The sequence below is a fragment of the Paucidesulfovibrio longus DSM 6739 genome (assembly GCF_000420485.1).
Taxonomy (GTDB): Bacteria; Desulfobacterota; Desulfovibrionia; order Desulfovibrionales; family Desulfovibrionaceae; genus Paucidesulfovibrio; species Paucidesulfovibrio longus.
Map to the genome: position 1 here is coordinate 171,422 of NZ_ATVA01000015.1, position 114,347 is coordinate 285,768.

100 protein-coding genes, 2 tRNA genes and 1 pseudogene (2 of these 103 running past the window's edge) are annotated in these 114,347 nt (G+C 62.7%); 39 read left to right on the forward strand and 64 right to left on the reverse strand.

Annotated elements, in window-relative coordinates:
* Positions 1–1,479, forward strand: the 3' portion of a protein-coding gene (locus G452_RS19310) for an MltF family protein (protein ID WP_022662475.1). The gene continues 33 nt to the left of window position 1, outside the view; 1,479 of the gene's 1,512 nt are visible here — the last part of the coding sequence; its start codon lies beyond the left edge, outside the window; the stop codon is at positions 1,477–1,479.
* Here the strand turns inward: G452_RS19310 and G452_RS21145 are convergent.
* Positions 1,366–1,779 carry a hypothetical protein gene (locus G452_RS21145; protein ID WP_081650591.1) on the reverse strand — a complete coding sequence of 138 codons (414 nt, stop codon included), beginning with the start codon at positions 1,777–1,779 and terminating at the stop codon, positions 1,366–1,368. The two genes, G452_RS19310 and G452_RS21145, sit on opposite strands and share 114 nt — an antisense overlap.
* 134 nt (positions 1,780–1,913) lie before the next feature.
* Between G452_RS21145 and G452_RS0111845 the strand changes: the two genes are divergently transcribed.
* From G452_RS0111845 to G452_RS0111860, 4 genes are all read left to right on the forward strand, one after another.
* The gene (locus G452_RS0111845; RefSeq protein ID WP_022662476.1) at positions 1,914–3,188 is read left to right on the forward strand and encodes an AICARFT/IMPCHase bienzyme formylation region; all 1,275 of its coding nucleotides are present in this window, start codon (positions 1,914–1,916) and stop codon (positions 3,186–3,188) included.
* A gap of 69 nt (positions 3,189–3,257) precedes the next feature.
* The gene (locus G452_RS0111850; protein ID WP_022662477.1) at positions 3,258–5,309 is read left to right on the forward strand and encodes a ribonuclease catalytic domain-containing protein; all 2,052 of its coding nucleotides are present in this window, start codon (positions 3,258–3,260) and stop codon (positions 5,307–5,309) included.
* A gap of 60 nt (positions 5,310–5,369) precedes the next feature.
* Positions 5,370–5,960, forward strand: coding sequence for a glycerol-3-phosphate 1-O-acyltransferase PlsY (gene plsY / locus G452_RS0111855; RefSeq protein ID WP_022662478.1), 591 nt, complete (start codon positions 5,370–5,372; stop codon positions 5,958–5,960).
* 139 nt (positions 5,961–6,099) lie between these two features.
* Positions 6,100–7,056, forward strand: coding sequence for a cation diffusion facilitator family transporter (locus G452_RS0111860; RefSeq protein WP_022662479.1), 957 nt, complete (start codon positions 6,100–6,102; stop codon positions 7,054–7,056).
* Positions 7,057–7,156: 100 nt separating this feature from the next.
* Here the strand turns inward: G452_RS0111860 and hflX are convergent, their stop codons facing one another.
* The 3 genes from hflX to G452_RS0111875 all read right to left on the reverse strand — a co-directional run bounded on the left by hflX (position 7,157) and on the right by G452_RS0111875 (position 10,150).
* Entirely contained in the window at positions 7,157–8,755 is a 1,599-nt protein-coding gene (hflX, locus tag G452_RS0111865; RefSeq protein ID WP_040368672.1) for a GTPase HflX, read from the reverse strand.
* A 68-nt stretch (positions 8,756–8,823) separates the two neighbouring features.
* Positions 8,824–9,423, reverse strand: coding sequence for an IMP cyclohydrolase (locus G452_RS0111870; RefSeq protein ID WP_027189222.1), 600 nt, complete (start codon positions 9,421–9,423; stop codon positions 8,824–8,826).
* 163 nt (positions 9,424–9,586) lie between these two features.
* Positions 9,587–10,150: a tetratricopeptide repeat protein gene (locus G452_RS0111875; RefSeq protein ID WP_022662482.1), complete on the reverse strand. Its 564-nt coding sequence runs from the start codon at positions 10,148–10,150 to the stop codon at positions 9,587–9,589.
* Positions 10,151–10,609: 459 nt separating this feature from the next.
* Here G452_RS0111875 and flgB point away from each other — a divergent pair, with 459 nt between their 5' ends.
* The 8 genes from flgB to G452_RS0111915 all read left to right on the forward strand — a co-directional run bounded on the left by flgB (position 10,610) and on the right by G452_RS0111915 (position 17,374).
* On the forward strand, positions 10,610–11,020 hold the full coding sequence (gene flgB, locus G452_RS0111880; protein WP_022662483.1) for a flagellar basal body rod protein FlgB: 411 nt from the start codon (positions 10,610–10,612) through the stop codon (positions 11,018–11,020).
* Positions 11,021–11,458 carry a flagellar basal body rod protein FlgC gene (gene flgC / locus G452_RS0111885; protein ID WP_022662484.1) on the forward strand — a complete coding sequence of 146 codons (438 nt, stop codon included), beginning with the start codon at positions 11,021–11,023 and terminating at the stop codon, positions 11,456–11,458.
* 23 nt (positions 11,459–11,481) lie between these two features.
* Complete coding sequence (gene fliE / locus G452_RS0111890; RefSeq protein ID WP_022662485.1) at positions 11,482–11,802, forward strand: flagellar hook-basal body complex protein FliE; 321 nt, start codon at positions 11,482–11,484, stop codon at positions 11,800–11,802.
* A 44-nt stretch (positions 11,803–11,846) separates the two neighbouring features.
* Positions 11,847–13,448: a flagellar basal-body MS-ring/collar protein FliF gene (gene fliF / locus G452_RS0111895; RefSeq protein ID WP_022662486.1), complete on the forward strand. Its 1,602-nt coding sequence runs from the start codon at positions 11,847–11,849 to the stop codon at positions 13,446–13,448.
* A complete protein-coding gene (gene fliG, locus G452_RS0111900; protein WP_022662487.1) occupies positions 13,449–14,447 on the forward strand; it encodes a flagellar motor switch protein FliG in 999 nt (332 codons plus the stop codon).
* The gene (locus tag G452_RS19315; protein WP_022662488.1) at positions 14,434–15,186 is read left to right on the forward strand and encodes a FliH/SctL family protein; all 753 of its coding nucleotides are present in this window, start codon (positions 14,434–14,436) and stop codon (positions 15,184–15,186) included. The genes fliG and G452_RS19315 overlap by 14 nt, the downstream gene beginning before the upstream one ends.
* Positions 15,187–15,190: 4 nt before the next feature.
* Entirely contained in the window at positions 15,191–16,537 is a 1,347-nt protein-coding gene (locus G452_RS19320; protein ID WP_040368647.1) for a FliI/YscN family ATPase, read from the forward strand.
* Between the two features lie 72 nt (positions 16,538–16,609).
* Positions 16,610–17,374, forward strand: coding sequence for a glycosyltransferase family 2 protein (locus tag G452_RS0111915; RefSeq protein WP_022662490.1), 765 nt, complete (start codon positions 16,610–16,612; stop codon positions 17,372–17,374).
* Between the two features lie 24 nt (positions 17,375–17,398).
* Here the strand turns inward: G452_RS0111915 and G452_RS0111920 are convergent, their stop codons facing one another.
* Positions 17,399–18,847 carry a KAP family P-loop NTPase fold protein gene (locus G452_RS0111920; protein ID WP_022662491.1) on the reverse strand — a complete coding sequence of 483 codons (1,449 nt, stop codon included), beginning with the start codon at positions 18,845–18,847 and terminating at the stop codon, positions 17,399–17,401.
* Between the two features lie 238 nt (positions 18,848–19,085).
* On the opposite strand from G452_RS0111920, the pseudogene G452_RS21520 reads away from it, so the two are divergent.
* A pseudogene (locus G452_RS21520) lies at positions 19,086–19,283 on the forward strand (glycosyltransferase family 2 protein); the annotation flags it as partial.
* Positions 19,284–19,318: 35 nt separating this feature from the next.
* Here the strand turns inward: G452_RS21520 and G452_RS19325 are convergent.
* The 21 genes from G452_RS19325 to G452_RS0112030 all read right to left on the reverse strand — a co-directional run bounded on the left by G452_RS19325 (position 19,319) and on the right by G452_RS0112030 (position 39,749).
* Positions 19,319–21,163 (reverse strand): methyl-accepting chemotaxis protein, encoded by a 1,845-nt coding sequence (locus tag G452_RS19325; protein ID WP_022662493.1) that lies wholly within the window; start codon positions 21,161–21,163, stop codon positions 19,319–19,321.
* A 229-nt stretch (positions 21,164–21,392) separates the two neighbouring features.
* On the reverse strand, positions 21,393–22,124 hold the full coding sequence (gene hisA, locus G452_RS0111935) for a 1-(5-phosphoribosyl)-5-[(5-phosphoribosylamino)methylideneamino]imidazole-4-carboxamide isomerase (protein ID WP_022662494.1): 732 nt from the start codon (positions 22,122–22,124) through the stop codon (positions 21,393–21,395).
* A complete protein-coding gene (locus tag G452_RS0111940) occupies positions 22,121–22,765 on the reverse strand; it encodes a hypothetical protein (protein ID WP_022662495.1) in 645 nt (214 codons plus the stop codon). The genes hisA and G452_RS0111940 overlap by 4 nt, the downstream gene beginning before the upstream one ends.
* The gene (gene hisB / locus G452_RS0111945; RefSeq protein ID WP_027189223.1) at positions 22,765–23,352 is read right to left on the reverse strand and encodes an imidazoleglycerol-phosphate dehydratase HisB; all 588 of its coding nucleotides are present in this window, start codon (positions 23,350–23,352) and stop codon (positions 22,765–22,767) included. The genes G452_RS0111940 and hisB overlap by 1 nt, the downstream gene beginning before the upstream one ends.
* A 49-nt stretch (positions 23,353–23,401) precedes the next feature.
* Positions 23,402–24,622 (reverse strand): twin-arginine translocase subunit TatC, encoded by a 1,221-nt coding sequence (gene tatC / locus G452_RS20690; RefSeq protein ID WP_022662497.1) that lies wholly within the window; start codon positions 24,620–24,622, stop codon positions 23,402–23,404.
* On the reverse strand, positions 24,619–24,990 hold the full coding sequence (tatB, locus tag G452_RS0111955) for a Sec-independent protein translocase protein TatB (protein ID WP_022662498.1): 372 nt from the start codon (positions 24,988–24,990) through the stop codon (positions 24,619–24,621). Before tatB ends, tatC begins: the two co-directional genes overlap by 4 nt.
* Before the next feature lie 49 nt (positions 24,991–25,039).
* Complete coding sequence (guaA, locus tag G452_RS0111960; protein ID WP_022662499.1) at positions 25,040–26,578, reverse strand: glutamine-hydrolyzing GMP synthase; 1,539 nt, start codon at positions 26,576–26,578, stop codon at positions 25,040–25,042.
* 9 nt (positions 26,579–26,587) lie between these two features.
* Complete coding sequence (gene guaB, locus G452_RS0111965) at positions 26,588–28,045, reverse strand: IMP dehydrogenase (protein WP_022662500.1); 1,458 nt, start codon at positions 28,043–28,045, stop codon at positions 26,588–26,590.
* A 40-nt stretch (positions 28,046–28,085) separates the two neighbouring features.
* Positions 28,086–28,793 carry an ABC transporter ATP-binding protein gene (locus tag G452_RS0111970; RefSeq protein WP_022662501.1) on the reverse strand — a complete coding sequence of 236 codons (708 nt, stop codon included), beginning with the start codon at positions 28,791–28,793 and terminating at the stop codon, positions 28,086–28,088.
* Positions 28,794–28,797: 4 nt separating this feature from the next.
* Positions 28,798–29,589, reverse strand: coding sequence for an ABC transporter ATP-binding protein (locus G452_RS0111975; protein WP_022662502.1), 792 nt, complete (start codon positions 29,587–29,589; stop codon positions 28,798–28,800).
* Complete coding sequence (locus G452_RS19335) at positions 29,582–30,751, reverse strand: ABC transporter permease subunit (protein WP_081650609.1); 1,170 nt, start codon at positions 30,749–30,751, stop codon at positions 29,582–29,584. Before G452_RS19335 ends, G452_RS0111975 begins: the two co-directional genes overlap by 8 nt.
* A gap of 324 nt (positions 30,752–31,075) precedes the next feature.
* Complete coding sequence (locus tag G452_RS0111985) at positions 31,076–31,978, reverse strand: branched-chain amino acid ABC transporter permease (RefSeq protein ID WP_022662504.1); 903 nt, start codon at positions 31,976–31,978, stop codon at positions 31,076–31,078.
* Positions 31,979–32,072: 94 nt separating this feature from the next.
* Positions 32,073–33,254, reverse strand: a complete 1,182-nt coding sequence (locus G452_RS0111990) for a branched-chain amino acid ABC transporter substrate-binding protein (protein ID WP_022662505.1) — start codon at positions 33,252–33,254, stop codon at positions 32,073–32,075.
* Between the two features lie 177 nt (positions 33,255–33,431).
* Complete coding sequence (locus G452_RS19340) at positions 33,432–34,067, reverse strand: tetratricopeptide repeat protein (protein WP_022662506.1); 636 nt, start codon at positions 34,065–34,067, stop codon at positions 33,432–33,434.
* Complete coding sequence (locus G452_RS21525; RefSeq protein ID WP_022662507.1) at positions 34,060–34,197, reverse strand: CcmD family protein; 138 nt, start codon at positions 34,195–34,197, stop codon at positions 34,060–34,062. The genes G452_RS19340 and G452_RS21525 overlap by 8 nt, the downstream gene beginning before the upstream one ends.
* Positions 34,194–34,877, reverse strand: a complete 684-nt coding sequence (locus G452_RS0112005) for a cytochrome c biogenesis protein (RefSeq protein ID WP_022662508.1) — start codon at positions 34,875–34,877, stop codon at positions 34,194–34,196. Before G452_RS0112005 ends, G452_RS21525 begins: the two co-directional genes overlap by 4 nt.
* A 22-nt stretch (positions 34,878–34,899) precedes the next feature.
* Positions 34,900–35,577 (reverse strand): heme exporter protein CcmB, encoded by a 678-nt coding sequence (locus G452_RS0112010; RefSeq protein ID WP_022662509.1) that lies wholly within the window; start codon positions 35,575–35,577, stop codon positions 34,900–34,902.
* Positions 35,571–36,230, reverse strand: a complete 660-nt coding sequence (locus G452_RS0112015) for an ABC transporter ATP-binding protein (protein WP_022662510.1) — start codon at positions 36,228–36,230, stop codon at positions 35,571–35,573. The genes G452_RS0112010 and G452_RS0112015 overlap by 7 nt, the downstream gene beginning before the upstream one ends.
* Positions 36,227–38,113 carry a heme lyase CcmF/NrfE family subunit gene (locus G452_RS0112020; RefSeq protein ID WP_022662511.1) on the reverse strand — a complete coding sequence of 629 codons (1,887 nt, stop codon included), beginning with the start codon at positions 38,111–38,113 and terminating at the stop codon, positions 36,227–36,229. Before G452_RS0112020 ends, G452_RS0112015 begins: the two co-directional genes overlap by 4 nt.
* A gap of 119 nt (positions 38,114–38,232) precedes the next feature.
* Positions 38,233–38,649, reverse strand: a complete 417-nt coding sequence (locus G452_RS0112025; RefSeq protein ID WP_022662512.1) for a cytochrome c maturation protein CcmE — start codon at positions 38,647–38,649, stop codon at positions 38,233–38,235.
* A 47-nt stretch (positions 38,650–38,696) separates the two neighbouring features.
* On the reverse strand, positions 38,697–39,749 hold the full coding sequence (locus G452_RS0112030) for a hemolysin family protein (RefSeq protein WP_022662513.1): 1,053 nt from the start codon (positions 39,747–39,749) through the stop codon (positions 38,697–38,699).
* A gap of 137 nt (positions 39,750–39,886) precedes the next feature.
* Between G452_RS0112030 and G452_RS0112035 the strand changes: the two genes are divergently transcribed.
* The gene (locus G452_RS0112035) at positions 39,887–40,960 is read left to right on the forward strand and encodes a glycosyltransferase family 9 protein (RefSeq protein ID WP_022662514.1); all 1,074 of its coding nucleotides are present in this window, start codon (positions 39,887–39,889) and stop codon (positions 40,958–40,960) included.
* A 3-nt stretch (positions 40,961–40,963) separates the two neighbouring features.
* A complete protein-coding gene (locus G452_RS0112040) occupies positions 40,964–42,115 on the forward strand; it encodes a cysteine desulfurase family protein (protein WP_022662515.1) in 1,152 nt (383 codons plus the stop codon).
* Between the two features lie 3 nt (positions 42,116–42,118).
* On the opposite strand, the gene G452_RS0112045 is transcribed toward G452_RS0112040, so the two are convergent.
* The 14 genes from G452_RS0112045 to G452_RS19360 all read right to left on the reverse strand — a co-directional run bounded on the left by G452_RS0112045 (position 42,119) and on the right by G452_RS19360 (position 56,629).
* Positions 42,119–43,054: a hypothetical protein gene (locus G452_RS0112045; protein ID WP_155887691.1), complete on the reverse strand. Its 936-nt coding sequence runs from the start codon at positions 43,052–43,054 to the stop codon at positions 42,119–42,121.
* A gap of 3 nt (positions 43,055–43,057) precedes the next feature.
* Complete coding sequence (nadD, locus tag G452_RS0112050) at positions 43,058–43,768, reverse strand: nicotinate (nicotinamide) nucleotide adenylyltransferase (RefSeq protein ID WP_022662517.1); 711 nt, start codon at positions 43,766–43,768, stop codon at positions 43,058–43,060.
* 121 nt (positions 43,769–43,889) lie between these two features.
* On the reverse strand, positions 43,890–44,312 hold the full coding sequence (locus G452_RS19345) for a response regulator (RefSeq protein WP_022662518.1): 423 nt from the start codon (positions 44,310–44,312) through the stop codon (positions 43,890–43,892).
* A gap of 2 nt (positions 44,313–44,314) precedes the next feature.
* A complete protein-coding gene (locus G452_RS19350) occupies positions 44,315–45,277 on the reverse strand; it encodes a sensor histidine kinase (RefSeq protein ID WP_022662519.1) in 963 nt (320 codons plus the stop codon).
* A gap of 3 nt (positions 45,278–45,280) precedes the next feature.
* The gene (locus G452_RS0112065) at positions 45,281–45,667 is read right to left on the reverse strand and encodes a response regulator (RefSeq protein ID WP_022662520.1); all 387 of its coding nucleotides are present in this window, start codon (positions 45,665–45,667) and stop codon (positions 45,281–45,283) included.
* A gap of 27 nt (positions 45,668–45,694) precedes the next feature.
* Entirely contained in the window at positions 45,695–47,335 is a 1,641-nt protein-coding gene (locus tag G452_RS0112070; RefSeq protein ID WP_022662521.1) for a sensor histidine kinase, read from the reverse strand.
* A 2-nt stretch (positions 47,336–47,337) separates the two neighbouring features.
* The gene (locus G452_RS19355; RefSeq protein WP_022662522.1) at positions 47,338–50,037 is read right to left on the reverse strand and encodes a PEP/pyruvate-binding domain-containing protein; all 2,700 of its coding nucleotides are present in this window, start codon (positions 50,035–50,037) and stop codon (positions 47,338–47,340) included.
* A gap of 24 nt (positions 50,038–50,061) precedes the next feature.
* Entirely contained in the window at positions 50,062–50,421 is a 360-nt protein-coding gene (locus tag G452_RS0112080; protein WP_027189224.1) for a response regulator, read from the reverse strand.
* A gap of 33 nt (positions 50,422–50,454) precedes the next feature.
* A complete protein-coding gene (locus G452_RS0112085) occupies positions 50,455–51,057 on the reverse strand; it encodes a hypothetical protein (protein ID WP_022662524.1) in 603 nt (200 codons plus the stop codon).
* Between the two features lie 4 nt (positions 51,058–51,061).
* Positions 51,062–51,220, reverse strand: a complete 159-nt coding sequence (locus G452_RS0112090; protein ID WP_155887692.1) for a hypothetical protein — start codon at positions 51,218–51,220, stop codon at positions 51,062–51,064.
* 109 nt (positions 51,221–51,329) lie between these two features.
* Positions 51,330–53,183: an SLC13 family permease gene (locus G452_RS0112095; protein WP_022662526.1), complete on the reverse strand. Its 1,854-nt coding sequence runs from the start codon at positions 53,181–53,183 to the stop codon at positions 51,330–51,332.
* A 49-nt stretch (positions 53,184–53,232) separates the two neighbouring features.
* On the reverse strand, positions 53,233–54,132 hold the full coding sequence (locus G452_RS0112100; RefSeq protein ID WP_022662527.1) for a CBS domain-containing protein: 900 nt from the start codon (positions 54,130–54,132) through the stop codon (positions 53,233–53,235).
* A gap of 19 nt (positions 54,133–54,151) precedes the next feature.
* The gene (locus tag G452_RS0112105; RefSeq protein ID WP_022662528.1) at positions 54,152–54,568 is read right to left on the reverse strand and encodes a response regulator; all 417 of its coding nucleotides are present in this window, start codon (positions 54,566–54,568) and stop codon (positions 54,152–54,154) included.
* Positions 54,569–54,889: 321 nt separating this feature from the next.
* A complete protein-coding gene (locus G452_RS19360; RefSeq protein WP_022662529.1) occupies positions 54,890–56,629 on the reverse strand; it encodes a sensor histidine kinase in 1,740 nt (579 codons plus the stop codon).
* Positions 56,630–56,924: 295 nt separating this feature from the next.
* On the opposite strand from G452_RS19360, the gene G452_RS19365 reads away from it, so the two are divergent.
* Positions 56,925–59,537 (forward strand): sigma 54-interacting transcriptional regulator, encoded by a 2,613-nt coding sequence (locus tag G452_RS19365; RefSeq protein ID WP_022662530.1) that lies wholly within the window; start codon positions 56,925–56,927, stop codon positions 59,535–59,537.
* A gap of 84 nt (positions 59,538–59,621) precedes the next feature.
* On the opposite strand, the gene G452_RS19370 is transcribed toward G452_RS19365, so the two are convergent.
* Both G452_RS19370 and G452_RS0112125 read right to left on the reverse strand, forming a co-directional pair.
* Complete coding sequence (locus G452_RS19370) at positions 59,622–60,701, reverse strand: polysaccharide deacetylase family protein (protein WP_022662531.1); 1,080 nt, start codon at positions 60,699–60,701, stop codon at positions 59,622–59,624.
* Between the two features lie 25 nt (positions 60,702–60,726).
* Positions 60,727–61,989 carry a glutamate-5-semialdehyde dehydrogenase gene (locus G452_RS0112125; RefSeq protein ID WP_022662532.1) on the reverse strand — a complete coding sequence of 421 codons (1,263 nt, stop codon included), beginning with the start codon at positions 61,987–61,989 and terminating at the stop codon, positions 60,727–60,729.
* A 290-nt stretch (positions 61,990–62,279) separates the two neighbouring features.
* On the opposite strand from G452_RS0112125, the gene G452_RS0112130 reads away from it, so the two are divergent.
* From G452_RS0112130 to G452_RS0112150, 5 genes are read left to right on the forward strand one after another with little or no spacing between them, the layout of a single operon-like run.
* Positions 62,280–62,942 carry a tetratricopeptide repeat protein gene (locus G452_RS0112130; RefSeq protein WP_022662533.1) on the forward strand — a complete coding sequence of 221 codons (663 nt, stop codon included), beginning with the start codon at positions 62,280–62,282 and terminating at the stop codon, positions 62,940–62,942.
* A gap of 25 nt (positions 62,943–62,967) precedes the next feature.
* On the forward strand, positions 62,968–64,806 hold the full coding sequence (gene iorA / locus G452_RS0112135; protein WP_022662534.1) for an indolepyruvate ferredoxin oxidoreductase subunit alpha: 1,839 nt from the start codon (positions 62,968–62,970) through the stop codon (positions 64,804–64,806).
* Positions 64,807–65,400 (forward strand): indolepyruvate oxidoreductase subunit beta, encoded by a 594-nt coding sequence (locus G452_RS0112140; protein ID WP_022662535.1) that lies wholly within the window; start codon positions 64,807–64,809, stop codon positions 65,398–65,400. It abuts the gene before it with no gap.
* Between the two features lie 9 nt (positions 65,401–65,409).
* Entirely contained in the window at positions 65,410–66,957 is a 1,548-nt protein-coding gene (locus G452_RS0112145) for a sigma-54-dependent Fis family transcriptional regulator (RefSeq protein WP_022662536.1), read from the forward strand.
* 1 nt (position 66,958) lies between these two features.
* The gene (locus G452_RS0112150) at positions 66,959–67,861 is read left to right on the forward strand and encodes a DMT family transporter (RefSeq protein WP_022662537.1); all 903 of its coding nucleotides are present in this window, start codon (positions 66,959–66,961) and stop codon (positions 67,859–67,861) included.
* 109 nt (positions 67,862–67,970) lie between these two features.
* Here the strand turns inward: G452_RS0112150 and G452_RS0112155 are convergent, their stop codons facing one another.
* The 8 genes from G452_RS0112155 to thrS form a co-directional block, all read right to left on the reverse strand.
* A complete protein-coding gene (locus G452_RS0112155; protein ID WP_022662538.1) occupies positions 67,971–71,048 on the reverse strand; it encodes an AsmA family protein in 3,078 nt (1,025 codons plus the stop codon).
* A 111-nt stretch (positions 71,049–71,159) separates the two neighbouring features.
* Positions 71,160–71,534 carry a MerR family transcriptional regulator gene (locus tag G452_RS0112160; protein WP_022662539.1) on the reverse strand — a complete coding sequence of 125 codons (375 nt, stop codon included), beginning with the start codon at positions 71,532–71,534 and terminating at the stop codon, positions 71,160–71,162.
* 113 nt (positions 71,535–71,647) lie between these two features.
* A complete protein-coding gene (gene pheT / locus G452_RS0112165) occupies positions 71,648–74,044 on the reverse strand; it encodes a phenylalanine--tRNA ligase subunit beta (protein ID WP_022662540.1) in 2,397 nt (798 codons plus the stop codon).
* Positions 74,045–74,065: 21 nt separating this feature from the next.
* Entirely contained in the window at positions 74,066–75,118 is a 1,053-nt protein-coding gene (pheS, locus tag G452_RS0112170) for a phenylalanine--tRNA ligase subunit alpha (protein WP_022662541.1), read from the reverse strand.
* A gap of 1 nt (position 75,119) precedes the next feature.
* Positions 75,120–75,473: a 50S ribosomal protein L20 gene (gene rplT / locus G452_RS0112175; RefSeq protein WP_022662542.1), complete on the reverse strand. Its 354-nt coding sequence runs from the start codon at positions 75,471–75,473 to the stop codon at positions 75,120–75,122.
* A 91-nt stretch (positions 75,474–75,564) separates the two neighbouring features.
* Positions 75,565–75,762: a 50S ribosomal protein L35 gene (gene rpmI / locus G452_RS0112180; protein ID WP_022662543.1), complete on the reverse strand. Its 198-nt coding sequence runs from the start codon at positions 75,760–75,762 to the stop codon at positions 75,565–75,567.
* A gap of 88 nt (positions 75,763–75,850) precedes the next feature.
* Positions 75,851–76,399, reverse strand: a complete 549-nt coding sequence (gene infC / locus G452_RS0112185) for a translation initiation factor IF-3 (RefSeq protein WP_081650592.1) — start codon at positions 76,397–76,399, stop codon at positions 75,851–75,853.
* Entirely contained in the window at positions 76,362–78,320 is a 1,959-nt protein-coding gene (thrS, locus tag G452_RS0112190; RefSeq protein WP_022662545.1) for a threonine--tRNA ligase, read from the reverse strand. Before thrS ends, infC begins: the two co-directional genes overlap by 38 nt.
* 281 nt (positions 78,321–78,601) lie before the next feature.
* Between thrS and G452_RS20695 the strand changes: the two genes are divergently transcribed.
* The gene (locus tag G452_RS20695; RefSeq protein ID WP_022662546.1) at positions 78,602–80,896 is read left to right on the forward strand and encodes a methyl-accepting chemotaxis protein; all 2,295 of its coding nucleotides are present in this window, start codon (positions 78,602–78,604) and stop codon (positions 80,894–80,896) included.
* A 347-nt stretch (positions 80,897–81,243) separates the two neighbouring features.
* On the opposite strand, the gene G452_RS0112200 is transcribed toward G452_RS20695, so the two are convergent.
* Positions 81,244–81,318: transfer RNA gene (locus tag G452_RS0112200), tRNA-Val, on the reverse strand.
* 130 nt (positions 81,319–81,448) lie between these two features.
* Here G452_RS0112200 and G452_RS20700 point away from each other — a divergent pair.
* The 4 genes from G452_RS20700 to G452_RS0112220 all read left to right on the forward strand — a co-directional run bounded on the left by G452_RS20700 (position 81,449) and on the right by G452_RS0112220 (position 87,385).
* A complete protein-coding gene (locus G452_RS20700; protein WP_022662547.1) occupies positions 81,449–84,685 on the forward strand; it encodes a putative bifunctional diguanylate cyclase/phosphodiesterase in 3,237 nt (1,078 codons plus the stop codon).
* An 83-nt stretch (positions 84,686–84,768) separates the two neighbouring features.
* Positions 84,769–85,731 (forward strand): response regulator transcription factor, encoded by a 963-nt coding sequence (locus G452_RS20705; RefSeq protein ID WP_022662548.1) that lies wholly within the window; start codon positions 84,769–84,771, stop codon positions 85,729–85,731.
* Between the two features lie 245 nt (positions 85,732–85,976).
* Positions 85,977–86,630 (forward strand): hypothetical protein, encoded by a 654-nt coding sequence (locus G452_RS19390; protein ID WP_022662549.1) that lies wholly within the window; start codon positions 85,977–85,979, stop codon positions 86,628–86,630.
* A gap of 164 nt (positions 86,631–86,794) precedes the next feature.
* Positions 86,795–87,385 (forward strand): hypothetical protein, encoded by a 591-nt coding sequence (locus G452_RS0112220; RefSeq protein WP_022662550.1) that lies wholly within the window; start codon positions 86,795–86,797, stop codon positions 87,383–87,385.
* A gap of 97 nt (positions 87,386–87,482) precedes the next feature.
* On the opposite strand, the gene G452_RS0112225 is transcribed toward G452_RS0112220, so the two are convergent.
* The 6 genes from G452_RS0112225 to G452_RS21690 form a co-directional block, all read right to left on the reverse strand.
* The gene (locus tag G452_RS0112225; protein ID WP_022662551.1) at positions 87,483–88,178 is read right to left on the reverse strand and encodes a DVU0298 family protein; all 696 of its coding nucleotides are present in this window, start codon (positions 88,176–88,178) and stop codon (positions 87,483–87,485) included.
* A 9-nt stretch (positions 88,179–88,187) separates the two neighbouring features.
* Positions 88,188–88,817 carry a tetratricopeptide repeat protein gene (locus tag G452_RS0112230; protein ID WP_022662552.1) on the reverse strand — a complete coding sequence of 210 codons (630 nt, stop codon included), beginning with the start codon at positions 88,815–88,817 and terminating at the stop codon, positions 88,188–88,190.
* Between the two features lie 17 nt (positions 88,818–88,834).
* Entirely contained in the window at positions 88,835–89,182 is a 348-nt protein-coding gene (locus G452_RS0112235; protein ID WP_022662553.1) for a hypothetical protein, read from the reverse strand.
* A gap of 2 nt (positions 89,183–89,184) precedes the next feature.
* A complete protein-coding gene (locus G452_RS0112240; protein ID WP_022662554.1) occupies positions 89,185–89,997 on the reverse strand; it encodes a YkgJ family cysteine cluster protein in 813 nt (270 codons plus the stop codon).
* Between the two features lie 264 nt (positions 89,998–90,261).
* Positions 90,262–90,450, reverse strand: a complete 189-nt coding sequence (locus tag G452_RS0112245; protein WP_022662555.1) for a ferredoxin — start codon at positions 90,448–90,450, stop codon at positions 90,262–90,264.
* A gap of 16 nt (positions 90,451–90,466) precedes the next feature.
* Positions 90,467–90,679: a hypothetical protein gene (locus G452_RS21690; protein ID WP_162141306.1), complete on the reverse strand. Its 213-nt coding sequence runs from the start codon at positions 90,677–90,679 to the stop codon at positions 90,467–90,469.
* A 93-nt stretch (positions 90,680–90,772) separates the two neighbouring features.
* Between G452_RS21690 and G452_RS0112250 the strand changes: the two genes are divergently transcribed.
* Positions 90,773–91,972 carry an aminopeptidase gene (locus G452_RS0112250; RefSeq protein ID WP_022662556.1) on the forward strand — a complete coding sequence of 400 codons (1,200 nt, stop codon included), beginning with the start codon at positions 90,773–90,775 and terminating at the stop codon, positions 91,970–91,972.
* A 188-nt stretch (positions 91,973–92,160) separates the two neighbouring features.
* Positions 92,161–92,790, forward strand: coding sequence for a hypothetical protein (locus G452_RS0112255; RefSeq protein WP_022662557.1), 630 nt, complete (start codon positions 92,161–92,163; stop codon positions 92,788–92,790).
* 89 nt (positions 92,791–92,879) lie between these two features.
* Here the strand turns inward: G452_RS0112255 and G452_RS0112260 are convergent, their stop codons facing one another.
* From G452_RS0112260 to G452_RS19400, 4 genes are read right to left on the reverse strand one after another with little or no spacing between them, the layout of a single operon-like run.
* Complete coding sequence (locus tag G452_RS0112260) at positions 92,880–93,548, reverse strand: cytochrome b/b6 domain-containing protein (protein WP_022662558.1); 669 nt, start codon at positions 93,546–93,548, stop codon at positions 92,880–92,882.
* A 4-nt stretch (positions 93,549–93,552) separates the two neighbouring features.
* A complete protein-coding gene (locus G452_RS19395; protein ID WP_022662559.1) occupies positions 93,553–95,238 on the reverse strand; it encodes a tetrathionate reductase family octaheme c-type cytochrome in 1,686 nt (561 codons plus the stop codon).
* Positions 95,239–95,273: 35 nt separating this feature from the next.
* On the reverse strand, positions 95,274–95,762 hold the full coding sequence (locus G452_RS0112270) for a hypothetical protein (protein ID WP_022662560.1): 489 nt from the start codon (positions 95,760–95,762) through the stop codon (positions 95,274–95,276).
* Positions 95,752–96,843: a 4Fe-4S dicluster domain-containing protein gene (locus G452_RS19400; RefSeq protein WP_022662561.1), complete on the reverse strand. Its 1,092-nt coding sequence runs from the start codon at positions 96,841–96,843 to the stop codon at positions 95,752–95,754. The genes G452_RS0112270 and G452_RS19400 overlap by 11 nt, the downstream gene beginning before the upstream one ends.
* Before the next feature lie 207 nt (positions 96,844–97,050).
* On the opposite strand from G452_RS19400, the gene G452_RS0112280 reads away from it, so the two are divergent.
* From G452_RS0112280 to G452_RS0112310, 7 genes are all read left to right on the forward strand, one after another.
* Complete coding sequence (locus G452_RS0112280) at positions 97,051–98,448, forward strand: sigma-54 interaction domain-containing protein (protein WP_022662562.1); 1,398 nt, start codon at positions 97,051–97,053, stop codon at positions 98,446–98,448.
* Between the two features lie 181 nt (positions 98,449–98,629).
* Complete coding sequence (locus G452_RS0112285; protein ID WP_022662563.1) at positions 98,630–99,943, forward strand: citrate synthase; 1,314 nt, start codon at positions 98,630–98,632, stop codon at positions 99,941–99,943.
* 96 nt (positions 99,944–100,039) lie between these two features.
* A tRNA-Leu gene (locus G452_RS0112290) sits at positions 100,040–100,126 on the forward strand.
* A gap of 188 nt (positions 100,127–100,314) precedes the next feature.
* Positions 100,315–101,523, forward strand: coding sequence for a tyrosine-type recombinase/integrase (locus G452_RS0112295; protein ID WP_022662564.1), 1,209 nt, complete (start codon positions 100,315–100,317; stop codon positions 101,521–101,523).
* A 69-nt stretch (positions 101,524–101,592) separates the two neighbouring features.
* Positions 101,593–102,489 (forward strand): hypothetical protein, encoded by an 897-nt coding sequence (locus G452_RS21530; protein ID WP_155887695.1) that lies wholly within the window; start codon positions 101,593–101,595, stop codon positions 102,487–102,489.
* A gap of 499 nt (positions 102,490–102,988) precedes the next feature.
* Positions 102,989–103,207, forward strand: a complete 219-nt coding sequence (locus G452_RS21150) for a helix-turn-helix transcriptional regulator (protein WP_081650595.1) — start codon at positions 102,989–102,991, stop codon at positions 103,205–103,207.
* 72 nt (positions 103,208–103,279) lie between these two features.
* Positions 103,280–104,398: a replication initiation protein gene (locus G452_RS0112310; protein WP_022662567.1), complete on the forward strand. Its 1,119-nt coding sequence runs from the start codon at positions 103,280–103,282 to the stop codon at positions 104,396–104,398.
* Positions 104,399–104,759: 361 nt separating this feature from the next.
* Here the strand turns inward: G452_RS0112310 and G452_RS21535 are convergent, their stop codons facing one another.
* The 3 genes from G452_RS21535 to G452_RS0112330 all read right to left on the reverse strand — a co-directional run bounded on the left by G452_RS21535 (position 104,760) and on the right by G452_RS0112330 (position 112,446).
* On the reverse strand, positions 104,760–105,989 hold the full coding sequence (locus tag G452_RS21535; protein ID WP_155887697.1) for an ImmA/IrrE family metallo-endopeptidase: 1,230 nt from the start codon (positions 105,987–105,989) through the stop codon (positions 104,760–104,762).
* Between the two features lie 117 nt (positions 105,990–106,106).
* A complete protein-coding gene (locus tag G452_RS0112325) occupies positions 106,107–111,020 on the reverse strand; it encodes a DEAD/DEAH box helicase (RefSeq protein WP_022662570.1) in 4,914 nt (1,637 codons plus the stop codon).
* A gap of 841 nt (positions 111,021–111,861) precedes the next feature.
* On the reverse strand, positions 111,862–112,446 hold the full coding sequence (locus G452_RS0112330) for a cysteine hydrolase family protein (protein ID WP_022662571.1): 585 nt from the start codon (positions 112,444–112,446) through the stop codon (positions 111,862–111,864).
* Positions 112,447–112,565: 119 nt separating this feature from the next.
* Here G452_RS0112330 and G452_RS0112335 point away from each other — a divergent pair, with 119 nt between their 5' ends.
* The 3 genes from G452_RS0112335 to G452_RS0112345 all read left to right on the forward strand — a co-directional run.
* Positions 112,566–113,546 carry a GlxA family transcriptional regulator gene (locus tag G452_RS0112335; RefSeq protein ID WP_022662572.1) on the forward strand — a complete coding sequence of 327 codons (981 nt, stop codon included), beginning with the start codon at positions 112,566–112,568 and terminating at the stop codon, positions 113,544–113,546.
* A gap of 77 nt (positions 113,547–113,623) precedes the next feature.
* Positions 113,624–114,112: an Lrp/AsnC family transcriptional regulator gene (locus tag G452_RS0112340; RefSeq protein ID WP_022662573.1), complete on the forward strand. Its 489-nt coding sequence runs from the start codon at positions 113,624–113,626 to the stop codon at positions 114,110–114,112.
* On the forward strand, positions 114,109–114,347 hold the 5' portion of the coding sequence (locus G452_RS0112345) for a cupin domain-containing protein (protein ID WP_022662574.1). The gene runs 133 nt beyond the window's last position; 239 of the gene's 372 nt are visible here — the first part of the coding sequence; the start codon lies at positions 114,109–114,111; its stop codon lies beyond the right edge, outside the window. Before G452_RS0112340 ends, G452_RS0112345 begins: the two co-directional genes overlap by 4 nt.

Below are 114,347 nucleotides of genomic sequence, written 5' to 3' on the forward strand. Positions count from 1 at the left end.
ACCCGAGAATTCCGACCAGGCCTTTCCGGGCTGGCGGCAGGCTTTGCCTTTGTCGCGCTGGTTGCGGGCGCGCTCTGGTTCTTTTTCGCCACCCATCCGCGTCCCGTTTCCACCCTGATCGTGGCCGCCCCGGACCAGGAAAGAATATTTTCCACCATTTCGCCGTACGGTCCCGGACTGGAACGCGAACTCGTCGAGGATTTTTGCAGGGAAAACGGCTACAGGATCAAATGGATCCGCACCCAGACCCTGGAAGAGGGCTGGCGATTGCTGGCCGAAGGCAAGGCCCACGTCTTCATCAGCACCGGCTTCAAGCCGGAACGGATTCCCGCGGACCTCGACGTCGCCGCAGGCCCCGTGTACGAGACGCATCGCCCGGTCCTTCTCGGCCCATCGGGCCGACCGGGCCGCCGCGGAGCCGAGGAACTGGCTGATCGTTCGGCGCTCAGCCGCGACATTCCCAGCCTGAACCGCGAGCTGTACCGCGCCGCCGTGCGCGACGACGCCACGCCCAACACCGTGGTCGAGGACGGCGCGGGAGTGAACAACGCCCTGAACCGCATCGACGACGCCAGCGGCCCGCCGAGTTTCGCCCTGGTGGAAAACGGCTCCTATCTGCCCTGGCGGCCCTTCCATCACAAGGTGCGCCAAGCCCTGGCCCTGGACGAGCTGGTGGGCTACCGCTGGTTCTGGCGCTCGGACGTGCCCAAGCTCAACGAGCGCATGCACGCTTTTTTCCGTGAAATCCGCGACAGCGGGCATCTGGAAGATCTTCAGGAACGCTACTACGGATTCTTCCCCAGCCAGGGAGCCTACGGCCAGCTCTGGATGCTGCGCAACGCCGTGCGCAACAAGCTCCCCCTCTACCGGAAATACATCCTGGACGCGGCGCAACGCTACAACCTCGATCCGCTCCTGCTCGTTGCCGTGATTTTCCAGGAATCGGCCTTCAACCCGGACGCGGTGAGCTACACCGGAGTCAAGGGACTGATGCAGCTGACCCAGCAGACCGCAAGCGCCCTCGGCGCCACGGACCGCACGGATCCGGCCCAAAGCATCTACTTCGGGGCCAAGTATCTCAGCCAGCTCTGGCAGGAACTGGACCATCTCGACCTCTCCACCTGGGATCGCTGGTCCTTCGCCCTGGCCGGCTACAACCAGGGCATCGGGCACGTCTTCGACGCCATGTTCCTGGCCAAGCGGATGGGCAAAGACCCGACCAACTGGCGCGAGGTCAAGCAGGTGCTGCCCATGCTCGCGGACGAGCAATGGCACAGCCGGACGATTTTCGGATACAGCCGGGGTTGGGAAGGTGTGGAATACGTGGACCGGGTGCGCTTCTACTATTATGTGCTCAAGGGATTGTCATTTCTTCCGGGGCTTCAGCTGGAGCAGCTTGCCCCGCTTGTCCCCGACCTTGACAGGGCCGGATTCCGCCCCCTGCTCACCGATGTCCGCCTTCCGGCCTTTCCCGGCTGAGGATTCGGGCGCGCCCTTTGCGCGTCCCTCTTCGGCGGGCGCAGGCACGGTCAGGGCCGCGAGATCCACGCCGTGCTCCGGGGGAGTGCGGCGCGACTCGGACAGGTTGTGGTTGAAGAGTTGATTCTTCATGCGCACGCCCTGGATCATGGCCAGGGCCAGGGCCGCCTCCTCCCACTCCGCAGTGGGCTCGAAACGGCCCACGCGCTCGGCGAGGCGTTCCCAAAGACTCATCATGGACGCCTCGTCATAGGCGTTGATCTGCTTGGCTAGTTTCAACAGTGCTTTTTCCAAAGACATTTTTGACCTCTTGTTCCAGTCTCAGGGCAGTATCCCATATTCCATTCAGGCGGTCCAGGCAACGCCTGATTGCCCACCCGCCGGGCATGTGCTATGACCCCTCTTCCACGAAAGCAAGCCAGGAGCTACAAGGCATGAGCAATCTCAAGGACATGTACAAGACCCTCCAGCAAGACCCGTTTCCCGGGGAACTTGCCATCCGCCTCGGCGACAAGGAGCTGATCTTCCGCAAGCGCACCTGGGAGATCGACGGCGAGACAAAGGGACTGCGCTACGGGGAAAACCCGGACCAGCCCGCCGCGCTCTACGAGCCGGTTTCCGGAGGCGTCGAGGCCGGCGGGGTCGAACTGCGCGGACCCGGCAAGGGACTCGTATCGGCCATCACCGAAGAGCACATGCTCCAGGCCGGCAAGCATCCCGGCAAGATCAACCTCACCGACGTGGACAACGGGCTGAACATTCTTCAATACCTCGCGGCCAAGCCCGCCGCCGTCATTCTCAAGCACAACAACCCCTGCGGCGCGGCCTGGACCGACAAAGGCATCGCCGAGGCGCTGCGCCGGGCTTTCGACGCGGACCGCATCGCCGCCTTCGGCGGAGCCATCGTGCTCAACCGCCCCGTGGACATGGCCTGCGCCAAGGTCATCAACTCCGCCTACTTCGAGGTCGTGGCCGCGCCGAAATTCGCGCCGGACGCCCTGGCCGAGCTGAAGACCAAGAAAAATCTCCGTATCATCCGCATCCCCGGCATCGAGACCCTGGCCGAACTCGGCTCCGAGCCTTTCCTGGACATCAAGAGCCTTGTGGACGGCGGCGTGATCGTGCAGTTCTCCTTCCGCAACCGCATCCGCACGGCCGCGGACTTCCTGCCCGCCAAGGCCGAGAAGGACGGCACGGAACTCATCGCCCGCGCCCCCAGCAAGGCCGAGGCCGACGACCTGCTCTTCGCCTGGGCCGTGGAGGCCGGAGTGACCTCCAACTCCGTGCTTTTCGTCAAGGACGGCGCCACCGTGGCCATCGGCACCGGCGAGCAGGACCGCGTGGGCTGCGTGCAGCTCGCCGTGAGCAAGGCATACACCAAGTACGCCGATCTGCTGGCCTTCGAGGAACTGGGCAAAAGCCTCTTCGAGCTCAAGCTCGCGGCCAGGGAAGACCCCTCCCTGGCGGACAAGCTGGCGGACATCGAACGGCGCACGCGGGAAGCCAAAAGCGGACTGCAAGGCTCGGTCGCGGTTTCGGACGGGTTCTTCCCCTTCCGCGACGGCGTGGACCTCTGCATCGAACAGGGCGTCCGGGCCATCGCCCAGCCGGGCGGCTCCATCCGCGACCACGAAATCATCCGCGCCGTGAACGAGGCCTCGCCCCAGGTGGCCATGGTCTTCACGGGCCAGCGTTCCTTCAAGCACTAGCGTCGAACCGCCGGGAGGGGCACGGCGCTCCTCCCGGCGCTCTTTCCGCTTTCAACACCCGGATTCCCAATGGTCAACTCCCGTCCCGTCTCTCTTCCCAGACCCGGCTGCGTGGTCGAATTCATGCAGGGCAACCAGCCCCATCTGGCCTGGGTCCAGGAGGAATCGTCGGGCAAATTGCACGCCCTGACCCTGACCAAGCGGGAGATCAAGCTCGCCACGGCCCGCCTGCTGCCCTGGTCCGGACCGCAATACGAAGCCGGCGCCAGCCGCCAGGAAATCCTGGACCGCCTTGAGGAACATCAGCGCCGCAGGGGCGAGATCCAGGCAGGTCTGGACGTCATGGAAATCTGGGAACTGGCCCAGGGCGAGATGGAGGAAGCCTCGCTGACCTGGCTGGCCGAGCTGGTCTTCGAGAACGCGGGGATCGACGAGCTGGCCGCGCTCGGCCGGGCGCTGCTCACGGCCAAATCCCATTTCAAATTCCGGCCTCCCGTCTTCGAGATCCACCCTGCGGAAAAGGTGGAACAACGCCTGAAGCAGGAAGCCGAAGAGCGCATCCGCGAACGCATCACGGGCCTGGGCGCGGAATTGTTCAAATCGCTCTGGAGCGCGCGCCGCGTTCCCGACGGGCTGGACATTCCCCCGGACGTAGAAGCCGGCCTGCGCGAGCTGCTCCTGGCGCAGATCGCGGGAACAGCGGACGAAAAAGCCAACAAGCTTTGGGCGTCGCTGCGCTCCGGTCTGCCCGAACACACGCACCTGGCCCTGCTCCTGGCCCAGGCCTGGGGCGTGGTCGAGCCGCACCACAACCACCTGCTCGACGAGGCCGGATACGTTCTCGACGACTCCTGGTCCGAACCGCTGCGGGACGACGTGGCCGCGCTGCGCCGGCGCGTGGACGCCGCTGCCGAACCCGCCCTGGACGTGCCCTTCGTGAGCATCGACGCGGCCACCACCAAGGACATCGACGACGCCTTCTTCGTGGAGCGCGACCCCGATCCCGGACAAGGCTGGCGTCTGCTGCTCGCCCTGGCCCGGCCCACCCTGGGCTGGGAATTCGGCTCGCCCCTGGACAGGGCAGTGGCCTCCCGCGCCACCAGCCTCTACCTGCCCGAAGGCGACGGGCACATGCTTCCGCACGAACTGGGCCTGGACGCCTTCAGTCTCGTGGCCGGCGAGGACCGGCCCGCCCTGGTCACGGAGTTCCGGTTTTCCCCGGAGGGCGACGTGCTTTCCGTGGAGCCGCGCCTCGCCTGGGTCAAGGTGGCCGCGAACACGCCCTACGAAGACGCCGAAAAGATCATGGAAAACCACGGGGATCCCATGCTCGACGCGGCCTTGGAGCTGGCCGAAAAGCTCTTCCAAAAGCGACTGGACGCCGGGGCATCGGTCATCGACCGTCCGGACCCGGAGGTCACGCTCGCGCGGTGCGGCAAGGATGTGGACGTGGAAATCCGGCTCAAGGAGCCCACGCCCAAATCCTCGCTCACGGTCAGCGAATTCATGATCCTGGCCAACAGCGGCCTGGCCCGCTGGGCACGGGAACAGGGCGTGCCCCTGCTCCACCGCACCCAGAACATCGCCCTGCCGTCCGAGGCCCAGGGCGTGTTTTCCCAGCCCGAAGACATCTTCCGGGCCGTGAAATACATGGCCCCTCCCATGCTCGAAGCGCAGCCCAAGCGCCACGCGGCCCTGGCCGTGGACGCGTACGCGCCCGTGACATCGCCCATCCGCCGCTACACGGACCTGATCAATTCCGCGCAGATATGCGGGCATCTGGAAAACGGCAGCCCGGCCTTCGACCAGGAAGCCCTGGAAGCCCTGCTGCCCGGACTGAACGCGCGCATCGGACAGGTTTCCCAGGTCCAGCGCTTCCGCCCCCGGTACTGGAAGCTGGTCTATCTCGCCAAGAGGCGCAAGCAGCCGCATTCCGCCGTGCTTGTGGAGGAAAACGGGCAATACCCCAGCCTCGCCCTGCCGCATCTGCAGATCAACGTGCGCGCCCCGCGCAGCCTTCTCGGCGACAAGCTCTATCCGGGCCAGCGCTTTCAGATCACCTTCGGGCGCATCGACCCTTTGACCAACGAAATCAAAATATCCGAGGCCCTGGAGGAGTAGCCCTTTGCACGGGGCCGCCCTTTGGGTACATTCCGCGAAACGACTGCAAGGAGCCACCTGATGCATTGGATATTCTGGCCGCTCTTTTCCTATCTTCTCGGCGCGGTCCCCTTCGGACTGCTGCTGGCCAAGTTCCTGCGGGGCGTGGACATCCGCACCGAGGGCAGCCGCAATACCGGCGCCACCAACGTGGCCCGCACCTGCGGTCTGCCCCTGGGGCTGACCGCGCTGGCCCTGGACATCGCCAAGGGCCTCGTGCCCGTCCTGCTCGCCGCGAGGATGAGCGACAACTGGCTTTTCCTCAGCCTGAGCGCCCTGGCCCCGATCCTCGGCCACGTCTATTCGCCGTTCCTGGGCTTCAAGGGCGGCAAGGCCGTGGCCACCACCATCGGCGCGTTTCTGGGGCTGGCCTTCCTGCCGACGCTGATCAGCGTGCTGCTCTGCGTGGCCGCGATTTTCGCCTCCGGCTATGTCTCCCTCGGCTCCCTGGTCTTCGGCGCGGCCCTGCCCGCGGCCATGCTGCTTTCCGGAAACGGGCGCTTCGCGCTCGTGGCCCTGGCCGTGACCCTGCTGCTCTACTGGCGGCACCGCGAGAACATCGCCCGGCTGATGCGGGGCGAGGAAAACTCCTGGCGCAAGAAGAAAGGCTAGCCGAGCCGCTCCGTCCAAGGACAAAATCAAGCCCCCGCGCATTCTGCATGCGCGGGGGCTTGATTCTTTCGGCCCAGGCGGTCATTCTGTGCACCCGTCGATACCGGATCGGCGGGATTCCCCCGACCAAGGAGCCGCAATGCCCTCCCCGCGCAGATACGCACTTTATTCCATCGCCGCATCGCTGGGCACGCTGGCCCTGAAATTCGGGGCTTGGCGGCTGACCGGGTCCGTGGGCCTGCTCTCCGACGCCACCGAGGCCCTGGTCAACCTCACTGCCGGAGTGCTGGCCTTCTCGGCCCTGACCATCGCGCTCCAGCCCGCGGACGAGGCCCACGCCTACGGGCACGGCAAAGCCGAATATTTTTCATCCGCAGCCGAAGGATTGCTGATCCTCGTGGCTGCCGGAGGCATCCTCTACGCGGCCATCGATCGGTTCCTGCATCCGCAGAATCTCTCCGGCCTGGGCTGGGGCATCCTCGTGGCCCTGGTGGCCGCCGGGGTCAACTGGTTCACGGCGGTGGCCATGCTGCGGGCGGCGCGGCGCTTCGACTCCATCACCCTCGAGGCGGACGCGAAGCACCTGCTCACGGATGTCTGGACCTCGGCGGGCATGGTTGCCGGACTGGGCGTGCTGCTCGTGGCGCCGCCATCCTGGCAGATTCTGGACCCGATCATCGCCTGCATCATGGCCGTGAACATCGCGGTCACGGGCATCGGCCTGCTGCGCCGCTCCATAAGCGGACTCATGGACGCAGCCCTGCCGGAAGAAGAGATGGAGATGATCGTGGGGGTGATCCGCGAGGAAGCGGGCGAGCAAGCGCCATTTCACGGTCTGCGCACGCGCAAGGCCGGTTCGCGGCGCTTCGTGGACTTTCATCTGCTGCTGCCGGGCGACACGACCGTGAAGCAGAGCCATGACCTCACCGAACGCATCGAACGGAGCATCTGCAAGGAGTGGCCCCGTTGCCACGTGACCATTCATGTGGAGCCGGTGGAGGACCATCGCTCCTGGGACGGCTGGGAAATCGGGGGCGTCTGCTCAAGCGCCACGGCCTGCCAGGACAGCCGCTTCACCGGAGAGAAGGCCGAATAAGCCTTCCTGAACGGCATGCTCCCTCAAGCAAACCGCCTGACCGGGCCGCGCCTTGCGCCTGTCCCGGTTGCGGGGAACGCGGGGGATAGCGTTTCCAGGCTCATCCGCCCAGAGGCGGCGCGTCTTCGGGCAACCTTGCCAGGATGGCCGCCACCAGCGGCTCCAGGCTCGACCGGGTCACCGCGCTGATGGGAATCCCTTCCGGATAGATGTTGCGCATCCTCTCCCGTTCATCCTCGTCCAGCCGGTCCCACTTGTTCAAGGCCAGCACGCGGGGAAGCTCCAGCAGTTCCATGTCTTCCAGGATCCGCAGCACGGCTCCGACCTGCTCCTCCACCTCCGGGTGCGAGGCGTCGGCCACGAGCACGAGCACGTCCGCGAAATCCAGCTCCTCCAGAGTGGCCTGGAAGGCTTCCTTGAGATCCGAGGGCAGACGGCGGATGAAGCCCACGGTGTCCGTAAGCGTGACCTCGCGGTCGCGCGGGAAGCGGATGCGCCGGGTCGTGGGATCGAGCGTGGCGAAGAGCTTGTTTTCGGCCAGGACGGCGGCGTTGGTCAGGGTGTTCAGCAGCGTGGACTTGCCCGCGTTGGTGTAGCCCACCAGCGAGATCACGGGCACGCCGGACTTGGCCCGGCGTTCGCGCGTCTGGGCCCGGTGCCTGCGCACGGACTCCAGCTCCTTTTTCAGCCGGGTGATGCGGTCGCGCGCCTTGCGGCGGTCCGATTCGAGCTTGCTTTCGCCCGGTCCCCGGCCGCCGATGCCGCCCATGAGCCGGGACATGGCCTTGCCGCTGCCGGCAAGACGGGGCAGCATGTACTTGAGCTGGGCCATCTCCACCTGAAGCTTGCCCGCCTTGCTCGTGGCCCGCTGGGCAAAGATGTCCAGGATCAACTGCGTGCGGTCGATGACGCGCCGCTCCGTGAGGTCCGCCAGGTTGCGCATTTGCGCCGGGGAAAGATCCTGGTCGAAGATGACCATGCGCGCCCCGCTCTGGAGCGCGCGCACCTCCAGCTCGGCCAGCTTGCCCCGGCCCATGATGGTCCGCGGGTTGGCCTGGCGCAGGCGCTGGATCATGCTGTCCGCGGGTACGAGCCCCGCGGTGCGGGCCAGATCGGCGAGTTCCTCCAGGGACCGCTCCTGCGCCTGGCGCGAATCCGTGGACACGCTGACCAGCAAGGCGCGGTCGCCCTTTTCCAGCTCCACGGCCTTCTGCTCGCGCCCGAACTCCTCTTCCAGCGCCTCGGTGAGGGTGTAGAGATCCAGGGTCTGGCGGTCGTGCCGCTGGGAGGGAAGAATCTCGTGCGAACGGTTCTCCGGGTTGGGCGGCAGCAGGTGCGCCGCCTGGATGCGCTCCGGAAAGCCCTCGCGGTCCACGCCGAGCGCGGCCACGCTGTCGAGCCGGAGAAAGACCATGTCCATGAGGTCTTCCTCGGAGAGCTTCTCGTCGCCGAGGTGGGTGTGGACCAGCCGCAGCCCACGCAGCCGCCCCGCGCCCTGCCGTGCACGCGGCAGTTCCGGAATGTAGATGGCTTCCGGATCGCCGACGATGACCATCGAGGCCTTGCCCTGCCGGTCGATGAGCACGCCGATCTGGCGGCCCGTGTCGTGGGAAAGCCCGGCCAGTTCCCGGGCCTGCTCCACGCTCAGGGCCTCGCGCAGCGGATACCGCCGCTGGTAGAGGCGGCCGAGCCGCTTCATTTCGCTGGGCTTGAGTCCCTGGGTGTTGCCCTGCACGTGGTGTGCTATGGAAGTGCTCCTTTGCCCGGTCAGGCCGTATGGCTGCCGAGGTAGTCGCTGATCATCCGGTCATATTCGGAGACCATGCCGAAGGTTTCGGCGGCGAGGCGGCGGCGCAGGTCCAGGCCGATCTTGCCCTGGCTCGCGCGCATCTCGTCCATGATGGCGGGGTAATGCTTCACGCCCGGCACCACGAGAATTGAATGAAAGTTCTTGGCTGCGGCGCGAAGCATGGTCGGTCCGCCGATGTCGATTTCCTCGACGGCCTGCCGCAGTTCCAGGCCCTTGTTCGCGGCCTCGGCGAAATTGTAGAGGTTCACGCAGATCATGTCGAAAGGCTTGATCCCGTGTTCGTCCAGGGTCTTCATGTGTTCGGGGTCGTCCTTGTCCGCAAGCACGCCGCCGTGCACGTTGGGATGCAGCGTCTTGACCCGGCCGCCGAGAATTTCGGGAAATCCGGTCACGGCGCTGACCGGGGTCACGGGCAGGCCCGCCTCGGCGAGCAGCCGCTTGGTGCCGCCGGTGGAGACGAGTTCAACATTGCTCTGGACGAGAAACGTAGCGAATTCGACAAGCAGGGACTTGTCGGTCACGCTCAGGAGAGCGCGTTTGACAGGCAAAAAATCCATGCACACACCTCACACTGTTTCGTGAGGGAGTGCCAGATATTCCGGGCGCGCGCAAGGCCGTCCGAAGCGGTGTCCCCGGCGGAAGGAACCGGCCCCCCGCCCGTCCGGACATCGGACGAAGCGGGAAGCCGATGGGAGGGGAGACCAAATATTTCCGCGTCCGCTATTCGCGGATCTGGGCGAGCAGTTCCTGGGCCGCGTCGTTGGCGGGATCGGCTTCCAGGATGCGCTCCAGCTGGGCCACGGCTTCGGCCTTGAGGTCCATGCAGACCAGGCAGCCGGCCAGGGCGTAGCGCACTTCGTGCTTGCCGGGATCGATGGAGAGATAGTTCTCCAGATGCGGGACGATCTCGCCCAGGCGGTCCGTCTCGTGACCAAGCCGCACCATGCTGAACAGGGCGACCATGTTCTCGGGATTGATGACCAGGGCCTCGACGAAATGCTCGAAAGCTCCGCCGGGATCGCCGGACTCCATAAGGATCAGCCCGATGCCCGCATGACTTTTGTCCGTGGCCTCGATGGTGTGGGCCTTCTGGTACTGGGTCATGGCCTCTTCCAGGGCGCCGCGCTGCACCGCGATGGTGGCCAGGCCCAGGTAGGGGTCGGGATGGATGCCGTTGGACTTGGCGGCCTTCTGGTAATATTCCTCGGCCTTGTCCAGTTCACCCATGAAGAGATAACACTCTCCGAGTTCCTTGTTGATCTCATAATCCAAATGTGCACTCATGACATTCCCCTCCAAAAATCTCGCAGGCTCGCTGGCCTTGCTTTTTGAAATGTCTGCCTAGGATGGCCCTCTGCTTTTTGCAACTGCCATGCCAATGGAAGTTTTTGCAGAACGCCGCGGTCAGCCGATCCTGGCCCCTTCCGGCGTACGGCTCTTCAATCATCCTCGCAACAGCCCTGTTTAAAAGGTAAAATCCAGAGCTGTAAACCCAGCCTGAATCCGTTGCCCTTCTTCCCACTTCTGCTCAAACGTCTCTGCCCCGCAATTCTGTCGCTCCTGGCCGGAAAAGACTGCCGCCAGTTCGCCGACAGCCCCTCACAAAGGCATTTTTGAGGATAATAAAATGAATTCGGAGTGTTACGAATTTGGAACGCTAGTTGCTTTCTTGCTGACGTGTCCGAACGGCATCTTCGCCGGGCCGGACACCAACAAAATGATTCAACATAGGAGTGGCAAGGCATGAAGGGACTGTTCGAAACGCATATCGACCTGACGGCGAAGGTTCTTGATCTGCGACTTGAGCGTCAAAACCTCGTCGCCGGAAACCTCGCCAACGTGGATACGCCCGGCTACCGGGCCCGCCGCATCGAATTCGAAAACGAGCTGCAATCCGCCCTGGCCCTGGACCAGCGCGGCAAAGTGACCCGCACCAATTCGAAGCACATGCCCTCCGCCTTCACCGTGGACGGTTTCGAGGGCAAGGGCATCAAGGAATTCGAGCCGCGCCAGATCTTCGGCGAGGACAGGGTGGACCTGGACAAGGAAATGGCCGTGATGGGCAAGAACGCCATGCTTTACAACGCGCTGACCGAAGTGATCACCAAGAACTTTTCCGGCTTGCAGCGCGTCATCCAGGAAGGAGCCAAGTAAATGGATTTCATGACCGCACTCGATATCGGCGCGTCCGGCCTGAGCGCCCAGCGGGCCTACCTCAACGTCATTTCCATGAACATGGCCAACGCGCGCACCACGCGCACCGTGGACGGCGGCCCCTATCGCCGCAAGGCCCTGTCCCTGGAATCCTCGCCCGTCTACACGCCGTTCGACGCGGCGATGAAGGACGAGATGAACCGCGACCTGCACGGCGTGACCGTGCGCGGCATGGTCAACGACGACCGTCCCTTCAAGATGGTCTACGAGCCGGGCCACCCCGACGCCAACGACCAGGGCTACGTCGCCTACCCGGACATCAACGTGGTCGAGGAAATGACCAACATGATGTCCACCATGCGCAGCTACGAAGCGAACACGCAGTCCATTTCCGCGGTGAAGCAGATGTTCGCCAAGGCCATCGCCATCGGCAAGTAGCCTGAAGGCACAAGGAGTACCCCATGATCAAGAACGTCGCCATGCAGGCCTACCGCAACGCGCTTCAGGACGCGACCCAGCTTTCCCAGAACATCCGCTCCCGCACGGAGAAGAAGGCGCCTGCCGAAGGCTTCGGCAACATGCTCACGGAATCGCTCAGCAAGGTCAACGCCATGGACGAGCAGAAGTCGGCCATGATCGAGGAATTCGCCTCCGGCAAGACCCAGAACGTCCACGAGCTGATGATCAGCATGCAGAAGGCGAGCGTCGCCATGCAGATGACCAGCGCCGTGCGCGGCAAGGTCATCCAGGCTTACCAGGAACTCATGCGCATGCCCTTCTAGGCGGCGTTGACAGCAACTAGCACGACATTTCGAGGAGAGAGACCATGCCCCCGTTCTTGAAGGACACCTGGAGCAGATTCGAGGAATTCTGGGGACGCCGCACCATTTCCCAGCGCGTGCTCATCGGCGGCCTGACCGTTTCCGTCACGCTCGCCTTCCTGCTTATGATCTACTGGCTGAACATGCCGGACTACCGGGTGCTCTACACCAAGCTCTACCCCGAAGACGCCTCCAAGGTCGTGAACATGCTTCAGGCCGCCAAGGAGGACTACAAGCTTCAGGACGGCGGACAGACCATCATGGTTCCGGCGGACCGCGTCTACGACCTGCGCCTGAAGATCGCGGGAGAAGGCTCGCTCCACGGCCAGGGCATCGGATTCGAGATCTTCGACGACATCAAGATCGGCCAGACCGACTTCGTGCAGCACATCAACTACCAGCGCGCCCTCCAGGGCGAACTGGCCCGCACCATTTCCGAATTTCCCCAGGTGGAACGCGCCCGCGTGCACCTGGTCATTCCGCAGAAGAGCCTGTTCATCGAGGAGCAGTCTCCGCCCACGGCTTCCGTGGTGCTCAAGCTCAAGGACCAGGCCAGCCTCAGCAAGAAGGAAATCACCGGCATCGTCAACCTGGTGACCATGGCTGTGGAAGGTCTGGAGAAGAGCCGCATCACCGTCACGGACATGCACGGCCAGCCGCTCTTCGAGCCCTCGGAGGACGAAGCCACCGTGGGCATGTCCACCACGCAGCTCGAATACAAGAACGAACTGGAGCGCAAGATGGAACGGCGCATCCAGGAACTGCTGACTCCGGCCGTGGGCCCCGGCAATGTCATCGCCCGCGTCAACGCCGAGCTTGATTTCTCCCAGAAGACCATCCACAGGGAAATTTTCGACCCCAACGCCACGGTGCTTCGCTCCGAAACCCGCAGCGAGGAGACCACCCAGGGACGCGCCAACCTCGACGGCGGCGTGCCCGAGGCCAACTTCCGCGGCGACGGATTCACCGGAACGCAGTCCACCCAGGACTCCACCCGCGAGACCCGGACCTCCAACTTCGAGATCAACCGCGAAGAACAGAACATCGTCACGCCCGTGGGCGAGCTCAAGCGCCTGACGGTTGCCGTACTCGTCGACGGCGTCTATACTATTCCCAAAGGTGGAGGAACGCCGGTCTACGCGCCGCGCACCGCCGAGGAAATGGCCGAGTTCGAACGCCTCGTGAAGAGCGCCATCGGGTACGACACCCAGCGCGCCGACACGGTGGAAGTGTCCAACATCTCCTTCGGCGGCCCCGACGGCGTGGACAGCGACTCGCTGCTGCGGACCATGCTCGAATACGCCCAGCGCTTCGGCAAGCCCTTCCTGAACGGTCTGCTGATCTTCCTCTTCCTCATCCTCGTGGTGCGCCCCGTGGTCATGGCCCTGATCCGGCCGCGGGTGCACGAACAGGACATGGACGAGGTTTCCGGACTCCCCGGCGCGGACCAGCGCCTCGCCCTGGACGAAGGGGAGGTGGACGAAGAGGCCCTGGACACCTCCATGCGGCTGGAAAACGCCAAGAACATGGCCTTCCAGCTCTTCGAAGAAAACACCGACCAGGCTGTGCGCCTGCTCAAGTCCTGGATCAAGCAGGAGGCTGCGTAAATGGCCGACTACAGCGGGCAGCAAAAGACCGCCATCGTGCTCCTCGCCCTGGGCGAGAAGTTCACCGCGGAAGCGTTCAAGCGCATGGAACGCGCCGAGATCGCGGCGGTCTCCAAGGCCATGCTCGAAACCGAATCCGTTCCCAAGGAGGACGTCCTCGACGTGCTCAAGGAATTCAACGAGCAACTGGCCTACGGAGCGGAAATGCTCATGGGCGGCCCGGACCAGGTCAAGCGCCTGCTGACCAAGACCCTGGACAGCGAAACGGCAAAGTACATCCTGGACAGCCTGGACATCGCCACCGGCCCGACGCCGTTCCAGGAACTGGAAAACGTCAGCCCCAAGATCCTGGCTCAGATCCTGCGCAACGAACATCCGCAGACCCTGGCCCTGATCATGGGCCACCTGCACCCGGAACAGGCCGCGGAGCTGATCCAGAACCTGCCTTCCGGCGTGCGCGCCGAAGTGCTCATGCGCCTGGCCAAGCTCGAAGCCGTGGCCGAGGAAATGCTCATGGAAGTGGACAAGGTGCTCCAGAGCCAGCTCATCGCCATCGGCGGCAAGGAAGGCAAGAAGGTCGGCGGCGTCAGCGCCGTTGCCGAAATCCTCAACGCGGTCAACCGCGAGACCGAGGAAGAGGTGCTCTCCGAGATCGAGGAGGAATCCTCCCAGATGGCCGACGAGATCCGCAACCTCATGTTCGTGTTCGAGGACATCAAGGCCATCGACGACCGCTCCATCCGCGAGCTGCTCAAGGAAGTGTCCAACGAGGATCTCACCCTGGCGCTCAAGGGTGCCAGCGACGAGCTCAAGGACAAGTTCCTCTCCAACCTCTCGGAGCGCGCGGGCGCCATGATCAAGGAAGACCTGGAGATCATGGGCCCCGTCAAGCTCGCCGACGTGGAGACCGCGCAGCAGAATATCGTCAAGACCGTCCGCCGCCTGGAGGACGAGGGCAAGATTGCCATCAGCAGAGGTGGGGGCGATGTCTTTATCTGAAGCAGGCAAGACCGCACACACGGGCCGCGTCTTCATCGGCGTGGACACGCCCGGACCGGACAGCATGTCCATCCAGGAGCTGGAAGGCAAGAAGCAGCTCACCTGGGACGGAGCCATGGACAAGGAGTTCATCTCCCGCGTGCGCTCCAAGGCCCAGGGCATGGCCAAGGAGATCATCGCCAAGGCCATGCAGGAGGCCGAGCTCATCCGCGAAAAGGCCCACCAGGAAGGCGTCAGCCAGGGCCTGAACGAAGGGGAACGCCTGCTCCAGGAACAGCTCGATAACACCGCCGCCGGACTCGGCCAGGTGCTCGAGTCCATCCGTCAACAGGCCGACGCGGTCTGGGAAGCGCGCAAGGCCGACCTGCTCCAACTCATCCACGCCGCCGTGGAAACCACCCTCGGCGTGGAACTGGCCGAACGCCGTGCGGAAATCCTGGAGCTGCTGCTGCGCCAAGCCCTGGACCGGCTTGAATCCGACCGTTTCCTGACCCTGCGCTGCGCCCCCGAAGACGCGGACCTGCTCGACGAACTTTTGCAGAAGGCCCGCCAGACCAACCCCAAGCTGCTCAAATGGATGGTCCGCCCGGACTCCTCCATGACCGCCGGGGTCGTGGTCGAAGCCGAGAACGCCAAGGTGGAGAACGGCGTGGACGGCCGCTGGGAAGGGGTCCGGGTGATCCTGGACCAGCTCGCCCTGCGCCTGCCCGACGACGCCGAGCCGGGCGGGGAGCGCTAGGCGCATGCCCCTGGACCCGCGCGAAGCAGCCCGGATGATCCGGGAGATCGACCCCTGCCGCTCCTACGGCAAGGTCACCAAGGTCGTGGGACTCATCGCCGAAGGCCAGGGCATCCGCGCTCCGCTCGGTTCGGTCTGCCATCTTTTGCCGAACGGTGCCGCCAAGGAAGGCGTCGCCGCCGAGGTGGTCGGATTCCGCGACGGCGCCTGCCTGTTCATGCCCTACGGCGACATGCGCGGCATTCAGCCCGGCAGCCTGATCCGCAACTCTTCCAGCCCGCCGCTCGTGCCCGTGGCCCAGGCCATGCTCGGCCGCGCCCTGGACGCCTTCGGCACGCCGCTGGACGGCAACGGCTCCTTTGCTCCGGAAACCCATGTTCCCTTGTATCGCGAGCCTCCGAACCCCCTGGACCGACCCCGCATCGTCGAGCCCCTGGACGTGGGCGTTCGCGCCATCAACGGCCTGCTGACCCTGGGCAAGGGCCAGCGCGTGGGCATCATGGCCGGTTCCGGCGTGGGCAAATCCACACTCATGGGCATGATCGCCCGGACCACCAAGGCCGACATCAACGTCATCGGCCTCGTGGGCGAGCGCGGCCGCGAGGTCGTGGAATTCATGGAGCGCGATCTCGGTCCCGAGGGCATGGCCCGCAGCGTGCTCGTTATCGCCACTTCGGACAAGAGCCCGCTGATCCGCATGCGCGCGGCATACGCGGCCACGGCCATCGCGGAATGGTTCCGCGACCAGGGCAAGGACGTGCTGATGATGATGGATTCCGTGACGCGCTTCTGCATGGCCGGACGCGAGGTAGGGCTGGCTGCGGGCGAACCGCCCACGCGCGGCGGCTACACGCCCTCGGTGTTCGCGCACCTGCCCCAGCTCCTGGAGCGCGCGGGTAAAAGTCCCAAGGGCTCCATCACGGGCATCTACACCGTGCTCGTGGACGGCGACGACTTTACCGAGCCCATCGCGGACGCCACCCGGTCCATCCTCGACGGGCACATCGTGCTCACCCGGGAACTGGCCGACCAGGGGCACTACCCCTCCATCGACGTGCTCAAGAGCATCAGCCGACTGCGCTCGGACATCACCCCGCGCGCCGCGCTGGACGCGGGACGAACCGTCCTGCGCCACATGGCGACCTTCCAGCGCGTGGAGGACATGGTCAACATCGGCGCCTACCAGAAAGGATCCAACCCGGACATCGACAAAGCCATCGCCATGCGCGGCCCCATCAACACCTACCTGCGCCAAAATGTTGACGAGAAGGAACCGCTGGAAACAAGCTTCATCAAGCTCACGGAACTGGCGGAAGGCAAAGGCCCTTCGGCCAAACCCAAATCACGCTGACCCCCCTTCCCCGCAACGCTCCCCCGCAGAAGCGGTCTTCCGTACCGAAGCGATTTGGGGTATGCCCCTGCCATGAATACCGTCACCGGCCTCGTGCTCACCTACAACGGCGAGCGACTTCTGGATCAGTGCCTTGCCTCCCTCGACTTTTGCGATGAAATTCTGGTGGTGGACTCTCTGTCCAGGGACGGCACCGTGGAGATCGCCAAAGCGCACGGCGCGCGGATCATCGAACGGGCCTGGCCCGGCCCCGTGGACCAGTTCCGGCACGCGCTGGAAAACATCCATACGGACTGGGTCGTCAGCCTGGACCAGGACGAATTCCTGGACCCCCGCCTCAAAAACGCCCTCGTCGCGACGCTCAAAGAGGGCTCGCCTCCCGCGGACCTCGCGGGCTATTGGGTCAACCGCCGATCGTTTTATTTCAATCGCTTCATGAAGCATTCGGGCTGGTACCCGGACCGGCTGCTGCGCGTATTCCGCAGCGGGCGCATGACTGTCAGCGCGTCCGGGGCGCACTACCGCTTCACTCCGGACGGGCCGACGCAGCGCCTTGCCGGAGACATCGTGCACTACCCCTACCGCAACTTCGCCGAACACATGGAGAAGATGAACTCCTACGCCCAGCAGGGGGCGGACGCTCTGCGCGCCAAAGGCCGCAAGGGGGGGGTTTTCCGCGCGATCGCTCACGCCAAGCTGCGCTTTCTCAAGCTCTACGTGCTCAAGCTCGGCGTGCTCGACGGCCGCGCGGGATTCATCAACGCCTGCGCCGGAGCCTATTACGCCTTCCAGAAATATGTGCGGATCGAGGAATCCGGCCCCTGGGGGGAATTGTGATCGCGTAAACGGGACTGTTCCGCGTCAAAGTTCATTTCTGCTATCCTTCTGCGGTTCAGTGTCCAACGTGAACTGCGAAGCAAATCCCACTTCGTTAAGAATGTTTCTAAGTATAGGGCGTTCGTTCGAAATCGCTCTTCGTGTTATGAACTCGTAAAATTTCTGTGAGTGCTCTTCACCAGATTGATAAACTCGGTTTCGTAAATTTTGAGCAATTGTTGAGGTTTCAGAATCGAAATTTTGAATGCTCTTTGCGTTTAAGTAATTAATAATAGCTGTGTACCAATAATTAAATGGATAGCTTGTAACTTCTGGGTGGTTTGGTCTTGGAGAATTTTGAGATAAAAATATATTAAAATTCATATCGCTATATATGGATGCAATGTTTCTGTTGTCAGCTTTCGAGATAGTCAATAATAATAATGCGGTAGCAAATGCAAAAGGCGCTGGATCATATGCCCGTATAAGCACACTTATCTGACTACATACTTGAACGGCATCTCTTAGACTTGGTGTATATGCAGTAAAAATATTACATAACATTTTTTCAATCGTCGATTCTCTCCAGAATTCACTTTCTTCGTGTTCTCTCGTCGTGCTTTGTATCACGCCAAAATTTAAGCTTATATTCATAGCATTCACGACATAAGAGACGAACTTCTCCCAGCTTGGATCCGGGAGATGGTAGTCCAAGTCGATAAAACGGCGCAGATAGGCGTCCGAGCCGGACTCGCCAAGGCCGTAGAGCTGGTTGACAGATTGGACAAGATGGTTTCGGTCCACGGCCAGGACAAAGATGATGCCCTTGACGTTGAAAAGATGCTTAATGCGCTCCAGGAGCTTGACCGCATAGTCCGGGCGGCAGCGGTCCAATTCGTCCACGAAGATGACCATAGGGATTTGGTGTTTTTTCGACTTGCTTATCTTCTCGACCAATTCACCAAGCTGCTTTCGGAAGTCCTCCATGTATTGCTTTTGCTCTTGATGCGCCGTTACGAAGTCCATTTCCTTGTCCAAGCGGCAGGCGTCGATAAGACCGTCAACGTCCGCGCCAACGCATCTGGCCAATACTTTGGCCAAGGTTGCTATCAAATCCAGAGGCCGGGCGCGGAGCTTGTTGGTGAGAGCCTTAATTTTCGTCGCGTCTTTCTGAAAGATGCGTTGCTGGTCTAACTGAGTTGTCAGTTCCTCTACAAAAGCCACAAGAGGATCCACCGCGTAGTCCGTGTTCCAGGCATTGAAGAGCACGCAAGGATGACCCTTCTTCCGAAGCGACGCGCTCCACATGGCCAAAAGCGACGACTTGCCCGTGCCCCAGCCGGAATCCAGCGCCAGGGTCATGGGGCGATCCGTGACCGAAAGCAGCAGACGCTCAAGCGGGGCGATCTGCGTTTGCCGGTCGAGTTGATCCTTTTCCCAGGGTTTGTCCGAGTCGATGCTGTTGATGTCGATGTCCGGAAGTGTGGGGAACATGGCTGACCTTCCTATTCTCTTTTGTTCTTCGTCCGCTACGCGATCTTGCTGCCCTCGTCCAGGAGGGTGGCCCAGTCGTTACTTTCTATGTTGAATTCATATCCTTACTTACTGGTGAAGGCCATTCCATGCCCATACGTATAAGGGCGTCGGTAAGTTGCTGCTGCTCCTGTTCGGGCAGTTCCTGGAGCGGGGCCTTAAACGAGGGGAGGTTTCCTAAGTGGAGGTACCCTGGCTGGACGCTCTGCGCGCTAAAGGCCGCAAAGGCGGCCTGTTGCGGGCCGTGGCCCACGCCAAGCTGCGCTTTCTCAAGCTCTACGTGCTCAAGCTCGGCGTGCTCGACGGCCGCGCGGGATTCATCAACGCCTGCGCAGGGGCCTACTACGCCTTTCAGAAATATGTGCGGATCGAAGAGAAGGGAGACTGGGGAGCGTAAGGCCTTGCACCCCCCGCTCCCCAGCCGGTCAGCCGTCAATAGCGGTTGAATTCGTCGCCCAGGTCGATCTCGTCCTCAGGTTCGCGCAGTTCCGATTCCTCCGGCTCCGCTCCCCAGGCGTCCGATTCCAGAGCCGCCGGGGCTGCGCCAGAACGGCGGCTGCCCGCTTCGGGCAAGGCCCGTGTGCTGCTTTCGGCCCTTCCCCCCTCGCCCAGCTTGATCCACTCCAACAATTCCTGGAGCTTGGTAGCCTGATCAGTCAACTCCATGGCTGCCGAAGCGGTTTGTTCGGCGCTGGCCGTATTCTGCTGCGTGACCTTGTCGATCTGCTGCATGCCGGTATCGACCTGCGCAATGCCTTCGGCCTGTTCGCGGGACGCGGCAGCGATGTCCGCCACCAGGTCTGCGACCTTGGAAGCGGCTTCCACGATGCTGTCGAAACTTTCATCCAGGCGCTGGGAAAGCTCCTGCCCGGCCTTGACCCTGGACACGGCGTCCTCGATAAGCTCGGCCGTTTCCTGCGCGGCCTTGGCGCTGCGCCCCGCAAGATTGCGGACTTCTTCGGCGACAACGGCAAAGCCCTTGCCGTGTTGCCCGGCCCTGGCGGCCTCCACGGCCGCGTTGAGCGCCAGAAGGTTGGTCTGGAACGCGATTTCGTCGATGACCTTGATGATCTTGGACACCTGCTGGCTGGACGTGGAAATCTGGTTCATGGATTCACCCATTTCCACACCGGCACGCTTGCCCTGGTCGATGACCTCCTTGACCTTTCCGACCATGCGGTCGGCCTGGGCGGCGGCCTCGGCATTGGCCTTGGTCTGCCCACCCATCTGGGTCATGGTGCTGGAAATCTCCTCCACGGCCGAGGCCTGCTCCGACGCGCCGGAGGAAAGGGACTGGCTGGACTCGGAAACCTGCCCGGCGCTGTTCGCGACCTCATCGGCGGTGATCATGACTTCGCTGAACATGCTGCGCAGCCTTTCGACCATACGCTTGAGCGCCGCGCCCATGGAGTCGCGCTCCGAGGCCAGGGAAACCTTGTGGGTCATGTCGCCGCCTGCGATGGCCTCGGCGACGACCACCCGGCTTTCCAGTCGATCCGCCATGTTGTCCAGCGCCTTGGCCAGACGGCCCATCTCGTCCGCACGCTCCAGGTGCATCCGGTTGGAAAAATAGCCGTCCCGAATGTCCTCCGCCAACCCCACGGCCTGGCGCACGGGAAGTATGATGCTTCGGCCGAGCAGCCAGACCATGAACAGGGCGACAACCACGCCCGCAGACGTGCAGCCGGCGATGACGTAGATCACCATTCGGTAATCCGTCGCGGCATCGATCCTGTCGCCTTCCACTCGGTTGAGGACCACTTCGGTCAGCTTGTCGATATGGCTGCGCATGCTCTCGAAAGCGGCAGCTCCCTCGCCCAGGATTCGCTCCCGCAGCGCGGCATCATAGCCTCGCCCCGCCTTGATGTCTTCCATCAGCTTTGCGGAAAGCGTTTCCCATGTCTTCACATCGGCGTTGAACGCAGTTCGGATGGCTACAACTTCCGGATCCGGGTTGAGCTCAAAAAAAGCGTTCGTGCGATCCTTCATCTGTTTGATATTGGTCTCGTAGTCGTCGAGCAACTGCTTGGCCACGTCCGACCCCGGAGTGGCAAATACCAGGGATCGCTCCGCGACCAGCGCCTGTTGCAGATCCCTGTCCGCCTCCAGCAATTTGTCCATGCTCGGCAACCGGACCTGTAGAACGTTATCAAGATCGGCGAGAAGCGTTCCGGAAACGATGTAACTCGACACTCCCAGCACGACAATTGCGGCCACTGTACAGGCGAAGCCCACGCTCAATTTCAGCCGGATTCCCATGTTGCCCCAGATCGCCATAATGTCTCCTCTCTTGCTGCCGTATTATCGGATCATTCCAAGACATAGTACACTACTGCATCCGCCCATCGGAATCCACGACAATGTTCCCCAGAACACTTCGTACATGACTGCCGGCACAGAATATCAAACAAAAAAACAGGATGTTAGACAGCAAGGATTCTCACAAAAAAAATAAAACGCCCGGCAGAGCCGGGCGTTCAAGAGACATGTTCAAGTGAACGAATGCTCAATTCTGGGTGCGGAGCCACTCCAGAGCGGCGCGGACGTCCAGCGTCCCCGTATAGATGGCGCGGCCGGAGATAGCCCCTTCAAGCCCTTTGGCGCAGAGCGGAGCAAGGCGCTTGAGGTCGTCCAGGGTATGCACGCCGCCTGCGGCGATGACCGGAAGACTGGTGCGCTCGCAAAGCGCTTCCAGAGCGTCGAGATTGACCCCGGTCTGCATGCCGTCGCGGGAGATATCCGTGTAGATGATGAAGGCGGCCCCGGCCAATTCCATGCGGGGCAGCACGTCGAAAATGTGCAGGCCTGCATCCTCGACCCAGCCCTTGGTCTTGAGCTTGCCGTCCACCGCGTCCAGCGAGACCCCCACCTGCCCGGGCAGCGCGGCGCACATCTCGGCGAAAAGCTGCGGCTGCTCCAGGGCGATGGTCCCGATGATCAGGCGGCGCACGCCCGCGTCCACATATGCCCGCGCCGTTTCCAGGTCGCGAATGCCGCCGCCGAGCTGCACGGGAATGTCTATGGCGGAGCAGATGTCGCTGATCAAATCCGCGTTGCGCGGACGGCCGGAAAAAGCGCCGTCCAGATCCACGACGTGCAGATACTCGCAGCCCATGGCGGCCCACTCGCGGGCCATGGCCACGGGGTCAGGCGAAAAGACGGTGACCTGATCCTCCTTGCCCTGGGCAAGGCGCACGCACTGTCCGTCCTTGAGGTCCACCGCGGGGAAAAGAATCACAGTCCCAGCTCCAGAAGCATCTCGTTCAGGCCGTAGCGGGCCAGCTCGTTGGCCGTAAGCCAGGTGCCGCCGCGATCAAAATGACGTCCGGCATTGCCGAGATCCTCGGAAAGCGCACGCTGGGTTTCGTCGTAATGCCTGCGGGCCAGCAAGACTTGGTTCTTCACATCAAGAATATAGAGATCCATGACCACTCCGGCGGGCTTTTCCACACCCCAGTCGCTGCCCTGACGCTCCTGCCAGGAGAGCAGCTGCGGAATGACGAGATAGTCCACCTTCATGCACTCGCCGACGGCGATCCAGTACTTGAGGGCGCTGACGCGCTTCCCGCCGGACTGGTCGAAGGTCGTGATTTCCTGGCACTGCCGCGTGTTGGCGGCGGGAATCACGCCGCTCACGCCGTGGGAGGCCATCAGGTCGGCAACGGTCTGGTCGAGGCTCACGAGCACTTCGCGGGCCACGCCCTTGCCCTCGCTGGGCAGGTATCCGGCAAGAAGCTGCCAGTCGTACTTGGGGTTGGTCACGCCCGCGACGGCGTAAACGCCTTTCGGGCGTTCGATGGGCGGAACGCGATGTTCCGCGCAACCTGCCAGAATGACCGCAGCCATGCAAAAGACCAGAACAGGTGCGATGCGATTCATCAGTCCAAACTCCCTTTGGTGCTGGTGACGCCTTGCCGCGTCAAGGCGACTGCCCGCTTCAGGGCCAGTCCCGTGGCCTTGAAGGCGGCTTCCAGCAGATGGTGGCCGTTGAGGCCGTGCTCATAGCGCAGGTGCAGGTTCATCCCGGCTCGGAAAGCCAGGGACTTGAAAAATTCCCGCCAGAGATCCTTTTCCTCGCCCGCGATCACCGCAGGCAGCAGATCATCGGAATATGCAAGATAGGCCCGGCCGGACAGGTCCACCACGGCTTCGGCCAGGGCTTCGTCCATGGGCACCTTGGCCCAGCCGATGCGTTCTATGCCCGCCTTGTCGCCGAGGGCGTCGGCAAGCGCCTGTCCCAGGCAGAGCCCCACGTCCTCGATGCTGTGGTGGGCGTCGATCTCCAGGTCGCCCTTGCAGGACAGCTCCAGGTCGAACCCGGCCCAGAAAGCCAGGAGCGTGAGCATATGATCCGCGAAGCCGTAGCCGGTGGAAATCTCGGCACGTCCTTGGCCGTCCAGCAAGAGACGGATTCGGATGTCCGTCTCCCTGGTGGTTCTGGTAAGTGTGGCTTCGCGCTTCTGCATGGGCATACCTCTCTCGTATTATAGGAGAACCGGGAAAAAGGAAACCTCCCTATTCCCCTTTGCCATCGACCTGATCCGGACCGGACGCCAGCGCGTCCTGTTCCGCTTCGGCCTTTTTGGCTTCCTGATCCGCCTTTTCTTCCTTGGTGCGCTTGCCGAAGAAGAAGGCGACCCAGATTCCGATTTCATACAGGATCACGAGCGGGCCGGCCATCAGGGTCTGGGTGAACGGATCCGGCGGCGTGAGAACCGCAGCCACGATGAAGGACACGAGGATCGCGTACTTGCGGTACTTGCGAAGCATCCGGTGGTTCACGAGGCCCACGCGGGAAAGGAAGAAGATGAAAATCGGGAGTTCGAAGATCAAACCGAAAGCTATCAGCAGCCGGAGCGAAAAGCCGAGATATTCTGACAGCTTCGGAGTGAAGGAGATCATATCCGAAGTGTAGCTGGCGAAAAACTCGAAGCCGAAGGGGAAGACCACGAAATAGCCGAACAAGCCGCCGGCAACGAAAAACACGGCGGAAATGACGGCTATGGGCATGATCCAGCGCCGTTCATGCGCGTAAAGCCCCGGCGCGACAAAGCACCAGAGCTGATAGAACAGGAACGGGCTCATCAGGAAGAAGCCCGCCACCGCGCCGACCTTGACGTTGGCGAAGAACGCTTCGGGCGGATAGGTGTAGATGAACTGGCCCTGGTGCATGACCACCTTGACCATGGACTGCTGAAGCGAATCGAAGAAAATCGGCAGCTGGTCCATGTAGGGGAAGTCGGTGCCTTCGAGCCCCTTGGCAATTGCCTGCTGGAACTTGAGGAAGAAATCCACGGGCAGCACCGCGGTGTTTTCGGAAACCTTGGTCAGCGCCTTGGCCATGGGTTCCATGAGAATGCGGAACATCTGCTCGGCAAAAGGATAGCAGATCAGGAAGCCGACGATAACGCCGATGGCCGCGCGCGTGAGCCGCTTGCGCAGCTCCAGAAGATGCTCCATGAGCGTCATGCGCCCCTGGCCGTCCTCTTCCTCGCCCTCGGACTCGCCGTCCCCGGACTCTCCGCCTCCGGAGCCATCATCGCCGGAATCACCGGGCTCGCCGGATTCGGAAGCGCTGTCCTCTGCGGAAGCCGCACCTGCCGAGTCCCCATTGGGTTCGGACGTGGGCTCCTCCGTTTCGTCTCCGCCGTCCTCCAGCGAAGGGTCGTCCACCCCAGTGGTTTCCTCGCGGGCGTCCTCGGGCAATTCCTTGGGCGTTCCGTTCTCAGGACTCATGCGCTCTCCCCGCTCTTCTCCGTGGCCGGGGCAGGGGCCGCTTCCGCCGCTGCGGACTCCTGTTCCTTGTTCTTCGTCTCCGCCGGGGAGGAATCCGCTGCGTCGGAAGGAGACTCCAACACGGCCTCGGCCTTTTCCATGGCCGCCTTCTTGGCGGCTTCACGGGCCGCTTCTTCCTGCTTTTTTATTTCCTGCTCGGCCTGTTTGACTTCCTTGTCCAGGGTGTCCTTGACATCCTGGCCGACGCGCTTGAACTCCGCGAGGCCTTTGCCCACGGAGCGCATCATTTCGGGAAGCTTCTGCGGGCCGATGACGATGAGAGCCACGATGATGATAATGATCAGTTCCGTCGAGCCGATGCCGAACATGCCGTTCCCCGTCCTGTCGCCGTTTTTCGAGCAGTACCAGCCACTCCGCCTATTCCCATTCGATGGTGCTCGGCGGTTTGGAGGAAATGTCCAGGACAACCCTGTTCACTCCCTTGACCTCGTTGATGATCCGGTTGGAGATGCGCGCCAGCAGTTCCGACGGCAGCCGCGACCAGTCCGCGGTCATGGCGTCCACGCTGTCCACGATGCGCAAGGCAATGACGTGCTCATAGGTACGGTCGTCGCCCATGACGCCCACGGTCTTGAGCGGCAAGAGCACGGCAAAACCCTGCCATACCTTGCGATACCAATCCGAGGCGAGCAGCTCGTTCTGCACGATGCGGTCCGCGAGGCGCAGAATCTGAAGGCGCTCGCGGGTGATCTCGCCGATGACGCGGATGGCCAGTCCCGGTCCGGGGAACGGGTGGCGCCAGATGATGTGTTCCGGCATGCCCAGCTCGTAGGCGGCGCGGCGCACCTCGTCCTTGAAGAGTTCCCGCAGGGGCTCCACCAGCTTCAGATTCATCTTTTCAGGCAGGCCGCCCACGTTGTGGTGGCTCTTGATGACCGCGGAGGGGCCTTTGAAGGACTCGGACTCGATCACGTCCGGGTAGAGCGTGCCCTGGCCGAGATATTTCACGCCGTCGATGGCCTTGGCCTCGCGGTCGAAGACGTCGATGAAGGTGTAGCCGATGATCTTGCGCTTCTTTTCAGGGTCGGTCACGCCTTCGAGCTTGTTCAGGAACTCGTCGGCCGCGTCCACGCACTTGACGTTGAGCTCGAAGTGCTCCTCCAGGAAGCCGATGACTTCCTGACGCTCGCCCATGCGCAGAAGACCGTTGTCCACGAAGATGCAATGCAGGTTCTTGCCGATGGCCTTGTGCAGCAGCACCGCGGCCACGGTGGAGTCGATGCCGCCGGAAAGGCCGAGCACGACCTTGTCGTCGCCGATCTTGGTGCGCAGCTCCTCCACGGTGTTCTCGACGAAGGAAGCCATGGACCAGGAAGGCTTCAGTCCGGCGACCTTGAAGAGGAAATTCTGGAGCACCAGGGGTCCGTCCTGAGTGTGGGCCACTTCGGGATGGAACTGAAGCGCGTAGATCTTCCGGCCGGGATGGCCCATGGCCGCGAAGGGAATCGACTCGGTCCGGCCCATGATCTCGAAGTCCGGCGGGATGGCCTCGACCCTGTCGCCGTGGGACATCCAGACGGTCATGTCCTCCGGGCTTTCCACGCCCTCGAAGAGCGGGCAGTCGCCCAGGACTTCGAACTGCGCCCGGCCGTATTCGCGCTCGGAAGAGGCCACGACCTTGCCGCCGAGATTGTGGGACAAAAGCTGCATTCCGTAGCAGATGCCCAGAATGGGCAGCCCAAGTTCCAGGTAGGACGGGTCCAGGCCCGGGGAGCCGGGATCAAGCACGCTGGAAGGTCCGCCGGAAAGGATCAGGGCCTGGGGATTGAGCGCCTTGACCCGTTCGGGGTCAACGGTGCAGGGGTGGATCTCCGAATAGACGCCCGCCTCCCGGACGCGCCGGGCAATGAGCTGGGTGAACTGGGATCCGAAGTCGAGAATGACGACTTTGTCCATGCTCTTCTCCTAGTTGGAATCGACCCGGTAGTTGGGCGCTTCCTTGGTGATGGTCACGTCGTGGACGTGGGATTCGCGCAGGCCGGCCATGGAAATCTGCACGAACTGGGCGTTCTCCTGCAATTCCCGGATGCTGGCGCAGCCCGTATAGCCCATGCCGGAGCGCAGGCCGCCGATGAGCTGGTGCAGGGATTCGGCGACCGGGCCGCGATAGGGCACGCGGCCGACGATGCCTTCGGGCACGAGCTTCTTGGATTTTTCCTGGAAATAGCGGTCCGAGCTGCCGCGCTTCATGGCATCGATGGAGCCCATGCCGCGATAGGTCTTGTACGTCCTGCCCTGGTAGAGAATGGTCTCGCCGGGCGACTCCTCGGTTCCGGCCAGGATGGAGCCCATCATGACGGAGGAGGCTCCCGCCGCAATGGCCTTGACCACGTCGCCGGAGAACTTCACGCCGCCGTCCGCGATGACGCATTTGTCCTCTTCGCGCGCAGCCCTGGAAGATTCCATGACCGCGGTGATCTGGGGCACGCCCACGCCCGCCACGATGCGGGTGGTGCAGATGGAGCCGGGGCCGATGCCGACCTTGACCGTGTCCACGCCGGCCTCGATGAGGGCCTTTGTTCCGGCATAGGTGGCCACGTTGCCGCCGATGATCTGGGCCGAGGGGAACGCGGCGCGCAGCGAGCGCACCGAGTCGAGAATGTTCTTGGAGTGGCCGTGGGCCGAGTCGAGCACGAGGAAATCGGCCCCGGCGCGCAGCAGCGCCTCGGCCCGCTCCAGTCCGGCCTCGCCGACGCCGATGGCCGCGCCCACGCGCAGTCGGCCGAGGTCGTCCTTGCAAGCGAAGGGGTACTTCTTGACCTTCTCGATGTCCTTGATGGTGATCAGGCCCTTGAGCTTGTTTTCCTCGTCCACCACGAGCAGCTTCTCGATGCGGTGCTGGTGCAGGTAGCGCTTGGCCTCTTCGGGAGCGATGCCCACGGGCACGGTCACGAGGTTGCGGCTGGTCATCAGCTCGGAGACGCGCGTCTCGCGGTCCTTGACGAAGCGGATGTCGCGGTTGGTGATGATGCCCACGAGATGGTCGCCCTTGACCACGGGCAGGCCGGAGATGCGGTACTCGCTCATGATGTCGAGCACCTTGCCGAGGCTGTCGTCCGGGTGCACGGTGATGGGATCGATGATCATGCCGGATTCGGACTTCTTGACCTTGTCCACTTCCACGCACTGCTCGCGCACGGAGAGGTTCTTGTGCACCACGCCAACGCCGCCATGCCGGGCCAGGGATATGGCCATGCGCGCCTCGGTGACGGTGTCCATGGCCGCCGAGATCAGCGGGATGTTCAGCCGGATTTCCGGCGTCAGTTGGGTGGATACGTCCACGCTGTCCGGGGTCACTTCGGAATATCCCGGAAGCAGGAGCACGTCGTCGAACGTCAGGGCCTTGGTCACGATCTTGTCCATGAGAACCTCGCCTGGGCGATGTTTGTTGATTTCCTGTATGTTAGAGGCCGAGATAGGCCTTTTTCACGCTTTCGTCGGCCAGGAGCTTTTCGCAATCGTCGGCCAGGGTGATCACGCCGTTTTCCATGACATAGCCGCGGTGGCCGGTCTTGAGCGCGAGGTTTGCGTTCTGTTCCACAAGGAAGATGGTCGTGCCCTGCTCCTTGTTGATCTGCTTGACGATCTCGAAGATCTGCTTGACCACGAGCGGAGCGAGCCCCATGGAAGGCTCGTCGAGCAGGAGCAGCTTGGGCCGGGCCATGAGGGCGCGTCCGATGGCCAGCATCTGCTGCTCGCCGCCGGAAAGCGTGCCGCCCGCCTGTCTTCTGCGCTGTTCGAGAATCGGGAACAGCTCGAACACGCGCTGCATGTCCTTCTTGATCCCATCCTTGTCGTTGCGCAGGAACGCACCCATGTCCAGGTTCTCCGTCACGGTCAGCCCGGGGAAGATGAGCCGCCCTTCCGGCACCTGGCAGATGCCCAGGGACACGATCTCCTCGGCGGGCGTGCGGGTGATGTCGCGCCCCTGGAAGAAGATCCTGCCGTTGCGCGGCTGGGTCACCCCGCAGATGGACATCAGCGTGGTGCTCTTGCCGGCTCCGTTGGCCCCGACCAGGGTGATGATCTCCCCTTCGTTGACCGTGATGTCCACGCCGTAGAGGGCCTGGATATTGCCGTAATAGGTGTCGATGGCCTTGATTTCGAGCATGGGCTTAGTCATCGGTGTCCTCCCCGAGATAGGCCTTGATGACTTCCGGGTTCTTGCTCACTTCCTCGGGGGTGCCGGTGGCGATGCGCTGTCCGTAGTCCATGACGTAGATCCGGTCCGAGATGCTCATGACCATCTTCATGTCGTGCTCGATGAGCAGGACCGCGATGTTGAGGGTGTCCCGGATGTGGTCGATGAGTTTTTCCAGCTCCAGGGTTTCCTGGGGGTTCATGCCGGCGGCGGGTTCGTCCAGCAGCAGCAGGAAAGGCTCCGTGGCCATGGCCCGCGCGATTTCCAGACGCCTCTGCGCGCCGTAGGGAAGGTTCGTGGCCAGCTCGTTGGCCCACTTCGCCAGTCCCACCATCTCCAGCATCTCGTAGCTGCGGGTGACGACCTGGGCTTCCTGTTCGCGCGTCTTCTTGTTGAGCAGCACCGCGCCGAGGATGGAGGAACGGTTCCGACAGTGCCGTCCGATCATGACGTTTTCCAGAACGGTCATGGACGGGAAGAGCCGGATGTTCTGGAAGGTCCGGGCCATGCCCAGCTCGGTGACGTGGTTGGGCTTGCGGCCGTTGATCTCCACGCGGTTCTTGCCGTCGGGCAGCGCGAATATCTCGCCCTTGGTGGGCACGTAGATGCCGGTGATGCAGTTGAAGAACGTGGTCTTGCCCGCGCCGTTGGGACCGATGAGCGCCACGATCTCGCCCTGGCGGACCTCCAGGTCCACGTTGTTGAGCGCGCGCAGCCCGCCGAAATCCATGCACAGGCCGCGCACTTCGAGAGCGGTATTATTCATTGGCGTCCACCGCCTTTGCTTTTTCGTAATGGTAGACCTTGCGGCGGGCGCTGATCAGGCCCTGCGGGCGGAAGATCATGACCATGACCATGAACGCTCCAAAGGCGAGCATCCGGTACTCTTCGACGCCGCGCAGCCATTCGGGAACGAGGATCAGCACCAGCGCGCCGGTGATGACGCCCGGAATCGAGCCCATGCCGCCCACGACCACGATGGAGAGGATGATGATCGACTCCATCAGCGAGAAGCTCATGGGGTTGATGAAGGTCGTCTTGGCCGCGAAGACCACGCCCACGAGTCCGGCCCAGGTGGCTCCCAGGGCGAAGGCCGTCAGCTTGGTCTTGGTCTTGTCGATGCCCATGGCCTGGCAGGCGATCTCGTCCTCCTTGAGGGCGAGCCAGGCCCGGCCTATGCGCGAATTCTTCAGCCGTGTGACCACGAATATCGTGAACAGGAGCAGGCCCAGCATGATGTAGTACATGTATTCCGTGGCCTGCATGATGTTCAGGTCGACCACGAAGGGGGGCCGGTCGATGTTCGAGATGCCGGAGGGGCCTTGGGTGAAGTCGGACCAGTTTTCCAGCACGAGCCGGATGATCTCGCCGAAGCCCAGAGTCACGATGGCCAGGTAGTCGCCCTTGAGCCGCAGCACCGGGTAGCCCAGCAGGATGCCGAAGGTGGCGCCGAGGAACATGCCGATGGGCAGCACGTACCAGAAGCTGATGCCGAAGTGGTGGTTCAGGAGGGCGTAGGTGTACGCGCCCACGGCGTAGAAGGCCACGAAGCCGAGGTCGAGCAGGCCGGCGAGGCCGATGACGATGTTCAGGCCCAGGCCGAGCACGACCCAGATCATGAAGTTGACCATGATGTTGGTCTGGTAGAACTGGACCATCTGCGGATAGAGCACTGCCAGAACCAGCAGCAGCATGTACAGCGGGCGCATGGCCTTCTGGTTGTCGGTCAGCCACTGCATCACGTTTTCCGCGTGCGGGTTGACCGGCTCTCCCGCGGCGATGGAACGCCTGCGGAAAAAGGCCTGATAGGCCCAGACCAGGAGCGAAGGCGGGAAAAGGATCATGCAGGGCCAGTCGTGCCAGTCGCCCCGGCGTTCCAGGGGGCTGCGCATCAGGTCCACGAGCCAGAGCGGCGCGAGCAGGATCATGAAGATCTTGTCGGCGGTGGCCAGCGGCTTCGTCGTGTCGCGGCTGATGATCCAGGCCACCCAGAGCAGCGGCAGACAGACCAGGATGGCCCAGGCCAGTCCGTCGCGCGGGCGCTCTTCCTTGCGCAGTTCATGGATGTGCTTCCAGGCGAACCAAAGGATCTGGAGCACGAACACGCCGACGCCGATGTACAGGGAGTTCATCCAGCGCCAGACGATGATGTCGTTGATCGTATCGACCTTGATGACCAGGATGGGAAAGGTCAGAAATACGAACCAGAGACTTACGAGCAGGGCTTTGATGAGGTTTTTCATGCTCGTCTCCTAGACCTTCTGGGTGGAATCCTTGCCCAGGATGCCCTCGGGCCGGAAGATGAGAATCAGCACCAGGAGCGCGAAAGCGAAAACGTCCTCGTAGTCCGAGGAGACGTAGCCCGTGGCGAAGGCCTCGGTCCAGCCGAGCACCAGCCCGCCGAGCATGGCTCCGGGCACCGATCCGATGCCGCCGAGGACCGCCGCGGTAAAGGCCTTAACGCCGACAATGAAGCCGAAGTAGAAGTTGATCTGCCCGATGTGCGAGGCGATGAGCACGCCGCCGATGGCCGCCAGGGCCGAACCGATCACGAAGGTGGCCGAGATGACGCGGTCGACCTTGACCCCGACGAGCATGGCCATCTTGCGGTTCTGGGCGGTGGCGCGCATGGCCTTGCCGAGGCGCGTGTACTTGATGAACAGGGTCAGACCCACGCAGACGACCGCCGTGGCCCCGATGATGAATATTTCAGAAGAACTCAGGAACGACCGGAAAGGCTGCATGAAGCCAAGATCCGGGGTCAGTTTCCTGAAGGGCAGGAAGTCCGAGGTCTGCGCCAGCAGCACGTAGTTCTGCAGGAAAATGGACATGCCGATGGCCGAGATGAGCGGAGAAAGCCGGGGCGCGTTGCGCAGCGGCTTGTAGGCTATCTTTTCGACCGTGTACCCGTAGGCCGCGGACCAGACCACGGCGCAGGCCAATGCCACGAAGAGTATGCCCAGCACCGGGAAGCCGAGGGAACCGAGCACCCCCGCCACGATCAGGCCGGTGAAGGCGCCGATCATGTAGATCTCCCCATGGGCAAAGTTGATGAGCTCAATGATGCCGTAGACCATTGTGTAGCCTAGGGCGACGAGCGCATAGATGCTGCCCCTGGTCAGGCCGCCGAAAAAGAGTTCCAGAAAGTAGTCCATGTTACCAACCCGCTTGAAATAACAATGCCAGGGGACGGGCCTTGGCCCGCCCCCTGGGATCAATCGAGGCGGCCCTGCCGCCTCGTCCCTATCCTTACTTCAGCTCGACGTACTTGCCGTTCTGAACCTGGTACATGGAGAAGCCGACGCCTTCGGCATCACCCTTGGCGTCGAACTTGATCTTGCCGACCGGGGTTTCGACGTACTCGGTGTGCAGCGCGTTGACGATGGCGTCGTAGTCGGTGGAACCGGCCTTCTCGATGGCGTTCAGCAGCGCCAGAGCGGCGGAGTAAGCCTCGTAGTAGAAGGCGCCCGGCTCGGTGCCGTACTTGGCCTTGTGCGCGTCGAGGGCCACCTGATACAGCGGGTTGGCGGAGATGTCCATAGGACCGGAAGCGTAGACGCCCTCGGCGTAGTCGCCGGCGACCTTGATGAAGGTGTCGTCCTTCACGCCGTCATCGGAGATGAACGGAATGGTCAGATCCTTCTTGCGCATCTGGGAGACGATCTTGGAGGCTTCCGGATGGTAGCCGCCGAAGATGACGCCGTCGGCGCCGGAGTTCTTGATCTTCTGCACGACGGCGGAGTAGTCCACCGCGCCGGGGGTCACGCCCTCGAACAGAACGACGTTGATCTCGGGATCGGCGTCGATGAATTCCTGGGCGAAGGTGGCGAAGCCCTTGCCGTAGTCGCCCTTGTCATGGATCACGGCGATGTTCTTCAGGCCGAGGCTCTTGGCGAAGTTCACGCCGAGCAGGGCCTGGGCGTCGTCCGAAGCGATGGTGCGGAAGAAGTTGGGGTAGTCGCCGCTCTGGGTCAGGGGCGGGTTGGTGGCGGAAGGCGACATGCAGACGATCTTGGATTCCTTGTAGATCGGCAGCGCGGCCTTGGTGGCGCCGGAGCAGATGTGGCCGAGCACCACGGTCACGTTCTCGGAAAGCAGCTTGGTAGCCGCGTTGGTGGCTTTCTCAGGCTTGCACTCGTCGTCCTGGGGCACGACCTTGACCTGCATGCCCAGCACGCCGCCTTCGGCGTTGATCTTCTCGGCCACCAGCTCGGCGGCGTTGACGGACGGCAGGCCGTAGGAGGCCAGGTCGCCGGAATGGGCGCCGGCAACCCCGAGGACGATCTCGCCCTTGGGGGCTTCAGCGGCCGGAGCGGCCTTTTCCTCAGCGGGGGCGGAAGCGGTCTCTTCCTTTTTCTCGCCGCCGCAGCCGACGGCCAGCATGGTCACCATGACCAGCGCAAGCACGTTCAGAATCCATTTAGCTTTCATCATGTCCCTCCTGACGGTATTCAGGCGCTAATAAGTGAACGACACGGACCAATTCGATACAGACGAATCCATCGTCCAACCCCGACGAAACAAGGCTCGCCGCGAGGTTGGGAAGTTGGCTAATCTAGTTACAATCCTCTCTTGTTGTCAACCGAGCAGCGCTTCGGGCGTCGGCTTCTAGCCGTCTTCCAAAGCCTTCTTGGCCTGCTCCCGCAGGTCTTCGAAATCATGCTTTCCCTCGGCCACTTTGCGCAGGTGCTCCTCGGCCTTTTCCGGTTGGTTGAGCCGGTACTTGTAGAGCACTCCCAGATTGTAATGCGCGAACATCTCGTCCGGCTCGGCCTTGAGGATGATTTCCAGCGCCTCGGCGGCCTTGTCGTAACGGTCCAGCTCGTACCAGCGCCCGGCGATGTCCATAAGCGCGAGCTTGTCCGTGCCGGCCACGGCTTCGGCGCGATCAAGAAAACCGGCTGCCGCGTCCTTGTCCCCGCGCATGGTCCGGATGCTGGCCAGTTGCAGCAGCGCCTCCAAATCCTTGGGATTCTCTTCCAGACGCTTCTCCAGGCCCGCGATCATGGCGCGAACGCCTTCCATGTCCATGCCCGCCAATCCTCCCATGCCTTCGGGAGCGCCGCCGGAAGGCGCGCCGCCGGAGGGAGCCTCCGCCGTCTGCTGGCGCATGGCCTTCTGAAGGCCCGGATTTTCCCAGCGGTAGAGCATGGAGGAAAAGAACATGGCCGCCAGCCCCAGCACGCCCGCCAAAATGACGACCTTGCGGCCGAGGGGGAACGAAGCACCTTTATCTTTATTCATGGCTTAAAAGCTCCAATTGTCTTGCCCGACGGGCCAGTCGCGCTGCGCGCGCGGCGAGAAAAATCCCATACGCCGCCAGTCCGCCCCAGACCGCGATGTTCGCCAGGATGATGTACGTGGTTGCGCTCATGCGCCCTCTCCTTCCGAGTTCAGCCGTTCGGCCAGCCGCGCGTCCAGTTCCTTCTCGCGGGTGCGCTGGCTCCGGCGCGTCAGCAGCAGCAGCAGCCAGACCAGCCCGAACGCGCCCAGGCCCACGAAAACCGTGTGCCACATTTCCGCCGTCATGCCGGAAGCCTTGCGCGCCGTCTCCGCCGGGTGCACCCCGCCCCAGAGCCTGGTGGCGAAGAAGACCAGCGGAACGTCCAGAAACGCGGCCACGCCGAGCACGGCGGCCACGACCTTGCGCCGCTCCCCGCCCATGGGCGAGGCGCGCAGCACCAGATAACCGGCATAGACGTACCACATGATCAGGGTGGTGGTCAGCTTGGGATCCCAAAGCCACCAATGGCCCCATTCCGCGCGTGCCCAGATGGAGCCGCTGACCAGGGCCAGGCCCGAAAAAAGCACGCCGATCTCGGCCGCGGCCCCGGCGAGGTCGTCGAGAACCTCGCTGCGTTTCCAGAGATAGCCGATGCTGGCGACGAAAACCGTGAAAAAGCTGATCAGCGCCCACCAGCCCAGGGGAAGGTGGAGATAGAAGATCTTCTGCACCGGGCCGGACTGGGCCAGAGGCGCATATTTCCAGATGAACCACTGGTGCGCCGCCAGCGCGAGCACAATGGGCAAAGCCAGAATCCGGGTTGCGGTCATTCCGGTTCTCCTTGAAGGATGGCTACTCCTCCCCCCCATAGACAAAGGGGAAGAGCAGAAGCGCGGCTCCCGCGTACAGCGCGTCGAACGCGCCCAGGAGTCCGAGCCAGGATTGCACGTCCTCTCCGCCTGCTCCCGAAAGGACCACGGCGAACAGGGTGATGCCCGCAAGCAGGGCGGGCACCAGCAGGGGAAACACGATCACGGAAAGCAGGGATTCGCGGGCGGCCTGCCCCTGGGCCAGCGCGCCGAGCAGCGCGCCCACGACCACGAGGCCGAGGTCCGCGGCGGCCCAGGCCGCGGGCAAAAGCCAGAGCGGCCCGCGCAGGTTCTGGCCGAGAAAGACGATCATGGCAGGAAAGAACACCAGCTGCGAAACCAGCAGCAGAATGAATCCGGCCACGGCCTTGCCCAGCCAGACGGAATGCCGGGGCACGGGCGAGGACAAGAGGCCGAGCCGCGCGCCTTCGGCCTCCTCCAGGCTGAAGAGCCCGTTGAAGACGAGCACGAGCCCGAAGGCCGACGCCAGCCAGAACACGGCGGCCGCCGCCTGCGGGGGAACGCCCTGCCCTTCCGGATAGGCCAGGCTGAAAAGGAAGATCAGCAGCAATCCGAGGAGCACGGACTGGATCAGCCCCTGCCCGCCGGACACCGAAAGCCGGAGATCCTTGGCTGCGATGACGCCGGCGCGCTTCAGCATACCGCCTCCGGCTCGTAGTCGCGCGCCGGGCCGTACCAGCGCACGGTGTTGCCGCCCAGGGCCAGGATCGTGTCCGCCAGCAGCCGATCCTCGTGCACGTGGTGGCTGATCCAGACCACGGCGGTCCCGGCCTCGCGCAGTCCCGCGATCTCGCGGCGCAAAAGCGCCAGGGAGGCCGCGTCCAGCCCGGTGCCGGGCTCGTCCAGGAAGAGCAGCGCGGGTTCCACGAGAAAGACGCGCGCGAGGTTCAGCCGCTGGGACATGCCCCGCGAAAACGACCCGGCGCGCTCCTCGGCCACGCGGGCGAGGCCCACGCGGTCAAGCATGGCCATGAGCCGTTCCCGCTCGGCGGACATTCCGTACATTCTGGCCCAGAATCCGAGATTCTGGAGCGCTGTCAGGGCCGGATAGATGAAGGTGGCGTGGCCGAGGTAGGCGACGCGTTCCGCCGGAGCGCCGCATTCCACGCGCCCGGCCGTGAGCGGCGCCAGCCCGGCCATGGCCTTGAGCAGCGTGGTCTTGCCCGCGCCGTTTGGCCCGGCCACGAGCAGAACCTCCCCGGCCGCGACCTCGCAGTTCACGTCCCGGAAGATCAGCTTGGCGCCGAAGAACTTGGCCGCGCCCTTGATCCGCAACAGTGGCGCCGTGCTCATGCCGGCTCCGGGTTCCTCCGCAGCAGGAGCAGCGGCGCAAGGCTCATGAGCGTGCCGCCGATCCAGAGCCAGTTGACCAGGGGGTTCACGCTGGCGCTGATGGTCACGCTGCCGTCCTTGCCGTCGTAGCCCAGCAGGGTGGTGTAGATTTCATCGCCGAGTCCCGGAATGACGGCGACTTCGGCGAACGAGTTGCGTGAGTTGGGATACCAGCGCCGTTCGGGATGGACCACGCCGACGGTGCGTCCGTCCCTGGTCACGGTGAGTTCCGCCTTGTAGGCCAGCACCGCGCGGGAACGCTCCTGGGTCAGCTTGCCGTTGGTGATCAGATAATCGCCGACCTGCATGCTCTCGCCCTGGTGCAGCGTGCCTTCGCCCTCGATCTTGTACGGGCCGGAAAAGGCCACGGCCAGGGCCATCAGGGCCATGCCCAGGTGCACGCCGTACGCGCCCCAGGAATGGCGCGAGGAGCGCATGCGCGGGGTCAGCACGAAAAGCAGGACGATGGAAGCCATGGCGGCCACGGCACCGCTGGCCGCGATGAGCGCCAGGGGCACGCGCACGCCCGCGAACCAGAAGGCGACGAGCGAGCCCGCAAAGACCCCGGCCGTACCGGCGGCGCCGCGCATGTCGCGCAGGCCCTCTTTCCAGCCGAGCCAGGGGCAGACGCAGAAGACCAGGACCACGAGGGTGAAGAGCGGCAGGCAGACCCGGTTGTAGAAGGTCGGATCAAGCCCCACGGGGGTGCTGCTCCAGAGCTTGCTGATCACGGGCCACATGGTGCCCAGCCCGACCACAACGCCCAGGGCCAGGAAGACCCAGGCCGTGATCACGAGCATGCCCTGGCGGCTGGTGAAGCCGGAAAGGGCGCGGTACACGGGCTTCTCCCCCAGGAAAACGGCGACCAGGGCGATGGCCAGACCGCCGAGCATGAACACGGTCAGGGGCACGGCCACGGCGCCCTCGCCGAACGTATGCAGGCTCTGGACGTCCACCCCGCTGCGCACGAGATACGTGCCGAAAACGCAGAGCAGGAACGTTCCGGCCATGAGGAACACGTTGGTCCGCTGGAGCGCGCCGCGCCGACTTTCGATCAGCGAGGTGTGCAGGAAGGCCGTGGCCGAGAACCAGGGGATCAGCGAGGCGTTCTCAACGGGATCCCAGGCCCAGTAGCCGCCCCAGCCGAGTTCCATGTAGGACCACCAGCCGCCGAGAATGATGCCGGAGGTCAGAAAGGCCCAGGCCAGCAGGTTCCAGTTGCGGCAGACGCGGATCCAGGGCCGGGCCTCTCCCGCGAGCAGGGAGGCCAGCGCGCAGCACGCGGGCAAGGCGAACAGGCCGTAGCCCAGGAACAGCAGCGGCGGATGGAAGGCCATGCCGGGGTTTTGGAGCAGCGGGTTCAGTCCCAGCCCGTCCGCGGGAGCGGGCACCGCTTCGATGAACGGGTTGCTCGGCCCGGTAAGCAGGAGCAGGAAAAAGGCCTGCGTCAGGTTGAAGAGCAGCCAGTAAAGGCTCTTGGTTCCGTCGGAAAGGCCGCGATATCCGCGCGTGAAGACGAACACGCCGCCCGCCACGGCCATGATCAGATGCCAGAAGAGCAGCGAACCGGCGCGTCCGGCCCAGAAGGCCGTGATGCGGTAGAGCAGGGAAAGGGTGTTGTCCACGTTCTCGAAGACATAGACGAACGAGTAGTCTCTGCCCACGAGGGCGATGAGCAGGAGATAGCAGGAGAAGACCACGAAGCCCGCATTGAGCAGCTGGCCCCGCTCCAGAAAGGGCAGCGCTCCGCGGCGGCTCTGCCAGGAGGCGTAGGCGGCGAGCCCGGCCAGGAAGAGCGAAGTGAGCAGCGCGAACAACAGCCCCACATAGGCGGCAAAATGCATAGACGCTCCTTAAATGTCAGCGCGAAGACCGCGCAGGTGTCGCCGTTGAAGTGGGAATGATTGCCATAGTCCGGTATGGCCTGAAATACAAGACCAATCGGGCCCTTTTCGACAAGGGCTCAACTGTCCGCCCGTTTTTCCTCATACTTAGACGGACATTTGGTCACCAGCTGGCTGGCGCGGAATACTCCCGCGCCCTGATCCCAATCCCCCTTGAGGATCACTTCCACGCCTTCCTTGAAGGTATCGGGCACTGCGCCTCGATACTCCACCCGCATGGAAACGGCCGGGTCGACCTCATCGGCCACGATGAAGGCCACGCCGAGATTGTCGTCCCGCAGGGCGATGTCCTGGGGCAGCACCTTGCCGAAGAGCCGGACGCGCTGCAAATCGGCCGCGTCGCTCTCCTTGGCCTGGGCCACGCTCAGGGTCGGGGTCGCGCCCTGGCTCAGGCCGGACGCGATCAGGTAGCCGAGCCCGCCCAGCAGCAGGACGAACGCGGCGATATATACGCCTTTGGAAGCCTTTGCACTCATGTTCTGGTTTCCTGTGGTTTGATGTTCTTGATTTCGTCCGCGTCCCGTCAGGAGCCCTTGTCCGACACCCGCCCGGACACGACGGCGTCCCTGCGGCGGCGGGCCATCTCGCGCATGTCCACGACCTGGTCGGTCTCGTCCACGATCTCGCTGCCGAGGATTTCCTCCAGCACGTCCTCCAGGGCCACGACGCCGGCGATGCCGCCGTATTCGTCCAGGACCACGAAGAGGTGCATCCGGCTTTCCAGAAAGCGCATGAGCACCTTGTCCAGGGTCATGCTCTCCGGCACGAAGCGGACCGAACGCATCAGGTCGGAAAGCCGCTTGTCGTCCTCGTCGTCGGCCAGGGCCTCGAAGACCTGCCTGCGGTAGACCACGCCGACCACGTCTTCGGGGTTGTCCCCCTCGTAGACCGGGAATCGGCTGTGGGGCCAGTTCGAGCGCGATTCGCGGGCCTCGGCCACGGTCATGTTCGCCGGCAGCGAGAAGACCACGGTGCGCGGGGTCATGATCTGCTCCACGGTCTTGTCGTCGAGGAGCAGGATGTTGTTGATGGACCTGGCCTCGTAGGGCTTGATGACTCCGGCGCGGCGGGTCATGCTCACCAGGGCCAGGATGTCCTCCTCGCTGGCGTCGGGCGCGGTGCGGTTCCGGCGCATGGCCTTGCCCATGAGCGTGGCCAGATGGGCCACGGGCTTGAAGAGAAAGACCATCCAGAGCAGCAGCCGCGCCAGCCTGGGGGCCAGCGGCCGCGCATAGATCACGCCCACGGTCTTGGGCAGGATCTCGGAAAAGAGCAGGATTATGATCGTGAAGCCCACGGCGAACAAGCCCAGGGTCTGCTCCCCGTAGACCGCAGCCCAGGCCGCGCCGGCCAGGGACGCGCCCACGGTGTGCGCCACGGTGTTCAGGGTCAGGATGGCCGTGATCGGTTCCTCGACGTTGTTGCGCAACGTTTCCAGAACCTCGCCGGAAGAATGCCCCTGCTTCTTGAGCGATTCCACGAGGCTCCACGGAAAGGAGTAGAGCACGGCTTCGGCAACGGAACAAAAGGCCGACACGAAGGTGGCCAGTCCGACGGCGAGTATGAGTTCTATCATTATTTTTTTCCGGTCCCTGCATGTGGGGCCGCCTGGATTGTAGCAGAGCGCCCAGCGCCCTGCAACACCGCGCCCTTGACTTGCGCGCCGCCTTGAGGGAAGTGTGGGCATCCGCTGGAACCTAAAGGATATACGACGTGACCTCACTCCCCGCAAGCCAAACCTGCGTCGCCTTCCGGCTCGGCGCCCTGGGCGACGTGGTCCTGACCACGGGCGTCCTCGACTACTGGAAGCGCACCCGCGGCCTTTCCTTCGTCTTCATCACGCGGCCCGGCCCGGCGGAAATCCTTGCGGGACATCCCGCCATCGAGCGCATCGTCACGCCGGACGAATCCGACCTCAAGGGGACCGCCTGGCTCCGGGCCTCGGCGCGCCTGGCCCGCGAGTTCAAGGGCATGCCCCTGATCGACCTGCACGGCACCCTGCGCTCGCGCATGCTTTCCTGCCGCTGGCGCGGCCCCGTGCACCGCTACCCCAAATTCGGCCTGTCGCGCCGCCTGTTTCATCGGCTGCGCCTGGACGTCCTGCGCCGACGCCTGGAACGCACGAACGTGCCCCAGCGCTACGCCCTGGCCCTGGAGTCGTCGCCTCCCCCGGCGCAGGAACTGCTGCCGCGCATCCTGCCGGACCGCGACGCCCTGCTCCGGGCCGAAGCCCTGCTCGGTCCCCTGGACGCCACTCCACGCCCCCGCCCCCTCGTGGCCCTGCACCCCTACGCCACCCACCCGGACAAGGCCTGGCCCCGCGAACACTGGCTCGCCCTGGCCGCGTTGCTGGACGCCGAGGGGCTGGACTGGTTCGTGCTCGGCAGGGACCGGGAGCCGCTCTTCCCGGACCTGCGCGGCGAAACGGCCGACAGCCGCTCCCGCGACCTGACCAACGCGTCAAACCTGCGCGAGGCCTGCGCCCTGCTCTCGCGCGCGGACGTGCTCGTGACCAACGATTCCGGCCCCATGCACCTCGCGGCCGGCGTGGGCACGCCCGTGGTGGCCCTGTTCGGCCCCACGTCCCGCGCCTGGGGGTTTTATCCCGCCGGGCCGTGCGACACGATTCTGGAACGGAAAATGCCCTGCCGACCCTGCACCCTGCATGGCCGCAACCGCTGCACGGGCGGGCGCGGCTGCCTGCGCGACACCGCGCCGGAGCAGGCCCTGGAGGCGGTCCGGGACGCCCTGCGCAAGACCGAACTGCGCGTCATCGACAGGAGGTGATCCATGCGGCCCCTGTATTTCGACCACAACGCCACCACTCCGGTGGCCCCCGCCGTTCGCGAGGCCATGCTCCCGCTGCTGGGGGAGGTCTTCGGCAACCCGTCCAGCGGCCACGCCTGGGGCCTCGACGCCAAGGAAGCGCTCGAAGCCGCGCGCGGCCAGGTCGCCGCGCTGATCAACGCCGAGCCGGACGAGATCCATTTCACCTCCTGCGCCACGGAAGCCAACAACACCGTGATCCAGGGGCTTCTGGCCGACGGCGGCGGCATGGTCACCTCCGCGGTGGAGCACCCCTCCGTGCTCGGCCCCGCCAGGGAAATGGCGCGGCGCGGCGCGGGTCTGGCCGTGCTGCCCGTGAACAGGGAAGGCGTGATCGACCCGGAACAGGCCGGAGAGGCGATCGGCCCGGAAACGCGGCTCGTCTCCGTGATGCTCGCCAACAACGAGACGGGCGCGATCCAGCCCGTCTGGGAGCTTGCCGAGGTCTGCCGCACCCAGGGCGCGCTGCTGCACTCGGACGCGGCCCAGGCCGTGGGCAAGATTCCCGTGGATGTGCGCCGCCTGGACGTGGATTTCCTGACCATCGCCGGGCACAAGCTGAACGCGCCCAAGGGCGTGGGCGCGCTCTTCGTGCGGCGCGGCGCGAACCTGCCTCCCCTGCTCTTCGGCGGCGGACAGGAGAGCGGCCTGCGTCCCGGCACGGAAAACACGGCCTTCTGCGTTGGGCTTGGAGCGGCCTGCGCCCTCGCCGGACGAAAACTGGAAGAGGAAATGGCCCGCCGGCGCAAGCTGGGAGACATCCTGCTCGACGGCCTGCGCCACCTGGGGACGGATTTCATGGTCTTTTCCGAGGGCACGCGCCGATTGCCGAACACCCTTCTCGCGGGTTTCCGGGGCCTGGAAGCAGGACGCATCGTGGAAGGCCTGGCGCTGCGGGACGTCGGCGTTTCCGCCGGAGCCGCCTGCCACGGACCGGGCGCGAGTGGGGGAAGCTCCGAAGGACGGATTTCACACGTGCTCGAAGCCATGCGCGCCCCGCAGGAATACGCCCTGGGCTCGGTGCGTTTTTCCTGGGGGCTGGGAACGGCCCCGGACGACGTGCTGGAACTGGTGGAACGCCTGGGCCGGGTGCTGGCGGAGCTGCGCCGGGACTGAGCGTCAGCGGAAGCTGATCACCGTGATCCGGTCGATGCCCGCCATGACCAGCGCATCGAAAACCAGCGCCGCGACCACGACTCCGCTCCAAAAGATGCGCCGCGCGCCCGCGGACAGATCAGCCGCACGCTCGCGCACGAGCAAAAAGGCGTTGGCCGCGACGTAGCATTCCACGGCAAAGGGCGGAAAGCCCAGAAAGCCGAGCACGGGCATTTCGAAAATCTTGGCGTCGCCCACAAAGGGCACCGTATAGATCCACTTGGCCCCGGCCTGGAAATTCCACAACTCCCAAAGCCCCCCGCAGACCAGCCCGGCCGCGAGCAGAAGCAGGAATCGGCGCGGCGCGCCCTGCTCCCAGTCGCCGAGCAGCGAACGGCCCCCGTTGCCGTGGACCCACGGCTCCAGCAGCGGCACCAGCGCGCCCCAGATCAGGGGAAAGAAATAGCGCGGCAAGAGCAGCGGCAGGAGCAGGAAGACCGCCCCGGTAAAGGCCAGGGGCAGGTGCAGGCGGCGGGCCTCCTTGAGCGGCGGGCAGGCGGCCCTGGCGAAAAGCCCGAAGAATTCCAACAGCCGCGCCGTGGCGAAAAGACCGGGCAGCACCGTGGCGAAGGACAGGACATACCCTGCCCAACGTTCCGGGGCGTCGGCGGGCAGATTCACATACTGCCAGTTGCCGAGCCGAAAATTGACCGCCTCGAAAAACAGCCAGAGCGTCACGGACAGGGGCAGAAGCAGCAGCCAGTCGCGCGGGTGGTCGTAGAGGTCGGACCCGGCTCCGCGCAGGGCCAGCAGCGACTCCACCGCGAAGATGTACGGCCACCAGGCGAAGCAATAATACCAGGATACGAAAGGTTCCAGCCCCAGGGCCAGCCCGGCTCCCGCCGCCAGGAAAACGAGGACGGACAGGCCCAGGACCACGGCGGGCAGGCGTACGCGCATCAATCAATCCTCGTTTCCGTGTTCCGCGCCTGCGCGAGGCCCCCAGGCCTCGGAATATTCGGGCCAGCCCGCAAGCAGCGCCCGCTGCACGGCCGGAGGCACCAGCAAGGAAAGATCGCGCCCCTGCCGCCAGCGCTCACGGATGTCCCTCGCCTTGATGTCCAGGCGGGGAATGTCCAGACAGAGCAGCCGCGCGCCCGAGGCGAACCGCCAGGACGGCTCCGGCCCGCTGTTGAGCTGTTCCGCATCGGGCCAGCGCTCGGCCACAAGATCGGCCACGGCTTCGAACCCCTGGCTGTCGCGCCCGCCGCCCCGGCTGACGCAGACCAGGCTCGCGAGCGAGGGAATCCGCAGGCCGTTCCGCCAGGTCGGAATCTCTAGGAGCGTGCCCGCTCCGAGGATGAAGTAGAGTTCCTCCGGCGGGCTGGCATAGCAGGTCAGGGTATCGCAGGTGTAGGACGGTCCACGGCGCTCGCCCTCGATGGGGCTGGCGTGCAGGCCGTGGAGCCCCTCGACAGCCAGCTCGCAAAGACCCAGCCGCAGGTCGAAGGGCAACATCCCGTCCGCGGGCTTGTGCGGCGGCACGGAAGCGGGCACGAGGTCCACGCGCTCCAGATTGAGCCGCTCAAGCACTTCCACGGCCATGCGCACATGCCCCGAGTGCACCGGGTTGAAACTGCCTCCGAGTATGCCGACGCCCTGCTTCGGTGTCATCCTGTCGCCTCCCTGTCCGGGCCTTTGCCGTTGCGGCCCGGCGTCGAAAGACGATCATACCCTGCCCGGCGTCCCGCTTCAACCGTCCAGGGGCAAATTATGCGCCCGCAGCAAAACTCGCTTAAAAATCGGCCCTGGTCAGCTCGTCCATGCCCGCGTCGCCCCGGACCATGCGCTTCTCCAGACAGGCCTGCCGGACCTTTTTGACCAGCACCTCCGTGGGGCAGGGCTTGATCAGATAATCGAAAGCGCCCCGGCTCATCATCTCCATGGCGTCGTCCACCGAGGCATGTCCGGACAGCACCACCACCTGGACATCCGCGCCCAGGGCGAGAATTTCCGCAAAGGTGGCCCTGCCGTCCATGTCCGGCATCTTCATGTCCAGCAGCAGGACGTCGAACTCGCTCTCCCGCAGCGCCTCCAGGGCCTGCCGTCCTCCGGAAACCCCCAGGGCGTGCATTCCCTGGGCCGTGAGCAGGCGAACCATGTTCTCGCGATAGCGGTCCTCGTCGTCCACGATCAGCACTCTGGTCCGGGAATCCATGACTACTCCTCCGTTTGGTTCAGGGAAGGCAGGCGCACGATGAATTCGGCCCCCTTGCCGCGTTCGCTCTCCACGTCGATGCTGCCGCCGAGTTCGTTGACGATGCGCAAGCAGATGGAAAGGCCCAGTCCCGTTCCCTTGCCGGGATCCTTGGTGGTGAAGAAGGGGTTGAATATCTTTTCCAGGTGCTCCCTGGCGATGCCGGGGCCCGTGTCCCGGAAGCGCAGAACCGCCTCGGTCCGGCCGTCCCGGCGGACCGTGGACGTGGTGATGACGATCCTGCCGTCCCGGCCCATGGCCTGGGCCGCGTTGTTCAGCAGGTTCAGGATCACCTGGCGGAGCAGGGGCGGGTCCGTGCGGATGCAGGGAGCCGGTTCCGCGTAGCGCCGTTCGATGAAGATGTTCTTGTTGCGGATTTCCAGTTCCACCAGACGCACCATGTCGTCGATGAGCCTGTTCAGATCCGTTTCCTGGACCACGGCCTCGCGGCGGCGCGCGAAGTCGAGCATACCGTGGGTGATATTGCCGCAGCGCTCCACCTGCCGGGCGATTTCTCCGAGGCACTCCTGAAACTCGGCGAGGTCGTCCGGGCTCTCGAACCGCGCACGCGGCAGCAGCATGTCCATCAACTCCACCTCCTGGGTGATCACGGCCAGGGGGTTGTTGATCTCATGGGCCACCCCTGCGGAAAGCTCGCCCAGGGCCGAGAGCTTCTGGGACTGGATGAGCTGCTCGCTGAGGGTTTGGATTTCCTTTTCGCGGCCCACGAGGTTGCGCCAGAGGCGAAAGCCGAGCAAGGCCAGGGCCAGGGCGCAGACGCCCGCTATGGCCTCCCCGCCCCGCCCGCCCACGCGCAGGGCTGCGAGCGTGCCCAGGAGCACCGCCGGGGGCGCGACGTAGCGTTCCACGAAAAGCAGACGCCGAAGCGACTGCGCCCGCCCGAATTCAAGCCGTACAGCCTGCATGGCCTACCTGCCCCGGTTGAGCTTGGTGCGCTCGTAGGCCTTGAGGATGCGTTCCAGAAGGTCTTCGATCTTGAACGGCTTGAGCACGTAGTCGTAGGCGCCGAGGCTGATGCCCTGGATGCCGGACTTCACGGAGCCGTGGCCCGTGAGCATGATCACCTCCACCTGCGGGCAGCGCTTCTTGATCTCCTTGAGCGTTTCCAGCCCGTCCATGCCGGGCATCTTCACGTCCAGGACGATCACGTCCACGGGATTCTCGCGCAGATATTCCAGGGCCTCCTGCCCGCTCGTGACCCCGTCCACGTCAAGATTGCGCATCACGAAACGCTTCACGAAGAGCTTCACGAAATCGCGCTCGTCGTCGACGACCAATACCTTGACCTTGTTCATACATACCCGCCTTGTTTGCCCCGTGTGCTACCTGGCCGGAAGGTGGACCGTGAACACGGCTCCCTGCTCCGGCCCGCTCTCGGCAACGATCCGGCCTCCCAGCCGCTCGATGATGCCGTAGCTGATGGAAAGCCCCAGCCCCGTTCCCTCGCCCACCTTTTTCGTGGAAAAGAACGGATCGAAAATCTTGTCCAGTACGCCGGGAGGTATGCCCGGTCCGGTATCGCGGATGGTGAAGCCCACTTCGCGCTCGCCCCGGAAGGTCGAAACAGTGATGATCCCATCCTTGTCCACGGCGTCGATGGCGTTTTCCAGAAGATTGAGGACGACCTGCTGAATCTGGGTCGCGTCCGTGCTGATCAGCGGCAGGTCGGGCTCGAATTTCCGCTCGATGACGATGTTGCGGTGCATGGCCTCGTTGGCCAGGAAGGAAATGGTCCCCTCCAGCAGGGAGCCGAGGTCCACGTTTTCCTGGATCGGCTCCATGCGCCGGGCGAAACCGAGCATCCTGTGCGTCACGGCCTTGGCCCGCTCCACATGCCGGTCGATGTCCCGCGCCGCTTCCTCGATTTCCTCGAAGTGGCGCAAGGAAGAGGGATCCTCGTCCGTGAGCAGGTCGGTTATCCAGCCCGCTGCCTCGCGGATCAGGGTCAGGGGGTTGTTGACCTCGTGGGCCACGCCCGCCGCCATCTTGCCCAGGGCGGCCAGCTTGCCCGACTGCATCAGGTTCGCGTCCACCGCGGCCTTTTCTCGATCCGTGCGCTCCAGCTTGGCGACGATGGCCCGCGTGGTCAGCAGCGCGCCCGTAAAGATGATCAGCGCGCCGCCGAGCACAAGGCTGAGGGCCGCGGACTTGACCGTGAGCAGCGGCGACATCTCCTCGCCGGGATCCTCGGTGATGACCAGCTTCCAGCCCAGGGTCCGCAGGGGCACGACCCCGACGAGCACCTTGCGCTCCCGGTCCGGCAGGTTCAGCACGCTCAGATCCTTGACCTCGGACACGGGCAGCACGCAGCGGCCCAGCACGGGCTCGCCGAACCGCGACGGAGTCTGGAGCACGCCCTCGCCGTTGACGAGAAAGGCGTCTCCGCGCCGGCCCACCTGGACGTTCTGCACCAGGGAGTTGAAGACTTCGGAATCGATGGTGGCGCGCAGAATCCAGGTCTTGCCCGCCTCGCGCCGCAACACCGCGATGATGAAATGCGGAAAATTGCGAAAGCCCATGAACACGTCCGAGACATAGACCCCCTTGAGCATGACCTGCTGGAACCAATCCTCGGAGGAATAGTTCACGTCGCGCAGCTTGAAAGGCCCGGCGTACGCCGCGTGCCTGCCGTCCTGGCCGATGACGCCGAGATCGATGAAGGAGTTGGACCCGGCCTGGATCGTCTCGAACAGCGCCGTGAGAAATGCCTGGTCGCCCATCTCGGCCAGCGTGTGCGTGTTGGCCAGGTTGCGGACCTGGGCGATGCGCTCGCGCAGGAACATGTCGATGGCGTAGCGCTTGTTCTCGACCATGATCCGCAGGTTGGCCGTGACCTTGTCCTCGTAGGTGCGGCTGAACTGGCCGTTGATGAAATAGCCCAGCGCCACGAGGGGAATGAGCGAGAAGCAGAGGATCACGCCCATGAATTTCCAACGCAGAATGCCGTAGCCCCTGGCGTCCATGCTCAGTCCTCCTTTCCCCGTCCGTTGTTCGGGCGCGGCGCGGGGCGCGGCACTCCCGCTGCGCGCGCCGCGATTCCAGCGAGATCGCGGCGCATTTCCGCCCCTGCCCGCGCGGCTTCGTCCGGGTCGCCCATGATCATGTCGAGCTGGCGGGTGTGGACCACCAGATACCCCACGACCCGCAGCAATCGGGAAAGACGGAGCTTGTCCGCGCCTTCGATGTGGGCGTAGAGCGCGTCTTCCTTGATTTCCACGATGAATCCGCGCTCTTCGAGAATGTCGCCCACGAGCCGGGCGCGGCGGGCGCGGCGCGTCAGGTCCGCTGCGCCGCCCTTGAACCGGAATATGGCGTAGTTTTCTTCGGCGTCGTCGCTCAGCAGCGCCTCCACCGTGCAGAAATGAAACCCGTAACGGGCCTGGAGCGAACAGAATTCACGGGACACGAGAAAATAGTTGCGCACGGCGTAGGGAGAGGGAGCGCCCTCCGCCAGGGCGGGGTCCGAGGCGGAACGAACCATGACCGAAAGCAGCCCTCCGGCGTTGACCGCGGGCGGGCCGCGCCACTCCACGGCCTGCATGCCGTCCCAGAGCGCGAGCATTGGTTCGCTGCGGACCTCGGAAATGTCCACGGTACGGGCTTTGCGCCCTTCGAAGCGCAACGGGGCAAGTCCGTCCTCCAGGTCCACGACCCAATATTGCAGCGGCACTCCGTCGATGAGACGGCGGCTGGCCCCCTTTTCCAGGCCGGCTTCGGGCTCGCGCCCGAACATCTCGCGCACGCCCATTTCATGGCAATAGCGGATCACGTCGTGCAGGGTCCGGCAGTTCGCGGGAGCAAAAGAGGAGGATTGCGGGTCCGTGAGATGCAGCGGGGCCAGCCGGTCCAGCACCCCCACGAGGCTTCGGTGCACGGCGCTGCCCTGCATCAGGCTCCGTTCCGGGGAACGCCGGATCAGGGCGCGGACCCGGCCCGAATAGACCGTGCGGCGGTCCGCATCCACGGTGACTTCCCCGCTCCCCTCCAGCGCCGCCAGGGCGCCCTCGAGAGAAAAAAGCGCGGGCACGCCGTATTCGCGGGCCACGCTGGCGAGGTGTCCGGCCGTGGCCCCGTGTTCCGTGACCACCGCGCAGGCGCGGGAAAGCAGCGGAGCCCAGCGCGGCAGGGCGTTGACCGCCACGAGCACGGCTCGATCGGGAAAACGCAGCGCGTCCGCATCGCTGCGTACGGGCACCACGGGTCCGGCGGCAGCGCCCGGAGAGGCCGTGACCCCGCCGGAAAGCAACGGGGTCGGCAGAGACGCCCGCAACGACGCCTCCCCCGAGGCCGATTCGTCCATGGCTTCGCCGCTTTCCGCTCCGGGAACGGGGAAATGCAGGTCGCGGCACTGGAGCAAAACAATGGCCCGATCCTCGCGCACAGCCCATTCCACGTCCTGCGGCGCGCCGAAAACCCGCTCCAGCAGGAGACCTATGCCGGCCAAAGCCGCGGCCAGCTCGTCGCTCACGGCCGGAACCTCTTGCTCCGCACGGGGAAGATTCACAAGCAGCGTGCCCTCTTCCGGGTCGCAGACCGCCTTGCGCCTCTTGCGCGCGACCTCGCGGTGCAAGACCTTCCGCCCCTTGCGGGATATCACGAATCGGTCGCAGTCCGCGCTGCCGTCCACGATGGCCTTGGGCAGGCCGGGCATGGCCGCCAGGTGCAGGACGTCCGATTCCCCGTCCAGGGGGTCGCGCGTGTAGAGCACGCCCCCGGCAGCTGCGGAAACCATCTCCATGCAGCCCACGCACATTTCCACGTCCGAGTCGCGGATGCCCCGGTTGAGGCGGTAAGCCATGGCCGACGCGCCGTATTTGCTGGCGACCACGGTCTTGTAGGCCTCGAAGAAATGTTCCGGAGCGACGTTCAGCTCGCTGTGATACTGCCCGGCAAAGGAGGCGCCCGGAGCGTCTTCCCCCAGGGCCGAAGAACGAACGGCCAGACGCAGCGGCTCCACCTGGGTGGACTGCATCCGCGTCAGGGCGGTCTCTGCATCGCGTTGCAGCCCCGGCGGAATCTCCGCAGCCAGGATCAGCGTACGGATCTCGGAACTGAGCGCATACAGCCCGGCCATGTCGTCTCCCGCCCCGATCTGAATGCGTCGATCGATCTCGTCCTGAAGTCCGCCGTGGGCCAGAAAACGGCGGCAGGCCGAGGCAGTGACCGCGAACCCGGCGGGAATGCGCAGACCGAGGCTGCGGCGGGCTTCTCCCAGGCGGGCGAGCTTGTCCCCGGTTTCCGGGGCATGGCTTCTGTCCAGGGAGTCCAAGGGCAGCACGTTGTCGCCGCGTTCCACCGCGGGCCTGCGCGAGAGGCTCTCCCCGACAGCGGCCCGCACGGCGTCCAAGGCTTCCTGCAGGCCGGAATGCGCTCCGGGGGCCATGCGCTCAAGCTGGCGGACCATCTGGAACCCCGCGGCTAGGCAGCGCAGGCTGAGCGCCCGGATGCGGGGCATTCCGTAGGGCTTGGCGCTCCGGAGCATTTCCTCCAGATCCGCCAGGGCGGCGAGGGCTTCGTGATTGGACTTGACCAGCAGCCGGAAACTGCGGCAGCGCTCGCGGTACTCGCGGCGCAGTTCCTCGGCCCGGCTGCCCTGGCCTTGCCAGCCGCCGCGCCCGCCCGCAGAGCGAAAGAAATTGCGTATGGCCAGCAACGCGGAACCCATCCGGCACCTTCCTGTCCCCGCACGCTATGCAGTTGCGGCGGCGTCCTGAATTTTGGCGAAAAGTTCGTCAAAAGCCACGGGCTTGATCATGTAATCGAACGCTCCGAGCTGCATGCCCGTATAGGCCGATTGCGCGTCCGCATGCCCCGTGAGCAGGATGACCTCGGTCCGCGGCAGTTGGGCCTTGATGCGGCGCAACGTCTCGATGCCGTCCAGACCGGGCATGCGCACGTCCAGCACGACCACGTCGAAGACGTGCTCGGCGAGCAATCGCAGGGCCTGCTCGCCGCTTTCCGCCGTGGTCACGTCCACGTTGCGGCGGGCCATGCGCTTGCTCACCAGCGTGAGAAACTCGGACTCGTCGTCCACGAGCAACATGCTGATCTTCTTCACCGTTCATCTCCCCCCGCAAACGGGTTACGCAGCCGTCAGCATTTCCTTGACCTGCATGAGCACAGGCAGGACCGACCAGAAAATCATCAGGAACAACCCCAGTGTGGCCAGGAGCGCCAGGACCGCCTGCCACCAGCGCAGGCCGCAGGCCTTTGTCAGGCCAAACATGACCAGAAGAGCTCGAATCGGTTCGGTGATCACCTGCATCGCAGGAATCCAGGACAGGGGCATGACCGTGCCCGAAGCAAAGGCGTAGATGGACACGAGACGCCGCAAGGCCACGCGGCGGCCGAAAAACAGAGTCAGGACCAACATGTTCAGCGCGGCGAGCAGCGCCGGCAGAAGCAGGCAGTTGATCATCAGAATGCCCGCCATGGCCAGCTTGTGGCTGTAGAAGTAGGTCATGCTGACCATGGTATAAAACAGCGAGGCATACGCGAGATACTTCAGAGAATTACGATAGTTCTCATGCGTATCTTCCAGCCTGGAGAAAAACAGCCTGGGAGCACGCATCATTTCGGTCATGGTCCCGAAGAACTTCGACGTGTCCACGGTCTGCGGCGCATCCGCCTCCAGCGAGGCCCCGCTGTCCGGGCCGCATTGCAAAATCGCGCTTTCCTTGGCCATGCCTTTATCCTCCAAAGATTTTCGACCCCTCGACCACTCCCAGCAAAAGCATCAGCACGGTGAGCACGAAGAAAAACGCGCGCTCGGTCTGCCTGGAAAAATATATTCTGCCGTTCTCGTAGTGCAGCCGCTTGACGCGTTCGGGCTTTGCTTCCGTCGACACATCCTCGATCCGGCGACTTTCGTTCTCTTGCATCTCGATTCCTCCCCGTGGTTGCAGCGGGCTTGAACCCGGCGACCCGCAAAGGGCCGCCGGGGTTGTTTCAGCAGGGTCAGAAGCCTGGCAGGCCGCCAAACCCCCGTGTCGCCCAGTAGACCGCCGTCATTCCGATCAGCACGATGTTGGCGATGAACCACATCGGTATGCCGACCCGCAGGTAGTCCTTGGGCTCCAGATAACCGGAGGCGTACACGATGGCGTTCGGCGGGGTGCCGATGATCAGGCAGTACGCGAAGGACGAGGCGATTGCCGTGGACATGGCCATGAACGGGAGGTACGTCGTGCCGGGATGCACGATGCCCGCCATGTTCAGCGTGATGGGTCCGACTGCGGCCGCTGCCGGGCCGTCCGCCATAAGGTTCGTGAGCACCGCGGTCAGGCCGTTCGACGTGAGCATCAGCGGCAGCCCCTGGTCCATGCCCAAGGGAGCCATGAATTCGACCACGGTCTTGGCCATCCAGTACGCGGCGCCGGTCTTGTCCAGCACGCGGCCGAAGATGATCGCGCCGGCATACAGCCAGACCACGCCCCAATCGACCTTCTCCTGATAGTCGCGCCAGTTGACCACGCCCGCCAGCAGGTAGGCCACCGCACCGGCCACCGCGATGACGCCGATGCCCAGACGCACGGGGTAGATGCCCATCTGGAAGAACGCCTTTTCCGTGAACCAGCCCCAGACCATGACGATGAAGATCACCAGTGCCCAGATCTGATGCTTGTTCCAGCTGCCCATCTTGCCGATCTCGCTCTCCAGGTGCTTCATGGCCGGAGCAAGCGAGGTGATTCTCGGCTTGAAGCGCCAGTTGACCATGACCCAGGTGATGGGGATCATGATCAAGAGGAACGGGAAGCAGTAGGTGACCCACTGGAAGTAGCCGATATCGAATCCGAACATGTCGGTCAGGTAGGTCATCATGATGACGTTGCGGGCGCCGCCGGAAGGAGCGCCGGGACCGCCGATGTTGCAGGCCATGGCGATGGCGATCATCAGCATCTTGGCCAGTTCGGGGTCTTCCTTGATGTCGTCGGTAAGGCTGTTCTGATAGAGCAGCATGCCGATGGGCAGGAACATGGCCGCCAGGGCGTGGTCCGAGATGAACGCGGCCAGGGGCGTGATGATCAGGAAGAAGATCAGCGTGATCCAACGCACGTTGGGCACGGCGAGCTTCTTGAACATCATCAGGCACACGCGCTTGTCCACGCCTGTCTTGACGAATGCCGCCGCGAACATGAGCGAGCCCATGATGAACCAGCAGGCGTCGTCCCAATATAATCCGGCGACTTCACGACGCGAGACCACGCCCGTGAAGACCAGGATCAAACCGATGCAGAAGGCCACGCCCGGCAGGGGCATGCATTCCGTGACGAAACAGAAGACCACGAACACGACCATGGCCATGGCGACCTTGATCTGCCAACTGCCCTTGTCGGCCTTGGCGCGATCCTTCTCCGAGAGCTCGTCGTAGTTCAACCGGTGCATGCGCACGTCGAACGCCGCCTGGAGCGTCGCGCGGTACTGTTCTTCGGTCAGATTCTGATCGACATATTCCATGGCCCGCTTCAGGTTGGCGCCGTCAACGGGGATCTTGTACTGCTTGCACCACTTGGCGTCGCGCTTGAGGAAACGCTTCTTGGAAAGCGCGCCCATGCGCATGTTCTGTTCCATCATCTGGCACGTGGCCAGCTGCCACTGATCCAGATTGGACGGCTTTTCCTGGAACAATTCCTGCGCCAGGAAAGAGACGACCGCTGCGGGGCCGACCTGATACTGCGTGCCGACCTTCTGCATGCTCTTCGGGGTGGGCAGCGCCAGGATGACCGCAAACAGGACCACCGGAATAACCAAGAGCTTCCAGTTGACGTACTTGTCATACCCGGTAGCTTTTCTCTTCGTAGCTTCAGCCATTTCACACCTCTTTCTTAGGTTTGATGCCCCTCGCGGGCCGCGCGGATCGTCAGTTCGCGATGATGCGGCCTATTTCGAAGAACATCTCCTGCTCCCGGACCACGCCGACGACCTTGCCGCCGCGGGCCACGGCCAGACGCCGGGCGCGCTGCGAGAACATGGTCTCGGCGATTTCCATGAGGTTCGCGGTCGCGTCGATCACGGGCGGGCAGTCGGACATGATGTCCGCAACCTTCTTGTCCGCGATTTCCTGGATCCGCGAGGTGAAGAGCCCCTGCCAGAACATGGTCGAATACTGCAGGCTGTCCGCCATGGACGGCTTGGGCACGCTCAGGTAGGCGGGCCGCGCAGCCGCGATCAGATCCATGGGGCTGAGGATGCCCGTGAGGTCGCCGGTCTTGTCGAAAACAAGGATGGAGCGGTGGCCGGTGTCCATAAGTCGGTCGGTGGACACGAGCTGCGTTCCGAGTTCCTTGAGCTTGACGATGGCCGAACGCACGGTTTCGTCCTCGGTGATGGTGGCGTAGTTGGTCAGCGGAATCATGATTTCCTCCGCCAACCGCTCTCGGTAGGGTTCCTGCTTGGCCGCGGCCACCGCGTCCCGGATCTTCGCCGAGAGCAGGTCCACGTCGCAGGGCTTGTTCAGGTAATCCGTCGCGCCGGAGTCGAGAGCCTCCTTGGCGCTGGGAAGCGCGCCGTGTCCCGTGAGCATGATCACGGGAACGTCGGCATCGATTTCCTTGATCTTTTTCAAGGTTTCGTGCCCGTCCATCCCTTCCATCTTCACGTCGAGGATGACCACGTCGGGCTTTTCGCTCATCTTGACCAGGGCTTCCTCGCCGCTGGCCGCCATGACGGTCTCGTACCCCTTGCGTTCCAGAATCTTGGCCGTGGTGGTGCGAAAACGTTCCTCGTCATCAACCATCAATACTTTTATATTGATTGACATCAGTACCTCCTTTTGGGCGTCAATCACCTCTGACGACATTCCGACTCCTGGCTAAGTGTATTTTTTCCTCGAGCTTCTTCCTCCTTTCAAACGCCTCTTCCGACTTGCTCAACAGGCTCTTCATGCTCACAGGCTTGATCAGATAGTCTGCCGCGCCGAGCTGGATGCCTTCCACCGCGGATTCCAGGGCGGCGTGCCCCGTAAGCATGATCACTTCAATCATGGGGTCTATTTTCTTGATTTCCGTCAGCACCTTGAGTCCGCCCATTCCCGGCATCTTGATGTCGAGAAAGACGACGTGCACCGTTTCGGACTCCAGAAGCCGAAGCGCTTCCTCGCCGCTGGACGCGGTGAGCACGTCGATGCCGATCTTGGAGAACAGCTTTTTGGTCGTGTAGAGGAGACGTTCCTCGTCATCCACAATCATGATTCTCATAGCGACTCTTGTTGTTGCTGCCTTTGGGCTGACGCCTCTGCCGGGGATCACCCTTTGCCGCTCGCCTTTCGCAATTCTCGCAAACCCGCACGGCGACCGCCTCGATGCACAGAGACAAAGCAAGCCATGTGCCATGATTTTTCTTATACATTTTAAGTGTTTATTCGCGCAATCGTGCAAAAACGCCATGCCCGACATACAGGCCGATCGTGCGGACGGTTTTCGCAGCTCTCGTGCAGGCGGGAGAGTGGGCGCAAAAAAGCCCGCCGGAACGCGACTGGTTCCGACGGGCCGGGAGGGGGCCGAATACTGCAAAAAACGTTATTTCGTTGGCCTGGGCAGACGTACCGTAAAGGTCGTTCCGACGCCCTTGGTGCTCCGCACGTCCATCTGCCCGCCCATGCGGTCCACGATGCCGTGGCAGACCGAAAGCCCCAGCCCGGTGCCCTTGCCCACGGGCTTGGTCGTGAAGAACGGGGTAAAGATGCGTTCCATGTTTTCCGGGTTGATGCCGGAGCCGTTGTCCCGAACGTCGATGCCGACCATGCCGTCCTCGCCGAGACTGCAAGACACGGTCACCAATCCGCCGCCTTCCGGATGCCGCTCCTCCACGGCGTGCAGGGCGTTGTTCAGCAGATTGAGCAACACCTGCTGCACCTGGCCGGGATCGGCCCGAACGAAAAGAGGACGATCCAGCGGCTCCAGTTCGAGGCGGATTCCGTTTACCGCGGCTTTTTCCTCGATCATGCCCACGATTTCCGGCAGGAAGGAACGGACGTCCATATCCTGCACCACGGATTCCCCCTGGCGGCCGAACTTGAGGATCGCTTGCGTGATCTTTGCGCAACGGCTGATCTGAATGCGCAATTGCTCCAAGGAGGTGCGCAATTCTTTGCTCTCCTCGCCCTCTTTGAGGTCATTCTTTTCGACCATGTCGTTCATGACCATTTCCATATAGGAAAGATCGCTCTTCATGACCTGCAAAGGGTTGTTGATTTCATGGGCGATGCCCGTGGTCATCTCTCCCAATTCCGCAAGCCGTGCCGCTCGGTAGAGATGATTGCGAAGGGTTTCCTTCTCGAGGAATACGCGACTGAGCGCGTGCTCGATGTGGGTGCTGAGCATGAAGGCGAGCGCGGCGATGAGCAGGCCGCCGAACAACAGGATGGCCGCGATCCAGCTCGCCGCCTCCTGAAGCCCGGCAAAGGCGTCGTCCTTCTCCTGTCGGACCACGAGCAGCCATTTGCCGTCGTTGATCCAGGATGTGCAATACAGATATTCCTTGCCGTCGGCATCTTCGGCCGCATAGACGTGCACCGCCCGCTTCGGCAGCGCTCCCAGCTTCGGCAGGTCGGATTGGGACAAAAGCGGGGCCTTGGAACGCGGCTCGGTCTGATAGCGGCCCTCCGCGTCGAGCACCCAGGCCTCGCCCGTGACGCCCAAACGGATGCCCTCCACCAAACCGCTGAAGCGATGCGGATCCATCGTGGCCCGCAACACGATCCGTCCTGCGGCCTCCTGGCGCGAAATTGCAATGACGAAATGCGGCTCGTTGCGATATCCCAGGAAAACGTCGCTGACGTGGTATCCTTTTTCCAGGGTGGCCGTGTACCAGGGAGCCTTGGAATAATCCTTGCCCAACAGGTCGTACGGTCCGGCATACGCCTGCTGCACGCCGTTCGGCGCGATAAAGCCGAGATCGACGAAGGCGGGACAGCTCCGGCGCAGATGCCGCAAGCGGTTTTCCAGGTCGGACTGGTTTTCGAGTCCACGCCCTCCATCGGTATCGAGCAGCATTTCAAGATCGGCCCGACGTTCTTCGAGATAGGAGTCGATCATGCGGCCATGATCCTCGACGATGCGGCGCATGGCTCCCACGGTGGAACTCTTGACCGAATTGACGAAGGCGGCCTGCCCGACCAGCAACACGAACAGAAACGGCACCACCGGGGCGATGACCATCACCGCCAGCAGCCGCTTGCGGATTCCGCGAAACGGATTGCCCTCCCCCGTGGAGTCCTGCCCCCCTTTTCGTTGATCCTTTCCTTTGTCCTTGACCATGGCTTCCGTCCTTTCCTGGTCCGCCGCCGCAATCGCGGCGCATGCGGCTTTTTACCGATGCTGCCCAGCTTCCGCCCCATCGGCAAAGGCTTTCCGCTTCCGCACGAAATTCCGCGCAACAATCGCCATTTCCGCAAAAGAAATATAGCAACGGCCATGCCATTGCGTTTAATCATTGACGCCCTATTGCCGGATAGCTAATGCGATTCGGTATGTCCTTTCATAATGGCTTCCTAATGCTCTTTTTGGCGTGACCGCCGCAGGCTTGCGAGACACTTCCCGGAGGCAGAGACTGATGTTCAGGAACGCGGACCCCGACGCCCCCCGACGAGAACGCTCCTTTGTCCGATTCTTCCACTCGCTGGACCTCAAAGCCAAACTGATGGTCACGGTGATTCCCTGCCTGGTGATCATCCTGATGACCACCGGCTACGTAACCTACCGACTTTCAACAGACTATATGGATATCGCCCTGGAGCGCAACGTGCGCATCCGGGATCTGGCCCAGGCCAACGCCGTGGAACGCTTTCTGGACCAGTGCCGCCGCGACCTGCTCATGGCCTCGCGCCAGCCCCTGGACGAGGCGGCCATGCTCAAGACGCTCGAAGACCTGAGAGAATCCGGCGGCATCCAATATTCCGAATTCGCGTATCTTTCCCCGGATGGAGACGACCATATCCTGCTCGTGGTCAATGACGGACGGACATACAGCGTGCCCGGATCGAGCATCAACCACATCCGGCCCAACCCGTTGCTGCATCTCGACCGGCTGCCCCGGCTTTCCCCCGGGGAAGTCCATCCCTCGGACATTCTGGACATGGAGTATCCCTTCCCCACGGAGCAGAACGCCAATCACCGCATCGCGGAAAAGATCATCCGTTTCGTGACCCCCTACACCGCGCCCGGCAAGACCGCTCCGGGCTTCCTTTCCCTGGCCGTGCGCGCCTCGGAGCTGCGGAACATCCTATCGCTCTACAACTCCCGCCAATCCCCGCTCTGGGGATATCCCCGGTCCGACGAGGTGCGCTTCAGCTTCCTCTTCGACAACCAGGGCTGGATTCTCTTCCAGTCCGGCGACATGGACCATCCCGAAGCCGATTTGACCACGTTCCTGGCCCGCTCCGGCTACAAGGGCACGCTGGGCCGGCCCGACCTGGCCTGCGCCTTCCGGCCGAGCACCGCCCATGGCGACTATTGGGAAATGGTCGCCGAGGGCGCGGAAGGCCGCGCGGGCATCGCCAAGCTGCGCGACGACGGGCACAACTCGGCAAAAGTCGCCAACTATTATCTTTCCTGGGCTCCGGTGAGATTCAAGCTTTCCCCGGACGCCCCTCCCATCGTCTATGCCGGTGCCGCCTACGTGGACCGGAGCCAGCTCGCCGTGACCGCGGGATACAAATATCTCGACGTCATGCTCGTCATCACCCTGGGCAGCATCCTGCTGCTTTCCCTGCTCGTCTATGCCATGAGCCGACTGGCCATGGGCCCCATCTTCCGGCTGACCCGCGCGGTTTCCGGAATGCAGGCCACAGGCAGGCTCCAGCGCCTTGAACTTCCCAAATCCGGCTACGAGACCGCGCGCCTCCAGGCCGCCATCAACGGCATGATCGACCGCATGCGCGACCAGATGGAGCAGATCCGGCAAAAGGACGAGACCATCGAGCACGTCAACCTCAAGGAACGCGCCCGGCTGGAAGGCGATCTCGCCATGCTGGAGGAAGTGCTGCAAGGAGACATGCCCGAAATCGTTGGAGTCGGACCGCGCATGGCCCTGTTCAAGGGCGACATCGCCAAGGCCGCGCAGGTGGACGTGGACGTGCTGATCATGGGCGAGACGGGCACGGGCAAGCAGCTCGTGGCCGAGGCCATACACAGCCACAGCAGGCGCGCGGACGCCACCTTCATCTCGCTGAACTGCGGCGCGCTCGACGAGAACCTGCTCCTCGACGCCCTTTTCGGCCATGTGAAAGGCGCGTTCAGCGAGGCCAAGTCCGACCGCAAAGGAGCCTTTCTGGAAGCCGACGGCGGCACGCTCTTCCTGGACGAAATCCAGTCCGCGTCCGCCAAGGTCCAGCAGGCCCTGCTCCGGGCCATCGCCATGCGCAAGATCAAGCCGCTGGGACAGGATACGGAAATCGACGTGAACGTGCGCCTGATCTGCGCCACCAACGCCGATCTCAATGAAATGATCGAGGAAGGACTGTTCCGCGAAGATCTGTACTATCGCCTCAAAGTCCTGGCCATTCAGACACCGGCCCTGCGCGAACACCCGGAGAGCATCCCCGCCTTGGCGCTGCACTACCTGCGGCAGGCCGAGCAGCTCGTGAACCGCGAGGGACTGAGCCTGAGCAAGGGCGCGCTGCGCAAGATGACGGGCTATCACTGGCCCGGAAACATCCGCGAGCTGATCAACAGCATCACCCGCGCCGCGGTCATGGCAGAGTCCGATGTGATCCAGGCGGACGAGATCCGGCTGGAAATCGAGGGCTTGAGCTACGTCTCCCCTCTGGATCAGAGCGTGTCCAAAGATGCGCTTCCTTCCACGGGCGAGGAGCCGATGCTTGCCGAGGAGGATCGCGAGACGCCCGACGAGCCGGACTACGCCGCAGCCGAGCCCAAACACAGGGAGCCGGCCGGACGCTCTGCGCCAGCGGAACAGGAAAGAAGCGGAACGCCCCAGTCGCAGCCGGAATTGAACCGCCGGCAAAGACGCGCCCTGCCCCTGATCCGCAAGCGCGGAACCATCACGCGCGGAGACTATCAGGATATCGTGGGCGGCAAGCTGGCCTCGCGGACGGCCATCTACGACCTTCAGGATCTCGTGAAGAAAGGGGTGCTCATCAAGGAAGGACGCGGTCCGGCCACCAAGTATGTAATCAACCCCAAGGCGCGGCTTCTGGCGGGCTGAATCCGTTCTCCCGCTCCATGAAAAAGCGACCGGGATCCCTATGGATTCCGGTCGCATTGCCTCAGCGGTCGGGTCGCAGACTCGTCAGTATTTTACCTTGTCCGTACGGCCGAGCGTGCCCTTGCCGCCGAACAGCGCATCCAGAAAAAGGTTGTCGCCGGGGGTGGTGAAGTAGCCCATCTCCACCTTCACGGGCTTGCCCATCCGCAGCAGCTCGCTGACCGTCACGAAGCGGTAGCCCCGGGCCTGGAGAAGCGGCACCAGTTCCCGGACCACGGTCTGCGTGGTCTTGGGCACGGCATTGGCGTGCATCAGGTAGATGACCCCAGGCCGCGCCTGTCGCAAATCGTAGCGGACAATGGCCTCCGGACCGCTGCCGCCGTGGGGACCGCTCGATTCCCCCTCCACGCTCCAGCCGATCACGGGCAGGCCCAGGGAGGCGATCACCGGCAGGGTCCGGGCTTCGTTGCGCCCGTAGGGCAGGCGCATCAGCCGCAGGGATTCGGGCACGAGGCGCATCTCGCCGGAAACGCCGCGCAGCTTGGCCCGCTCCGCCAGCCGCTCGCGCAGAATCTCGTATTCCGCCTGCGTCCAGAGCAGTTGTTCCCGAATCTCTTCCTCGTTCATCAGCGCGAGGTTCCCGTGGGTCCAGGCATGGTTCCCCAGCTCGAACAACGGATCGGCCATGAGCTGCATGGTCTTGTCCGGGTGGGACCGCATCCATTTGCCGCCCGCGAAGAACGTGGCGGAAATGTTGTTCTCCCGCAGGAAGTTCACGAGGTCGAAGCGATACCCCGCCAAATGGGGCGCTCGCTCGCAAAGGTCGAAGGTCAGGGCGGCGACCTTTTCCCCGCCTTCGGGCTCCACGGCCACGATGACCTTCTGCAATGCTTCCGGCACGGGCGGCAGCTCGTGCAGCGGCTCGGTCCGCTCCGGCGGTCGGAGGTCCGGCGCGTCCAGGGTCATGCGGGCGATGTCGTGATCGCCGCCCCGGAGCTGATCCGGCGTCCAGAGCGTTTCCAGAATTTTACGAGAGCCGAAGGATTCGGCCCCGCCATGATTCTCCGCAAGCCCGACGCGACCGGCGCACCCGACCAAAATCACGCAAAAAACAGCTGCAACCAGTCGAAACGACTTGCTGCGATTCCGATGGATGGTCAGCATGAATCTCCCGGCAACGCCCCGCAGGCTACTGCCTGATCTGGCCTTCGCCCAGCAACACGAACTTGGTCGAGGTCAGCTCCTTAACTCCCATGGGCCCGTAGGCGTGCAGCTTGGAAGTGGAGATGCCGATCTCCGCGCCCAGACCGAGCTGCGCCCCGTCGTTGAAACGGGTCGTGGCGTTGACCACCACCAGGGAGGCGTCCGCCTCGCGCAGGAAGCGCATGGACCGGGCATGGTCATTGGTCAGGATGGCCTCGGTGTGGTTGGATCCATAGCGGGCGATGTGTTCCAGCGCCTCGTCCATGTCGGCCACGACCTTCACGGCCAGGGCCAGATCCAGATACTCCTTGCCCCAATCCTCGTCCGTGGCGGGTTCGGCGTACTTGTCGCCCAGGAGCGGCAGCGAACGTTCGCACGCGCGGAAGACCACGCGGTCGCGGCCAAGGCGCTCGGCCACGCGGGGCAGGAGCCCCGGAGCCACGCGCTCGTGTACGAGGAGACATTCCAAGGCGTTGCAGCCGCTGGGATATTGCGTCTTGGCGTTGTGGATGATCTCCACGGCGCGGTCCAGGTCGCAGCTGTCGTCCGCGAAGATATGGCACACGCCCTTGAAATGCTTGAGCACGGGCATGGTCGCCTGTTCGGTCACGGCGCGAATGAGCCCTTCGCCGCCGCGCGGGATGACCACGTCTATATATTCGGAAAGCTTGAGCATCTCCTTGACGGCCTCGCGGTCCGTCGTCGGCAGCACCTGCACGGCGTCGCGCGGCAGCCCGGCCTTTTCCAGAGCCAGGTGCATCAGCGACGCCAGGGCCTGGTTGGAATGGAAGGCTTCGGACCCACCGCGCAGGATCGTGGCGTTGCCAGCCTTCAGGCAGAGAATGCCCGCGTCCACGGTGGCGTTGGGCCGCGACTCGTAGATCATGGCCACCACGCCGAGAGGAACGCGCATCTTGCCCACGAGCATTCCGTTGGGCCGTTTGCCCAGGGATTCGATCTCTCCCAGGGGATCGGGCATGGCCGCGACCTCTCGGCAGCCCTGGATCATCGCGCCGAGCACCTTCTCGGAGATGGTCAGGCGCTGGATCCGTGCGCGGTCGAGTCCGTTCTTTTCGGCTGCCGCAAGATCGCGAGCATTCTCCCGGAGCACGAACTCGCGCTCGGACTCCAGCAAATCTGCAAGGGCGCTCAGCGCCCCGGTTCGGGCGCTGCCCTCTGCCGAAGCGAGCTTGCGTGCGGCCTCTTTGGCCTTGCGCCCGATCTCGCGGACCTCATGCTTGATGCTCATGCAACCTCCAAGGAAATCTTGCAATGTTCTGCGGGAACGGATCGCCGCCCCCCGTGCACATCGCTACCGCCCGAAGCCGCTGCTGTCAACGCGGGCCGAATATTTCACGCTTTTCGTGGACATGCGATTTCCTTTTTTGTAAATTGCATCTCGCTCTCGGAGGGCTTCGCCGTTCTTCCGAGCTTTTTTTGCTCCTCACGCATGTTCTGCTTTGACCTTTTTTACAATTTTGCTTACTAACTGCTTCCGCGACTTCCAACTACACGCAATACCGGAGGCTGAAGGGACGCATGTCTGACAACATCACGCAAAAGCCGATCGAGCCGCACGAGCTGGCCGACGAAGTCACCAAGGAAGCCACGCCCATCTTCGACGCCCTGATGCGCTACAAGCACGTCATCGCCGGAGTCGCGGGAGTGGTGATCGCCGTCGCCGCCATCTACACAGGCGTGACGCTCTGGAACTCCTACACGCATTCCTCCGCCAAGGAGAAGCTGGGCAACATCCTGCTGACCACCAGCGCGCAGGAGCGCATCGACGCGCTGAAGGACTTTGTCGCGGACGCCCCCGAAGGCGTGCGCAACGGAGCCACCTTCGAGCTGGTGGGGGCGCAGATGCAGATGGGCCAGCTCGACGACGCGGTCCAGACCTGGGACCAGCTCATCGCGCGTCTCGAAAACCCTGAACTGCTGGCCCTGGCCAAGCTCGGCAAGGCCCGGACCCTGCTGCTCGCGGGCAAGGCCGAGGAAGCCCTGGCCATGGCCCAGGGGCTGCGCGCCGACACGCCGGAATCCTTTGCCGCCCCGGTGAACCGCATCGTGGCCGCGGCCGCGGAGCAGGCCGGGAACACCCAGGCCGCCCTGGAAGCCTATCAGGCGCTGCTCTCCGGCGGACAGACCGCGGACGCGGAATACCTCAAATACAAGATCAGTCGCCTTCAGGCCGCTCAATAGGCGAACTCCAACCCTGGGAGGGAATATGCCTCATCCACTCCTGGCCGCAGGGCCGGGCGAGACGCTCCTTCTTCTCGGCAACGAAGCCATCGTGCGCGGTGCCGTGGAAGCGGGCGTGAATTTCGTCAGTTGCTATCCCGGCACTCCGTCCTCGGAAGTGCCGGACACCTTTTTCCGCCTTTCCCCGGACGGCGCCTATACCTTCGAATATTCCGTCAACGAGAAGGTCGCCCTGGAAGTTGCGGGCGGCGCCACCCTCGGCGGGGCCATGACCCTGTGCACCATGAAGCACGTGGGCGTGAACGTCGCCGCCGACCCCCTGATGACCCTTGCCTACACGGGCACGCCCGGCGGGCTCGTGCTCCTTTCCGCGGATGATCCCGGCTGCCATTCCAGCCAGAACGAGCAGGACAACCGCTACTACGCCCGCCTCGCGGGCATGCCGGTTTTCGAGCCGTCCACGGCCCAGGAATGCAAGGACATGACCCGCGACGCGCTGCTGCTCTCCCGCAAGACCGGCTCGCCCGTGCTCCTGCGCACCACCACCCGCGTGAACCACCTGCGCGGCCCCGTGGTCTGCGGCCCTGTGAGCGCTCCGGCCAAGCCCGCAGGCTTCGCCAAGAACCCGTCGCTCTTCGTGCCCATTCCGGCCTTTGCCCGGCCCATGCACACCCGCCTCCTGGAGCGCATCGAAACCCTGCGGGCCGAGGCGGAAACCTCCGCCTACAATATGGTTTCCGGCCAGGGCAGCCTGGGCGTCATCGCCACGGGCATCAGCCGGGCCTACCTCCACGACGCCCTGCTGGACAGCGGTCTCACGGGCAAGGTCAAGGTGCTGGAGCTGGGCCAGAGCGCGCCCCTGCCGGAAAAGCTGGTGCTCGATTTCCTCTCCGGCCTGGACGCGGTCCTGGTGGCCGAGGAGCTGGAGCCCATCCTTGAAAACGAAGTGCGCGTCCTGGCGCAGAAGAACAAGCTCTCCCTGGCCGTCCACGGCAAGGAGATGCTGCCCCGCTTCGGCGAATTCAACACCGGGGTGCTGGCCGAGGCCGTCAAATCCCTCGCGGGCGAGGGCGAATTCGTCTGCGCCTCCTGCGAGCCCGCCGAGGGCCTGCCCATGCGCCCGCCGAACCTCTGCGCGGGCTGCCCGCACCGCGCCGCGTACTACGCGGTGCGCCAGGTCTTCGGCAACGACGCGGTCTATTCCTCGGACATCGGCTGCTACACCCTGGGAATCCTGCCGCCCCTGTCCTGCGCGGACTTCCTGCTCTGCATGGGCTCCAGCGTCAGCGCGGGTTCGGGCCTGTCCAAGGCCACGGGCCAGACCGTGGTGGCCTTCATCGGCGACTCCACCTTCTTCCATTCCGGCGTCACCGGCCTGATCAACGCCGTCTACAACGAGCACGACCTGCTCCTGGTGATCCTGGACAACCGCACCACGGCCATGACCGGACACCAGCCCAACCCCGGCGTGGACGCCACCAACCTGGGCGAAAATCCGTCCAAGGTGGACATCGAGGCGGTCTGCCGCGGCTGCGGCGTGACCAACCTCCTCAAGGTCAACCCGCTGAACGTGGAAAAGACCAAGGCCGCGCTCGAAGAGCTTCGCCGGGCCAAGGGCGTTCGCGTGCTGCTCACCGAGGAGCCCTGCCCGCTCTTCGCCCGCCGCGTCTACCGCAAGAAGCCCAAGATGGCGGCCTATGTGGATGCGGGCTACGACGCCTCCGAAGGCGTGCTGGAAAAGCTGGCCTGTCCCGCTTTCCGCCTCTGCGACGGCAAGATGTCCATCGACGAACTGATGTGCAACGGTTGCATGGTCTGCGTGCAGCTCTCCGAGAATATCAAGGCGCGCAAGAGGGGTGCATAGATGAGCAACGTCAAGCCGCTTCGCATCTTCATGACCGGCGTGGGCGGACAGGGAACCCTGACCGCCACCACCCTCCTGGCCAAGGCCGCGCTGCTGCGCGGTCTGCCCGTCACTTCCGGCGAAATCCACGGCATGGCCCAGCGCGGCGGCGTGGTGGAATCCACGCTGCTCATCGGGCTGAAAAGCCCCAAGATCGGGCCGGGCGAGGCCGACATCCTGCTCGGCTTCGAACCGCTGGAAAGCCTGCGCGCCCTGACCTATCTGCGGCGCGACGGGCTGGTCTTCTCCAGCTCCGAGGCCATTCCGCCCCTCTCCGTGGCCACGGGACAGCACGCCTGCCCCGATCTGGACGCCGTGCGCGCCCGCATCGCCGAATGGACCGGGAAAGCCTGGTACATTCCCTGCCAGACCATCGGCATCCAGGCCGGAGCCGCCCAGAGCGGCAACATCGCCCTGCTGGGCGCGGCCGCCGAAGGCGGCGCGTTTCCCTTCGGGCCGGACGCCCTGGAAGAAGCCATCAAGGCCGACATGAAGCCGAAGATCGCCGAAATCAACCTCAAGGCCCTGGAACTGGGCCGCAAAGCCGTGGCCTAAGGAGCGCATGTGGGCGTACCCGACCATCAGTATCTGCTCACGCTGAAGCACATCCTCGACGGCCTTGGCCGGGAGGGCGGCCTTGAGGAGAACCTCAACGGCCTGCTCAAGACCCTGGCCCAGGAAATCGGCTACATCCGCGCGTTTCTCGTGATCATGGATCCTGAGGACGAAAGCCTCAAGCTCTCGCTGACCTACAGCCCGTCCAAAGCCGACCCCGTGAGCTACACTCCGGGGCGCGGCGTGGTCGGCCAGGTGTTCCAGACGGGCAAGGCCGTGGTGGTTCAGCGCATGTCCGACAACCCGGACTTCCTGAACATCGCCTTCGGCCGCTCGGACGAGGAACTGACCCGGCTTTCCTTCATCTGCATCCCCGTGGTCAACCGCACGCGCGACAAGGACGAGATCCTCGGCGCGCTCAGCGTGGACCTGCCGCTCTTGCCAAGCGACGAGCTGGAAGGCCACAAGACCTTCCTGGAGGTGGTCGGCGCGACCATCGCGCATCAGGTGGCCGGGCTTCAGGAAGAAATGGCCATGCAGAAGCACCTGCTCAACCAGGGGCTCGCCGGCCTGCCCGAAGCGCAGCCGCCCAAGAACTTCGTGGCCGCGTCCAAATCCATGCGGCTCGTGCTGCGCCAGGCCCGGCAGGTCGCCCCCTCGCGCGCGACAGTGCTGCTGCGCGGCGAGTCCGGCACGGGCAAGGAACTGCTCGCCGAGGCCATCCATGCGGGCAGCCCGCGCTCGGAGCGCCCGCTGATCAAGCTCAACTGCGCGGCCCTGCCCGCGGAGCTGGTGGAAAGCGAACTTTTCGGCCACCAGAAAGGCGCGTTCACCGGGGCCTACCAGAACAAGCGCGGCCTTTTCGAGGTTGCCCACCAGGGCACGCTCTTTCTCGACGAGATCGGCGAGCTGTCCCTGGACGCCCAGGCCAAGGTGCTGCGCGCCATCCAGGAGAAGGAAATCACCCGCGTGGGCGGCGAGCTTCCCATCGCCGTGGACGCCCGGCTGATCTGCGCGACGCACCAGCCCCTGGAAGACCTCATCGCCCAGGGGCGCTTCCGCGAAGACCTCTATTACCGGATCAACGTCTTCCCGGTCTTCATTCCGCCCCTCAAGGAGCGGCGCGAGGACATACTGCCCCTGGCCGAATTCTTCCTCCAGGATTTTTCCGAGGAGTACGGCAAGCAAATCCGGCGCATCTCCACCCCGGCCATCGAGCTGCTGAGCATGTACCACTGGCCCGGCAACGTCCGCGAACTGCGCAACTGCGTGGAACGCGCCGTGCTCGTCTGCGAGGAGGAGGTCATCCGCACCTACCACCTGCCGCCCACGCTCCAGACCGCGGAAAGCTCCTCCACGGAGATCAACCTCTCCTTCGGCGAGGCCGTGGGCAAGTTCGAGCAGGAACTGCTCGTGGACGCCCTGAAGAAGAGCCGGGGCAACATGCTCCAGGCCGCGCGCGACCTGCGCGTTTCCTACCGCATCGTGAACTACAAGGTGAAGAAGTACGGACTGGACGTGAAGCGCTTTGCAGGCGGCAAACTGCGCAAGAAGTAGCGTGAATACGTCAAGCTCCGGCTCGTCGCCCGCACTTCGCGGCGCTCTCGCGGCGTTGGCCGCCACCGTGATCTGGTCCGGGAACTTCATCGTGGCGAGGGGCGTGGCCGACGCCGTGCCCCCGGCCACGCTGGCGTTCTGCCGCTGGAGCGTGGCCTTTCTGGCCCTGCTGCCCTTTGCCGCCCGCTCGCTGCGCCGGGAAATGCCGACGCTGCTGGCCCACAAGGGCTACGTCGCGGCCACGGCCCTGCTCGGGGTCACGGTCTTCAATACCTTGATCTACGTGGCCGGGCATACCACCGAGGCGCTGAACCTCTCGCTGATTTCCACCTTCATTCCGGCGTTCATCCTGGTTCTCGCGCGCGTCTTTCTGGGCGAGGCGCTGACCCCGGCCCGTCTCGGCGGCCTGCTTGCGGCGGTCTGCGGAGTGGTGCTGTTGATCACGCGCGGCCAACCGACCCTGCTGCTCTCCATCCGCCCCAATCCCGGCGACCTCTGGATGCTGCTGGCAGCGCTTCTCTTCGCAGGCTATTCCATTCTGGTGCGCCGCAAGCCCCGCGACATCGGCCCCACGGCGCTGCTGGGGGCCAGCTTCGGCCTGGGGCTGGCCCTGCTCGCCCCCTGGACCGCCCTGGAACTGGCGCTCGGCGCGACCGCGCACTTCGACCTCAGGATCGTAAGCGCCATCCTCTACATCGGCCTGGGCGCGTCTCTCGCGGCCTACTGGCTCTGGTCCTACGCTCTGGGCAGCATCGGCCCGTCCAAGGCAGGCATCATCTACTACTCGTTGCCGCTTTTCTGCGGAATCGAGGCCTCCCTGCTGCTCGGCGAACCCGTGACCTGGGTGCATTTCGCCTCCGGCGGCCTGATCATCGGCGGCATCTGGACGGCGACCCGGCACTGAGCCACGGACGTGGAAACCGGACGCGGAAGCCGGACCCCGCAAGCGCGATCCGGCTTCAAGACGCGCGAAAACCGCGCACGTATTCGCTTCCCGGCGCGATTTCCCCGCTCTAGAAGGCGTCCTTGAGGGTGTCGATAAAGTCCTCGACAGCTTTGACGCCGCCCTTTGCCGAATCTTCCACCGCGCCGCCCACGGCATCGGATCCGCTTTGAATGGCATCCTGTCCGCCTTCGACAACGCCCTTGGCCGCGCTTCGGGCAACATCGGCCCCTGTTCCCAACACCGTGCCCACGGCCTCTGCGCCGCCCTTGACCACGCCGCCCAGCAGCCCCACGGCCCCGCGCGCCACGCTGGCCGCGTATTCCTCGGCGCTGACGCGGTAGCGCGGTTCGTCGAGCGTGCCCGTGATGCGCACAGGCACGGGAATGCCGTAATATTCGTCGCAGGGCGCGCCGCCCTGGCCGCTTGCGTCGGGCACGGCCATGGCCCGCACGAGATAATCGATGCCGCCGTCAGGGAGATTGACGAATCCGGCTCCTCCGGCGCGCAGTCCCGGAGCCTTGACGCAGAGATCGTCGCAATTCACCCGGCCCTTGCGGGCTACCACCGTGCCCGTGACCTCGCCGAACCTGGTGCTGTCGTCCCGGCCCCCCTCCAGCACCGCCGTGGTCAGCTTGTCCACCACGGTGAGCATCTCGAAGAGGTCCAGACCGGGATACTCGCCATCGCGCACCGCGAAGCCCGCCGAGCCGCTGAAGCTGCGCTTGAAACGCTCCGCATCCAGACCTGTCCAGGTCAGAGGTTCGATGGTCCGCATGGTCAAGGTGCCCCGCGCATCTTCGATTCCGGCAAAACGCTGGAGCAGCGGCCCCAGGGCGAGCGCGCGCACCGTGGCGGTCAGGCTGTTGGCTCCCTCCCCTTGCGCGTCCAGCTTCCAGGCCAATTCCAGGTGGCCCTTGTCCAGGGAGACGCGGCAGGGGTCCAATTCCGCCACGCCGTCCCTCGCGTGCAGGACGCCCTTGATGTCGGCGAAGGACAAGCCCTGCCAGGTCAGCACGCCCACCTCGACATCCATGTCCGCACGCATGGTGCGGAATTGGGTCAGGAAATCGGATTGTCCGGATTCCTCATTCCCGTCCTGTGCCGTCGCGTTGGCCTCGCCGCCCCCGGCAGAGCCGTGAGTCTGCGCGCTTGCAGCCGCTTCCGCGTCCTTTGCCGCCTCTGCTTTCGGCGGCAGATAGCGGTCAATATCCAGCCGGTCCGCCTTCAGAACGACGTCATACACCGCGGGGTCGGTCCGCATGCGCAGCCGCCCCTTCAGGGAACTGCCGTCGAGCAGCAGCTCGAAATCCGGCACGTCCACGTTGCCCGGCGCGTAGCTGAATTCCACGGTTCCGTGCAAATCCGTCAGGGCCTTGGGGTCTGTGGTTTCCGGCAGTTTCAGGGGAACAAGATCCCCCAGGGCCTGGGAGAGCCTGCGCAGGTCCAGATGCTCCAAAGCCAGCTTGCCGGATGCTTCCGGAGCCTCCCGCAGATTCGCAGCGGACAGGGAGCCGGACACGCCGCCGCCGGGCGCGGCAAGCCCGAACGAATCCGCACGCACGCCGAACGTGTGCAGGTCGCCGAAGACCTTGCCCGTGACCAGACGATATTCGTCTTCGCCCCGCGTCAGGCGAACGTCCAGCGGCTCCACGGCCACGACTCCGCGCTTGGCGTGCAGGGCCAGCCGCAGGCCCGCAATATCCATCTTGCCGACGTGCAGCCTATTGATTCCCAACGTGGTCCGCAGTTCCATCTTCCTTACGCTGGTCAGCCACTGCGGCTCGGAAGCGGTGCTGGTGGCGTTGCCGCCCGCTTCCGCCACGGGCCGGCCCGCATCCGCGTCGATGGGAGTCCAGCTCTGCCCTGCGTCCGCAGCGTCCGTCGCGTTCGGTTCCGGAGAAGACGGAGGCAGGTAGCGATCCAGGTCGAAATGCTCGCCATCCAGGACCAGCAGATAGTCGGGCTGATCCAGACGGGCCGATGCGCTTCCTTCCAGATGTTGCCCGTCCAGGTCCAGGGCGAGAAACGGCAGGTTCAGACGGTCCGGGAGCATGTCGAAACGGAGCGTCGCCCCCAGAGCGCTCAGGGCGGCGGGGTCCGCGGTTTCCGGCGGCTGCGCGCCCAGCGCCGCGAGCACGTAACGGGGATTGCAGTTCTTGAGCTCCAGCACGCCGCTGACCGCCGGAGCCGTTTGCAGGTCGCGCACGGAAAAGGAACCGCTGACCTGGGCCTCGTAGCCGAGGACGGTGAAGGCGGATGCGCTGGCCGTGCCCTTGTCCAGGTCGGCCCGCAGCTGATCCACGGCAAGGCTGATTTCCGCAGCGCCTCCGGGCAGGTCCGCGCCCTCGGCGCGAAGCGCCAAGGTCAGGCGCGGCACCGCGAACTGGCTGCGGTCCAGGTCGAAGGCAAGATTTCCGGCGAGCTTGAAACGCCCGGCCAGTTTCGGATCGTCGAGTCCGAAACCGAATTCGGCCTCCACATCCAGGGGAGCCCCGTAGCGCACCTCGCCCACATGCAGGCTGCCGCCGGAAAGCTCATAGCGGACGGCAGCGGATTGATCATCCCAGACAAGGCGGACATTCTCCGCGCTCAGGCCGTCCAGGCTGGCGTCGGTCAGGCGAAAGGAACCGGACGGAACCTCGTCCGAGGGCGCGTCGGCAGCGCTTTCCTGGGCGACCACGCCGCCCTTCACGGAATCCCCAGCAGTTCCGGACTGGGCTGGGGCCTCGCTTCGGCGCTCCGCAAGCTCCAAGAGGTCGTCCCAGTTGGTCCGGCCCTCTGCGTTGCGGGCCAGCAGCAATTCCAGCCCGTCCACCTCCACGCCCCCGACGCGCAGCTCGCCGGACAACAGCGGCAACAGCTGAAGCCCCACGGATACGCGGCCCACCCGCAGCATGGGCTCCTCGCCGAACCCCTGCGCGTTGCCGAGGGTCACGTTTTCGGCCTCCACGGCCAGCCAGGGAAAGATCGAAAGCTCCAAAGGTCCGGCCAGGAGCAGCTCCCGCCCGGTCTGCTCGCGCACGAGTTCCGCCACTTGGCCTCGATAGTCGTTGGGATCGAAAAGCGCCGCGAACACGGCAAGACCGGCCACGCAAAGGCCCGCCAGGATCAAGGCGATCTTGAACAGTATCTTGAGAAATCTCACACTATTTCTCCTGATGCACAGGATGAGGACATTGTGGCTTTCATGGCGGAATCACATGGATCGGCAAAAGACAGGAGAACGCGGAACACGGGAGCGCGAACCACCCGAAGCTTATTCCCGCTCCGGCCTTCGCATCAACGCAAGAATCGCCCGCAGCTCTGAGGCGGCTTCGCGCAGCAGAAGCGATTCCCTCGGCTGCGGCATCTGAACCGGGCCGGGCGGCGAGACGCCGTCTGCACGGGGTTCCCCCTCTTCCAGACGTTTGCGCGCCCCCTCAAGGGTCAGCCCTTCGTCGTAAAGCAGGGATTTGATGAGGCGCAGCAGACCGAGATGCTCCTCGGTGTACAGGCGCTGGCCGGATGCCGTGCGCACGGGCACAAGCTGCTCGAACTGGCTTTCCCAGAAGCGAAGCACCGACGTTTTGACGCCCAGTTCCTGGGCCGCCTCGCCGATCCGGTAGCGTTTGAACTTGCCGAGATCGTTCATGCCCGATCCATATCAGAGAGCCGCAGACGGGGAAAGTGTTCTCCCGCCGCGAAAAGCAAAAGGCCCGCGCGGAGAACGTCCGCGCGGGCCTATCAGGTCTTGTCGAGAGCCCTCTAGAGCGAAACGCCGAGCTTGTTCACGAGATTCTGCACAAGCTGGTTGTGAACCTTGTCCACTTCCTTGTCCTTGAGGGTCTTGCTGGCATGGCGGTAGATCATCCGGAAGGAGAGGTTGCGCGTCTCGCCTTTTTCGTCCGGAACATACACGGCCACCAGGGCCGAGGATTCCAGCAGGGCCGGACGGTCGGCGTTCACGGCATCGAGAACCGCGCCCACGGTGAGGGTGCGCGGCGCCTGGAAGGTCACGTCGCGGCGCACGGCCGGGAGCTTGGGCAGCTCGCTGAAACGCACGGCATTGGCGGCCATGAGTTCCGCCAGGAGATCGGCGTCGAGTTCCGCGAGCCAGACTTCCTTGCGGGCGTGATAGTTGTCCGCGATTTCCGGCTTGACCTTGCCGATGACGCCCAGGGCGCGCCCGGCCAGGGTCACGTCCACGCAGGGCTCCAGGAAGGAATGCTCCGCAGCGTTGGCGAAGGCGGCCGCGCCAAGCTTGAACTGGTCGAGCAGCTGCTCCACCAACCCCTTGATGTCCAGGTAGTCGATGTCTGCCTGGGTCCAGGGCCAGTCCTCGGCAAAGCGGCTTCCGTAAAGGATCATGCCCAGACGGTTCTGCTCGCGGGTTTCCGTATCCGAAGCCGGATCAGCCTGGAATATCTTTGCGATTTCAAAGAGGCGCAGGCGGTTGTTGCTCTGGGCAACGTTGTTCCTGAGGCTGTTCAAAAGCCCAGGGGCAAGGGCCGTGCGCAGCACGTTCTGGTCTTCGGAGAGCGGGTTGGCCACGGCCACGCGGCCCTCGGCGGGCAATCCCAGAAGGTCCAGGTCGCCCTGGCCCGTGAAGCTGTAGTTGATGGCCTCGCGCAGGCCGACTCCGCGCGCCCAGGTCTTGAGCATGCGGTTCACGCCGTAGGGCGTGTCGCGGGTAATGCGGGCTTGGGTGGACTTGGAGATGCGGGGCAGCTTCTCCGGAATGCGGTCCATGCCGTGCACGCGGGCCACTTCCTCGAAGAGATCCACTTCGCGCTCCAGGTCGAGCCGGTGCGACGGGCTGCTCACCGCCCAGGAAGCGTCGTCCGAAGCGTCCACGGCGCAGCCCATGCCCTCGAGCACCTGCTTGCAGAACGCGGGCTCGAAGTCGATGCCGATGAGCGAATTGAGGCGCTTGCGGCGGAAGATATGGTGCCGCTCCAGCCAGGGCCGGGGTTCGCCCACGGAAACATGCGGCAGCACCTGCGCGCCGGAAAGCTCGGCCATGAGCTGGGCCGCGCGGGCCGTGGCATACGGGGTGTTCGCCTGGTCCACGCCGCGCTCGAAGCGGTAGGAGGCTTCGGAATGCAGCGCAAGGCGGCGGGCGGTCTTGCGGATCGTTCCGGGCCGGAACACCGCGCCTTCGAGCAGAACGTTGCTGGACTGATCGTTGATCTCGGTGTCCAGTCCGCCCATGACGCCAGCCAGGGCCACGGGGCGCTCACCGTCCCAGATGAGCAGATCGGAGGCGAGCAGCTTGCGCTGCTGTCCGTCCAGGGTGGTCAGGGTCATGCCCTCGCTGGCCGGGGCGATGCGGACGCGGTCGCCCTTCATCAGATCCCAGTCAAAGGCGTGCAGGGGCTGGCCCAGTTCCATGAGAATATAGTTGGTCACGTCCACGAGATTGCTGATGGCCCGGACGCCCACGGCGTGCAGGCGATAGCGCAGCCAGTACGGGGACGGGCCGATCTTCGCTCCGCGCAGATAGCGGGCGGAATACATCGGGCAAAGCTCGGGATCGTCGATGACGATCTCGGCGAAGGGGCGATGGGCCTCGCCGCCCTCGACGAGCTTCAGCTCCGGCAGCGTCAGAGGAAGATTGAAGGCCAGCGCCGTCTCGCGGGCGATGCCGAGGTGCGAGAGACAGTCGGCCCTGTTGGGCGTGATGTCGATATCCAGGACTTCCCGCTCGGCGCCCACGGCGTCCAGGAACAGGTCGCCGGGCCGCGAGTTCTCCGGCAGGACCAGAATCCCGCTGTGGTCCTCGGAAAGGCCCATCTCCCGTTCGGAGAGGATCATGCCGTTGGACGGCTTGCCGCGCAGCTTGGCCTTCTTGAGCTTCAGGCCGCCGGGCAGGGTCGTGCCGACCTTGGCCACGGCGACTTTCTGGCCCTTGGCCACGTTGGGCGCGCCGCAGACGATGTCGAGCACTTCGTCGCCGACGTCCACCCGGCAGACCGAAAGATGGTCCGCTTCGGGGTGCGCATCGCACTCGGCCACGAAACCGACCACGATCCCGGCCAGCTCGGCAAAGGGGTCGCGGATTTCCTCCAGCTCCAGGCCGAGCATGGTCAGACGGTCGCCCAGAGCCTGGGCCTCGCCTTCATAGGGCGTGAATTCACGCAGCCAATTCAAACTGACAAGCATAAGCGCCTCGGAGATGCGAAATTAGCAGAACTGCTCAAGGAATCGTACGTCGTTCTCGAAGAACATGCGCAGGTCGCCGATGCCGTATTTGAGCATGGCCACGCGCTCGACGCCGAGACCGAAGGCGAACCCCTGAATTTCTTCGGGATCATAGCCCACGGACTTGAACACGTTGGGGTCGATCATGCCGCAGCCGAGGATTTCCACCCAGCCGGTGCCCTTGCAGACGCGGCAGGTGTTCCCGTCCTTCTCGCCCTTGCCCCCGCAGTTGAAGCAGGAAATGTCCACTTCGGCGCTGGGTTCCGTAAAGGGGAAGAAGCTCGGCCGGAAGCGCACGCTGACGTCCGCGCCGAAAAGCTGGCGCACGAAGGAGGCCAGGGTTCCGCGCAGGTCGGCCATGCTCACGTTCTTGTCCGCGAGGAAGCCCTCGATCTGATGGAACATGGGCGTGTGGGTCAGGTCGGAGTCGCGGCGGTAGACGCGGCCCGGCGCGACGGCGGCCACGGGCGGCTTGCGGTCCAGCATGGTGCGGATCTGGAGCGAGGAGGTATGCGTGCGCAGCAAAATGCGGTCGGAAACGTAGAGCGTGTCCTGCATGTCGCGGGCCGGGTGGTCCGGGGGCATGTTCAGGGCCTCGAAGTTGTACCAGTCGTTTTCGACCTCAGGCCCGGAGACGACCTCGAAACCGAGTCCGGTGAAGACGTCGCAGATTTCGTCCATGACCAGGGTCACGGGATGCAGGGAACCGGCCCAGGGCTTGCGTCCGGGCAGGGTGGGATCGAAGCGGGAAAGGCCCTCGTCGGTTTCGGCCCGTTCCAGCCTTTTCTGGCGGGATTCGAGCTGCTCCGTGAGCGCCGTCTTGACTTCGTTGGCCTTTTTTCCGGCTGCGGGCTTGTCTTCGTCGGAAAGCTCGCGCAGGTCCGCCATGATGGCGGCCAGGCGGCCCTTGCGGCCGAGGAACTCGATCTTGAGTTCCTCCAGCTCCTTCAAAGAGCGAGCCTGACCCGCTTTCGGTTCACAATCGCGGGCCAGGCTCTCAAGTCCTTCAATAAAGGACTGCAATTCTTTGGACATGCTAGTTCAGATGGGCTTTGGCCTGCTCGGCGACTTTGGCGAAGATGTCCTTGTCGCGAACCGCCATGTCGGCGAGAACTTTGCGGTTCAGCTCGATGCCGGCCAGCTTGAGGCCATTGATGAACTTGCTGTAGGACAGGCCGTGCAGGCGAGCGGCGGCGTTGATGCGCACGATCCACAGCTTGCGGAACTCGCGCTTGCGCTCCTTGCGGCCGCGGAAAGCCATGCAGAGCGCTTTCTCGACGCGTTCCCGCGCGGTACGGTACAGGCGGCTGCCCGCTCCGCGGTAGCCCTTTGCCATCTTCAAATATTTCTTATGGCGACGACGGGCCGCCATGCCTCTCTTGACTCTCATTCAAGCCTCCATCTCTTCGTACCTGCACCCTCCCTTGCGGGCGGCGGCAGGTGGACGTGTAACAGGTTGATCCGACCGTCAAGCCCGCAGGCTAGACGTAGGGCAGCAGACGACGGACAGCGCTCTCGTTGGTACGATCCACCAGGGTGGCCTGACCCAGACGACGCTTTCTCTTGGCGTTCTTCTTGGTCAGGATGTGGCGCAGGTTTTTCCTGCGGCGGCGAAACTTGCCGCTCCCGGTCTTCTCGAACCGCTTGGCAGCGCTCCGGTTGGTCTTGATCTTAGGCATGACATCCTCCTGGATTCCGGGCCGAGGCCCGGATCATTCTTCACGTTCGCTTTCCGGGACGCCCTTTCGGGCTCCAGGAAGAAGCGGACTACTTCTTCGAGGGTGTGAGCAGCATGGTCATGGTCCGCCCTTCCGCGGACGGCGGCTGATCCACCTTGGAGATTTCCTTCAAGTCCTCGATAACCCGCTCCAGAACCATAAGGCCCCTGTCCTTGTGCACGATCTCTCGTCCACGGAAGAACACGGTCACTTTGCAGCGGTCGCCTTTTTCGAGAAATTTGACAATGTTACGCAGCTTGGTCTGGTAGTCGTGGTCGTCGGTTTTCGGACGAAACTTGACTTCCTTGATCTGGATGACCGTCTGCTTTTTCTTGGCTTCCTGCTGTCGCTTCTGCTGCTGATACTTGAAACGGCCGTAGTCCATAATCCTACAGACAGGAGGATCGGCGGCTGCGGCGACCTCTACGAGGTCGAGACCTCGTTCGCGGGCCAAGTTCAAGGCTTCCTGGGTGGGCAGAATGCCCAGCTGGTTTCCTTCCTCGTCGACCACACGGACCTTGGGAATTCTGATCCGCTCATTGCGGCGGACGCCATCATCCTTACGCGGGAATCGGCGTTCCTGACGTCGAAAAGCTATAACTCATTCCTCCTCGTTCAAAGGGCTCACGGGCCGCGGCCAAAATCAGATCCGCAGCTTCCTCAAGCGACAACATGCCGGGATCGTCTCCGTCGCGCCAGCGAACGTTGACAGCCCCGGCTTCCTTTTCCTTGTCACCGACGACCAGCATGTACGGGATCTTCTCGACCTGAGCCTCCCGTACCTTGTATCCGAGTTTTTCGTTGCGGGTATCCGCCTCGACCCGAATGCCCTTTTGGGCCAGGACCGAGCGGACCTTTTCCGCAAACTCGTTCTGGGCGTCCGTAACGGTAAGCACCCGAGCCTGGACCGGGGCGAGCCACACCGGGAAAGCCCCGGCATAGTGCTCGATCAGCACGCCCAGGAACCTTTCGATGGAGCCCAGGATCACGCGGTGCAGCATGACGGGACGGTGGCGTGCTCCGTCATCGCCCACATATACCAAGTCGAATCGGTCTGGCAAGGTAAAATCACACTGGATCGTCGCGCATTGCCAGCGGCGCTCCAGGGCGTCCTTGATGATGATGTCGATCTTGGGACCGTAGAAGGCGCCGTCGCCCTCGTTGATGTCGTAGTCCCAGCCCATGGCCTCCAGGGCGTTTTTCAAGGCCTCGGTGGCGCGTTCCCAGTCCTCGTCCGAGCCGATGGACTTTTCGGGGCGCGTGGAAATTTCGGCCTCGAACTCGAAGCCGAAAAGGCCCATGACGTCCTTGACGAAGGTGGCCACGCCGATGATCTCGTCCTGGAGCTGGTCCGGGCGGCAGAGCAGATGCGCGTCGTCCTGGGTGAAGGAGCGCACGCGCAAAAGGCCGTGCAGCACGCCGGATTTCTCGTGGCGGTGGACCACGCCGTGCTCGAAGTAGCGGATGGGCAGATCGCGATAGCTGCGGATCCGCGACTTGTAGATGAGCATGTGCGACAGGCAGTTCATGGGCTTGATGCCGTAGGCCTGCTCGTCGATCTCAGTGAAATACATGTTTTCGCGGTAGTTGTCGTAGTGGCCGGACTTCTCCCAAAGCTCGCGCTTGAGGATCAGCGGTCCCTGCACGAACTGGTAGCCGCGCTTGAGGTGCTCCTTCTTCTCGAAGTCCTCCAGGATGGCCCGCACCAGCGCGCCCTTGGGATGCCAGAGGATCATTCCGCCGCCCACGTCCTCGTGGATGGAGAAGAGGTCGAGCTGGGTGCCGAGCTTGCGGTGGTCGCGCTTCTTGGCCTCTTCCAGACGGTCCAGATACTGCTTGAGCTGCTTGGGGCTGGCCCAGGCCGTGCCGTAGATGCGCTGGAGCTGCTTGTTCTTCTCGTCGCCGCGCCAGTAGGCCCCGGCCACGGAGAGCAGCTTGAAGGCGTTGAGCAGGCCGGTCCGGGGCACGTGGGGGCCGCGGCAAAGATCCGTGAAGCTGCCGTGCTCGTAGATGGAGTAGACATCCGCGCCGAGGTCGTCGATGATCTCGCCCTTGTAGGATTCGCCCTGGGCCTCAAAAAAGGCCTTGGCCTCGGCCGCGCTCATTTCCCGGCGGGAAAAGGGCTTGTCCGCGCCGGCGGAACGGTTCATCTCCTCTTCGATCTTCTCCAGATCTTCGGGAGTGAAGGGGCGCTCGAAATCGAAATCATAATAAAAGCCGTTTTCCACGGACGGGCCGATGGTGACCTTCGCCTCCGGGAAGAGCTTCTTCACGGCCTCGGCCATGAGATGGGCCGTGGAATGGCGGATGATCTCAAGCCCGTCTTCGCTGTCCGCGAAGACGGGCTCGATGGTGGTGCAGGTTTCGGGCAGGGGAGTGGAAAGATCGAGAAGCGCGTCGCCGCAGCGGCAGACGACCGTATTCTTGAACTGCTTCTTGGACAGGCCTTGCTTGAGCGCTTCCCCGCAGGGGGCGCCGGCCTGGACTTCCACCGACTGACCGTTCACTTGGATCTGCACGTTTGATCTCCCGTCTTCTGAGCAGAAATCATCCAGTTCCCCTGCGCCTTGAAATACATATAATGGGGAGCATCCGAAGACGAAGGTTGTTAAACCCATGCACGCCCCCTGTCAAGCGCCGGAGCGGCCAGCCTGCTTTTGCCGCTGGTTTGCGCTTCATCTTCAAACATATTATTCTACCATTGCATATTCAACGCCGTTCGGTTAAGCGCCAGCTTCAACGCGAATCCTGCCGCCCGATGCGACGGCTTTGCACTTTTCTTGAACAGCACGAGGCGAAAATGAAAATCGGATACAAAATCACTTTTCTCGGCACAGATCTCGTCCTCGCTGTGACGCTTTGCGTTCTCACGGCCATGATCATCCGCCAGAACCTTCTGGCCGAACGGCTTGCGGCCATGGCCAAAGAGGACGTCGTCCAGGAGCTCATGCTCGCGGACAGCAACGTCATCAACCTGCTCAAGACCCAGAACGACACCCTGCTCCAGGATCTCGAAGGGCAGGTGAACACCTCGCGCATGCTGCTGCGCAAAAACGGCGCGCCGCGCCTCTCCGAGGAGACCGTGGCCTGGAACGCGGTCAACCAGGTCAGCAAGCAGGAAACCGAAATCCAGCTACCCAAGCTGCTGCTCGGCGACGAATGGATCGGCAAGACCGACGACTTCGGCACCTTCAGCCCGGTGGTGGACGAACTCACCGCGCTGACCGGAACCACCTGCACCATCTTCCAGCGCATGAACGACGCCGGAGACATGCTGCGCGTGGCCACCAGCGTCAAGAAGCTCGACGGCAAACGCGCGGTCGGCACCTACATTCCCGGCTCCAGCCCCGTGGCCCGCGCCCTGGTCGACGGCCAGACCTACCGGGGCCGCGCCTTCGTGGTCAACGACTGGTACCTGACCGTTTACGAACCCATCAAAAACCCCGAAGGCAGGATCATCGGCGCCCTCTATGTGGGCATCAAGCAAACCGGGGTCAAGGCGCTCATGGACGCCCTTCGTCAGACCACCGTCGGCAAGACGGGCGGCCTGATCGTGCTCGGCGCGGAGGGCCGGGACGAGGGCAAGGTGATCGTCAGCGCGGACCCGGCTCTGGCCGGTAAGACCCTCACGGGGCAAAAGCTCCCGGACGGACGGGACATCTACGCGGAAATGATCGCCAAGACCAAGCAGAACAACGGCGAACCCGTGAACTTCAGCTACTCTGCGGCCGGCAAGAACGGCACACCGGAACCGTACCTCGCCTCCGCGTCCCTTTTCGCCCCCTGGGGCTGGACCGTGATCGTCTCCGCTCCGCTTTCGGATTATGCCGCCCGCGTGCAGCATATCACGGAAGAACTGGACGGCATGCGTTCATGGGTGCTGATGCTTTCGGGGTTTTTCGCCCTTGTGGCCGTGCTGGCCAGCTTCCTCTTCTCCCGGACCCTGAGCAACCCCGTGCAGGCCGTGGTCGGCAGTCTGGAGGAGCTTGCCAACGGCGATACCCGCCGCGATCCGGACCAGAAGCTGGTGGCCCGCAAGGACGAGATCGGCATTCTTGCCCGCAGCGGCGTCCGGCTGCTTCTGGCGCAGCGCGAAAAGACCGCCGCCGCCAAGGCCATCGCCCGCGGCGATCTGGACACGAAAATCACCCCCGCGTCCGACCGCGACGAACTGGGCAAGGCCCTCTTGGAAATGCTCGAAAACCTGCGAGGACTCGTTTCCGAAATCCGCCGCTCCGCGGAAGGCATCGCCTCCAGTTCCCATCAGGTTTCGGCGGCGACCCAGGCCCTTTCCCAGGGAGCCACGCAACAAGCGGCATCCCTGGAGGAAATCACCAGCTCGTTGACGGAAATCGGCTCCCAGACCCAGGCCAACGCCGAACATGCCGTTACCGCCAACCGCTATACCTCCGAGGCCAGCGGCAACGCCGTCACCGGAAACGACGAGATGCGCCGCATGCTCGCGGCCATGTCCGAGATCAACGACACCAGCCGCAACATCGGCAGCATCATCAAGGTCGTGGACGAAATCGCCTTCCAGACCAACCTGCTCGCCCTCAACGCCGCTGTTGAGGCCGCCCGCGCCGGAACGCACGGCAAGGGCTTCGCCGTCGTGGCGGAGGAGGTCCGCAACCTCGCGGGACGCAGCGCCAAGGCCGCCCGCGAAACCGCGCAACTCATCGAAGGATCCATCGCCCAGGTGCAGCAGGGCTCCACGCTCTCGGACCGCACGGCGGCGCAGCTGGAAGCCATTTCCGCCGCCGTGGCCCAGGCCGCGGAAATCACCGAAGACATCGCCAAGGCCAGCTCGCAGCAGGCCGACGGCATCAGCCAAGTCAATGTGGGGCTGGCCCAGATCGAACAGGTCACGCACCAGAACACCGCCAGCGCCGAACAGACCGCTGCGGCCGCCTCGGAACTGGACGGACAGGCGCGTCGCCTGCGCGAGGCCGTTTCGCGCTTCCGCATGACGGACGACCGCGACGGCGCGGCGCAATGGACGAACCGCAACGCCCTGCCCTCTTCCGAGAACCAGGGCGAGGACGACGAGTCCGGCGAACCGAGGGAACGCGAAGACGGCTACGCATCCTGGTAAGCGGCCGTAAAAAAGACGGAAAAAGGCCCGCGCGCTTGTCGCTCGCGGGCCTTTTTCCGTTTGCGGGGCACAAAACGGATGCGGATTGCCTCCCTTGCCCCACTACACGATGTATAATCATCATGGCAGGAGAGCTGATGTACCTGTATTTGTACCTACGCAAAAAGAACAGGCTCACGGTTGCAGCCGCAACACATTGATTTCTATGGTAGGTGAGAAATGGTTTAAATCAACGGATGAATATATATCTTTCTTATCTCATTAGATGCAAATTTCTCTTGGACCACCGCTGGACCACCAAAAAAGAAGCCCGGTCATTTGTAAGTGACCGGGCTTTCAACTTTTTCTGGTAGGCGCGGAGGGATTTGAACCCACGACCTCCTGCACGTCAAGCAGATGCTCTCCCCCTGAGCTACGCGCCTTCATCCCCGACGGGGAAGCACTATTTAGCCGCAGGCCGTTTCGATGTCAACACTTTTGCGTCACCCGCCTCAAGTTTTTTCCCGGCTTTCCCATGTACACGCATGCGGTCTGTGTTATGGTCGTTCAGCCATGAACATTCTCGCCTCCTTCCGCAGACAGACGGTGGCCCGCAAGCTGACCCTCTCGGCCCTGGCACTCCTGGGCCCCATGGCCGTGCTCGGCTTCTTCATGGACCTGAGCTTCCGCTACGACATCAACATCTGCCGCACCGAGCTGGCGGGCACGCGCACCCTGCGCCCCGCCTTCCGGCTGCTCCACGCGGTCGCCGAGCACCAGGCCGCAGAGCTTGCGGTCCGCGTCCATTTTGACCGGCCCGACGAGGAGCCCGACCCCGCATACGGCAATCCCGCAGCCACGGCCGAAAAGGTTCGACAGGCGCTCGGCGAGCTGGACGCCGCCGTGAAACGGGAATCGCCCGTTCTCATGGATTCGCCCTCGTTCGTTCCGGAGGACTCGGAGATCATGGATGTATCCAGGCTCCGCGACGCCTGGCAGACCGCTCTCAAGGGAAATTCCCCCTCCGCATACGACGGCCTCATCCAACGGCTCATGCTGGTCATTTCCGCAGTGAGCGACTGCGCCAACCTCGCCCTGGATCCCGCCCTGGACAGCCACGCCCTGGCCACGGCCACGGCCCTGACCCTGCCGCGCACCTGCCGCCTGCTTTCCGCGCTGGAAACCACGGCCCTCGAATTGGCGGCGGAAACGTCCGCCGTGGGCGGCGGCACGCCCGTTCTGATCCCGGAACGGCGCGACCGGATCATGCGCCGTCTCGGCCTGCTCGAAGACGGGCTGCTCGCGGAGACGGTGAAGGCCTCCCGCAGGGCGCTCATGGAAGACGCAAATTTCTATGACAGCAGTCCCGGCCTCCAGGAGCACTACCCGCCTGCGCTGGCGCGGTTCCGCACTTCGGTGACCCGCTTCGCCGAAACCATGCGCGGGGTCTGCAACGCCATGACCCCGCCCTACGAGGCGGCCCTTGCCGCCCGCAGCGCGCACGACGGACTTGCGGCTCTGGCATCCGTGGGCCTGGACGAGCTGGACGGGCTCATCCAGCGGCGCATGGCCAGCTATCAAGGCTGGCGGATGTTCGGCGCGGGCAGCAGCGGCTTGACCGCAATCCTGGCCCTGGGACTGCTGTTCATCACCTCCCGCCATCTCTCAAGGTCCGTCATGCGGGGACTCGCATACGTTCAGCGCGTCTCCGCGGGAGACTACGCCGCCGAGGTGGACGACTCGGATTTCGGGCGCGACCTCGCGGAGTACACGGACGGCGTGCGCCGCATGGTGGCGACGCTCAAGCATCAGCTCGGCTCCCTGGACGGCGTGCTGCGCAACATGACCGTCCCCTGCCTCGTGGTGGATCGGGAGGAGCGCCTGACGTTCGTGAATCGGCCCTACCTGGATCTCTTCGAGCGCCGCAGGGAGGCGGGGCACTACCACGGCATGACCCTCAGGGATTTCTTCTACTCCGGGGGCATCGGGGAAACCATCCTGGGCCGCGCCATGCGCGAGGGCAAGACGCATCGGGGGCTGGAAATGGCCCTGCGCTCCCCCAGCGGCCGCAACCTGACCATCCGCTACGACGCCGCGCCGCTGTACGACCTGGACGGGGTGCTCATCGGCGGATTCGCCGTGATCGTGGACCTCACGGAAAAACAGGAGCAGCAGGAGGAAATCGCCCGTCTTGCCGCCTTTCCGCGTGAGAATCCGAGTCCGGTGCTCTCCACCGAGGAGAACGGCGACATCATATATATGAATCCCGCCGCAGGAAAAACCCTGGACGCTCTCGGCCTTTCCCCGGAGCAGCTGCTCCCGCCCAACCACGCGGAAATCGTGCGGGCCGTGCTGTCCACCCAGACTTCCCGACTGAACGTGGAGGCAAACGCCGGGGAACGGACCTATACCTGGGCCTACCATCCCGTTCCCGGACAACGCCAGACCTATATCTACGGGCTCGACATCAGCGAGCGAAAACGCATGGAACTCCAGCTCGCCCACGACGCTCTGCACGACGGCCTGACCGGACTCCCCAACCGAACGCTCTTCCTGGACCGGGTCAAGCAGGCTCTGCACCGCTCCCGGCGCGAGGCCGGACGCCGTTTCGCCCTGCTGTTCCTCGATCTCGACAGATTCAAAAACATCAACGATTCCCTGGGACACGCCGCAGGAGACGACCTGCTCATCCAGTTCGCGGAGCGGCTTGAAAACCTGCTGCGAAGCGAGGATACCGTTGCGCGCCTGGGCGGGGACGAATTTACGGTCCTGCTGGACAACCTTTCCGGTCCGGACCGCGCCCTGGCCTTGGCCGAACGCGTCCACGGCCTTCTGGCCGCCCCCTTTCACGTCCAAGACCACGAGTTGTTCGTCACGGCCAGCATCGGGGTGGTCATCGGGCCGGACAACGCCGCCGGGCCCGACGAGCTCCTGCGCAACGCGGACACGGCCATGTATCGGGCCAAGGCCGCTGGCCGCGCCCGCTCGGCCCTGTACGACGAGCTCATGCACAACGAGGCGCGCGACAGGCTGCTCCTGGAAATGGACATGAAGCGCGGGCTGGAAAAATCCGAATTCGAGCCTTTTTTCCAGCCCATAGTGGACCTGAAGACGCGAGAACTGCACGGCTTCGAGGCCCTGGCCCGCTGGAATCACCCGAAGCGCGGCCTCGTCTCGCCCGCCGAGTTCATCCCCCTGGCCGAGGAAACAGGGCTCATCGCCCCCCTCGGAAGGATCATGCTGGATCTTTCGCTGGAGTGCCTGCGCGACTGGCGGCATGAGCATCCGCAGGCCTCCGGGCTGAGCATGAGCGTGAATCTTTCCGTCGCGCAGATGACCCGCGCCGACATCCTCCAGGAAGTGAAACTCGCCCTGAAGCGGCACGACGTTCCGCCGGACCGGCTCAAGATCGAGCTGACCGAGAGCGGGCTCATGGACAACGCGGCCATCGCCCTGAGCCTGCTGGATCAATTGCACGACATGGACGTCCGGCTTTCCATCGACGACTTCGGAACGGGCTACTCCTCTCTTTCGCAGTTGAGCCGATTCCCCTTCGCCTACCTCAAAATCGATCAATCCTTCGTGCGCACCATGCTCGAAAGCGACAAGGACATGGCCATCGTGCGGACCATCGCGGCCCTGGCGCACAGCCTCGGCAAAAGGATCATTGCGGAGGGCGTGGAGACGCCGGAACAGCTGACCGCGCTCTGTTCCCTGGGCTGCCACTTCGGGCAGGGCTATCTCTTTTCGCGGCCCGTCCCGGCCGACCAGGCCCGGGACATGACCCGGCGGAGCGAGCCTTGGTTCTGAAGCTCTTGCCTTTCTTGCCACTTCCTGCAATAAAATGTAATCAACGAACATTCATGCAATAGATCCTCCACACGGGAAGAGCCATGAGCGATCAGCTAGGAAAACGAAAGACCGAACGGTTCGATCTGGAACTGCCGACGTCTCTTTCCATCGCCGAGCCCAACGGCGCGAAAAACCTCGTTGAACTGCTGACAAGGGACGTGTGCGCGCACGGAGCTTTCCTGAACACGGACGACCCGCTTCCGCCCGGCACCAAGGTCGATCTCCGCCTCGTGGTTCCCCTGGACCACATCCCCGAACTTTCTGGACGCCAGTCCCACATCCAGGCTTCCGGAACCGTCATCCGCAGCCAGGGCGAAGGCATGGCCATCCGCTTCGACCTCGGCTACCAGCTCCTTCCGGTCATGCCGCGCTTTTTCATCCACGTCACGGGCCGCAACAAGCTGCTGACCGAACTGCTGGCCAGATATGTGGGCGAGGAAATGGGCATGCGGGCCAGCTACGGCAGCGTCGAGCAGATGGCTACGGACACCCTGCGCGAGCAGGACACCACCTACCTCGCGCTCATCGACTACTTCGACGTGCGCGCCGGGCTGCCCCTCTCGGAACTGGAAGAGGCCATCGACGTCAAGGGCGCCCAATGCATCATCGCGCTCTTCAACGCCGACCACGACCCCTCCCTCATGGACAGCGCCTTGCGCCACGGCATCCGGGGCGTCTTCTTCGAAGGCGACTCCCTGGACCACGTCGCACGCGGGCTGACGGCCATCTCGCGCGGCGAGCTTTGGTACACGCGCGACGTGCTCACGCGCGGCCTGCAAAAGGAAATCGACCATACCCAGGGGAACGGCCCCGAACCGCTGACCCGCAAGGAAAAGGAAATCCTGGCCGCCGTGGCCGCCGGGTCCACCAACAAGGAAATCGCGGACAAGATGTTCATCAGCGTGCATACGGTGAAGACGCACCTCTACAACGTCTACCGCAAGATCAACGCGGCCAACCGCCTCCAGGCCACGCTCTGGGCCACAAAGAACCTCCAGCTCTGATCCTCGGGCCTCCGCCAAGAGAAGATTCCGTCTCCTGCCGCCCGCGCCTTCCGGCGCTTTTTTCATGCCTTCCGCACGATGCGCGCCGAGGGTTTTCGAACGCGGCCGCTGTGCGTCTCACTCCTTCCGCCCCCATTTCTCATACCCAAGTACTAGAGGAATTCAATCCTCCTACCGATACCACCTGCGGGGGGGAGCTCGTATCCTGCATGCAAGCTCAAAGAACCAGACCGGGAGGATTGAAGATGCGCAACCTGACCACCATAGCCCTGCTGCTTGCGGCCCTGCTGCTGCTTCCGGCCGGAGCGTCGGCATACAGCATTACCGTTGACAACTACGCCGGACTCTCCGGGGTGGACTTCACCGCGTCCGGCGGCTCGCTGGCCACCAAGACCGTGGCAGGCATCACCGGCCTGGGCGTCAGCGGCGGCGTCACCGGGGAAATCGGTCTCGGACAGTCCATCACCATCAGCTTCGACCAGGCCCAGTACGTCAACAGCCTCAGCCTGGCCCAGCTCTACACGGCGGGCAACTACTCGGACGGCGCGGATGAAGTGGCCGCCATCACCGTCCTGGGCGGATTCGGAAGCCGGACCTTCACCCTGACCGCCTCCGAGGCGACCAGCGCCACCTGGACCGGATTCGGCTCCGTGCTCAACCTCGACCCGGCCGTGAACAATTCCGGCGCGCTCTGGCAGCTGATCAACCCCTTCGGCGATCTCGCCATCTCCAGCATCGTGCTCAGCGCCGCGGACAGCCTCGCGGGCGCGGGCAGCACCAACTCGGACTACGGCTTCCATTCCATGGAAACCACGGCAACTCCGATTCCCGGAGCGGTCTGGCTGCTCGGCTCGGGCCTGCTCGGCCTGATCGGACTGCGCCGCCGCATCAGCAACTGATTTCGGCCTCCGCCTGCCGAACTCGCCTCCGCACCGGAAACATCCGGCGCGGAGGCGGCTCTCATACCGAAGCATGAACGGAATTCATACTTGCGCCGTATACCAATCCGCGAGCCGTTCCGTATCTTAGAATCAACAAGAACGTCTCAACGGAGGGAGATTCCATGCGTACCCTGATCACCGCCATCGCCCTGACCGCCCTGCTGGCCTTTGCCGGCACTGCCCAGGCATCCTATTTCCCCGGCTACAGCATCAACACCCTGGAAAGCTACCTGAACGGCCAGGGCGGGTTCGACGCCGCCGACTACGCCGCCTACACGGGCGACCTTTCCGGCTCCTGGACCGTGACGGCCATCGCCTTCGAGGCCGGAAACACCAATGAACTGCTCCAGAACGGCTCGCTGCTCTTCAGCACCGCCGACACCAGCAGCTTCGGAAACTTCGTGAGCAACGTGGACTTCGGCAGCTCCCTGTTCAACGACGTCACCACCAGCACCAGCTTCAACGTGCTCGGCAGCACCGCCACGCGGGCCTACGTGCTCAACGACGCCTGGACCATCCCCGGCCTGAACCTGACCCTGGACGCGGGCACCCTGATCCTCGGCTTCAACGACAACGGCTCCAGCGACGGCGACTTCGACGACATGATCCTGGCCGCCACTCCGACCAGCGCCACCCCGATCCCCGGCGCGGCCTGGCTGCTCGGCTCCGGCCTGCTCGGCCTGATCGGCCTGCGCCGCCGCATCAGCAACTGATTCTTCTCCCTCCTCCCGTTGAATGCAAAAGGGCGGCTCCCGAAAGAGCCGCCCTTTTTACGTCCGACCGACGCCGCTGAAGCCGCAAGCCATGCGCTCAGGCCGGGCCGATGCGCTCCAGGGCTTCGCGGGCCAGTTGTCCCACATTCGTCGTTTCCAACGTCCCTTCCCGGAAAAGGCGCACCTCGGCTGGATCGCTCTCCAGCGCCAGCAGCCCTTCCCGCGCGGAGTCCGCGCCGAGCAGCCCCAGGGTCCAGGCGGCCAGCCCGCGGTTTGGCCCGTCCGTCTCGTTCAATGCCGCGACGAGAAAACGCTCGGCCTTGCGGACCAGCTCCGGCCTGGCCGAGGCCAGCCGTCCCAGCCCCCAGAAAACGCCGCGCCGCAATTCCGGATGGTCGAGAAAGTTGCCGTCGCAGTCCGACTCGCAATAAATGTAGGAAGCAAGGATGGTGTGGTATTCCCGGGCCAGCCCGGCATTGTTCGCCATGGCTTCGGCCATGGCCTCCGGAATGCCCCAGCCGAGATTCCCGGATTCCTCGTTCAGGTACCACATCAGCGTGCGCATGAGCACGCGGGCGGATTCCATGGACGATTCGGCCATGCGCGCCACAACGCGGCCCAGGGCCACTGCGGCGCGCCAGCGGACCGATTCGTCCCGGTCCAGGCGCAGGGAGAGCAGCGGACCCGTAACCTGCCGTTCCGGCAAATCCACGAACTCCTCCAGCCGCGTTTCCCAATCGTCCGCAGCCAGTGCGTCACGCATTCCGCCCTTGAGCGCCCTGAATCTCGCCATGCCGTCTCCCTAGTTCGCGTTCTCCTCGATCTCCTTCAAAAAGGCTTCCGGCACTTCGTATCCGGTTTCCTGAGCCTTGGCCACGCACTCCTTGGCGCGAGCCCAGTCGCCCTTCTCGGCGCTGACCAGGGCCAGGTTGTTCCAGGCCGGGCCGAACATGGGCTCGATGCTCACGGCCGCTTCCAGCGCCTTGGCGGACTCTTCGAGGTCGCCGACGGTAAAGTAGGCGCTGCCCAGAGTGGCCAGGGCCTGGACGAACTTGTTGTCGTACTTGATGGCGCGCTTGAGGGACTGGATGGCCTTGTCCGCCTCGCCGAGCTGGAGCTGGCAGAAGCCGATGTTGCCCCAGGGCACGGCGAAGAAGGGGCGCTGCTGCGTGGCCTGAACGTTGTAGGTCAGGCAGGTCTTCAGGTCGCCGCGCTGCATGGCGATGCCGCCGAGCTGCACGTAGGCCTCGGCCAGCTTGGGGGAGTTGGCCACGGCCTCGCGGAAGCAGCGCTCCGCTTCCATGAAGTCGCGCTTGGAAAGATAGGCCACGCCGAGGTTGTAGAGCGTGTTGCCGCACTCGCGGTTCACGGCCAGCTTGGCCTTGAGGTCCGCGATATAATCATCGATGTTGTCGAACTGCTGCTCAGTCATCTGCATCCTCTCGAAAGTTATAATTTCATGCCCCTGTCCTGCAGGAGCTTGGCGTACCATTGGCAAAACTCGAAAAGGGGCCGCACGCGGTCCGGAATGGTCACCAGGGTGACGTTGAATTCCGAAATGAGGTCCACGTAATCCTGTTCCGGCTGCCGACCCAGCGACTTGATGAACATGTTGGTCAATTCGTGCGCCGTGTGCCCGGTGATGTCCCGCCGGATGTCGATGGGGTCGAAGGGCTTGGCGAACGGATCCCAGGCCTCGTAGCCGATCCTGTCCACGAACTTGCGCCGCCGGGGCGACATCTTGTCGTATATGGCCCGTTTCTGGGCCTCGAAATCATCGCGGCTCGGTTCGCTCATGCCTATTCTCCGTCGTCCGGTCCCTTGCCGAGCACGAGGCTGAAGGACTTGTCCTTGCAAGAGGCGCAGGCGGACTCGTCCTTGTCGCAGCTGCCGCAGGCCTCGGAGGCTTCCTTCATGGTCGGGATGGTCGGCGCCGCGGTCTCGGCCTTGGCCGCTTCGGACTTCCCGGCAACGCCGAGGTAGGTCTCGTCGTACTCCGTGAGCAGCGCCAGGGAAGGCGGAACCAGCACCGTGCCGAGATCCTTGTAGCGCGAGCCGATGGCCACGCTGATGTCGTTGCTGAGGTTCATCAGCGAATCCTGGAGCTTTTCCACGTGCACCGTGGGGTAGGCCTTGCCGGGCTCGAAGCCGGAACGCCCACAGGTATGCGGCTCGCCGTTGATGTTCATGGGCACGCCGTAGAGGCGGCAGGTCAGGGGGCGATGTTCATAGAGCACGCAGAGATCGTCGTCTCCCAGCAGGGGGCAGCGGACCTTGGCAGCGGCTATCTTCCGGAGAATCTCCGCCGTGGGCAGACCGTCCTGGCTGGCGCGGTAGGCCCGGCGCTTGAGCCGATGGACTTCCCGGTCGGCGTCGTCCGCCCGGTCGAGCACGCTGCTGCGCTCCATGCCGGAAAATTTCTTGTTGAAATGGTGGTTGATGTAGAGCGCCTCGATGAGGGAGAGGTCGAACAGGGCGTAGCAGCAATCGCTGCATCCCTGGCCGCAGCGCACCAGATCTCCGTGCTGCTCCTGAATCTTGGCGAATATTCCGTCCACTTGCCGGACGATATTTTCGTAGCGCTCGAAAAACGGGCTGAAGTCCAATGTCATGCGTATCTCCTTGCAGGGGCCTTGAAATCGATCATGCGGCGCGAAGCGCGACCCGGTCCGAGCCCGGACAGGGATGTATGTAATGCTTTTCGTCGCTTCGTCAACCAGCGGCCCGACGGAAGCGGCACGAAGAATACAAAAAAAGCCGCTCAACGCTCCGGGCCCCGCGCGGCGGGATGCGCCCGGCCGTCTCCCGGCGGCGAAAGAAAGAGGCGGGAGTGATGGCAGTCCACCACTCCCGCCTCAATCATGGAAATGGAACGATTAGTCTTCCTCGATGGTGATGGCGTCCTGCTCGCAGACTTCCACGCAGGACTCGCAGCCCAGGCACTCTTCCATGTTCACGGGAACAGCCTTACCATCCTGAAGCTCGTAAACTTCAACGGGGCAGACATCCACGCATTCGCCGTCGCCGACACACTTGTCAGTATCGACCGTAACAGTGTAACCCATCTTAATTCCTCCGAGATCAGATTTTAGGGCAGATTCCGCCCGTCCAACCAAAAGTATTCGCCGCCCTCCCGGCCGCTTTTTCTTCCGCCGAACAAGACGGAAAGCAAGACCGTTTCGGACCACGAATTTGCAGATAGCCGCCCGTCACTGTCCTGTCAAGAAGAGAACCGCGACCAGCTCGGCTGATTCCCCGAAAACCCGCAACCAGCATGATAATGTTGACTTCCATGGCAGGGTGCCTATCCTCTTCGTTCAGGATTCGGCTGCCGCGGCACTGACCTTCCCGCGCCGCCGACCCCACACTAAAAACATAAGGATCGCCATGTTTACCAAGCTGGAGCTGGAAAAATACGCCCGCACCCTCTGGTGGGGCCTGAGCACGGCCCGCACGGGCCAATTCAAGCCGGGCGAATTCGTGCTCGTGCGCTTCGACCTCGACGCCCTGCCCCTGGCCGAGACGCTCTTCGACCTGATCATCGAAAAGGGCCTCGTTCCCGTGCCGCGCATGAACCTCTCGCCGAACATGGAAGTCAGCTTCTACGGCAAAGGCTCGCAGGAGCAGATCTCGGCTGTGCCCGCGGGCGACGCCGAGTTCACCGGCAACCTCGCCGGGCTCATCTCGCTGATCGCCCCGGCCTCGCTGACCCACCTCAAGGGCGTGGACCCGTCCAAGATCGGCCGGGCGGCCGTGGCCCGCAAATTCCTGCGCGACATCATGGAGCAGCGGGAAATTTCCGGGGACTTCGGCTGGTCGCTCTGCGCCTGGCCCACCAAGGCCATGGCCGACGCCTCCGGCCTGAGCCTCGACGAATACGCGGAGCAGATCAGAAAGGCGTGCTTCCTGGCGGACGACGACCCCGCGGCCACCTGGGCGCGCGTGTTCGAGGACGCCCAGGAGGTCAAAGCCTGGCTCAACGGCATGGAGATCAAGAACCTGCGCATCGAGTCCGAACACACGGACCTGATCGTGGACCCCGGCCAGGACCGCCGCTGGCTCGGCGTCTCCGGCCACAACATCCCCAGCTTCGAGATATTCCTTTCGCCCGACTGGCGCGGCACCGAAGGCGTCTACTTCGCGGACCAGCCCTCGTTCCGCTCCGGCAACCTCGTGCGCGGCGTGCGCCTGGAGTTCAAGGAAGGCCGGGTGGTCCGCTCCGAAGCCGAGGAAGGCGCCGATTTCGTGGCCAAGCAGCTCGGCATGGACGAAGGCGCCTGCCGCCTGGGCGAATTCTCGCTCACGGACCGCCGCTTCTCGCGCATCGACGCCTTCATGGCCAATACCCTCTTCGACGAGAACTTCGGCGGCGAGCACGGCAACTGCCACGTGGCCGTGGGCGCGTCCTACGCGGACACCTATGCGGGCGACCAGCGCGAACTGGACGCCGCCAAAAAGGCCGAGCTGGGCTTCAACGAGTCCGCCCTGCACTGGGATCTCGTGAACACCGAGAAAAAGACCGTCACCGCCGAACTCAAGAACGGCAAAAAGGTCGTCATCTACGACGACGGCGAATTCAAATACTAACGGAATCGGACATGAACAGAGCCGAGCATTCCGCGCAGCGATCCCCGCAGCGATCCCCGCAACGATCCCCGCAACGATCCGGGAGCGTCCTTCAGGGCGCTCCTGCTCTGTTTCCCGCGCCGAGCATGGCACGGCGGCCGTTGCGGGCGCTCGCGGCTCCGGCATTCCGCGTCCCGGCGCTCTTACCCATGGCGCTCCTGCCTTTGGCGATGCTGGCCCTGGCGCTCCTTGTCCTGGCCGGTTCCGCGTCGGCGCAATCCGCAGCGCCCGGAAAAGACGTGCCCGAAGACGTGCGGCAGCTCGCCGCGTTCATGGCCGAGGACATCTACCAGGAACTGGTGCTCTCCCAGTGGCAGCGGCAGAGCATGGAAATCTGCGGAGAGCCCGCCGAGCCGGGCGTGCTGCGCCATGCGGGCCTGTCCGTTTACGAGGGCGTGCGCTTCAAGGGCGGCAAGCCCCTTTCCGGCGTCTGGGCCGACCGCTACCGGGGCCGCGCCTGCGGGCGGGAACGGCAGTTCAACTTCCTCTTCACCGCGCAGGACGGAAAAGTGGTGATCCGGCACATGCTGCCCGGACGCACGGAATGCCCGCCCCGCCTCCAGATCGACGCCATGAAGACCGCCCTGCCCCGCCTCAAAAAGCGCCACCCGCAATGCGAAACCTTCATTCCCGTGGACAGCGAAATCGAACACGCGCCCAAGCACGTCAACGACCCCTGGAGCGAAATCTGGGTCTTCGACGCCTGCGGCAAGCTCGCCGCCTCCCGCGTGACCTTCACCCCGGACGGACAGGGCGGGACGTACTTCAAGGTGGAATAGGCACGGCACCATTCTTTTTAAGCATTACGGGGCGGGAACCTTTCGGTTCCCGCCCCGCTTTTATGGAGTGTAACGGTGAGGAGGCGTTGTTACGGCTGCGACGAAGACGACGGAGTGACGTGCTCGATCTTCTGTGCGCGTTCCCAGTCCTCGACCTGGGCCTCGTCCTCGACCTCTTCCCAGCCCGTGAACATGGCCTGGACGTGGGCGGTGAGGGAATGTCCCGTGGTGGTCATGTAGACGTGCACCACGTAGAACATGAGGATCAGGAAGGCCCCGGCCACGTGCAGGTTGGCCACCACGCCGAGGCTGCTCAGGCCGATTTCGTTATAGTAGTAGTACAGCAGTCCCGTGGCGAGCATGATCGGGATGAGCACCGAAGCCAGTCCGAGGTAGGTCAGCCGCTGGAGCGGGTTGTGCTTGGCCTCGCGCTTCTTCTGCACGGGATGCGGCTCGCCCTTGAAGATGCCGAAGGCGTAGTAGCGCACGACCACGAAGAGCCGCTTGGTGGTCGGGATGTACTGCTTCCATTCCCCGGTGGTCAGCAGCCAGAAGGCGATGAACACGTAGAGGATGACCCAGGAGATGCCGAAGGTGGCGTGCAGTTCCACGGCTTCTTCGAAGCCGAAGAGCGTGTACACGCCGTGGACCTCGAAGCCGGTCACGAGCAGCAGGGTGATCAGGATGGCCTGAACCCAGTGCCAGAACCGTTCGAACTTCGAATACAGATAGATGCGCTTCATGTTCAGTTGCGTCATGGCGTTATCCCTCCCTGCGGGTGCTGGCGATCATGCGCAGCAGGCCGTGGATGAGCACGGCGATGATCGAGACGATCACGCCTGCCCAGCCGAGCCAGTCGATGGCCTGCACGCTGTCCCGTCCGGGCATGTAGAACCCGGCCAGATTGGCCAGGCGGCCCTGCTTGGCATGGCACTCGGTGCACTGGACGGCGTTTTCCTTGGGCGCGACCATGTGGGTCGTGGGGTAGGCATAGGCCGTCTCCACGAAGCCGTACTGGCCGGAATGGGGCAGATTCACGTAGCTCATGCCCTCGTCCAGGGCGATCTTCCAGTCGAAGTGCTTCCAGTAGGCGGTCTTGTCGTCCTTGCCGTAGGGGAAGAGGTGCGGCACGGCCATGGTGTTCTCCACGGTGTCGTAGGGCGTCTTGCCGCGATGCACCTTGAAGGGCATGATCCGGGCGTTGGGATCGGAGCGGTCGCCGATGGGCCACTGGAGCCTGACCTCCTGGGACGGGTCGATCTTGTCCTCGGCCGTGGTCACGGTCATGGCGCCGTTGAACCAGTGGTATTCGGGCACCACGTTCTTTTGCCAGACGAATTCGCCCTTCTTGGCGTCGTAGTCCGGCTTGCCGTTTTCATCCTTGACCGCCTTGCGCGTCTTGTCGCCCGCCTGGGACCAGTCCCAGGACATCTTGGTGGGCAGCACGCGGGCGAAGCTCGGAATGTGGCAGCTCTGGCAGGCCACGCGGTCGGTATGGTCGTTCATCTTCCCGGCCGCATGCGGACGGGCCGTATGGCAGGACTCGCACATGATCTTGGGCTGGAGGTCGTTCTCCACCAGGCTCTTGCGCTCCATGACCGCCGGGTTCGAGTAGATGCGGCCCGCAACGTCGTGGGCGCGGGTGGTGTGGCAGCGCACGCAGGCGAATTCCTGTCCGCCCGAAGCCTTGTCGCCCATGTGCACGTCCAGGTGCTTGTCCGGATGGGACATGCTCGAATCCAGGTCGCCGTGCTTCACGCCGTCGCCGCCGCCGCCGAAGAAGTGGCAGGTGCCGCAGTTGGTGCGGTCGGGCCGGCCCACGCTCTGGGCCGTTTCGGCCCAGTTCGGCGCGAAGAAGAGCTCGCCGCCGAAGTCCTTGCCCAGCTGCTCGCCGGGGTGTTCGGGATCCTCGATCCAGGGCGCGGGATACCCGGCCATGGTCGGGAACTTCTTGTAGGTGCCGGTCTGCTCGTGGCAGACGAGGCAGTCCACGCTCTCGGCCTTGGAGAAGTCGAAATCCTTGTCCTTCCAGCCGTACCCGGCATGACAGGAGGTGCAGCGCGGCTCGTTGGATTGCAGGGCCACGCAGAAGTTGTTCACGGTCAGGCCGCCCTTGCCGATCTTCCGGGCCGGATCGGAAATGGGATCCTTCCAGGTCCAGTGGATGGTCTTGTGGAATTGCAGCGAGGCCTGGTTGTGGCAGCCCAGGCAGGCGCGCGTCACCTCCGGTCCCTTGAAGGAACGCTGCTCCACCGGGTCGAACTGGAGTTCCTTGAACTTGGAATGGTCTGCGGTGATGGGCGTGGGCGAGGTCATGGTCGCCTGCCGGGCCATAAGCCGTCCGGGTGCGTCTTCCGCCGCCCACGCGCCCATGGCCGCGAGCAGGGAAAGCGCGAGGGCCGCCAGCGCGAAAAGCGCGGTTGCGGTCGATCTCGAACGTCCGTTCATTCTCCAAACCTCCCTCATGACGATAAGTTCACTCTTCATGTTGACGACGGTGCGCCCCGCTCCCGTGCGTAGGCGCGGTTTCCCGATATCCTCGACGCCAGGGCGGCCAGCCCCAGCGCAACGACCAATCCGAGATGCGTCCAGTCCACGAGCATGGTCGTGAACGGCTCGTAAGAGACGCCGGGCTGGTTCTTGTACATGCGCAGCGCCCCTGTGGCGACGATGCCGAGCACGAGGAGCGCCCGGATCAGGCCCGAAGGGGTCAGCCGCAGCTCGCGCGACCACTGCCGCAGCCAGCGCGCGGCAAGGTAGCCGAGCAGCGCCAGGAACAGGATCGCGGCCACGTAGTGCAGCTTGTGGGTGAAGTAGAAATCCGCAAGCCAGCCGAGCCCGGGCAGGTCCGCGATGTAGTAGCGCTTGAAGATGGGCATCTGGGCCATGCCGGAAAGGGCCAGCACAAAGACGAGCAGCCCGAAGCACAAGGCATAGGCGCGCGAAAGAGGCGTGCGCGAGCTAGTCCTCATGGCCGCCCTCCTTGTCCCTGGATTCGTTGTTCGCGGGGCCTTCTCCGGGCGCGCCGGAGCGGCCCGAAGCCTCGCCCCGGCCGAACATGGCCCGGCCCGCGGCCACCAGTCCGGCGGCGATGCCCGCGAAGGGCGCGATGAGCGCGGCCTCGGCCATGTTTTCCTCGGCGGACATCATGTCCGGGAACGGCTCCAGGCCGGGGCGGCCCTTTTTGGAATCGATCTGCTGCGAATCCTTCAGGGCCGCATGCAGCTTGTCGAAGGGCACGGGCGAGACGTACAGCGTGTTCGTGCCGCCGTTCTCATGCTCGCCGTAGATGTATCCGTTCATGGATTCGGCCAGTTCGTGGGCCTTCTGCACGATCTCCTCGCGCGGGCCGATGGTCTGCACGTCGTAGGGACAGGCGCTGACGCAGGCCGGAGCCTGTCCTTCGGCGACGAGCTGGTGGCAGCGGTCGCACTTGTACATCACGCCGTTGCCCGCGAACCGGGGCAGGATGTCGAGATACAGCCCCACGCCGGTCTGCCGCTGGGGAATGTGCCAGGGGCAGACCGACTTGCACTTGGAGCCGCCCAGGCAAACCTGGTCGTTGATGCGCACGATGCCGTTCTTCTCCCGCCCGGCCGCGCCCCAGGGGCAGAGATTGGCGCAGGGCGGGTTCTGGCAGTGCATGCAGCGCCGGGGGATATTGATCTCGTAGGTCTCGCCGTCCTGCTCTACCTCGGCGGACTGGAGAAAGAGCCAGTTGTACGGGGTCAGCCGGTCGTCCACATCGCGCTTTTCCGACCAGTCCTCGGCCTTGACCCTGGGAGGGTACATCTCCGGAAACGGCTTTTGCGGTTCGGGATACTTGAATCCGTTGGACTCGCGGCAGGCCTCGACGCACGCGCCGCAGCCCACGCACCTCGAAAGATCGTGCAGGGTGGCCAGCTCCTGGCCGGGCAAAGTGCGCACCTCTTCCTGGGCGGCCAGGGCGCGGGCAGGCAGCGCCGCAGCGGAAGCAGCCAACGACGCGCCGCCAAGGCCCAATGCCTTGAGAAACCCGCGCCGGGAGAGGCCGCCCTTGTGTTCATCCTTCATATTTCCTTCCACCTCGCGATAGCTTTACCCTCCACATAGCAGAATACATGCCGCAAAGGCAGCAAACCCGCATGATAATCCGCAACCCTTGTCCTTTCTGGATTCCTCCTGTTTCGGTTCTGCCGGGACTTGCCCTTTTCGCTCCAGTTGCTATACAGTTATTTATACACTTGTTAAAAACTATACATTCCGAAAGGCGACTCCAGCATGACCGAACAGGAAATCAATCTCTATCTCAAGGAAATACTGAACACGATGCACGACGGGCTGTTCCTCACGCGGCCCGACGGAACCATCATGATGGTCAACGACGCGCTCGTGCGCATGACGGGGTATTCCCGACAGGAGCTGATGAACGCGCGCTGCTCCATATTCGACTGCGACGTCTGCCACCGCTCCCGCGCCGAGGGCAGCAGGCACTGGTGCCGACTGTTCAAGATCAAGCGCGAGAACATGAAGAGCTGCCACATCCGCCGCAAGAGCGGGGAGTACATCCATGTGGTCAAGAACGCCTCCCTGCTTCAGGACGGGGACGGCGAGGTCATCGGCGCGGTGGAAACGCTCACGGACATCAGCGAGCTGGACGCCCGCGACCGCAAGATCAAGGAATTATCGAGGCTGCTCGGCGGCGAAGAGAGCTTTTTCGGCATGGTGGGCCGCTCCGAGGCCATGCGCCGCGTCTACGACCTGCTGGAACGCGCGGCCCAGTCCGACGCCCCGGTGATCATCTTCGGCGAGTCCGGCACGGGCAAGGAGCTGGCCGCGGCCGCCATCCACGAACTCGGCCCGCGCAAGGACGGCCCCTTCGTGCAGATCAACTGCGCGGCCTTGAACGAGTCGCTTCTGGAAAGCGAGATATTCGGCCACGTCAAGGGCGCGTTCACCGGGGCCTACCGTCACCGCAAGGGCCGCTTCGAGGAGGCTCAGGGGGGCGACGTGTTCCTGGACGAAATAGGAGACGTGCCGCTTTCCATCCAGGTCAAGCTCCTGCGCGTGCTGGAGACGCGCAGCTTCGAGCGCGTGGGCGACAACCGCCCTCTGCCCCTGGACGCAAGACTGATCACCGCCACCAACCAGGATCTGCGGGCGCTCGCCGAGGAAAAACGCTTCCGGGAGGATTTCTTCTACCGCATCAACGTCATCCCCATCCACCTTCCGCCGCTGCGCGACCGCCGCGAGGACATCCCTCTGCTGGCCGAACATTTCGTGCGGCGGCTCCAAGAGACGGGAAAAGAGCCGGTCGGAGGGCTGGCCCCGCAGAGCCTGGAACTGCTCACGGCCTATTCCTGGCCGGGCAACGTGCGCGAGCTGAAAAGCGCCGTGGAATACGCGGCCGTGGTCTGCCGAGACGGACTCATCCTCCCGGAACACCTGCCGCCCCAGATCGCCTCGGTCTGCGCCGCTCCGCAAGGCCCGGAAGCGACAGCGGATTTTCCCGCTCCGCAGGCCGGGCTGCCCCGCCAAAAGGCCGAACTGATCCAGGCCTTGCGCCAGGCCGGAGGCAACAAGTCCGCGGCCGCCCGCCAGCTCGGCGTCAGCCGCATCACCGTGCTCAACCGCATGCGCAAGTACGGCATCGACATGCGCAAGGTGATCACCTCCTGACTATGTTTCAATTTTGTCAAATCGAACATTCTTCTTTTTTCTGGACATCCAGCGGCTTCATCATTATATATGACAACGCCGAATGGAGCGTCCGCTCTCAACATTTGGTTCCCGTACACATCAGTCATCACTGGTTTTCCCCTACGGCCTTGTCCTGTCCTGCAAGCGGAAAAGGAGCCTCATGAGCAGCAACAAAAAGACGGCAACCCTCATTTTCGACGGAAAGACCATCGAACTTCCCGTGGTCTGCGGCACTGAAGACGAATACGGCATCGACATCACGCAGCTTCGGCAGAAAACCGGCCTGATCACCTTTGATCCCGGCTTCGCCAACACCGGTTCCTGCAACTCGTCGATCACCTTCGTCAACGGCGAGGAAGGAGCCCTGCACTATCGCGGCTACCCCATCGAAGACGTCGCGGAACATTGTTCGTTCATCGAAACCGCCTACCTGCTGATCTTCGGCTATCTGCCCACGCGCGACCAGCTCAAACGCTTTTCCGAGCTGCTCACCGAACAGGAACTGCTCCACGAGGGCTTGCGCCACCATTTCGACGGTTTTCCGTCCCAGGGCCACCCCATGGCGATCCTTTCCGCCGTAATCAACTCCCTGGGCTGCTACCACCCCGACCTGCTCGAACTGGAAAGCAAGGACCAGTTCCTGCTGGCGGTTTCCAAAATCATTTCCAAGGTGCGGACCATCGCGGCCTGGGCCTACCGCAAGTCCATCGGCAGGCCGTTCATGTACCCGAATCCGAGCCTGTCCTACTGCCGCAACTTCCTGCACATGATGTTCTCGATCCCGAACAAGATCTACGACGCCCCGCAGGAAGCCGTGCGCGCCCTGTCCCTGTTCTTCATCCTGCACGCGGACCACGAGCAGAACTGCTCCTGCTCCACGGTGCGCATGGTCGGCTCGACCCAGGCCAACCTCTTCGCCTCGGTTTCGGCGGGCATCTGCGCGCTCTGGGGCAAGCTGCACGGCGGGGCCAACGCCGCGGTCATCGACATGCTCGAATCCATCCGCGACGGCCAGACCACGGTCCCGCAGTTCATCGAGAAGGTGAAGCGCAAGGAATGCCGGCTGATGGGCTTCGGCCACCGCATCTACAAGAACTTCGACCCGCGCTCCAAGATTCTGCGCCAGGCCGCCTACGACCTGCTGGAAAAAACAGGCAACCACGACCCGCTCCTGGACATCGCCATGGAGATGGGCGAGGCCGCGCTCGCGGACGACTACTTCCTGGAGCGCAAGCTCTACCCCAACGTGGACTTCTACTCCGGAATCATCCTGCGCACCCTGGGCATCCCCGTGAACATGTTCCCGGTGATGTTCGCCATCGGCCGCATGCCCGGCTGGATCGCCCATTGGTACGAGGACTTCCAGAATCCGGCCATGCGCATCCACCGCCCGCGACAGATCTACACCGGAGCGCATCGGCAGCCGGTAATTCCGATGAATAAAAGGAAAAAGCCGGGCGACCCCCTGGCGTGAAAAAAGTGGCAAAAAAGTGTTGCAATGCGGTGACGAGGCGTATATACACTCCTCTCGCACGGCGCGAAAGAGCGCCAACGCACTGATCTTTCAAGTGCCCGGATGGCGGAACTGGTAGACGCGCATGGTTCAGGACCATGTTCCTTAACGGGAGTGGAGGTTCGATTCCTCTTCCGGGCACCAAATCAGAAATTATCACTGTCCAGAACAGTACAAAAGACCCCGGATTTCCGGGGTTTTTTCGTATCTAGCGACCACGACAATTCGATATAGACCATTGACGTACACAATCTGTGGGGGTAGTTTTGGGGGTATAAGCTCATTTTTGAGCCAAAAGAGGGGGTATCGTACCCCCAAAGGATACCCCCATCATGAAACTCAATGCCCTCAAAGTGAACAGCGCCAAGCCGCAATCCAAAGCGTTTAAGCTCTTTGACGGCGGCGGCCTGTTTTTGCTGGTAACCCCCAACGGCTCCAAGCTTTGGCGACTGAAGTATCGGCTCAATGGTAAGGAAAAGCTCTTGGCTTTGGGCGCGTACCCTCAGCTATCCCTTGCTGCCGCCCGTGAGGCCCGCGACAAGGCCCGCAAGTTGTTGGCCGGGGGCACTGATCCAAGCCTTGCAAAAAAGCAAGAGAGGGCCAGCCAGGCCGAAACCGTTGCTGACGTTGCCCGCGAGTGGCACGAGGTAAACAAATCCCGCTGGACCCCGGACCATGCCGGGCGGATTTGGCGGAGGCTTGAAAAGGACCTCTTCCCCCTCATCGGAAACCGCCCTACTGCCGACGTTTCCCCCGCCGAACTCCTGGAAGCGATCCGCACCATCGAAAAACGTGGGACCGCCTACACGGCCCGCCGCGCCTTGCAAGACATCAAACGGGTGTTCTCCTATGCCGTGGTCACGTCACGCGCTCAACACAACCCGGCCACGGATTTGAGCGTGGCATTGAAACAACCGCCCGTGCAACACCGCGCCGCCGCAACGGAAGTCGGACCCTTGCGCGAACTTTTGCGGGCCATTGAAGGCTATCTGGGAACGCACGTCGTCAAATGCGCCTTGCGCCTTCTCCCTCACGTTTTCTGCCGCCCTGGGGAACTCCGGTTCATGGAATGGACTGAACTCGACCTGGAAAGCCCTGAACCAACCTGGAGCATCCCAGCCGAGAAAATGAAGATGCGCCGCAAGCATATAGTCCCGCTTTCCAGGCAAGCAACAGCGATTCTGAAAGAAGTCCAACCGTTAACGGAAAGCGGACGCTACGTATTCCCGTGCGAACGGACCCGCGCTCAGCCAATGAGTAACAACGCTCTTAATGCTGCTCTACGCCGCATGGGATTCAGCAAGGAAGAGGTTTGCGCACACGGGTTCCGCGCAACCGCCGCAACTCTATTGGCGGAAATGGGCTACCCCTCGCATCTTGTAGAAATTCAACTTTCCCACGCAGATCGGAACAAGGTCCGAGCCGCTTACAACCACGCCGAGTACTTGCCGGAACGGCGCAAGATGATGATCCGGTGGAGCGACTTTCTGGACAGGGTTCAGGAGGGCGGCAAGGTGGTTCCGCTGTTCAGGGCTGGATAAGCTACAACACGCTGTTTTTTGAGCGATCGAACGTTTGCCGCTGCGTCATCAGCAAAAGGACGGATTTTTATGGGCACGATCACCCTGAATCGAATTATCAGCGCACACGAGCTACTGGAAAGGTGGACAGGCATAACAGAACGAGAGCTTGTTGCAATGACAAACCCTGATTCTTTAGATGTTCCGTTTTTAAAAGGCTATAAACACATTAAAACGCTAGTACAAGATGACAATGTTGAGTTACACATATGTTGTGATGATGCTGCAACACCTTATGTCTTCGAAATCGGACCTACTGTTCAAATACGATGGGAAGATAATGATCCGGAACAGATCAGCAAAGGAATTATTTTTGATTTTAATGCTGTAGAGTCAATAGAGATGGACAACCCCACATTCAAAGCAAAGATTAAAAAAGTTAAAGAAAAAACTAAGAAGCATGAATGGATATCATGTGCTACGCTTCCAGAGAGATGGGAGTGCAGCCCAGATGATGTTATAGACATAATCGAAAAGCATACTCCAACGATACACCCTGACTATCCGAACACATATCTATCTTACGAAACGTTATCTTGTTTTAACATATATGGTATTGATCTTCTGAAATTTGAGGAGCAATACGATCAAGAAATCAGTCAGTTTTCATATACCCCGCCTCACCGGCGAAACGCGCCAACACCTAATCAAGTAAGCCCAATCGCATCCCAGACGACATCACGGCCTGCAACAATCAAAGACTATCGTGAACGGATGCCCAGCATCGTTTCTGGTGTACTCGCCATCAAGCGCCAATGGGATTCGTCTGGAGAAAATTCGCCAATTCGCAAATTCGGATTCATTGAGCCTGAACTTTGGGAGCTTGCGCCAGCAGTCAAAGACAAAACCTTGCGGGCGGCCTTCAAGCAAGCCCTGAACGATTCAGGAATCACGGTTTGGCTAAAAAGAGGGCCTCGCACTCAATAGGTTAAATCGCCGCATATGCCGCGCTGAAATAATTCACATTATCCGCGTTCGGCCACCCACTCTAAACCGCCACGCACATTCGCGTGGCGGTTATTGTTTTGCAGCCTCAAATGCACGAGTCATGAGCCAATTCGCCGCTTTGAAATATTTCATCTTTTACCCATTTCCGCCTGACTGGCGCGGAGAATTTTATATTGCTCAACAATCCGGCGATATTGAATTTATCCTGTAACAACCTGTATCCTCCGCCTTAATTCAACGCCGTTCTTCTTTGAACGACAAACTGCGGAGGCCAGGAGATGCTTGAATCTTCCGGTTCAATTTTCAGAAGCGTTACCCCCCACTCTTGGGCAACAAGCAGCTTTCGGCTTGGCTTCTGCGTTGAGCCTCAGCCTCCATAACCGCCCCCCTGCGAAAAGCCCTCTCCGTATGGTAGCGGTCCCCTTTGGTCTCAATTGCATCGGTCAACCGACCGTAATTCCACAACAGGAGCTTGAACATGAATGACGAACGGCTTCTTCGACTTCCCGATGTGTTGCACCTCATTCCCGTAGCCAAAAGCACATGGTGGCTTGGAGTCCGCGAAGGCCGCTATCCGCGCCCGGTGAAGCTGGGGCCGCGCTGTTCCGCATGGCGACTGTCCGATATCCGGCGAATCGTTGACGGCGGCATTCCCGGCGACTTCGTTGGAGAAGGCGTTACCGGAGACGCGGCATAGAACAAACGAGAAGCCCCCTGCGGTGTGCGAAACCGCAGGGGGCTGAAAATTCAACGCAGGCGAGCGTCGAAAGTGAGTATTTCTCTACACGAAAAGGGCAACAGGGGCAACGTCTGGAGTCAGAAGAACAACCCGCAACGCACACCACAGCAACGCTTTATCGACTCCCTTCCGGAACGGCTCCAATGGGGCCACGGCAAAGAGCTGTACTACTGGGGCACAAGGGCGAGCGTTATTTCCAAGGCAGGATACCTGGAACTGCCCACAACACAATGGCATTACCTGATCCTGGACATCGACCACGAAGGCGCGGGCGCGTTTTGGTTGGACGAAGGCCTGCCCATGCCGACCATCTCCATCGTCACGCCGGACAACGGCCATGCCCTCTATTTTTACGAACTGGCGAATCCCGTACTCCGCCCGATCAACGGTGGCGCATCCTGGTTGAAACGCCGCCCCCTGGAATTTTTCGAGAACATCCGGACCGGATACATCAAGGCACTTTGCGCCGACCCCGGATACACGGCCTATTCCTGCAAGAATCCATTCGGTCCGATGTGGGAGCCGACAACACGCTGGCACGACAAGCAATATACGCTTGCAGAAATGGCCCAGGCAGTGGATGTTCCGTCTTCCCGGAGATACCGCCGGGATAGAGAACCCGACTCGACAAGTCCCCACTCACAGCTCTTCCATGCCGGGCGAAAATGGGCTTGGGAGAACGTCGGCTCCCATTCCTCACGGGATGCGTTTCAAGCGGACCTGCATTCCTGGCTCAAGGGCTATTACGCCGAACACGTCCGCCCGAACCTGGAAAAGGAAATCGGGCCGCATCTTATCCATTCACTGGCGCAACGCATCGCCGTCTATACCTGGGGCAAGCGGGGCACACGCTGGCTGCGTGACCAGACCAAAAACCGGGGGGCATTGTCGCTTCCGCCCGTGTGTCATCGGTTGACGGACGAAGAAAAACAAACCGAAATTTCCGAGCGGCAACGCCTGGGCGCTAAATACGCAAACCAGGCCCGCGCATCCAAAACCGAACAAGCGATCCTCTCCGCCGTTGCCCGGCTCCGGGAAGCAGGAACCCCACTCACAAAAGCGGAAGTGGCGAAACAGGCGGGAATCTCGAAACGGACCGTGCAACGCCATGCACACCTGTTCGCAGGCGTACTCGATGACGCGGCCTAGCAGGGGGGGTGACACACGGTGTATAGAGATGGTGGTACTGACTTTTGCCTCTTGGCTTTTATATTCTGTTTTTTCCATATCTATTTACGTAAGAAGTTCGAAACACTCCACACTCGCGTCAATCGACAGCATGTACTATATATGCAAATGCGCTATGTCTTGGTTTTTCCAGTACACTCCAATCTACATCCGATACGCGAAAGACGACTTTCATCTTCAACTTCCATCCTCATACTTTCAACAAACCTACCCGTAACTTCGCAGATATTTCACGCAGTATTGTACAAATTGTGCTTGGCTCTTTACGCTAATCAATCCATGCTGATTTATTCCAAAGAAACATTACTTCCCTTCCCCTCAATTACTCAAATGGTAACCCGCCAACGAGCTTGCTTACAGCTCTCAAAAAACGATCAAAAACAGCCGAATCTTCACCACAACAATCATCCCTATCCTGAACTGCCGGGAAGGCATTGTCGCCTCGTGTACGAATGGCACGGAACGAAGTCCTTATCTGGACTTCCCACTGTGTACCATCAGCGACACCAGGATTCGGATAATCAGGCAGCCAGCCCCAAACCCCGCACTTATCACACGCCCTCCAGAACCTCTCCCAGTTTTTGGCTGCTACCGGCACAATCTGCGTATTCTCTGGATGGTATCCGTACCCCAGCACCTCATAACGCAAAAGCCCAGCCTCCAGGCTCACCCGATAACTCTTCCCCATATAACCACCGACAAACACCATAAAATCATCGGGAGCTAGGCCTTCTTGTTCTTCTCTGGGCTCTTCAAGTTTCTCAACTTTCTTGAGTGCAGTTAGCACGGTATCCCAAAATCCCGCTGGCATGGACCAATTTCCAGTCAGATATGAAGCCAAATATTCTTCAGAAAATGGCCGGAATCCTCTCCGATAGCAATAAACATAAGAAACCGCTTCAGCTTCAACTTCTTCTTCTTCAACTTTCCGTTCGTTCAACAAATGGTTACAATAAATGTGCGCCAGCTCATGAATCAAGCCGCTCAATCGGACTGCTATAGGGTGTAGGCTGTTAATTTCTATGCAATAGCCTTCAAGGTGTCGTTCCTTCTCGCTGAACTTATCAAGCTTGTTTTCCAAGACTACATGGCCAGACTGCTGCGGCTCCATGGGCACTTCGCAGAAACTGGCACCTGCTCGAAGAACAGCATCCACAATGCGAAGGTAACGTTCTTCAACCCCTGGAGCCCAACTTTTCCAAGGAAATATCTGGCGAATGACCTCTTCCGTGGGGAGATTTGGATGCAAATCAAGACCGGAGCGACCGTCGGTATCTTTCAGATCGTAAACAAAAGAAACTGGACCAAAGGGCTTAAGGATCACAATCGGCTGCACATCTGGAAGCACCCAACGCCCAAATTTCTCCCACTGTGCCGCCGTAAGGACAACAGAAGGATTCTTACGTTGCTGCATGACAAGATACGCGTTGTACGGAGCAAGGAATTTACACTTTTTTATGTAGGCCAGAGTCTCAAAACAACGGCGTTTCACATCTGGGAAAACCGCGCGTTGCAATAAATCTTCTACGAGTGATATTGCCGTTTCTTGCATAGCACCCTCCCAGACATAACACTTGCGTTTCCGCGAGACGTTTGTGCGAAACGCCCCACTTATCTCGACCTATCCCAACATATTGAAGGCCTCGGAAAACCTCATACAGCCAGATGGCTAAATATCCAGCTTCGGCAACGCGTTCACGATCTTCATGGTTTCCAGGCTGACCGTGACCACGCGCATGAACAGTTCCAGCGGATAGCGCGGGTTGTGCATGGTTTCGATGGCCCAATCATTCGCATCGTTGACGATGCCGCTGGCCTTGTCCGTTTTCACGCATTGCCGCTCCACAACCCAATCCAGCGCGGGCTTGCCGTTGACCACGTATTCGTAGGCTTCCAGCGGAATACCCGTGAGCGTGATCTTCTCGTTGTAGATCAGCGTGGTCAGGTCTTTTTCCTTGCCGCGCCTACCGTATTTCATCTTCTTGACCCGGTAGTCCGCATCGGTCAGGGGCTTGCCGCTGGTCTTCACGGTCAATGGATACGGTTCCACGGTCTCGTAGTTGATATGCAGGTCCGCAAGGTCGCGCCCCGCCTTGCTGAAGGCCCAGAAGTCGGCGGCGGACTTGACGCGGGGGATGCGGGGGAGTTCCTTGGAAAGGTTGTCCGCGAAGCGTTCACGGTACTCCGGCGAATGCAGCAGGCCGTAGACGTAATAGAAGATGTCTTCCTTGCTGATCTGTTCGCCGGGGTAGGCTTCCTGGAAATGGGCCAGCCCTTCATCCGTGATGGCGTCACGGCGGATGCGTTCGGCCTTTGCGGGTTTGGGAGTTTCCAGCAGCGAGGCTTGCTTGTTGGATTTATTCTTTTCCGTGGGAGTTTCTTCGTAAAGGTACAGCGGAAAGCATTGCGCACCAGCTTCAAGTGAATTCAAATCTACCAAGCAATTGCTAATTAGTGGAGTAATACCATTCTTGCTTCCTCTTCCGTTGATAAAAATAACTATATTCTCTGTTGATTGCGTTTCAAATATGCGAGGCATTTGTCCAACGCGATGATTAAACATGCTATCGTAATATAACCATTGTTTAGTAAACGGACGATATAGACATACAAAGACTTTTTTTTCTTCAAAAATACCTTTTCTCATACCAGCAAGGCATTGCAATAAGCTACTTGACCAACTAATTTTTGAAGAGTCTGTTCTGATAAAGCAGTCGATAATCCCTTTAAGCTCTTTACCTCCTAGCCCTTTATATGAATATTCTAATCTTTTTACTTCGTCGTTATAAAAAGCTATAGTGCAATTCATATTAATTTTTAGCGCTTTGCGGGATGCATTATAACACCAAGAATCACGGTTGGTACCGATTCCTAGTGAATAATTTATAAATAGGCTAGCCGCATCACTTTTTTTGTCTCCGAGGACGATATAGCCTGCAAAACTTTCATCTCTGTGGCTTAGCCAATCACCATGCGCATTAGGGGAGAGAATCTGCCACTTTCTAGCCTTTGTAATCCCCGCGATGCTTGCAAATGCAGCGATTTTCATTAGCTTCTCTTCACGGGAAAGGTAGTCGCCAATGTCATGGAAGAAAATCCGTCCACGCTCTTGTACCTTTGGATTTTTGACCAGAAAAGAAATGGCGATGGGGGCGCGGCTACCGCTGCCGAAAATCTTTCCACCCTCCCGACGCGACAGCTCCCCGGAAGTGCGTTGATTGCCGCGCAGATGGAAAACATAGATGCTTGAAAACTCTTCAGCGAAACACTTCCGCAAACCGTCTGCCGTGTTGGCTTCCAGAAAGCCCGCATTGGTGACGAAGCCGATCACGCCGCTGTTGCCGATTCGGTCGGATGCCCAGCGGATGGCCCGGATATAGCTGTCATAAAGATTCTTGACGGAAGTCATGACTGAGCCAGCAGCATACGTGCTTGCGATTCTTTTATCCAAACATGAATAGCTTACATTTTGATTGTTATCGTTGGCATTGGTTTGCCCGGCGGAATACGGCGGGTTGCTCATGATCACCCGGATATCCAATTTCTTCTGCCGCTTTCTCCGGGTGCTGTTGTCCTCCAGCATGGCGCTGATCAAATCTTCCTTCTCATAGAGCTGGAAGGTATCCGTCAAACAAATGCCTTCAAAAGGCTGATACTCCCCGCCGACGATGCTGTGATAGACCGCCTCGATGTTGATGGCGGCGATATAGTACGCCAGGAGCACGATTTCATTGGCGTGGATTTCATGCTTGTACTTGTGCGGAAGCTGCTCCGGTGTGATCAACCCGCTTTGCAAAAGCCGAGTGATAAAGGTTCCTGTCCCGGTGAAGGGGTCGATGATGTGAACCCCCTTGCTGCCGATGGTCTGGCCGAACTCGCTTTGCAGAATTTCATCAACGCTGTGGATGATGAAATCCACCACTTCCACGGGCGTGTAGACGATGCCGAGCCGTTCGGTCATGCGGGGGAAGGCGTTGCGGAAGAACTTGTCGTACAATTCCACCACGATCTTTTGCTTGCCCGCCGCGTTGTCGATGCCTTCGGCCCGGAGCTTCACGCTGTCGTAAAAGGCTTCCAGCGTGTCCGCTTCCTTGTCCAGCCGGTGTTCCTGCAAGGTGTCCAGCACGGTTTGCATGGCCTGGGATATGGGGTTCTGCTGGGCGAAGCTGTAGCCCTCGAAAAGCGCGTCAAATACGGGTTTTGTCACGAGGTGCTGGGCCAGCATCTCGATAATTTCTTCATCCGTGATGCTATCGTTCAAATCATCCCGAAGCTCTTCAGCAAAAGCATGAAACGCCTTGCGCTCTTTGGCGTTGGCTTCGTTCTCCAGAATGCCCGTAATCCGGTCGATGTGCGTTCGGGCGATCCTGGCGATGTCATTGGCCCAGTCTTCCCAGTGATGCCGGTTGCCGCATTTCTGAACCAGCTTGGCATAGATGGCCCGTTCCAGGTCGCTGATCTCGAATTGCAGTTGCTTCTCGCTATATTGGGGTGGCCGGGGAACCGTGGTTCCGATTCCATAGTCTCCCTTGCCTGCGTCTTCGTTCGTCGTGCCTTTGGTCTTTTCCTGCCGTTTCTGAATCTTGTCCGTAATGGCGATGACTTCCATCTTGCTAGGGTCTTTGCCGATGAGGTCCAGCTTGTTGACCATCGCGTCGAAGCGGTCATCGTGCGAACGCAGGGCCTGGAGCACCTGCCAGACCACGGCATAGACCTTGTTGTCATTCAGGGCTTCGTGCGCTTCCATGCCAGCGGGAATGACCACGGGCAAGATCACGTAGCCGCGCTTCTTGCCCGGCGCGGTGCGCATGACCCGGCCCACGGATTGGACCACATCCACCTGGGAATTGCGCGGGGTGAGAAAAAGCACGGCGTCCAGGGCGGGCACGTCCACGCCTTCGGACAGGCAACGCACGTTGCTGAGAATCCGGCAGGTGTTCGCCGGGGTTTCCGCCTTGAGCCACTGGAGCTTTGCTTCCTTTTCGCTGGCATTCATGCTGCCGTCCACATGGGCGGCTTCACAGGTCAGGCGGGCGGACGGCTCAAACTCTTCGGAATCCTGATACGCTTCCACAACGGCCTGGAACATGGCCGCGATGTTTTTGGAACTGACCTTGTGAACCTTGGCTTTGCGCTGCACTTCGATGACCTGACAAAAGGCCACGGCGCGGCGCATGGGGTCGCTGTCGCCCACGAGGTCATCGGTCACGCCCTGTTTGGACAGGGCCTTCCAGCAACCCACAATTTTTGCCGCGTCATCCACCTTGAGCTGGTTGTTCTCGTCTTTGAGCAGGTCTTGCAGACGGCGGTTGATGGCACTCTCTTCCACCGCCAGAACCAGCACTTTGTAATCGACCAGCAACTGCCGCTTCACGGATTCGGAAAAGCTCAGAACGTACAATTCCTTGCCGTAGAGCTTTTCGTCATCCATGGAGCACAGGGCCACGTTATCCTTTTCCGCCGTTGCTTTGGCTGTGTCGCCGTAGATGCGCGGCGTGGCGGTCATGTAGAGACGTTTTGCCGAGCGGATGAATGCGGAGTCGTGGACCTTGACGAAATTGCTCTCGTCGTCATCTCCGAAGGTTGCGCCGGTGGTCCTGTGGGCTTCGTCGCAAATGATCAGATCGAAGTCGGCTAGGCCGTGCTCATGCTGGGCTCGGCTGACCACATCAATGGAATGATAAGTGGAAAAAACCACGCTCATGTGCTGGGCATCGTGGCGTTTGGTCATCTCCCCGGCAAGGCGGGCCGGTTCCGTGGTGGCCGGATAGCGCAACTCGTGCGTGAAAGTCTGTACGGCGTCATCGTCCTTCTTGCGCTTCTTGCCCACGTCGCTGTCGGAACACACCGCGAAGCTGTGCAACGGGGTGGCGCTTTCCTGCGTCCATTCCGTGAGCGTCTGCGAAAGCAGGGCCAGACTCGGCACGAGGAACAGGACGCGCTTCCCCTTGCCTGCCAGGACTTCGGCAATCTTGAGGCTGGCGTAAGTCTTGCCGGTTCCGCAGGCCATGATCAGCTTGCCACGGTCGGCGGATTCCAAGCCCTCCCGGACGGCATCCAACGCCTTTTGCTGGTGGTCCAGGGGGTGCTTTTTTGCGCGAAGGGTCGGCTGCTGCTGGGGCTGGTAGCTGGCCCAATCAATCTGGCTGTTCTCCAGGTCGAAGAGGTCTATTTTGCTGACCGGGGGTTGCTGGTCCCTGAGGGCCTCTTCCGCGTGCTCACTCCAATGGTTCGTTGTGCTGACGATGATGCGGTGGCTGAAAATCTTCTTGCCCGATGCCGTGAAAAAGCTGTCGATGTCGCGCTTTTGCAGCGTGTAGTCTTCCGCGTAAAGCTTGCACTGAATCGCGTGAAACTCTCCCGTGCCAGCGGTGCGGGCCACAAGGTCGATGCCCGTATCCCGCTTATCCAGGCCTTGCGTTTCCGCCCATTCCGCATACGTCCACACGTCGCTGTAAAGGTCGCGGTAGCTGGCTTCGTTGCGCAGGTAGCACACAATTAATTCTTCAAAATAAGTGCCTTTCTCACGTTCCGTGGCGGCGGCCCGACGGTAGGCATTGAGCAGCTTTTGCAGCGCGGTCATTTCCGTTCCTTGCTGAAGGCGGTTCCCAGGTGGTGGCAAAAATCGAAAGAGCGTCCGGGGGAGTCTATAGAAAGCCGGATTCGTTGGCTAGTCGGGTGAATGGATGCTTGAAGAACGTTCATCGTGTCTAGAGGAAGGATGTCGAAGCGGAGGCGATAAGCCAGAATGTTGATAAATGATGAATTTCGAGACAAGTACGCGCGCGCGTTGGGTGGGTACGTTTGCAGAGTTTTACAAAGCACGAGGCCGCGCAATACTCCCGATCGGGCAAAAGGAAACGATTGCAACGCATAAAAAGGGGGGGCGGTCAAAAACCTGGGGCTTCTTCCCATAGGACCGGATGGTGAGTACAGCATAGAGTTTCCTGCAAATTTAGACCCCCAAAAAAGCCCAAAAGCTCTCCTTGTGGGATGCGTCTGCGTAGAAAACAATCGCCCAGGAAACATGAGCAAAATCCATCCGACACTTTTCTCCATTTTCTAGCTTTCTTTTCAGCATGATAGGCTGCACACACATGCCAATGGGAACCATCCAAATTGGAAACATGCCCAAAAGCAATGCAGCCCTAACAAATTCTTTTCGGGGTATATATGGGGGTATGTAAGAAAAATACAACCATGAAATACGATAAATTTTGGAGTGTTATACTCTTAATGCTTTTCCTCTTCCGGCACCACAAAGAGCACAAAGCCCCGATCCACGGATCGGGGCTTTTCTTTGGCATGTCCCGGCGCGGAAAACCGTCAGCCCCGCGCCGCGCCGGGGAGGCGGGCCCGGACGAGCAGCCCGCCCCGCGTCCTCTTCCCTGCCGAAGCCGCAGCCGGACGAAGTTCGGAATAGCTCAACGTGACTCCGCGTCCAATTCCCCGACCAGTTCCTCCACCGATGCGAGCCGGGCGTAGACCAAACCGAGCGCGGCCAGGAACGCGGCGTGGACCTGATCCGCGCCCACGCGCAAGCCGTTGAATTCGAGCGCGCAGGCGGCGCAGGCGTCGTGGGCCGCGAGGCACTCGAAGCCCAGATCGAATGCGGCCCGCACCGTGGCGTCGATGCACATGTTCGTCATCATCCCCGCGACCACCAGCCGGGAAACGCCCCGCTCCCGCAACGCGGCCTCCAGCCCCGTGTCGCGGAAGCTGTTCGGATACTGCTTGGTCAGCACCGCTTCGTCCCCCAGAGGAGCGACCTCGGCCCGGATCGCGGCACCTTGGGTACCCGGAAGGAAGAATGTCGCCCCCGGACGCACGGACTCGTGCCGGACGTGCACCACGGGCAACCCCGCCGCGCGCCACGCCCCCAGCAGCGCCGCCGCACGCTTTCCGGCCCGTTCCGCTCCGGGCAGGGCCATGCGCCCCCCGGCGAAATAGTCGTTCTGCACGTCCACCAAGACCAGCGCCGCGCCCTCTGTCGCATGCTTCGTCTCCATGTCCCGCTCCTTTCATAAGGTATGAGTCCAGCCTCTCGAACATGCGCATTCTGCCCGGCCCGCTCCCAAAGCGCGAGTGACGGATTTGACATTCAAGAGGCGAAATCGGACAATGCCGGATGCACAAGACTCTTTCCATTCTTGTGGCTGCCCTGCCGGGCTGCCTGGTTTCCAGCGTCACAGGCGTGCTCGACGTCTTCGCCGTGGCCAACATCCACGCTCAAGCCTCCTGCGGCATACGGTTTAGCGCCCGCAGCGCGGGCAACGGCCTTGCCCCGGTGCGCGGATTCGACGGGCGCACGCTCATTCCCGATGTGGACCTGCGCGCCCGGAGCAAAGACGAAGCCCCGCCGGATTTGATCGTGCTTCCCGCCATTTTCGATAACCTCCAAGGATTGCTCCCCGCACCGAGCTGGACCGCATGGATCCGCGAATGCCACGCACAGGGAAGCTGCGTGGCCACGGTCTGCGCGGGCTCGTTCCTGCTGGCGGAAACCGGCCTGCTGGACCATCGTCCCGCCACCACCCACTGGAGCCTGGCCAAAGAATTCCGACGCCGCTATCCCAAGGTCCGGCTGCGCGCGGACCGTATGCTCCTGGACAACGGCGACTACGTCTGCGCGGGCGGAGCCACGGCCTACCTCGATCTCAGCCTGCACCTGGTGGCCCGATTCGGCTCGCCCGAACTGGCCCTCTCCTGCGCCCGCACCCTGCTCATCGACGCGCGCCCGCCCAGCCAGGCGCCCTACCCGGCCTTCGGCCCAAACATGGCCCACGGGGACCAGGAAGTGCTCGCGGCCCAGAAACTCGCGGAACAACGTCCCGCTTCGAGCGTTGGCGACCTCGCCGATGCGGGCGGTCTGGAACCCCGCACCCTGCACCGCCGTTTCCTGGCGCGGCTCGGCCTTTCCCCCCAGGCCTACCTGCGCGAGGTGCGCGTGGAGCGAGCCAAAAAACTGCTCGCCTCCGGCACCCGCAGCGTGGAGGACATCGCCGGCGAGGTCGGCTATCTCGATGCGGCAGGATTCCGCAGGCTGTTCAAGAGCGCTACAGGGCTGACGCCGGGCGAATATCGACGTCGCTTCAGCTTTCGACACTGACGATTGATCGTAGATTTATTAAATCAAAGATCAATCTGCAATTGACAACCCCACATAAGCAGTAATATCGTCAACACATGAACGACAATCCAGCCATCGACGAGATCAATCGGCAAATTCTGGAAATTCTGCGTGCGGACGCCCGCACGCCCAACGCGGAGATCGCCCGGCAGGTGGGCCTGACCACCTCGGCCGTGCACGAACGGGTACGCAAGCTGGAAACGCGCGGAATCATCCGGGGCTATTCCGCCGTGCTCGACGCGGACGCCCTTGGCCAGGGCCTGCTCGCCTTCGTGGGCGTGCGCATCGCCCCGCACCGCGAGGCCATGAACGTGGCCCGCGCCCTGTCCGAGGCGCACGGCGCGGAGGAGGTCTTCCACATGGCCGGGGAGGAATGCTTTTTGGTCAAGGTCCGCTGCGCCGGAACCGGGGAACTGGAACAGGTGCTCCTGGCCTTGAACGACATCCCCGCCGTGACGTCCACCCGCACGGTCATCGCCCTGCGTCCCGTCAAGGAGTCGCCCGGACCGGAACTGCCGCGAACCAAGCAAGGAGAAGATGAATGAGCAAAGGCAGATTGGACAAGATCGACGTGGCCGAGAAATTCGGCCTGTTCACGCAGCAATGGCAGGGCAAGGTCGTGGCCGAGATGAACGGCATGTACGTCAAGCTGGCCCGGCTGGAGGGCGAGTTCATCCCGCATACGCACGAAGCCGAGGACGAGATGTTCTACGTGCTCGACGGAGAGCTGACCATGCGCCTGCCGGACCGCGACGTTACCGTGGGACCGGGACAGTTCAT

What these genes read in the sequence shown, in the direction of transcription:
- G452_RS21145 (WP_081650591.1), bottom strand. Translation starts at nt 1,779, where the DNA reads ATGTCTTTGGAAAAAGCACTGTTGAAACTAGCCAAGCAGATCAACGCC.
- G452_RS0111845 (WP_022662476.1), top strand. Translation starts at nt 1,914, where the DNA reads ATGAGCAATCTCAAGGACATGTACAAGACCCTCCAGCAAGACCCGTTT.
- G452_RS0111850 (WP_022662477.1), top strand. Translation starts at nt 3,258, where the DNA reads ATGGTCAACTCCCGTCCCGTCTCTCTTCCCAGACCCGGCTGCGTGGTC.
- plsY (WP_022662478.1), top strand. Translation starts at nt 5,370, where the DNA reads ATGCATTGGATATTCTGGCCGCTCTTTTCCTATCTTCTCGGCGCGGTC.
- G452_RS0111860 (WP_022662479.1), top strand. Translation starts at nt 6,100, where the DNA reads ATGCCCTCCCCGCGCAGATACGCACTTTATTCCATCGCCGCATCGCTG.
- hflX (WP_040368672.1), bottom strand. Translation starts at nt 8,755, where the DNA reads ATGAAGCGGCTCGGCCGCCTCTACCAGCGGCGGTATCCGCTGCGCGAG.
- G452_RS0111870 (WP_027189222.1), bottom strand. Translation starts at nt 9,423, where the DNA reads ATGGATTTTTTGCCTGTCAAACGCGCTCTCCTGAGCGTGACCGACAAG.
- G452_RS0111875 (WP_022662482.1), bottom strand. Translation starts at nt 10,150, where the DNA reads ATGAGTGCACATTTGGATTATGAGATCAACAAGGAACTCGGAGAGTGT.
- flgB (WP_022662483.1), top strand. Translation starts at nt 10,610, where the DNA reads ATGAAGGGACTGTTCGAAACGCATATCGACCTGACGGCGAAGGTTCTT.
- flgC (WP_022662484.1), top strand. Translation starts at nt 11,021, where the DNA reads ATGGATTTCATGACCGCACTCGATATCGGCGCGTCCGGCCTGAGCGCC.
- fliE (WP_022662485.1), top strand. Translation starts at nt 11,482, where the DNA reads ATGATCAAGAACGTCGCCATGCAGGCCTACCGCAACGCGCTTCAGGAC.
- fliF (WP_022662486.1), top strand. Translation starts at nt 11,847, where the DNA reads ATGCCCCCGTTCTTGAAGGACACCTGGAGCAGATTCGAGGAATTCTGG.
- fliG (WP_022662487.1), top strand. Translation starts at nt 13,449, where the DNA reads ATGGCCGACTACAGCGGGCAGCAAAAGACCGCCATCGTGCTCCTCGCC.
- G452_RS19315 (WP_022662488.1), top strand. Translation starts at nt 14,434, where the DNA reads ATGTCTTTATCTGAAGCAGGCAAGACCGCACACACGGGCCGCGTCTTC.
- G452_RS19320 (WP_040368647.1), top strand. Translation starts at nt 15,191, where the DNA reads ATGCCCCTGGACCCGCGCGAAGCAGCCCGGATGATCCGGGAGATCGAC.
- G452_RS0111915 (WP_022662490.1), top strand. Translation starts at nt 16,610, where the DNA reads ATGAATACCGTCACCGGCCTCGTGCTCACCTACAACGGCGAGCGACTT.
- G452_RS0111920 (WP_022662491.1), bottom strand. Translation starts at nt 18,847, where the DNA reads ATGTTCCCCACACTTCCGGACATCGACATCAACAGCATCGACTCGGAC.
- G452_RS19325 (WP_022662493.1), bottom strand. Translation starts at nt 21,163, where the DNA reads ATGGCGATCTGGGGCAACATGGGAATCCGGCTGAAATTGAGCGTGGGC.
- G452_RS0111940 (WP_022662495.1), bottom strand. Translation starts at nt 22,765, where the DNA reads ATGAATCGCATCGCACCTGTTCTGGTCTTTTGCATGGCTGCGGTCATT.
- hisB (WP_027189223.1), bottom strand. Translation starts at nt 23,352, where the DNA reads ATGCAGAAGCGCGAAGCCACACTTACCAGAACCACCAGGGAGACGGAC.
- tatC (WP_022662497.1), bottom strand. Translation starts at nt 24,622, where the DNA reads ATGAGTCCTGAGAACGGAACGCCCAAGGAATTGCCCGAGGACGCCCGC.
- tatB (WP_022662498.1), bottom strand. Translation starts at nt 24,990, where the DNA reads ATGTTCGGCATCGGCTCGACGGAACTGATCATTATCATCATCGTGGCT.
- guaA (WP_022662499.1), bottom strand. Translation starts at nt 26,578, where the DNA reads ATGGACAAAGTCGTCATTCTCGACTTCGGATCCCAGTTCACCCAGCTC.
- guaB (WP_022662500.1), bottom strand. Translation starts at nt 28,045, where the DNA reads ATGGACAAGATCGTGACCAAGGCCCTGACGTTCGACGACGTGCTCCTG.
- G452_RS0111970 (WP_022662501.1), bottom strand. Translation starts at nt 28,793, where the DNA reads ATGCTCGAAATCAAGGCCATCGACACCTATTACGGCAATATCCAGGCC.
- G452_RS0111975 (WP_022662502.1), bottom strand. Translation starts at nt 29,589, where the DNA reads ATGAATAATACCGCTCTCGAAGTGCGCGGCCTGTGCATGGATTTCGGC.
- G452_RS19335 (WP_081650609.1), bottom strand. Translation starts at nt 30,751, where the DNA reads ATGATCCTGCTCGCGCCGCTCTGGCTCGTGGACCTGATGCGCAGCCCC.
- G452_RS0111985 (WP_022662504.1), bottom strand. Translation starts at nt 31,978, where the DNA reads ATGGACTACTTTCTGGAACTCTTTTTCGGCGGCCTGACCAGGGGCAGC.
- G452_RS0111990 (WP_022662505.1), bottom strand. Translation starts at nt 33,254, where the DNA reads ATGAAAGCTAAATGGATTCTGAACGTGCTTGCGCTGGTCATGGTGACC.
- G452_RS19340 (WP_022662506.1), bottom strand. Translation starts at nt 34,067, where the DNA reads ATGAATAAAGATAAAGGTGCTTCGTTCCCCCTCGGCCGCAAGGTCGTC.
- G452_RS21525 (WP_022662507.1), bottom strand. Translation starts at nt 34,197, where the DNA reads ATGAGCGCAACCACGTACATCATCCTGGCGAACATCGCGGTCTGGGGC.
- G452_RS0112005 (WP_022662508.1), bottom strand. Translation starts at nt 34,877, where the DNA reads ATGACCGCAACCCGGATTCTGGCTTTGCCCATTGTGCTCGCGCTGGCG.
- G452_RS0112010 (WP_022662509.1), bottom strand. Translation starts at nt 35,577, where the DNA reads ATGCTGAAGCGCGCCGGCGTCATCGCAGCCAAGGATCTCCGGCTTTCG.
- G452_RS0112015 (WP_022662510.1), bottom strand. Translation starts at nt 36,230, where the DNA reads ATGAGCACGGCGCCACTGTTGCGGATCAAGGGCGCGGCCAAGTTCTTC.
- G452_RS0112020 (WP_022662511.1), bottom strand. Translation starts at nt 38,113, where the DNA reads ATGCATTTTGCCGCCTATGTGGGGCTGTTGTTCGCGCTGCTCACTTCG.
- G452_RS0112025 (WP_022662512.1), bottom strand. Translation starts at nt 38,649, where the DNA reads ATGAGTGCAAAGGCTTCCAAAGGCGTATATATCGCCGCGTTCGTCCTG.
- G452_RS0112030 (WP_022662513.1), bottom strand. Translation starts at nt 39,749, where the DNA reads ATGATAGAACTCATACTCGCCGTCGGACTGGCCACCTTCGTGTCGGCC.
- G452_RS0112040 (WP_022662515.1), top strand. Translation starts at nt 40,964, where the DNA reads ATGCGGCCCCTGTATTTCGACCACAACGCCACCACTCCGGTGGCCCCC.
- G452_RS0112045 (WP_155887691.1), bottom strand. Translation starts at nt 43,054, where the DNA reads ATGCGCGTACGCCTGCCCGCCGTGGTCCTGGGCCTGTCCGTCCTCGTT.
- nadD (WP_022662517.1), bottom strand. Translation starts at nt 43,768, where the DNA reads ATGACACCGAAGCAGGGCGTCGGCATACTCGGAGGCAGTTTCAACCCG.
- G452_RS19345 (WP_022662518.1), bottom strand. Translation starts at nt 44,312, where the DNA reads ATGGATTCCCGGACCAGAGTGCTGATCGTGGACGACGAGGACCGCTAT.
- G452_RS19350 (WP_022662519.1), bottom strand. Translation starts at nt 45,277, where the DNA reads ATGCAGGCTGTACGGCTTGAATTCGGGCGGGCGCAGTCGCTTCGGCGT.
- G452_RS0112065 (WP_022662520.1), bottom strand. Translation starts at nt 45,667, where the DNA reads ATGAACAAGGTCAAGGTATTGGTCGTCGACGACGAGCGCGATTTCGTG.
- G452_RS0112070 (WP_022662521.1), bottom strand. Translation starts at nt 47,335, where the DNA reads ATGGACGCCAGGGGCTACGGCATTCTGCGTTGGAAATTCATGGGCGTG.
- G452_RS19355 (WP_022662522.1), bottom strand. Translation starts at nt 50,037, where the DNA reads ATGGGTTCCGCGTTGCTGGCCATACGCAATTTCTTTCGCTCTGCGGGC.
- G452_RS0112085 (WP_022662524.1), bottom strand. Translation starts at nt 51,057, where the DNA reads ATGGCCAAGGAAAGCGCGATTTTGCAATGCGGCCCGGACAGCGGGGCC.
- G452_RS0112095 (WP_022662526.1), bottom strand. Translation starts at nt 53,183, where the DNA reads ATGGCTGAAGCTACGAAGAGAAAAGCTACCGGGTATGACAAGTACGTC.
- G452_RS0112100 (WP_022662527.1), bottom strand. Translation starts at nt 54,132, where the DNA reads ATGTCAATCAATATAAAAGTATTGATGGTTGATGACGAGGAACGTTTT.
- G452_RS0112105 (WP_022662528.1), bottom strand. Translation starts at nt 54,568, where the DNA reads ATGAGAATCATGATTGTGGATGACGAGGAACGTCTCCTCTACACGACC.
- G452_RS19360 (WP_022662529.1), bottom strand. Translation starts at nt 56,629, where the DNA reads ATGGTCAAGGACAAAGGAAAGGATCAACGAAAAGGGGGGCAGGACTCC.
- G452_RS19365 (WP_022662530.1), top strand. Translation starts at nt 56,925, where the DNA reads ATGTTCAGGAACGCGGACCCCGACGCCCCCCGACGAGAACGCTCCTTT.
- G452_RS19370 (WP_022662531.1), bottom strand. Translation starts at nt 60,701, where the DNA reads ATGCTGACCATCCATCGGAATCGCAGCAAGTCGTTTCGACTGGTTGCA.
- G452_RS0112125 (WP_022662532.1), bottom strand. Translation starts at nt 61,989, where the DNA reads ATGAGCATCAAGCATGAGGTCCGCGAGATCGGGCGCAAGGCCAAAGAG.
- G452_RS0112130 (WP_022662533.1), top strand. Translation starts at nt 62,280, where the DNA reads ATGTCTGACAACATCACGCAAAAGCCGATCGAGCCGCACGAGCTGGCC.
- iorA (WP_022662534.1), top strand. Translation starts at nt 62,968, where the DNA reads ATGCCTCATCCACTCCTGGCCGCAGGGCCGGGCGAGACGCTCCTTCTT.
- G452_RS0112140 (WP_022662535.1), top strand. Translation starts at nt 64,807, where the DNA reads ATGAGCAACGTCAAGCCGCTTCGCATCTTCATGACCGGCGTGGGCGGA.
- G452_RS0112160 (WP_022662539.1), bottom strand. Translation starts at nt 71,534, where the DNA reads ATGAACGATCTCGGCAAGTTCAAACGCTACCGGATCGGCGAGGCGGCC.
- pheT (WP_022662540.1), bottom strand. Translation starts at nt 74,044, where the DNA reads ATGCTTGTCAGTTTGAATTGGCTGCGTGAATTCACGCCCTATGAAGGC.
- pheS (WP_022662541.1), bottom strand. Translation starts at nt 75,118, where the DNA reads ATGTCCAAAGAATTGCAGTCCTTTATTGAAGGACTTGAGAGCCTGGCC.
- rplT (WP_022662542.1), bottom strand. Translation starts at nt 75,473, where the DNA reads ATGAGAGTCAAGAGAGGCATGGCGGCCCGTCGTCGCCATAAGAAATAT.
- rpmI (WP_022662543.1), bottom strand. Translation starts at nt 75,762, where the DNA reads ATGCCTAAGATCAAGACCAACCGGAGCGCTGCCAAGCGGTTCGAGAAG.
- G452_RS20695 (WP_022662546.1), top strand. Translation starts at nt 78,602, where the DNA reads ATGAAAATCGGATACAAAATCACTTTTCTCGGCACAGATCTCGTCCTC.
- G452_RS20700 (WP_022662547.1), top strand. Translation starts at nt 81,449, where the DNA reads ATGAACATTCTCGCCTCCTTCCGCAGACAGACGGTGGCCCGCAAGCTG.
- G452_RS20705 (WP_022662548.1), top strand. Translation starts at nt 84,769, where the DNA reads ATGAGCGATCAGCTAGGAAAACGAAAGACCGAACGGTTCGATCTGGAA.
- G452_RS19390 (WP_022662549.1), top strand. Translation starts at nt 85,977, where the DNA reads ATGCGCAACCTGACCACCATAGCCCTGCTGCTTGCGGCCCTGCTGCTG.
- G452_RS0112220 (WP_022662550.1), top strand. Translation starts at nt 86,795, where the DNA reads ATGCGTACCCTGATCACCGCCATCGCCCTGACCGCCCTGCTGGCCTTT.
- G452_RS0112225 (WP_022662551.1), bottom strand. Translation starts at nt 88,178, where the DNA reads ATGGCGAGATTCAGGGCGCTCAAGGGCGGAATGCGTGACGCACTGGCT.
- G452_RS0112230 (WP_022662552.1), bottom strand. Translation starts at nt 88,817, where the DNA reads ATGACTGAGCAGCAGTTCGACAACATCGATGATTATATCGCGGACCTC.
- G452_RS0112235 (WP_022662553.1), bottom strand. Translation starts at nt 89,182, where the DNA reads ATGAGCGAACCGAGCCGCGATGATTTCGAGGCCCAGAAACGGGCCATA.
- G452_RS0112240 (WP_022662554.1), bottom strand. Translation starts at nt 89,997, where the DNA reads ATGACATTGGACTTCAGCCCGTTTTTCGAGCGCTACGAAAATATCGTC.
- G452_RS0112245 (WP_022662555.1), bottom strand. Translation starts at nt 90,450, where the DNA reads ATGGGTTACACTGTTACGGTCGATACTGACAAGTGTGTCGGCGACGGC.
- G452_RS21690 (WP_162141306.1), bottom strand. Translation starts at nt 90,679, where the DNA reads ATGGAAGTCAACATTATCATGCTGGTTGCGGGTTTTCGGGGAATCAGC.
- G452_RS0112250 (WP_022662556.1), top strand. Translation starts at nt 90,773, where the DNA reads ATGTTTACCAAGCTGGAGCTGGAAAAATACGCCCGCACCCTCTGGTGG.
- G452_RS0112255 (WP_022662557.1), top strand. Translation starts at nt 92,161, where the DNA reads ATGGCGCTCCTGCCTTTGGCGATGCTGGCCCTGGCGCTCCTTGTCCTG.
- G452_RS0112260 (WP_022662558.1), bottom strand. Translation starts at nt 93,548, where the DNA reads ATGACGCAACTGAACATGAAGCGCATCTATCTGTATTCGAAGTTCGAA.
- G452_RS19395 (WP_022662559.1), bottom strand. Translation starts at nt 95,238, where the DNA reads ATGAACGGACGTTCGAGATCGACCGCAACCGCGCTTTTCGCGCTGGCG.
- G452_RS0112270 (WP_022662560.1), bottom strand. Translation starts at nt 95,762, where the DNA reads ATGAGGACTAGCTCGCGCACGCCTCTTTCGCGCGCCTATGCCTTGTGC.
- G452_RS19400 (WP_022662561.1), bottom strand. Translation starts at nt 96,843, where the DNA reads ATGAAGGATGAACACAAGGGCGGCCTCTCCCGGCGCGGGTTTCTCAAG.
- G452_RS0112280 (WP_022662562.1), top strand. Translation starts at nt 97,051, where the DNA reads ATGACCGAACAGGAAATCAATCTCTATCTCAAGGAAATACTGAACACG.
- G452_RS0112285 (WP_022662563.1), top strand. Translation starts at nt 98,630, where the DNA reads ATGAGCAGCAACAAAAAGACGGCAACCCTCATTTTCGACGGAAAGACC.
- G452_RS0112295 (WP_022662564.1), top strand. Translation starts at nt 100,315, where the DNA reads ATGAAACTCAATGCCCTCAAAGTGAACAGCGCCAAGCCGCAATCCAAA.
- G452_RS21530 (WP_155887695.1), top strand. Translation starts at nt 101,593, where the DNA reads ATGGGCACGATCACCCTGAATCGAATTATCAGCGCACACGAGCTACTG.
- G452_RS21150 (WP_081650595.1), top strand. Translation starts at nt 102,989, where the DNA reads ATGAATGACGAACGGCTTCTTCGACTTCCCGATGTGTTGCACCTCATT.
- G452_RS21535 (WP_155887697.1), bottom strand. Translation starts at nt 105,989, where the DNA reads ATGCAAGAAACGGCAATATCACTCGTAGAAGATTTATTGCAACGCGCG.
- G452_RS0112325 (WP_022662570.1), bottom strand. Translation starts at nt 111,020, where the DNA reads ATGACCGCGCTGCAAAAGCTGCTCAATGCCTACCGTCGGGCCGCCGCC.
- G452_RS0112330 (WP_022662571.1), bottom strand. Translation starts at nt 112,446, where the DNA reads ATGGAGACGAAGCATGCGACAGAGGGCGCGGCGCTGGTCTTGGTGGAC.
- G452_RS0112335 (WP_022662572.1), top strand. Translation starts at nt 112,566, where the DNA reads ATGCACAAGACTCTTTCCATTCTTGTGGCTGCCCTGCCGGGCTGCCTG.
- G452_RS0112340 (WP_022662573.1), top strand. Translation starts at nt 113,624, where the DNA reads ATGAACGACAATCCAGCCATCGACGAGATCAATCGGCAAATTCTGGAA.